A 115,343-nucleotide genomic window follows, 5' to 3' on the forward strand; every position below is an offset into this window, starting at 1 on the left:
ATCGGCGGGGACGACTTCCTGGTGCTCGCCGATCCGGAAGGGCTGGATCCGCTGGCCGTCTCCGTGCTGGACGCGCCCTGGTCCGCGGGCGGGCGAGCCGTCACGTTGTCCCTGGCCACGGTCCTGTGCATGCCGGGCAGCGTCGCGGACCACCGGCAGGCGTCCGCGTGCCTGGCGCCGCTCAAGAAGGCCGCGAAATCGTTGTCCGGGGCGAGTTGGGTGCTGGGCCGCGCGGGTGTGCCCGGACACGAGATCCGCCGCGGGTCGGGGGCCGGGCCCGCTCCGGCGGAGTGCGCGGTGGTGGAGCCGGGGAGGGGCTGAGGGGCACGTCGGCTCCGGTCGCACTTCTCACCGTGCCTCTCAACCGTTGCCGTCGACGACCTTGACGCTCTCTGAGTGCCGGTGAAAACTTCCCGGTGTCAGTCGACATCGCCGTACATTCTCGGCGTATCCAGGCACTGCGCCGCGCGGGCCCCGCCTGAGCCAAGGGCCACTCCCCCACGGGCGATTCGGCTGCTACGGCACGCTCGTCACGGACGCCGGGCGGGGCGCGGGACTCTCCCTGCCTCCGGCTGTTCGCCAAGGGAACCGCACCCTGCACGGAGGCCCGGGGCCGATCGTCCCGGGCCAGCGCCTAGGAGCCGCCATGAGCGACGGAGACATATTCGTTGGCGAAGTCATCGGTACCGCGATCCTGATTCTCTTCGGCGCCGGAGTGGTCGCCGCTGTCGTACTGAACTACTCCAAGGCCAAGGACGCCGGCTGGGTCGTCATCGCCTTCGGCTGGGGCTTCGGTGTGATGGCCGGGGCGTACACCGCCGCACCGCTGTCCGGTGGGCACCTCAATCCCGCCGTGACCCTCGGGATCGCCATCGACACCGGGGACTGGGACAAGGTCCACCTCTATGTCGCCGGGCAGATGGTCGGCGCCTTCCTCGGCGCGATCCTGTGCTGGCTCGTCTATTTCGCGCAGTTCCAGGCCAACGCCGAGGAGGACAAGGCGCAGCCGACGCTCGGGATCTTCTCCACGGCACCCGCGATCCGCAATCCGGTGGCCAACCTCATCACCGAGATCATCGCGACCGTCGGTCTGGTGCTGCCCATCCTGGCGTTCGGCCTGACCAAGGGGCTCGGTGAGTCCGGTACCGCGATTCTGATCGTCTCGTTCCTGGTGGTCGGCATCGGTCTGTCGCTCGGCGGTCCCACCGGGTACGCCATCAACCCGGCCCGTGACCTGGGCCCGCGCATCGTCCACGCGCTGCTCCCGATCCCCAACAAGGGCACCTCGGACTGGGGTTACGCGTGGATTCCGGTAGTGGGTCCGCTCATCGGCGGGGCGCTGTCCGGGGTGATCTTCAACGCAGCGTTCTGAAGGATCCGACGAAGGGGACGTCATGACGGACAAGTTCGTCGCCGCAATCGACCAGGGCACCACCTCGAGCCGCTGCATCATCTTCAACCAGGACGGCGCGATCGTCGCCGTCGACCAGCGTGAGCACCGCCAGATCTTCCCCAAGCCCGGCTGGGTGGAGCACGACGCCACCGAGATCTGGTCCAAGGTGCAGGCCGTGGTCGCCGGCGCGATCGCCAAGGCAGGGCTGCGTGCCGACCAGCTCAGCGCGCTCGGCATCACCAACCAGCGGGAGACCACGGTCCTGTGGGACCGGGCGACGGGCAAGCCCGTGCACAACGCCATCGTCTGGCAGGACACGCGCACCGCCGCCCTGTGCAACCAACTCGGCGGCTCGGACGGGCAGGACCGTTTCCGCGAGCAGACCGGACTGCCGCTGGCCAGCTACTTCTCCGGGCCCAAGGCGGCCTGGCTGCTGGACAACGTGCCGGGCCTGCGCGCACGTGCGGAACACGGCGAGATCGCCTTCGGCACCATCGACTCCTGGCTCATCTGGAACCTCACCGGCGGCACCGACGGAGGGCACCACGTCACCGACGTCACCAACGCCGGACGCACGATGCTGATGAACCTCGAAACCCTTCAGTGGAACCCGTCGATCCTTTCCGCGATGAACGTGCCCGAGGCCGTGCTGCCCGAGATCAAGTCGTCCGCCGAGGTGTACGGAACCGCCGTCGGGCAGCTCTCCGGCGTCCCCGTCGCCTCGGCGCTGGGCGACCAGCAGGCAGCAGTGTTCGGCCAGGCCTGCTACGACGTCGGCACCGCGAAGAACACCTACGGCACCGGCAGCTTCCTGCTGCTCAACACCGGCAACCGGCCGGTGCCGTCGAAGAGCGGGCTGCTGACGACGATGGGCTACAAGATCGGCAGTGAGGCGCCCGTCTACTGCCTGGAGGGGTCCATCGCGATAACGGGCGCACTCGTGCAGTGGTTCCGCGACCAGCTCGGCATCATCCGCACCGCCGACGAGATCGAGCCCCTGGCGGCCAGCGTCGATGACAACGGGGGCGCGTACATCGTCCCCGCGTTCTCCGGCCTGTTCGCGCCGTACTGGCGTTCCGACGCGCGCGGAGTCGTCACCGGGCTCACCCGGTACGTCACGAAGGCACACCTCGCGCGTGCGGTGCTGGAGGCGACGAGCTGGCAGACGCGGGAGGTCGTGGACGCCATGTTCCAGGACTCAGGGGTGCACATCACGACCCTGAAGGTGGACGGCGGCATGACCAAGAACAACCTGCTGATGCAGCACCAGGCGGATGTCCTGGGGGTGCCCGTGATCCGGCCCAAGGTCTCCGAGACGACCTGCCTGGGCGCCGCGTACGCGGCCGGGCTGGCCACCGGGGTGTGGAACGACCTCGACGAGCTCAAGGCGCACTGGCAGCGGGACGTCGAGTGGACGCCGGCGATGGAGGCGTCGGTGCGGGACCGCGAGTACCACAACTGGCGCAAGGCCGTGGAGAAGAGCTTCGGCTGGCTGGAGGACGGCGAGAGCTAGGCACGCGCGCGTGCCTCAACGAACTGCGGCCCGTACCCCGGTCGGTGGGGGTGCGGGCCGCGCGCGCGTCAGGTGGTGACCGTCTGGCGGCGCTCCGCCGCGTACGCCATGGCGTGCTGGACCACGCCGATGAGAACCTCCTTGACGGACTCCCGGTCGCGGGCGTCGCACAACACCAGGGGTACGTGGTCGTCGAGGTCGAGTGCCTGGCGTACGTCGTCCTCCGGGTAACGGGCGGCTCCCTCGAAGCAGTTGACGCCGACGACGAAGGGTATGGAGCGCCGCTCGAAGTAGTCGACGGCGGCGAAGGAGTCCTCCAGGCGCCGGGTGTCGGCCAGGACGACCGCGCCGAGCGAGCCCTCGGAGAGCTCGTCCCACATGAACCAGAACCGCTCCTGACCGGGCGTGCCGAAGAGATACAGCACCAGGTCCTCGCGCAAGGTGATGCGCCCGAAGTCCATCGCGACGGTCGTGGTGTGCTTGCCCTCCACGCCGCTCGTGTCGTCGACCGGGCGTCCGGCCTCCGTGAGCAGTTCCTCGGTGCGCAGTGGCCTGATCTCACTGACCGCACCGACGAGGGTGGTCTTGCCCACGCCGAAGCCGCCGGCCACCAGGATCTTGAGCGTGACGGGCTCGACCGGGGGCTTGCCGCGCTCAGAACGCCCGAAGATCATCGATCTCTTCTCCTGCTTGATGGGGGTCGGGGGACGGCGGTCCGTAGCCTCCGCCGCCTGGGGTTTCGACGACGAGTACGTCGCCCGGGACGACGTCCGTCGCATCGCTTGCGCCCAGTGCGCTGACCGTACCGTCCGCGCGCTCGACTCGGTTGGCGCCCAGCGCGCCCGGTTCGCCGCCGGCCATGCCGTACGGCGGGACCCTGCGGTGCTGGGAGAGCGTGGAGACGGTCATCGGCTCGTGGAACCGGATGCGGCGCACCGCTCCGTCGCCGCCGTGCCAGCGTCCGGCGCCTCCGCTGTCACGCCGGACGGCGAACTCCTCGAGCTGGACGGGCAGTCGCCACTCCAGGACTTCCGGGTCGGTGAGTCGCGAGTTGGTCATGTGGGTCTGCACGACGGTCGCCCCGGGGAAGCCGTCGCCCGCACCGGATCCGGAGGCGACGGTCTCGTAGTACTGGTGCCGCTCGTTGCCGAAGGTGACGTTGTTCATGGTGCCGGAGCCCTCTGCCTGGACGCCGAGTGCGGCATAGAGCGCGCCGGTGATCGCCTGCGAGGTCTCCACGTTGCCGGCGACCACGGCGGCCGGCGGCTCGGGGGCGAGCATCGAGGCGGACGGCACCACGATGTCGAGGGGGCGCAGACAGCCGTCGTTGAGGGGGATGTCGTCGGCGACCAGAGTACGGAAGACGTACAGGACAGCCGCGTTGACGACCGCGAAGGGTGCGTTGAAGTTGGAGTCCAGCTGGGGGGAGGTTCCGGTGAAGTCGACGGTCGCGGACCGGTTTGTACGGTCGACGCGCACGCTGACCCTGATGACGGCCCCCGAGTCGGTCTCGTAGGCGTACTCGCCGTCGTCCAGCGCGTCGATGACCCGTCGTACGGCCTCCTCCGCGTTGTCCTGGACGTGCTTCATGTACGCCTGGACGACATCGAGGCCGAAGTTCTCGATCATGCGGGCGACTTCGTCGACGCCCTTCTGGTTGGCGGCGATCTGGGCGCGCAGGTCGGCGAGGTTGGTCTTCGGGTTCCGGGAGGGATAGGGCGCCTCGGTGAGGAGGCGGAGGGTCTCCGCCTCGCGGAAGCGGCCCCTCTCGGCGAGCAGCCAGTTGTCGAAGAGGATCCCTTCCTCTTCGATGGTGCGGCTGTTGGCGGGCATGGAGCCGGGCGCGATGCCGCCGATCTCGGCATGGTGGCCGCGGGAGGCGACGTAGAAGAGGATCCGGTTGCTCTCCGTGTCCGCGGTGTCCTCGGTGTCCTCGGTGTCGAAGACCGGGGTGATCACGGTGACGTCGGGGAGGTGGGTGCCGCCGTGGTAAGGGTCGTTGACGGCGTAGGTGTCGCCGGGGCGCATCCCGGAGCCGCGCCGCTGGATGACCTCCTTGACACTGGTGCCCATCGAGCCCAGGTGGACGGGGATGTGGGGGGCGTTGGCCACCAGGTTTCCGTCCGGGTCGAAGAGAGCGCAGGAGAAGTCCAGGCGCTCCTTGATGTTGACGGACTGGGCGGTGGACTCCAGCCGGGCGCCCATCTGTTCGGCGATCGACATGAAGAGGTTGTTGAAGACCTCGAGCAGAACGGGATCAGCTTCTGTGCCGAGACCGGAACTCTGCGTAATCACCGCGCGTTCCATGACCAGATGCCCGTCGTCGGTCGTCGCGGCCCGCCAGCCGTCGTCCACGACGGTCGTCGCACTGGCCTCGGTGATGATCGCGGGGCCGGTGACGGTTTCGCCGGGGGACAGGTTCTCGCGGCGGTGGAGGGGTACGTCGCGCCAGGCGCCGCCCGTGTGGAGGCGAACGGTGTCCGGCGCGGCGGAGCGGCCGTCAGGGGCGGCTGCGATCGGGGCGAGAGCGGAGAGATCGGGGGGTTCGGTGATGCCGGTGGCTTCTACGGAGAGGGCTTCGACGACGACCGGGCGGTCGAGCGTGAAGGAGTACGTGGCGCGATGACGTTCTTCGAAGGCGTGCTGCATCGTGTCGGGCTCGGTGAGCTCGACGGTGAGGGTGGTGTCGGTGCCGTCGTAGCGGAGCTGGGCGCGGCGGGTGATCCGGATGCGGTCCTCGGGGATGTCCTCGGCGAGGAGTTCGGCGCGGGCGGCGCCCTCCAGGTCGTCGGCGGTCTTGAGGACGGCGGGCATGGAGGCGGGCTCCAGGGATGCCTCGACGGACTGTTCGCGCATGGCGGTGGTGTCGGCGAGGCCGATGCCGAGCGCGGAGAGCACGCCCGCCATGGGCGGCACGAGGACGGTGCGGATGCCGAGCGAGTCGGCGACCATGCACGCGTGCTGGCCTCCCGCACCACCGAAAGTGGTGAGGGCGTAGCGGGTGACGTCGTGGCCCTTCTGGACGGAGATCCGCTTGACCGCGTTGGCGATGTTGGCGACGGCGATCTGCAGGTAACCCTCGGCGACCTGCTCCGGTGTGCGGTCGTCGCCGGTCTGCTCCCGGATCTCCCGGGCGAGGGCGGCGAACCGGTCGCGGACGAGCGCGTCGTCAAGGGGCTGGTCGCCGACGGGGCCGAACACCTTGGGGAAATGGGCGGGTTGGATGCGGCCGAGCATGACGTTGGCGTCGGTGACGGCAAGCGGACCGCCACCCCGGTAGCAGGCAGGCCCCGGGTCCGCTCCCGCCGAGTCCGGCCCTACGCGGTAGCGGGAGCCGTCGAAGTGAAGGACCGAGCCGCCGCCGGCCGCGACGGTGTGGATGTCCAGCATGGGAGCGCGCAGCCGGACTCCCGCGATCTGCGTGGTGAAGACGCGTTCGTACTCGCCCGCGAAGTGCGAGACGTCCGTGGAGGTGCCGCCCATGTCGAAGCCGATGACCCGGTCGAAGCCGGCCAGTTGCGACATGCGGGCCATGCCGACGATGCCGCCGGCGGGCCCGGACAGGATGGCGTCCTTGCCGCGGAACTGACCGGCTTCCGCGAGCCCGCCGTTGGACTGCATGAACATCAGCCGCACGCCTTCGAGTTCGTCGGCGACATGCTGGACGTAGCGGCGCAGCACGGGCGACAGGTAGGCGTCGACGACGGCGGTGTCGCCGCGCGGGACGAGCTTCATCAGCGGGCTGACCTCGCTGGACAGCGAGATCTGCGAGAAGCCGATACGGGCGGCCAATTCGCCGACGGCTTGTTCGTGGGCGGGGTGGAGGTGGCTGTGCATGCAGACCACGGCCATGGCCCGGATCCCGTCGTCGTACGCCTCCTGGAGGAGCCCGGCGAGGGCGTCCAGGTCGGGAGCGCGCAGGACGGTGCCGTCGGCGGCGATGCGCTCGTCGACCTCGATGACCCGCTCATAGAGCAGCTCGGGGAGTTCGATGCGGCGGGCGAAGATGCGGGGGCGGTTCTGGTAGGCGATGCGCAGGGCGTCGCGGAAGCCACGGGTGATGACCAGGAGCGTGCGCTCGCCCTTGCGTTCCAGGAGGGCGTTGGTGGCCACGGTCGTCCCCATCCGGACGGCCTCGACGGGGGCATGGGAGCCGTCCAGCAGTTCGCGTACGCCGGCGACTGCCGCGTCGGCATAGCGCGCGGGGTTGTCGGACAGGAGCTTATGGGTGAGGAGCCGGCCGTCGGGGCGTCGCGCGACGATATCCGTGAAGGTGCCGCCTCGGTCGACCCAGAACTGCCAGCCCGTCGTCACGTCCGTCTCCCCGATCGCGCTGCTCGGAACCCTATCGGCAGCTCGGTTGCGGACGAGTTGCCGAGGGTCGTCGACGATCGGTCAGATCATATCGGGAGGGCTGCGCCGGTGCCCTGTCCACACCGGGCGGCGCCTCTCGGTGAGGGCCCGCGGTCGTGCCCTTGCCTCCGGGTGAGTTCGAGGGCCTGCCGCCGAGTGCGAGTCGTTGAGGGCGGCGGTGATCAATGTTCGCATCATGTGACGGGCGCACGGATAGTGCGAAGATGGATAGCAGCAGTCACGTAGGTCAAGGGGCCGATCCCGCGAGCCGTCATCTCAAGCGTGAGCTGACGGCGAAGCTCGACGCGGCCACGCCGCCCGGCGTCGTCGTCGCCTCCTCGACCTCCGGCTACCCGATGACGGACATGCAGACCGGGGCCGTCACACCCGGCCGACTGGTGGTGGGGCATCCGTTCAATCCGCCGTATCTGATACCGCTCGTCGAGGTCGTGGGCGGCGAAGGCACACACGCCGAAGCGGTCCGATGGGCCGCGCGCTTCTACGAGGTGGCGGGCAAATCCGTCATCACCATGGACCGCGAGATCCCCGGCTTCATCGCCAACCGCCTCCAGGAGGCGCTGTGGCGCGAGGCCCTGCACATGGTGGCCAACAGTGAGGCGACGGTGCGCGAGATAGACCTGTCGATCACCGAGGGGCCGGGCCTGCGCTGGGCGGTGATGGGCCCGATGCTCACCTTCGCGCTCGCGGGCAGCGAGGGCGGAATGGGCCATATGCTCGACCACTTCGGGCCGTCCCTGAAGTCCCCGTGGACCCGTCTGGAGGCACCCGAGCTGGACACGGCCCTCTACGACGCGGTGGTGGCCGGCTGCGACGATGCCGCAGACGGTCGTACGATCGCCGATCTCGTCGCCGAACGCGACCCGGGCGTCATCGACGTCCTGCGCGCCACCGGCCGTCTGCCCGGGACCGGTGCCGAGTGAGCCTGCCGCTTTTTCAGGAGACCGTGCGCCCCGAGTGGATCGACTACAACGGGCACATGAGCGAGGCGTACTACGTCCTCGTCTTCGGCTTCGCCACGGACGCGTTGATGGAGCATACGGGGCTGGACGCCGCGTACCGCGAGCGCACCGGCTGCTCGCTCTACACGGCCGAGTCACACGTCCGCTACCTGCGGGAGGTACCGGAGGGTGCCCAGCTCGGCGTACGCACGCGCGTGCTGGGAGCGGCCGGGAAGAAGGCACGGTTCACGCATGAGATGTACGTCGTCGAGGAACCGCGAGCGGAGCCCGACCCGGTCGCCACGATCGAGCTGCTGATGCTGCACGTCGATCAGGGGGCGGGTCGCGCCGTACCGTTCCCGGCCGAGGTCCGCGAGCGCCTCGCGGCGCTCGCGGAGGAGCCGCCCGGATGGGCGGGCCGGTCGATCGGACCGGTGGTCACAGAGCCCGGAGCCCGTTGATCACATCACGCAGGATGCTCTCGTCCGGCAGCTCCGCGGGCGGAACCGGGCGGTTGACGTGGACGAGTTCCTCGTCGACGAGGTCGCCGACAAGGACGCGTACGACGCCGATGGGCAGGTCGAGTTCGGAGGCGAGCTCGGCGACCGACTGCGGCGCGTCCCGGCACAGGCCGACGATGTCCACGTGCTCCGGGGACAGCGTCTGGTTTTCGGCTTCCGAGTCGTCCGCGTGGGGTTCCGTGACGACCACCGCGATCAGGTCCAGGCGGTGCTGGCCCGCATGGCTGGTGCGGCCGCGCGTCATGGCGTACGGACGGACCACCGGTCCGGCCTCGTCGTCGAACCAGTGGCTTCTTCCCTGACCGTCTCCGCTCATGTCATCCCACTACCCGCCCGCAGGCAGATCGGTGCGCGGAGCGGCCCCCAGATGTACGCCGACCCGCTTCACGAGGAGCGTCATCTCGTAGGCGACCTGGCCGACGTCGGAGTCGGCGTCCGCGAGGACGGCGAGGCAGCTGCCGTCGCCGGCGGCCGTCACGAACAGGAAGGCCTCGTCCAGCTCGACGACCGTCTGCCGGACGCTGCCCGCCTCGAAGTGCCGGCCCACGCCCTTGGCGAGGCTGTGGAAGCCGGAGGCGACGGCGGCCAGATGCTCGCTGTCCTCCCGGGTCAGGTCCTTCGATGCCCCCGTCGCAAGCCCGTCGCCGGAGAGCACGACGGCCTTGCGGATGCTCGCGACGCGGTCGACCAGGTCGTCCAGGAGCCAGTTCAGCTCGCCTGTCCTGCCCGTGTCGCCGTGGTCGGTCGCCTTCGGTGCGGTCATCGACCGTCCCCCTTAGTCGTTCGTTGTGGTGCTGTGCCGCTGGGGCCATTGTCGCCCGCGGCGTTCTCTTGACGGCCACGCTGCCAGCCGCGCTGGAGCGAGGCCATACGGCTGCGTACCTCGTCGGCGTCCCGTTCGGCGGGCTCCGTCCGCTGCTCGGTGCGCTGCTCCTGAGCCTGCTTGAGCTGCGGGGCCAGGTTGGCCTGGCGGACGCGGCGGGGCAGGGGCGCCGTGCCCGAGCCCGTGGTCGGTGCCGCGTGTCCGTCCTGACCGGGCTCGTGTCCGACCCTCGGCCCGGCTTCCGGTCTGCGCTCGTGTCTGGTCTCCGGGCCGGTTTCCAGCCGGCCCTCGTGCCGGGTCTCCGGGCCGGTTTGGGGGTCGGTTTGGGGGCCGGTTTCCTGTCGGGTCTCGTGCCTGGCCTCCTGTGCCGCCGACGCGATGGCGGCGCGCCGCGTGCGCTTCGGGAGGGCAGGAGCCGTGTCCGCGGAGTCACCGTTCTCGCGCCGGGGCCGCTGCTCGGTGACCGGACGTCCGTGCGAGCTGACGAGCTTCGGGGCGCCGCGGCGGGGCAGCGGGACCGGGGCACCCGGACGGTCGTCCGTGCCGGGGTCGGCCGGATGGTGCTGTTCGTCGGGGACACCCCCCGGTGCGGGGCCGCGGGGCCGGAAGAGTCCACCGCGTTCGCTGTCCTCGTCGCCGAGGCCGCCCGGGAAGTCGTTCAGGGCGTCCAGGTCGACGGGGGCCTCCAGTTCGACCGGCCCGTCCAGGAGGGCGGACGGCAGACCGGGGAGTTGCACGGGCACCTGGGAGAGCGCGGAGCGGCGGCTCTCCTCCAACTCGGCCTCCTTGGAGGGGCGGTCCCGGTCGAGGCGGAAGCCGATGCCGTTGGTGTCCGGGACGTCGTCCGTCAGCAGCGCGTCCGGGATGAAGACGACCGCGGTGGTGCCGCCGTACGGGGAGGGCTGGAGGGAGACGCGTACGTTCTGCCGCTGAGCGAGCCGGCTGACCACGAACAGGCCGAGCCGGTCGGTGTCGGACAGCTCGAACTCGGGTGTCTCGGCGAGCCGGAGGTTGGCGTCCAGGAGCGCGTCGGCGGCCATGCCGAGGCCGCGGTCGTGGATCTCGAGGGTGAAGCCGTTGGCGACGCGTTCGCCGAGGACCTGGACGGCCGTGTGCGGCGGGGAGAACACCGTGGCGTTCTCCAGGAGTTCGGCGACGAGATGGGTGAGGTCCGCGACGGCGGGGCCGGTGACGGCGACCCGGGGCAGCCGGCGGACCTCGATGCGCTCGTAGTCCTCCACCTCGGCGACGGCTGCGCGTACGACGTCCATGAGCTGGACGGGCTTGCGCCACTGCCGGGAGGGGGCGGCGCCGGAGAGGATCACCAGGCCCTCGGCGTGCCTGCGCATGCGGGTGGTGAGGTGGTCGAGCCGGAAGAGGTCGGCGAGTTCCTCGGTGTCCTCGGTCCGGCGCTCCATGGTGTCGAGCAGGGTGAGCTGCTTGTGCAGCAGGACCTGACTGCGCCGGGCGAGGTTCACGAAGACCTCGGAGACCCCGGCGCGCAGTTCGGCCTGCTTGACTGCGGCCTCGACGGCGGCGCGCTGCAGGGTGTTGAGGGCCTGGCCGACCTCGCCGATCTCGTTCTTGTCGTACTCCAGGCGCGGCACCTCGGTCTCCACGTCGACCTGTTCACCGGCGGAGAGGCGGCGCATCACGCTGGGCAGCCGGACGCCGGACGCCTCGTGCGCCTCCAGGCGCAGTTGCCGCAGGTCACGGATGAGGGCGCGGCCGATGCGCACGGACAGGAAGAGCGAGAACAGCAGTGCGATCAGGCCGAGGACGCCGGCGATGGCGGCCTGGGCGATGACGCCCATCGCGACCGGGCGCACCCGGTCCTGATAGCGGTCGTTCGCCTGGTCGTTGAGTGTGGCGAGTTCGTCGAGCACGTCACCGGCGGCGGTGTCCCAGTTCTGCGCGGTGACGTCGCTGGGCGTGCCGGTGCCGGAGGAGGAGCCGGCGGACTCCTCGGCCACGCGCAGCGGGGCGCTGGCGGCGTTCTTCCAGAAGCGCTCGTAGCGGTCGCGTTCCGAGGAGGGCAGCAGCGGCAGGTTGACGTCGTACATCAGCGTGCGCTGGGCCACGAGGTCGGAGATGTCACGGGCCTCGCCGCGGGTGATCCTGCCGACGATCAGCGCGGAGCCGAGGAGGGCGTCCTCGCGGGAGAGCAGTTCGCGGGCCCGGGCGAGGTTGACCAGGGCGCGGTACTGCTTGTCCAGGTCGGTGTCGTCCACGACGTGGAGATTGGTGAGCAGCACGTAGCAGGGGTCGACGAGCCGGTTGTAGAGGTCGAGGGCCTGGGCCCGGTTGACGGTGCCCTCCTCGACGCTGCGGCGCAGGGACCCGATGCCGTCGAGGGCGTCCAGGAGGGCGGTCAGCCGCTCGCCCGTGCCCCGCCCCAGCGCGTCGCGTACGTCGGCGTCCTGGGCGTTCCTGCGGATCTTGGTGACGGCCTCGTCGGTGGCGGTCCGGCTGCGGCGCAGCGCGGCGAGCCCGTCGGAGGCGCGCGGGTCGGCGAGATAGACGAGGGTCTGGCGGCGCTCCTGCTGGAGCACCCGGACGGTGTCCTCGGCCGGGTAACCGATGTTCTCGACGACCTCCGACACGTTGAACAGCTGGCCCGCCTCACGTCCCGTGAGTACCGTGGCGAAGCCCCAGATCGCCGTCAGGGACACCAGCGGCACGAGAAGCAGCGCCACGATCTTCCGGCGGATCGACTTCCCGCGAAAGCGCATGGCCTCCCCCAGCTCGACCCCCACCGGGCGGGGGTACACATGTACGTCAACAAACGGCGCGAGCCTACTACTGACGCATAGGTAACTCGAAGACCCGTCCGGAAGCCGAACGTCCGCAACGGTGGCGGGTCGTGGGGAGTTGTCCGGTCATTGCGGGAGATTGCCGCCCCCGATCCAGTGGTCACCGCGGTGAACAATCCGGCCGTTTCCGGGGTCGGTTGGCCGGAATTTTACGGTCGTTGGGAATCTTCGGGGCGTGCCGTTCGTCCTTCTATCGGGAATTGGGGGCGGAATCGGCCACAGGAGCCGCATCCCGCACCTGGGCGGCGTAAAACAGCGCATGCCGGGCAGCCACTGGGGAGTCGTGTCTTCGGACACGGGCGAGCGGTCCTGCCGGCGGTGGGGAGTGACACGGTGATGGGCACGGCTGAGCGGCGCGAGGCGCCCGGTGACGGTGTGGCGGCGCAGGCGACGGCAGAGCGGATCCCTCAGGCACGGGATCGCGACATTCCGGCAACCGACAGGGAGACGACGGACGAGCGGAAGGCCCAGCCGTACTACCGACCGTTGTGGGTGGAGGAGCCCGCGCAGCGGCGTCGGCTGCCGGATCCGGTGCGTACGGCGGCGGTGCGCGCGGTGCTCGTCATCGCCGTGACACTGATCCAGGCGATGGTGGCCTTCCTGTGCACCCTGGCCGGCTCGTGGCTGGCGTTCCCCATGGTCCTCAGCAGCGTGGCGAGCACGGTGGTCGCCACCTGGGCCGCCCTGGACGTGTGGGTGACCCGCCAGGTGTGGAACCAGCGCGACGGCGTCGTGTCGGCCCCGAGCAGCACGGCGCGGGCTCTGCGGCGCGAGCGGCGCAGGGCCCGGCGTCAGGAGCGGACCACCGAGCGCGCCCAGGAGCGGATACGGAACCGGGGCGGCACGGGTCAGCTGTCCCACCCGTGAGCCTGCGCGGGCGGCGCCCGGTGACGGTTCAGAGGGGGGCGGGCTGCGGTCGGGTCTCCCCGCGTACGAGTTCCCGGCGCGCCCGCATGAAGTGGCGTGGCCGGTCCACGGAGAGCACCGCGGCCGAACGGCCGTCCCGCTCGTACAGCGCCAGGAAGCCGCCCTCGGCCGGTGCGCCGTCGGCCAGTTCGTGGGTCCTTCAGCAGCTGGGAGGCGGCCATGCCGGATCCGTTCATCGACGGCGAGTGGCGGAGTGCGGTCGGCGAGCGCACGCGCGAGATCCGCTGTCCGGCGGACGGCTCGCTGGTGGGGGTGGTGGACGAGGCCGGTGGCAAGGACACCGTCGAGGCGGTCGCCGCCGCACGCCGCGCCTTCGACGAGGGACCCTGGCCGCACACCGCCCCCGACCAGCGCGGTGACCTGCTGCTGCGCGTCGTCGACCTGCTGCTGCGGGACAAGGACGCGCTTGCCCGCGCCGAGTCGCTGGACACCGGTTCTCGCTTGGCCGCCAGGGGCTCCTGGTCAACATCCTAGCCGCGCCGTGGGGCGCGGGCATGACAATCAACCTGATCCGGCCGCTGGCCTCCGTCTACAACGCCACCGCCCCGTGCTCGCCGAACACCGGCTGGACTCCGAACCGGCGACCGGGCCCCTCGCCGCCCCGGCGGCCGACTGAGATTCCGCACCAAGGATGTCTCCGTGACAAGGAGGTCAACCCCCATGAGCATCGATGAGTTCGACTCGTCGTGGTCGGCGGCGGCACCGCAGGCAACGTGGTGGCGGCCCGGCTGTCGGAGAACCCGTCCGTCACCGTGTGCGTCCTGGAGGCGGGGCCCAACGACGTCGGCGACGACGACGTCCTGAAGCCGGAACGCTCGATGGGTCTGCTGGAGTCCGGCTACGACGGGGACTACCCCGTCGAACCCCAGACCAGCGGCAACAGCTTCATGCACCACGCCAGAGCGAAGGTGCTCGGCGGCTGCTCCTCGCACAACTCCTGTATCGCCTTCTGAGCCCCGGCCGAGGACCTCGACGACTGGGCCGCCGCAGGCTGTACGGGCTGGAGCGCCGCCGACCTCTTCCCGCCAGTGAAGAGTGAAGGCCCATGCGGCACGGCGCTGTTGGAGGCATGTGCGCAGGCAGGCAACATCCGTCAGTCGTCGTCGGTCGCCTGCCTCCACCCGGTCCTCGGCAAACGGTCGAACCTGGAGGTACGGACGGGGGTGCGGGCCAAGACACTGGTGCTGGAGGGCCAGCGTTGCGTCGGCGCCGAGTACCTCGACCCGGACCTGATCCACACCTACGACACCGAACCGGGCCTGGACCGGCCGGACCTGATGTTCCACTACGGCTCCGTCCCCTTCGACCTTCTGCCTCACCCCGAACGTGACCCGCGCGAAGTCACGGGGCACGGTGCGGCTGCGGACCCGTGACTACCGGGACAAGCCGAAGGCCGATCCGCGGTACTTCACCCATGAGCACGGTGTCCGAGTGATGACGTACGGGCTGCGCCCGGCCCGGACGTCCGGACGGATGACGAGTTGCTGGGCTACATCCACAAGACCCACAACACCGTCCACCACCCGTCCTGCAGGGTGAAGATGGGCGCTGACAACGACCCCTCAGCTCCGCTCGACGCACGGCTGCGGGTCAAGGGGATGGAGGGGCTGCAGTGCGCGGCCTTGTCGAGGGAGGACTCTCGTCAGGTCTGAGACACAGGTCTCTTGAACATCCTGGTTGCAGTGATCTCACTGTGCACCGACTCACCTTCCCCGGCCGGGTTCTGCTGAGGCAGTCCCGGCCGGAGGTGTTCCTCCACGCTGATGTACTTCAGCCCGGCCCGCAGATCCGCGTCGTTGCGCAGTCGGATGACCAGCGGGAACTCCGCCAGCGCGGTCGTGTCGAACAGTCCCGTCGTGTACAGGAGTTGGACACCGAGCGCATCCGACACGGCCCGCTGAAGCTCCAGCAGATACGTCGCGTTGGCGCGCCCGATCGGGTTGTCGAGGAACAGCGTGCCCGCGTGCCGGTGCTTGTCGCGCCCCCGGTCGTTGCTTCTGAGCGCGGCCATCGTGCAGTACAAGGCGATGGCCGCCGTGAGCAGCTGACCACCCGAGAACACATCGCCCATCTGCCCCACCGGCACCCGCTCCGCACGAAGCACCGCGTCCGGCTTGAGGATCTCGACGGCCACCCCCTTCGGCTGCAGCGCCGCCGCAACTCCCCGCAGCAGCAAGGACATCCCGTCCCGCCGGAGATCGGAGTTCTTCTTCACCGCGGCCCGCGTCGCCTCGTCGATGACCTCGCCGAGCCGCTCGGTGAGCGTGGCCTGGTCGGGCTCCTCGAAGCGGATGCGCAGGAACTCCTGCCCGGACCACTCCCCGAGCCCCTCGGGCAACCGGGACAGCCGCTGGGCGGACCGCAGAGTCGCCAGCGCCGACTCGACGAGCCCGCGGAGCCGGTCCACGATCGAGTCCCGGTTCCGCTCCAGCTGCGCCAGCTCATCGGTGAGCACCCGCAGTCGGGGCGCGAACGCGTCCGCCCACTTCTGCGCGTGCTCGGGCAGAGCGGCGGCGGGCAGTTCCCGGATCTGCTGCCGCGCAGGCGTCCGTACCTGCTCGTACCGCGTGGAGTTGGCATGCCGTACGAGCACATCGCTCGCCTCTCGTACGGCGGACTCGGCAGCGGACAGGTCGGCGGCGCAGCCCCGCAGGGAGCGCCGTGCCTCGGCGCCGGACTGCCGTGCCTCGTCCAGGCTGCCGGGATACGGCTCCGGCTCCTCCTGTTCCTCGTCCGAGGTGTGCTCGCGCAGCAGGTCACGCAGCATGGCGGCGATCTCGTCGAAGCCGCCGGCCGCGTCCTCGGCGGCCCGGTGGGCGTCGAGGAGTTCGGCGTGCGCCTCCCGCGCCTGGCTCAACGCCTCGGTGCGGGAAGCGAGTTCGGCCGTAGCGGTCCGCAGCAGCGCCTGCGCGTGCTCGGCGTCGCGGGGCACCAGCTCCTCGGGCAGCTCGGTGTGCGCCTCACCGTCCTCGGGCGCATGCCGCTCGGCCTCGCCGCGCAGCCGCCCGAGTTGTTCGCTCGCGCTGGACATCCGGGTCTCCAGGAGCTGCACCAGCTCCTCGGCCCGGGCGGCGGCGGCCTGCCGGGAGGGCCCGTCGGACCCGTCCGGGGACTGAAGCAGCTGCTCCGCGCGCGTGCGCACCTTGTTGCTGAGCCGGTCGAGTTCGGCCCGCGCCGCACTCTCGTCGCTCTCCGCGCGGGCCTGCTCGGCCCGCAGATCGGCGTCGACCCCGACCTTCTCGTACAGGTGCGATGCGGCGCGATAGGCCTCGCGGAGGGCGGGAAGGGACGACGTGGGAGCACCCGTGTCGCTTTCCGGTACGTCATCGGGGGCACCCGCGATCTCGGCGCGCTCGGCGCGCAGCGCACGCGCGGTGCGGCGGGCGTCGTCGGCGGCTCGCTGCGCGGCACGCCGGTCCTCGTCGGCGGCACGGGCGCGCTCCAGACAGGCCTGAGCGCGGGCCTCCGACTCGGTTGCCTCGTCGGCGAGTTCGCGCAGTTTCACCTGCCAGCCGGACCGTTCGCGCAGCCGGAAGGCGAGCCCGGCGAGGGCGTCGGCGGAGCGGCGGGCGCGCTGGGCGGCCTCCTGCCGTTCGTCCCGTACCTGGGTGGCCTCGGCGGCGGCTTCGTCGGCCTCCGCCCGGACGGTGCGTGCCTCGGCCAGCTCGGCCTCGGCCTCCTCGGCGAACGCGCGCGTCTCCCGGGCCGCCTCCGCCAGCTCGACCAGCTGCCCGGCCGGGCAGCCGGTACGCCAGGACGCCAGGCGCGCGGCCAGTTCCCGGTCGTTGCCGAGCCGTGCCGCGAGCGTCCGGATCTCCTCGTCCCGCTCGGTCGCCCGCGCCCGCAGCGCCTGCCGTTCCTCGTCGGCGGCCTGCTCGTCGTGCATGGCGGGGTTCGGCGGTACGAGGAAGACGTCGCCGCTGCTCGCGTCGGGTGCCGGAGTCGGGGCGAGCAGGGCGGCGGCCGTACCGACCGCGACGGCGGACCGCGGCAGCAGCGCCGCCTCGCTCAGCGCCTCGCGGGCACGCGCGTGCGTGGCGGGGTCGGTGATGATCACGCCGTCGACCAGCTCCGGCCGGGCGGCCAACACGCGCGCGTGATCGGCGGGGTCCACGGCCTGCGCGAGATACCGCCATCCGGGCAGCGCCGGGATACCGTGCTCGCCGAGGAATTCCACGGTGGCCAGCACGTCGGGCCCTGGCGGCAGCAGCCCTCCGTCACCGAGCGCCCCCAGGATCCGGGCGTCGTCGGCGGCAGCGGTCCGCAGCTCGAACAGCTGGCGCTCGGCGGAGGAGACGGCGGCGTCGAGGAGCTGGCGGAGGTCGTCGGCGCAGCGGTCGAGCTCCTCGGGGGTGAGGAGGCCTTGGGTGAGGGGGCGCGGGGTCGTCAGGCCGACACGGGAGCGCGGGCCGGCATCATCGCCGTTCGCAGGCCTCGTGTCTCCGGCGGACGGGCCACCTCCGGCTTCGGCGGACGGGTCGCTTCCGGTGCGCGTATCCCCGCCGACGTCCCCTCCGGCACCACGAGCCCGGCCAAACGCACCACTTGCGGCCGAGGAATCCCGGCCGGCACCTGCCTCGGCACCCTCGCCCCCACCGGACGCGCCGCTCCCGGCCCGCGCGGACACGCCCGGTCCAGCCGCGTCGGAGCGCTCACGTCCAGCGCCATCCGCCCCCGTCCGAGGCCCCGGCACCGTACCCCCCGCCCCGGCGGCAGCGGTCAGGCTCAGCAGCTCCGCCAGCCGCTCCTCCGCCGCGAGACCCTCGGCAAGGCGGCGTTCCGCCTCGTACGACCGTTCCGCAGCCGTTGCCGCGTCCGCCGCGCGGGCCGCCGTGAGTTCCGCGCGAGACTCGGCCGAAGCCGCTTCCCGGGCGTGCTCGGTGGCCCGGTGGGATGCCTCGCGCGCGGTGTCCCAGGCGGCGACCGCCGTCTTCTCGGCGTCGCTGGCGGCGAGCGCGGCCCGCGCGGGATCGGCGTCGGGCGCGCTGTCGTCGAGCCAGCCCGCCCGCACCGCCTCCGCGGTCTCCTGCTCGACCTCGGACAGCCGCTGTCGCAGATGCCCCGCCTCGCTGCGGGCGCGCTGGGCCTCCGTGGCGGCGGAGGTGGAGTCCCGGTAAGCGGACTCGCTGACCTCCTGGAGCGCCGCGGACCGCTCCTCCCCTTCGTTGGCCAGGGCTTCGGCGCTGTCCGCGGCCGCGTGCAGGGCCCGTACGAGATCGACGGCGGCCTTGGCGCGCGCGGCGAGCGCCGGGGCCGCGTCACGCTCGGCCTCCTGGATGGCGGCGGCCACCCGGGCGACCCGGTCGGCGGCGGCGCGGTGCCGCAGCACCGCCTCGGCGGCCTGCCAGGCGGAATGGAGAGTCCGCGCGTCGGCAAGCTCCCGCTTCTGTGCGGCCGCCGACTTCTCGGCGCCGGCAAGCGCCAATGAGGCGTGCCGGTAGGCGAGTTCGGCGGCGATCAGCGCGCTGCGCTCCCGCGCGCCCTCGGCGTGCGTGACGGCGTGCGCGGCGCCTGTGACCCGCTGGGCGAGGTCGGCGGCGCGCACCCGCTCCTGCGCACCACGCGCGGACAGCCGCCGGGCCAGCGTCCGGGTCCGTCGCTCGGCACCCGCATGGATGTCACGCGCGCGTGCCCTCGCCTCGGCGGCCTCGACGATCCGCCCCAGCAGGTCGACCGACCCGGCGGTGAAGTCCCGTTCGGCGATCAGCTCAGCGCGCCGCCCCAGCTTGTTGCCGAAGCCGCCGACCAGGTCGGCGAGACCGTCGGTGTCCCGCGTATCGGTCACCGCCCGCAGCAGGAGATCGGTGAAGTCGGAGTCCTTCTTGACCGCGAAGAGACCGGCCGCCTCGCCCTCGTCGGCGTTCATCTCCCGCTGGTAGCGGAAGAGTTCGGGGTCGAGGCCGAGGTCGCCGAGGTGCTCGATCCACCGGTCGTGGATCTCCTCCCAGTGCACCTCCAGATGCGGATACGCCTTCCCGGCCTCGGTGAGGGCGTCCCTGAAGCCCTTCATGGTGCGCCGCCGCCCCTGCGCACCGGACGCGCCCTCGACGGACGGCCGTACGGCGGTGGACTCGGCGACCGGCAGATTGTCCAGGCTCAGCCCGGGCCCCGGCCGGAACGAGTACCAGGCCTCGGCGAACTTCCGCGGATCGTTCGAGACCTGCCGCCCGCGCCACTCGCTCACCTTGCCGACGACGACGCACTCGCCCGTCAGCACGTGCTGCCACTCCAGCGCCACATGCCCGCAGTCGTCGGCGAGCAGGAACTTGCGCAGCACACCGGAGCTGGCGCCGCCCAGCGTGTTCCGGTGACCCGGCAGCATCACCGAGAAGATCAGCTTGAGCAGGACGGACTTGCCGCCGCCGTTCTCCAGGAAGAGCACACCGGCCGGCGCGGGCCGGCGCGGCGGGCCGACGGGCTCCTCCTCGAAGAACTCCGCCTGTGTGGGCGCGGGGTCGGGCACGGGCTCGCCGACTCCCCGCAGGTCAAGCACGGTGTCGGCGTAGCGCGCACCGGCCGGACCGATGGAGTAGAGGCGGACCCGGGACAGCTCGTACATGGCGGACTCTCGTAGTCGTGAAGGCAGTCGATGCGGTCAGGAGTGGAACGGCAGCCCGGCGTCGGCCACCAGCTCCAGGTCGTCGGACTCCTCGGCGGGCAGCAGCGTCGCCGTCCCGTCGGTGACCGGCACGACGCCCAGTTCCAGCAGCTCGGCCATGGCAGCGCTGCCCGCCATGTCACGCACCTGGAGCTGATATCGGGCCGTCGTCCGATACGTCCCGCCGTTGTCGTCGCCCGTGCGCTGCAGAAACCCGGAGTCGGTCAGGAAGGCGACGGCCTTGCCGATGATGCCGGTCGTCGAACCGGCCAGTCTCCGCGCGTCCTTGGTGGCACCGGTCGCACTCCGTCTCACCCAGATCCGCCAGGCGGCCTCCAGCCCGGGCGCGTCCGTGGCCGGATCGGTGTTCTCCCCCCGCACCTCGGCCCGCTCCTCCAGCCGCCGACAGGCCTGCCGCACAAAGGCATCGACCCCGTTGACCGTGATCCGCCCGATGTACCCGTCATCAGCAAGATCCTCGGGCCGGGGGAACGCCATGGCGGCAACGGCAAGATGAGCGAGCCCATGCAGGAACCGGTCCCCGGAGTCGGCGGACGTCCGGCGGGCGTAATCACCCATGCGCACGGCGAACACCGAGTCCTCGGCAGCGGTCACCGCCATCCCTGCGCGCGGGGACACCTCCAGCACGACCAGCCCCAGCCCGGTGGCGACGGCATCGGCGAGCCGGGCAAAGGGCGGGTCCTCCCGGTAGCGCCGCAGCAGTTCGGCGTACTCCTGATCCCGCGCAGGCTGCAGTTTCGGCTGCAACCCAAAGGCAACGAGCCGAGCAGCATCGGCGGCATCGGCAGGCGTGATGGCAGGATGCGCCGCCACGACGGGAACCTCCGCCTCACTCCAGTCGACGTGCTCGGTCACGACTGCAACTCCTTGGTCTTCTTAACGGGGCTGATGACAAGCGCCCCGAAAGGGGCGCGGGGAACTGCGCGACCAGCCACAGCGGACCCGCAGCCGTCCACCGGCAGAGACCTCACGCAGCCTCACTCCGATCCGCCGCCATCCCCACCGCATCCAACAAAGCCGTCCCGACAATCAAATCCGCCCCACCGAACTCCGGATCATCAAGCTCAGCCCCGTCATCCACGGCGAACAGCAACTTCTCCTCCCCCTGCCGATACGCCGTACCAACAGGCGGACTGGCCGCATGAACAGCCAACAGGGCCACCAGATAAGGCAACGCAGGATCCAGCCGACGCGCGTCGACAAGCAGCCCCGACAACCGCCGAGGCGCATCCGCAGGCAGATCAAGCAGCTCCATGGCGGCAGCCAGTTGCTCCTCACTGAACCGACTGTCATCCGGCGTGGCAATGAGATCCGGCTCAGGCATCTCCGCACCGAGATGCTCCCGCTCCACCGGCGGAGTCAGCAGTATGTCCACAAGGTCCCCCACCCGAACGGAAACCGGAGTACGCAACCCCGTCCCGCGAGCGAAGAACGCATCCGTGACCCGAACCGCCCGCTCCAGCTCCAACGGCAGCACCGGCGCGACAAGATGCCCGTACAGATCGATCCCCGACGACGCCATCGGCGTGGCGAACGCCTGCCGGTCCTGCTCCGCCCGGAACAGCGGCCCGGCCTCCAGCAGTCGCGACTGCAACTGCGTATGCCGTCGAATGCAGTCCTTCACGATGTCGACCAGCTCGGCCGCACGCCGCTTTTGTTCGGGGTCCTCGGACTCGTCCCGCGCCTTGCGGATGTTCGTGAGGATCGCGTTCTCGTGCCGATAGCGGTCGGCGACATGCTCAAGGGCCTCGGCGATCATGTCGGGTACGGCGCTGAGCCAGTCGACGGCCCGCACATTGCGCCGGGTGGCATCCAGCGCCCGCCGCAGCGTCTCGGAGTACTGCACGGTCCGATACCGGGCCTGCTCGGCGGCGAGCTGCGCATCCGCGAGCCGCCCTCGGCTGATCAGCACCTCGAGCTTGACCTCGGCGGCGATCTGGGCGCTGGTGACGTCGGTGTCGAGGGCGCCCACCAGCACATTGACGGCTTCGTCCGTCGTACGGAGATAGACGCTGCCGCCGGGCCCCGGCACCTCCTCGATCAGCTTGAAGTCGTAGTCCCGCCGGACATACGTACCGTCCGGCGCGAAGGTCCCGTAAACTGCGCGAAAGCCGCGATCGACGCTGCCGACGTTGATCAGGTTCTCCAGCACCCACCGGGCCACCCGCTCATGCTCGACGACGGGCCGCTGCGGGGCCTGCGCGGCGATACGCGGGATGAGCCGGGCGACGATCTGGTCGTGGTCGGCGCCGGTGTCGAAGTCCATGTTCAGCGTGACGAGGTCGATGGCTGAGAGGGCGACCTCGGCCATGCCGTACACCGAGTACTCGCCCGCGAGGTTGGCCTTGCGGGCGTCCAGGTCGTGCAGCGGCGCGGTGCAGGCGAGCGCGCGCAGCCGCCGCGCCAGTCCCTCGTCGGCGGCCGGGCCCAGAGCTGGGCGCGGCCCCGCGGTGAACTGGGGCGGAACACGGTCCGTCGATGCAGGCGAAGTCACGGTGCACAGACTAAGTCCTCGGTCTGACAACGCCCCAAACGACTCAGATGCGCCCCGGCGTCACGGTTGTCACACCCCCAGGACCTGCTAGCCGTCCTCGCCCACCCGCCGCCGATACACCTCGACCACCCGCTCCAGCGAGTCGTCGAGATAGACCGCGAGCAGCTTCTCGGCCTCGACCGGCTCGCCTGCCTGCAGCGCCTGGAGGATCTGCACATTGCGCGCCAGGTACGGCTCGTGCAGCCGCCTCGGGTCGTCCACGACATGGAACGCCAGCCGCAGCTCGGCGAAGACGCTCCGCATCAGCTCGTCGGTGCGCTCGCTGCCGGCGAGCGAGACCAGCTCCCGGTGGAAGTGGATGTTGGCCGTACCCAGCCCTTTCCAGTCACCTTCGCGCACCGCCCGCTGCCCCTCGGCGACGGCCTCCGCGAGCCCGTCCAGCGCGTACGGCGGTTCGCCGAGCCCTCGGACGACGGCGCACTCGACCAGGCCGCGGGTGCGGTAGATGTCCTCGACGTCCTCGACGGTCAGCACCCGGACGAAGACGCCCCGGTTCAGCTCGTGGACGAGCAGCCGTTCATGGGTGAGCAGCCGGAACGCCTCACGCAGCGTGTTGCGGGAGACGCCGAGCGCGCCGCCGATGCTGTCTTCCGACAGCCGCGTCCCGGGCGGGAAATAGCCCTCGGCGATCCGGCTCCTGAGGATGTCCGAGACCCGTTCGGCGGTGCTGGTGCGCCCGAGGAGGGCGCGGTCGTCGGCCAGTCCCGACAGTTGCTCTGCCATGCCCGGAATTCAACCGCAGACACAAGAACGAAACAACATGGGTATTGAGGGATCGTTGAACGATCCTCTACGTTGCTACGAACGGCGCCGCCGTCCCGCTCACGACGGCGCCGACGGCTTCCGCACGGCCCGGCTCGGTCCTCACGCACCCTCCGTCCTCCCTCTGCGAGGTGCCCATGAGCACGACCCCTCCACCGCAGGCCCTGACCAGCGACGCACACCCGGCCACAGATGAACGCACCGCCGACGACGGCGCGTTGGGCTGGCTGCGCGCCCTGGGTCCGCGCGGCCGCCGCGCCTTCGCCGGCGCGTTCGGCGGCTATGCCCTCGACTCCTACGACTACTTCACGCTGCCGCTGAGCATGGTCGCGCTGGCCGCGTACTTCGGCCTGAACAGCGGCCAGACCGGCCTGTTCACCACCGTGACGCTGCTGGCGTCCGGTATCGGCGGCGCCCTCGCGGGGGTGATGGCCGACCGGTTCGGCCGGGTCAGGGCGCTGATGATCACGGTGATCACCTACGCGGTCTTCACCGTCGCCTGCGGTTTCGCCCCCAACTTCGAGTCCCTGCTGGTCTTCCGCGCCCTCCAGGGCCTCGGCTTCGGCGGCGAGTGGGCGGTCGGCGCGATCCTGGTCGCCGAGTACGCGAGCGCCAAGCACCGGGGCCGCACGCTCGGCGCGATCCAGAGCTCCTGGGCGGTCGGCTGGGCGCTGGCCGCGATCATGTACACGCTGGTGTTCTCGGTCCTGGACGACGATCTGGCCTGGCGCGTGATGTTCTGGACCGGAGCGCTGCCCGCGCTGCTCGTCGTCTGGATGAGGCGCCGGGTGCAGGACGCTCCCGAGGCGATAGCGGTACGCCGGAAGAGCGCGGGCAAGGGTTCCTTCAAGGCGATCTTCAAACCCGGTCTGCTGCGCACCACGATCTTCGCGATGCTGCTGTCCACCGGGGTCCAGGGCGGCTACTACACGCTGGCCACCTGGGTGCCGACGTACCTGAAGACCGATCGCGGCCTGTCGGTCGTCAACACCGGCGGCTATCTGACGTTCCTGATCTCCGGCGCCTTCCTCGGCTATCTGACCGGCGGTTACCTCACCGACCGGCTCGGCCGCCGGCGCAACATCTGGCTCTTCGCGCTGCTGTCCGCGGTCTGCATCGTGGCGTACGGGAACATCCCGAGCGGCGCCAACACCCTGCTCCTGGTGCTCGGTTTCCCGCTCGGGTTCTGTATGTCGGCGATCTTCAGCGGCTTCGGTTCCTTCCTGAGCGAGCTGTACCCGACCGCGGTGCGCGGCGCGGGACAGGGCTTCACCTACAACGCCGGTCGCGCCGTGGGCGCCGTCTTCCCCACGACCGTCGGCTTCCTGGCCGACAGCTGGGGTGTGGGCGGAGCGCTGGTCTTCGGGGCGATCGGCTACGGGGTGGCCGCGCTGGCGCTGCTCGGGCTGCCGGAGACGCGCGGGAAGGAGCTGGAGTGAACCGCACGGAAGACCGCCCCTTGGCCCTCGTCGACGGGCACGCGCACGCGTGGAGCCCGAACAACGCCCGCACCCGTTTCCGCGCGGGTCTGACAGGTCCCACCGCCGGGGTCGCCGCAGGCCACACGCAGGCCAATCTGATCGCGGTGCCCGCGGACTGGGCGTACGACCTGGTGGTGTTCTGCCAGCGCAATCCCAAGCCGTGTCCGGTGCTCGACATCACGGATGCCGGTTCCTTCACGACGGTCCTCGCGGACGGCGCCGACCTGCGCACCGATCTGCCGCGCTACCGGGTGTGGGAGAACGGCGAGTTGGTGGACGAGCCGACGGATGTGCGCGGGCACTGGCGAGACGATCTGGTGTCGGTCCTGATCGGGTGCAGCTTCACCTTCGAGTGGGCGCTGGCCGAGGCGGGGGTCCCGATCCGCCACCTCGAACAGGGCCGCAACGTCCCGATGTACATGACCGGCCGTCAGTGCCGTCCGGCGGGGCGGCTGCACGGCCCGCTGGTGGTGTCCATGCGCCCGGTGCCACCGGAACACCTGGCGGCGGCGATCCGGGAGAGCAGTCTGCTCCCTGCGGTGCACGGCAGCCCCGTGCACTGCGGCGATCCGTCGGGTCTCGGCATCGACGACCTCGGCCGTCCCGACTTCGGCGATCCGGTGGACATCGCCCCGGACGACATCCCGGTGTTCTGGGCCTGCGGAGTGACTCCGCAGGCCGCGGTGATGGCGTCGCGACCGCCGTTCGCCATCACCCACGCACCGGGGCAGATGTTCCTCACCGACGCCCGCGACGAGCAGTTCCGCGTGGCGTGAGCAGTGGCGAGAGCAGTGGCAAGAGCAGTGGCCTGAGCACTGGCATGAACAGCGGCATGAACACCAGAGGGGACCGATGACCGCGATCGATCTGAACGCCGACCTCGGCGAGGGCTTCGGCCGTTGGCGGCTCACCGACGACGAGCAGTTGCTGTCCGTCGTCACCAGCGCCAACGTGGCCTGCGGCTTCCACGCCGGGGACGCGGTCACCATGCGGCGCGTGTGCGAGCTGGCGGCCGAGCGCGGGGTACGGATCGGGGCACAGGTCGCCTACCGGGATCTGGCGGGGTTCGGGCGGCGCGCGATGGACGTGCCGCCCGCCGAGCTGGCGGCCGAAGTGGCGTACCAGATCGGCGCCCTGGAGGTGTTCGCGCGCGCGGCGGGCACGCGTGTGTCGTACGTCAAGCCACACGGCGCGCTCTACAACCGCGTCGTCCACGACGCGGAGCAGGCCGGCGCGGTCGTCGACGGCGTGGTCCTCGCGGACGCCTCGCTGCCCGTGCTCGGGCTGCCGGGCTCCCGGCTGCTGGAGCTTGCCGGTAAGGCCGGACTCCCGGCGGTCACAGAGGCGTTCGCGGACCGCGCGTACACCGAGAAGGGCACGCTCGTCCCGCGCGGGCAGGACGGCGCCGTGGTCACCGACCCGGACACCGTCGTGGAACGCTCGGTGGGGCTGGCCCGCTTCGGCGTCGTCACGTCCCACTCCGGGGCGCGGATCGAAGTACGGGCCCAGTCCTTGTGCCTGCACGGCGACACCCCCGGCGCGGTGGAGCTGACCCGCCGGGTCCGGGAGAGACTCCAGGAGTCGGGTGTCCGGGTGGAGGCCTTCGTATGAGGGTGCTGCCTGTCGGTGACGGCGCCCTGCTCGTCGAGGTCGCTTCCGGGGACGAGGCACAGGCCCTGCACGCGGAGCTGCTGCGGCGCCGCGCGGAGGGCTCTCTCTCCGTGGGCGAGATCGTCCCCGCGGCCCGTACGGTCCTCCTCGACGGCCTCGCCGACCCGACCCGGCTGGCCGCCGAGCTGACCGCCACCGAAGTGCCGCCCGCTCCCCCACGCGCGCGTGACGTGATCGAGCTCCCGGTGCGCTACGACGGTCCGGACCTGGCCGACGTGGCGGCGCACTGGGGTGTGCCCGAGCGGGAGGTGGCCCGTATCCACGCGGAGACCGAATTCCGCGTCGCCTTCTGCGGTTTCGCGCCCGGCTTCGGCTACCTGTCCGGTCTGCCGGAGCGCTACGACGTCCCACGCCGGGCCACGCCACGCACTGCCGTCCCGGCCGGTGCGGTGGGACTCGCGGGCCCCTACACCGGCGTCTACCCGCGCTCGTCGCCCGGTGGCTGGCAGCTGATCGGCACGACGGACGCCGTGCTGTGGGACCACGCGCGCGTGCCGGCCGCGCTGCTGTCACCGGGCACGCCCGTCCGTTTCGTGCCGGTGGGGCACTCATGACGGACCGTGCGCTCGTCGTCGTACGGTCCGGTGCCCTGACCACCGTCCAGGACCGCGGGCGTCCCGGGCACGCCCACCTCGGCGTGCCCCGCTCCGGCGCCCTGGACGGGCCCGCGGCGGCCCTCGTCAACCGCCTCGTCGGCAATCCCCCCGAGGCCGCCGTCCTGGAAACCACGCTCAACGGCTGCGCCGTACGGCCTCGTTCGACGGTCACCGCGGCGGTCGGGGGCGCTCCCTGCCCCGTCAGGGTGGACGGCCGCCCGGTCGCCTGGGGCACACCGGTACGCATTCCGGCAGGGTCGGTGCTGGACATCGGCTCCGCCGTTTCCGGCGTACGCAGCTACCTCGCCGTCGCCGGCGGAATCGCCGTCGACCCCGTGCTCGGCAGCCGCTCCACCGACCTGCTCTCCGGCCTCGGCCCACCACCACTCACGGACGGCACGGTGCTGCCCCTGGGACAGCCCCTCACGCCCCACGCGCGCGTGGACGCGGCCCCGCACCCGGCTCCCCCTGCCGAACTGATCCTGCACGTCACCCTCGGCCCACGCGACGACTGGTTCACCCAGGACGCGATCCGCGCCTTCACCGCACGGCCGTACCGCGTGTCCGCCTCCAGCAACCGCATCGGCCTACGCACCGAAGGCCCCGCCCTGGAGCGAGCCCTCCCCGGCGAACTCCCCAGCGAGGGGATGGTGCTGGGCGCGGTCCAAGTACCCCCAGACGGCCGCCCAGTGATCTTCCTGGCCGACCACCCGACCACCGGGGGCTACCCAGTGATAGCGGTAGTCCGCACCCCCGACCTCCCACCCGCCGCCCAGGCAGCCCCCGGAACTCCGGTCCGCTTCGTACCCGTACGCCGCCAATGACCCCTGCGTGTCACCGTCGGGGCCTTACAAACGCCGGCTGCGAATCGCGCCCCATTAGGGGCGCGGGGAACTGCGCGACCAGCCACAACGAACCCGCAGCTCCGAACGGCGCCCACCCGCCCCGGCTACGCCGCATCAGGCTCCGGCCGCTGCTCCAGCTCCATCGACAGCGCCGCCAACGCAGCGGACACCGCGTGCGCCGCCCGCAGATCGAGCTTCGCACTCGTCCCGCGCGCACGGTGCCGCATCTCGTCGGCGGCCAGCGTCAACAGGTTGGGCAACAGATCGGTGCACCGCCGGATCACCCAAGCCGTGCCCGCCGTGGCCAGCCACAGCAGGCTCGCCGACTTGGTCGGCGGTGCGAACTCCGGCACGGGCGAGGGCGCGAACCCCTTCGCGACACCCCTCTCGGCCAGCAGCCCGTGGAACCGCAGCGCCAGTTCCCGGTGCCCCCGCTCGCTGGGGTGCAGCCGGTCCGCGCTCCAGATCGCGCGGTCCTGGGCCCACTCCTCCTCGGCGGCGTGCAGATGCACCGCCCCGTAGCGCTCGGACAGCGCGTGGACCACCGTGTTGACCGCGCGCTGCCTCCGAGCCAGCGGGCGGGCCAGTGATCCCGGCAGCCTCAGCATCGAACCGGGGTCGGGCAGACAGGCGGTGAGGACGATCGTGCCCTGGGCGGCGAAGGCCGCGTACACCTTGTCGAGCCGTTCGGCCACGGCGTGGATGTCGAAGGTGTAGCGCAGCGTGTCGTTGACGCCGATGACGACGGACGCCACGTCGGGCCGCAGGTCCAGCGCGGCGGGCAGCTGACGTTCCAGCACATCACGCGTCTGCGCCCCGCTCACGGCGAGGTTGGTGAACTGCGCGGGCTCCACACTGAGCCCGTCGGCGAGCAGCGCGGCCCAGCCGCGCCAGACCTTCCCGACGGGATCGCCCACCCCTTCGGTGAGCGAATCCCCGAGGGAGACGAAACGCAGCGGTCTCATTTCACACGCTCCGGCACGACCCGGTGCACCTGTCCTGTCACCACCGCGTCGTGCGCGGCGAGGAACGATTCGACCGCCGCGCCCCATCCGAAACACTCGGCACGCGCGCGTGCGGCCTCCCGGCGGTCCGCCTCGGACCGCTCGAGCAGCATGTCCACGGCGTCCGCGAAGGCCGCTCCGCGGTCCGCGGCGGTGGCCCCGGCGGAGCCGATCACCTCCGGCAGCGCCGACGAGGCGCTCGCCACCACGGGAGTGCCGCAGGCCATCGCCTCCAGCGCGGCGAGTCCGAACGTCTCGGCGGGCCCGGGCGCCAGGCACACATCGGCGGACGCCTGGAGCGCACCCAGCGCGCCCTTGTCGTTGAGGTGTCCCAGGAAAGTGACCGGAAGCGAACGCTCCCGCGCCCGCTGCTCGAGACGCTCCCGCAAGGGACCGTCCCCGGCCACCACCAGCCGCACCCGGCGCCCGCGCCGGACCAGTTCGTCGACGGCGTCGATCGCGGTGCTGGGCCGCTTCTCCACCGACAGCCGGGAGCACATCACCAGCAGAATCTCGTCCACGCGCGCGTACTCCTCGCGCAGACCCGCATCCCGCAGTGCGGGGTGCCGTTCCATCACATCGACGCCCAGCGGGGCCCGTACGACATTGCGTGCCCCGATCCGCACGAACTCGCGCTCGGCGAACTCGGTGGTGCACACGACCCGCGAGTAGGTGTGCGCCGTACGGACGTTGAGGGCGTCGGCGGTCCGCCGGGACAGGTTCTCCGACAGGCCCCAGGTGCGCAGCACGCCGTCTGCGGTCTCGTGGGAGACCATCACGGCGGGGACCCGGGCGCGACGCGCCCACTTGCCGGTCCAGCGCAGGGTCGTACGGTCGGAGACCTCCAGGCGGTCGGGGCCCAGCTCCTCCAGGAGCTTGGCCACGCGCCGCTTGTCGATGAGCACGCGGTAGCCGCCGGTGCCGGGCAGCAGCGGCCCGGGCAGGGTGATCACCCGGCCCTGCTCGGTCTCCCGGTCGGAGTACCGCTCACCCGGCACGATCAGCACCGGCTCGTGCCCGGCCGCCTTGAACCCCTTGCCGAGCTCGCGCAGGGCCGTGCGCAGACCGCCTGAGGCGGGCGCGACGAAGTTCGCCAGCCGGACGATGCGCAGGGACTCGTTCACGCCGCCACCACCGTCTTGTTCCGTGTCTTCAGCACCTGGGCATAGTGCCCGATGAGCTGGTCTCCGACAGCCGCCCAGGTGCGGCCCTCGACCATGTCGCGTGCGGCGGTGCCGTACGCGGTGCGCAGCGCGGGGTCGGCGGCCAGCGTCTGCACCGCGTCCCGTACGGCGGTCGCGTCCCGCGGCGGCACCAGCAGCCCGGTGCGCTCGTGGGCGACCAGGTCCAGCGGACCGCCCGCGGCGGGCGCGATGACGGGCACACCGCTCGCCATGGCCTCCTGGACGGTCTGACAGAACGTCTCAAAGGGGCCGGTGTGTGCGAACACGTCGAAGGAGGCGAAGATCCGGGCCAGGTCGTCGCCGGTGCGGCGGCCGAGGAAGACCGCGCCCGGCAGGGCCTCGGCCAGGTTCGGCTGGCTGGGTCCGTCGCCCACGATCACGACGCGGACGCCGGGCAGCTTGCAGGCACCGGCGAGCAGCTCGATGCGCTTCTCGGGGGCGAGCCGCCCGACGTAGCCGACGATCACCTCGCCGTTCGGTGCGAGTTCCCGGCGCAGCGCCTCGTCCCGGAGGTCGGGGCGGAAGCGGACGGTGTCCACGCCGCGGGGCCACAGCTTCACCCGGGGCACGCTGTGCGCCTCCAGGTCGCGCAGGGACACGCTGGACGGCGCGAGGGTGAGGTCGGCGGCGGAGTGGACGGAGCGGATACGACGCCAGGCCGCGGCCTCGCCGGCGCCGACGTAGGTGCGGGCGTAGCCGGCCAGGTCGGTCTGGTAGATGGCCACGGCGGGGATGCCGAGCCGGGCGGCGGCGGCCATGCCGCGAACGCCGAGGATGAAGGGGCTGGCCAGGTGGACGATGTCCGCGCGGTGCTCGATGAGCGCGGCGGCGAGGCGTCGGCTGGGGAGAGCGACGCGCACCTGGGGGTAGCCGGGGAGCGGTAGGGAGGGGACGTGGACAACGGGGCACGGCGCGAGGCCGGCCGCCTTGTTCCCGGGAGCGGGAGCGGGAGCGACGACGAGAGGAGCGTGACCGCGATCGACGAGGTGTCGGGCGGTCTGGAGCGCGCAGTGGGCCACGCCGTTCACGTCGGGGGGAAAGGATTCGGTCACGATGACGACACGCATACGGGTGTTGTCGCCGTGCTGGACGTGGCCGCGTCAACGTGGATCTTTCCCAGCGGCGAACGACTCGTGAGCGTTCCGCTGTCCACCCAAGCAGGCCGGATCCCGTCCATACGACCCTGACCCGCGAGTCATCTCGTGTTCACACAGCGGGCGCGTCGGGGCCGATCCGGCTGCGCACGGCTGTCTGGACCTCGGCCTCCTCGGCCGGGTCCGCGGCGAGCCTGCGCAGTTGCTCCACGACCCGGGCATCGCCGGTCTCGGCGTGCCGGGCGGCGATCTCGCGGGTGGCTTCCTCGCAGTCCCAGAGGCATTCGACGGCGAACCCGGCAGGGAAGGAGGGATCAGTGGCGGCGAGGGCCCAGGCGGCCCGGCCGCGTAGATGGGATGACGCCGTCTCACGGTAGATATGCCGCAATACGGGCGCGGCACTGGCGATTTCAAGCCGCCCGGCGCCGTCCACCAGAGTCCACAGAGTCGGTGCGTCGGGCCCTTCGCCCCGTACGGCCTCCCGCAGCGCCCCCAGAACCAGGTCGCGGTCCCCGGCGCCGCCACGACAGGCGAGCACCCGTCCGGCGGCGGCACCCAGGACGTCGGGCCGCCGGGCCCAGCCTCGGGCCCGGTCGACGGCGGCAATACTGCGCATACGTTCGAACGTGCCGACGGCGGCCTCCACGACGGCCGTCGAGCCCGTGGCCACGGCGCCCTCGATCAGGTCGAGGGCATCCGGATCGTTGCTGTCGGCGAGATAGCGCAGCGCGGTGCAGCGGGCGCCCTCGGTGCCGTCCTTGGCGGCGGCGACGATGTCCGGCCGATCCTCGGGGCCGGCCACGGCGGTGAGACAGCGGGCGGCCGGAACATGGAGCGCCACTCCGCGTTCCACGCCCTGCTGGGCCCACTCGAAGACGGCCTGCACGCTCCACCCGGGACGCGGACCGGTCGGGCTCATCTGACGCTGCCAGCGGTCGAAACAGCCGGCTTCCTGGGCGGCGCGCACGCGCGTGGCGATGGATTCGCGCGGATCCTCGGCCCACAGGCGCCATGGCCGTGGCTCGAAGGCGTCACGCACGGTGGCGGCCAGCTCGGCCTCGCCCTCGGCATCGGCCGGGAAGCGCGCCAGGACGGGGGCCGCGAGGGCACGCAGTCCGGCGTCGTCGTCCCGCAGGGCGAGCTCGTCCAGCGCCCAGGCCCAGTTGGAGCCCGCGGCGGCATACCTGCGCAGCAGTTCCAGGGCGTCCCGCCTGCCGTACGAGGCGAGGTGGCCAAGGACAGCCAGGGTGAGCCCGGTGCGTGACTCCTCGGTGTCGAGCGCGTCCTCGACGTCGAAGAGGTGGGCCTCGATCTCGTCCAGTTCGCCGTTCAGGTCGAGGTAGAGACGGGCGTAGTACAGCGAGCGGTTCTCCACCTGCCAGTCGTGGCGTGGGTCGTGCAGCACGCAGTGGTTCAGCGCCGCGAGCGCTTCGGCGCGCGGGGCGGTGAGCGCGTGCAGTGTGCCGTCGCCGCGGCCCCTCTGGAGCAGGCCGAGCAGCGTACCGCTGGGCGCTATGACCGGATCGAACATGGGAAACAGCCTCACATCAAGCGTCGACGCAACCGGGATCTTGCTCTACCTGGCCGCGTGACAACACGTCGGGGCGCCCGCCGTTTCCTGCTTGCTGTAAGCCATCTTCCTCTGCCTCTCGTTGGTGGCCCGTGCGGACCGCTCACGGCCCGCGCGGTGCGGCAACATCTGCCCAGCCATCGCGTCCGTGAATCACGACGTCATGATGACTCGGCAGTTCTGCCTGCCGCGACCGAAATTTCGGGCGGCCCCGTACCGCCTCCCCCGTTGTTCGCTTCCTGCCTGCTTCGGATTTCTGTTTTGCCTGGTCAGGGCGGTCGGATCAGTGTGCGCCGAACAACTCCAGCAGTTCGGCCTTGCCGAACATCCGGGCCGTGTCGATGGCCGACGGAGTACCCGCGGCCGGGTCGGCGCCACCCTCCAGGAGGGCTCGGATCACTTCTTCCTCGCCCTTGAAGACAGCCCCGGCGAGGGGCGTCTGCCCCCGGTCGTTGATCCGGTCGGCCTCGGCACCCCGGGCCAGCAGCGCCCGTACCGCGTCCGCGTGCCCGTGATAGGCGGCGAGCATCACCAGGGAGTCGCCGCGGTCGTTGGTGAGGTTGGCCGGTACACCCGCGTCGACGTAGGCCACGAGCGCCTCGGTCCGCCCCTGCCGGGCAAGATCGAAGATCTTGGTCGCCAGCTCCACGACCTCGGGGTCGGGGGCTTCAGTCATCGGCCGGACCGCCTCTCACTAGTACGGGTGAATCGCCAGCGTACTGGCTTCCCGGGCACATGACCGGGTGCGCGCGGGGCAATGATCATCGCAGGACCGCACTGCGCGAACCGACCTGCCCGAACCGCCGATGAACACTACGCCGGGTGGGGGAAATCTGCCGAATTTCACCCAGTTGCACCTTTAATAGTATGGATACATCCTGTGAGCCTGGAAGTACTCATGGTGACTGTCCCCGCGAACCAGGAGAACTCACATGATCCTGTCCATCTCAGGCGTGGTCCTGCTCGGCATCATCGTCTTCCTCTTCTTCAAGAAGGACGGACTCAAGGCCTCCCACGCCCTGGTGGCCGCACTCTTCGGCTTCTACCTGGCGAGTACGGCCATCGCCCCGAGCATCAAGGCCGGCGGCGAGAGCCTGGCGAGCCTCCTCGGCGGAATCAAGTTCTGACGCCGCCCTCCCGCCCGTACGCACGCATCTTCAGGAGACCGCAGTGGCCCGCCGCCCCCTCCCCCGCATTCTGAGCAACGGCAGCGCACAGCTCGCCCGGAGCCGGGAGCTGGCCCGGACGGCGGCCGACAGCGCCACCGATGTCCTCCACCCGCTGATCACGATCACCCGCGGTCTGCGCCGGCTGGCAGCGGCCGGACGGCGCAAGTGGGCCGACACCGCCAAGGACCGGCGCGGACCGCTGCTGTTCCTGGTGGCCTCGGTGATCCTGGTCGTGGCGCTCCTTCCGTACGGCCCACTGCTGGCCGTCATCACCGTGATGGCGGCGGCGGCCTGGCAGGGCCGGGACCGCACCGGGCCGGCCCCGGACGGCCCCGACGAGTCGCAGGCCAAACGCCTCCAGGCGCTGTACGAGGCCCTGGTCCCGTACTTCTCGACCGTCGAGGACCCCGCGCCTCTTTACGCGCACGGCGGCGCGTGGGAGAAGGCCTTTCCGACCTACGGCTTCGACGACACCGGCCGCGTCACGCACCTGGTGATCCGCTACCCGGCGTACTTCACGGACGGCGAGGCCGAGGCCCGGGCCCGTATCGAGTATCTGATCACCGCCAAGTCCGGCCGCGGCCGCGAGTACCACTTCACCTGGGACGAGGAGGGCAACCTGCTCACCGTCACGGTCCTCGCCCCGCTTCCGACCGACATCGCCGCCCAGCGTTTCGTCACGTCCCCCGGCGAGACGGTCCTCGGCTTCACCGACCCCATCCAGGTCCAGCGCACGCTCCCCCTCACCTTCGGTGAGGAACAGCGCGATGTCCCACCGGTCGTCTGGCGCACCGGCGTCCGCTCGACCGAGCCGCACCTGCTGGCCATGGGGCAGCCGGGCAGCGGCACCTCGACCCTGCTGCGCTCCATCGCCCTCCAAGCCCTCCAGTACGGCGACGTACTGATCGTCGAGGGCGGCGGCACCGGCGAGTACGCCTGCCTCACGGGCCGGGACGGTGTGCTGGCCGTGGAGTGCGCCTTGGCCGGGGCTCTGGCCAGCCTGGAGTGGGCCTCCGCCGAGACGGAGCGCCGCCTGATCGCGGTCAATCGCGCGCGCCAGGCGGGCCATCCGCCACCGGACGACACCAAACGCCCCCTGTGGATCCTCCTGGACCGCCCGAGCGCCTTCACCCACGTCGCCGCCGCGGACGGCCGCAAGGACCCGCAGTCCCTGCTCCAGGTCCCGCTCCGCCACGGTCGCGCGGCGAACGTCACCGTGGTCGTGGCCGACCAGTTCGACAGCCTGGACACCTTGAGCGATCCGGTACAGCAGCACACCCGCGCGCGGGTCGTCCTGGGCCCGGCCACGGCCGACCAACTGAAGACGGTCCTCGGCACACCCCCGCACACCACCCCCGTCACCCACGTCCCGCCCGGCCGCGGCTACGCCCGCCTCGGCACAGGCCAAGTCCACCGCCTCCAGGTCCCCGCCACCCCCGACCCCTACGACGACACCGCGACAGAGGCCCACCGCCAGGCGGTCCTGGCCCTCCTCCCCCCGAAAACAACACCGGCAGACGCGGAACCGGAACAGCTGACGGAAGAGCCGGAAGAGTCGGAACCGAAGCAGCTCACCGAAAAGGCAGCCGCAGTGGAACCCGCGTAGCCGGGACGTCGAGCTGCCAAGCCGCGCCCCGCAAGCGCCGGACTGCGCGACCCACCCCACGGCGCCCACCCCCACGCACAGTCACGCCACAAACGTACGAGGCGTCTCAGTCCCCCCGGCTCCCCCAGCCCCACCGCTCTCCACCAACCGAGCCGCAGCAGCCAGCCGCGCCGCGGCCTCCTCCGCCACCGCGCCCCCCACAGTGAACGGCAACCGCACATACCCCTCGAAGGCCCCGTCCACCCCGAAGCGAGGCCCGGACGGCACCCGTACCCCCACCCGCTCCCCCGCCTCCGCAAGCCGCGACCCGGACAGCCCCCCGGTCCGCACCCACAGCGTCAGCCCACCTCGCGGCACCTCGAACTCCCACTCCGGCAGCCGCCCCCGCACCGCAGCCACCAGCGCCTCCCGGTTGTCCCGCGCCTGACCCCGCCGCACCTCCACCGCCTTCTCCCAACCCCCGGTGCTGAACAGCCAGTTCACGGCCAACTGCTCCAGGACAGGCGTCCCCAGATCCGCATACGCACGCGCGGCGACCAGGCTGCGGATCACATCGGGAGCCGCCCGCACCCACCCGATCCGCATCCCGGCCCAGAAGGCCTTGCTCGCGGACCCCACGGTGACGACGGTCGACCCGGCGGGGTCGAAGGCACACACGAGCCGCGGCATCTCGACCTCGTCGTCCAGCCACAGCTCGCTCATCGTCTCGTCGGCGATCAGCACGGTCCCCGCCGACCGCGCCGCATCGACCAACTGCCGCCGCTGGTTCTCATCCGCCAGCGCACCGGTCGGATTGTGGAAGTCGGCGACGACATACGCGATCCGCGGCGCCGCCTCCCGCAGCACCTGCCGCCACCGGTCCATGTCCCACCCGGCAAGCCCCTCGGCCATGGCGACGGGCACGAGCCGAGCACCCGCCTCCCGCATCAGCTGCAGGATGTTGGCGTACGAAGGCGACTCCACCGCGATCCGCTCGCCCCGCCCGCCGAAAAGGTGGCAGATGGCGTCGATGGCACCCATCGCACCCGTCGTCACCATGATCTGCTCGGGCATGGTCGGAATCCCACGCGAGGTGTACCGCTCGGCGATCATCGCGCGCAGCGCCGGCAGCCCCGCCGGATAGTCGCCATGCGTGTGCGCGTACGGCGGCAACTCCTCCAGCGCCCCCTGCACCGCCCGCGTCAGCCACGGCTCGGGCGCGGGCAGCGCCGCACAGCCGAGGTCGATCATCGAGCCGAGCGCCTCGGGCGGCAGGGGCTCCAGACCGCGCGCAGGCAGCGGATTGCCGGCCGGTACGGCGGTCCAACTGCCCGCTCCACGCCGGGACTCCAGGAATCCCTCGGCACGCAGCGCCTCGTAGGCCGCGGCGACGGTCGTACGACTGACGGAGAGGGAGAGGGCCAGCTCGCGTTCGGCGGGCAGTCGCGCGGCCACCGGGACGCGGCCTTCGAGCACGAGCAGCCGGATGCCGTCGGCGAGCGCGCGGTAGGCGGGCGGACGGCGCGTGCCCGGGCCCGCCGGGCGGTCCTGCTGGGAGCCGAGCAGCCGGGCGAGCTGAGCCGCCCCCACCGCCGATGTCCACTGCGCCATGGAAATCAGTCCACCTTCCCCGAATTGGCCATGGATCATGTTTCTCCTCAAGCCACAGGGTGTCATGCACCAGGCCACAACCACCACCAGGGGGGAACGTCTTGTCCGCGAAGGGCCAATTGACGCGCCGACTGATCCAGCTGTACGCCGGTCTCGCGCTCTACGGAGCGAGTTCGGCCCTCCTCGTGGAGGCGGGCCTGGGGCTTGAGCCGTGGAACGTGCTGCACCAGGGCCTGGCCGAGCTGACGGGCCTGACGATCGGCGTGGTGTCGATCGTGGTCGGCGCGGCTGTCCTGCTCCTGTGGATCCCGCTGCGCCAGCGTCCCGGGCTCGGCACCGTCTCCAACGTCTTCGTCGTCGGCATCGCCATGGACGGCACCCTCGCCCTGCTGCCCGCCGCCCATTCCCTGGCCGTACGCATCCCTCTCCTGCTCGCCGGAATCCTGCTCAACGGCGTGGCCACCGGCCTCTACATCGCCGCGCGCTTCGGTCCGGGCCCCCGGGACGGGCTGATGACCGGGCTGCATCAGCGCACCGGCCGCTCGATCCGGCTGATGCGGACGACCGTCGAGGTGGCGGTGGTCGTGACGGGCTTCGCCCTCGGCGGCACGATCGGCGTCGGCACCCTCCTGTACGCGGTCTCGATCGGCCCGCTGGCCCAGCTCTTCCTGCGCGTGTTCGCCGTCCCGTCGGCACCGGGCCGCAGCACCGTCGTTGCCGAAGGGCAACCCCATGGGGCGATACTTCGTCCGTGAGCACGCGGATACGCCACCCCTATCTCGACCACCCCGGCCCGATCGCCTTCGCCCACCGCGGCGGCGACGCGGACGGCCTGGAGAACACCGCGCTGCAGTTCCGGCGCGCGGTGGAGATGGGCTACCGGTACCTCGAGACCGACGTCCACGCCACGTCGGACGGAAAGCTCGTCGCCTTCCACGACGCGACCCTGGACCGGGTGACCGACGGGGCGGGCCGGATCGCCGACCTGCCGTGGAAGGACGTGGCGCACGCGCGCGTGGCGGGCAAGGAGCCGGTGCCCCTCTTCGAGGACCTGCTCGAGGAGTTCCCCGACGTCCGCTGGAACGTCGACATGAAGGCCGAGCCCGCCCTCCACCCGCTCCTCGAGCTGATCGAGCGCACGAACACCTGGGACCGGATCTGCGTCGGCTCCTTCTCCGAGGCGCGCGTGGTGCGTGCCCAGCGGCTGGCCGGGCCGCGCCTGGCGACGTCGTACGGCACCCGCGGCGTCCTGAACCTGCGGCTGCGCTCCTGGGGCGTCCCGGCGGCGCTGCGCCGCTCGGCGGTCGCCGCGCAGGTGCCCGAGGCCCAGTCCGGCATCCAGGTGGTGGACCACCGCTTCATCCGCACCGCCCACGCGCGCGGGCTGCAGGTGCATGTGTGGACGATCAACGAGGCCGATGACATGCACCGGCTCCTCGACCTGGGAGTCGATGGCATCATGACCGATCACATCGACACATTGCGCAAGGTCATGGAGGACCGGGGCCTCTGGATGTGAGCCCCGGCAGGCGCTGGCCTTCTCGGGGAAGCGAGGGCACGGGTGGGCACCGGCACCGTGCGGACGGAAGCGGCCGACGAGGCCACGGGGCGGCGGCTTGAGCAGCGCGGCTGGTATTTCTACGACTGGGCGTGCTCCGTCTATTCGACGAGCGTGCTCACCGTGTTCCTGGGCCCCTATCTGACCTCGGTCGCGAAAGAGGCCGCGGACGGGGACGGATTCGTGCATCCCCTGGGGATCCCGGTCCGCGCGGGGTCCTTCTTCGCGTACTCGGTGTCCCTGTCGGTGATCGCGGCCGTGCTGGTGATGCCCCTGGTGGGCGCCGCCGCCGACCGCACCGGCCGCAAGAAGCCGCTCCTCGCGGCCGCCGCCTATGTGGGGGCCACGGCGACGACGGCGATGTTCTTCCTCGACGGGGACCGCTATCTGCTCGGCGGCATCCTGCTGATCGTCGCCAACGCCGCCCAGTCCGTGGCGATGATGCTCTACAACTCCTACCTGCCGCAGATCGCCCCGCCCGAGGAACGCGACGCGGTCTCCTCCCGGGGCTGGGCGTTCGGTTATGCGGCGGGCGCGCTGGTCCTCGTACTGAATCTGGTGCTCTATCTCGCCCACGACACCTTCGGTGTCTCGGAGGGCACCGCCGTCCGCATCTGTCTCGCCTCGGCCGGCCTGTGGTGGGGCGCCTTCACCCTCATCCCGCTACGACGGCTGCGCGACCGCCGATCCACGGCGAAGGATGCGACCGCCCCCGGATTCCGGCAGTTGGCGGCCACCGTCCGCGACATGCGCCGCCATCCGCTGACGCTGGCGTTCCTGCTGGCCTATCTCGTCTACAACGACGGCATCCAGACGGTGATCTCCCAGGCCTCCGTGTACGGCTCCGAGGAGCTGGGGCTCGGGCAGTCGACGCTGATCGGGGCGGTGCTCATGGTCCAGGTGCTGGCGGTCGTGGGCGCCCTCGCGCTGGGGCGGCTGGCCCGGGCGTACGGCGCCAAGCGCACGATCCTCGGCTCACTGATCGCCTGGACGGTGACACTGGGCGCGGGCTACTTCCTGCCGGCGGGCGCTCCGGTCTGGTTCTTCGTGCTCGCCGCCGGGATCGGGCTCGTCCTCGGCGGCAGCCAGGCACTGTCCCGCTCCCTGTTCTCGCATCTGGTCCCGCCCGGAAAAGAGGCCGAGTACTTCTCGGCGTACGAACTCAGCGACCGGGGCATGAGCTGGCTGGGCCCTCTTCTGTTCGGTCTCACCTACCAGCTGACCGGAAGTTATCGGGACGCGATCATCTCTCTAGTGGCCTTCTTCATCCTGGGGTTTGCCCTGCTCGCACGGGTTCCGGTGCGGCGGGCGATCGCCGACGCGGGCAACCCCGTTCCGGACAGGATTTAGCACTCAAGGCGAAAGGGCGGTAGTGTACGCGTTTGGCCTGCCAGGCGTACCGTTACTGCGCGTCAAAGATGCCGAAACGCTGGGTGACATCTGCTAGCAGATGTGACAAACCGGGCGCTGGTGGGTACAACAAGGGGCGGCTACGACGGCGACGCATGACCCGGAACGGGACACGGAACGGGAATCTTTACCGCCGACCGGACGTTGACCGGATGACGACGACAGCGACACCTGTCCTGTGGGCGACAAGCCCGGGAGGCACGATTCATGAGTGAGCGAGCTCTTCGCGGCACGCGCCTCGTGGTGACCAGCTACGAGACGGACCGCGGCATCGACCTGGCCCCGCGCCAGGCCGTGGAGTACGCATGCGAGAAGGGGCACCGGTTCGAGATGCCCTTCTCGGTCGAGGCGGAGATCCCGCCGGAGTGGGAGTGCAAGGTCTGCGGGGCCCAGGCACTCCTCGTTGACGGCGACGGCCCTGAGGAAAAGAAGGCCAAGCCCGCGCGTACACATTGGGACATGCTGATGGAGCGGCGCACCCGCGAGGAACTCGAAGAGGTCCTCGCGGAGCGTCTGGCAGTTCTGCGGTCCGGTGCGATGAACATCGCGGTACATCCGCGCGACAGCCGCAAGTCCGCGTGATTTCTGCGGGGCTTGGGCAGTAAGCAACGCACGCACACAACCGCGGGCGCCGTACGTGAGGTTGACGTACGGCGCCCGCGGTTTTGGTGTGCCCGGGCGGGCCTCAGCCCGTGAGCGGCGGGCGCGGACCCTGCGGGGCGTCCCCCGGCTCGTCCCGGATGACCTCACCCTGCACGACCTTGCCGTCGGGGCGGTGCATGCGCACCTGTTGAAAGGCATCGCCCAGGGTGCCGGAGCCGGCCTCGCGCAGGGTGCGCTCGAAGGTGCGCTGCGCATACCGGCCGATGGCCTTCTGGGCCGGCGGGACCAGCAGGAGCAGGCCCACCGCGTCCGAGACCAGGCCGGGGATCATCAGCAGCAGACCGCCGAGCATCATCAGCCCGTTGCCCTCGCTGTTGCCCGACGGGGCCGGGGGCGTCGTCGCGCCGCTCTGCTGCTGTTGCAGCGTCTCGGTGAGGTTCCGGAAGGCACGGCGGCCGGCCCGCTTGATGACCACCGCGCCGAGCACGAACCCGGCGAGCAGCAGCAGGAACACCGTGAACCCGCTGGAGGCGCCCGCGACCACGGTCAGCAGCCAGATCTCCAGCACCAGCCAGGCGGCGATGGACAGCGGCAGGAAGGTGCGCAGCCGGGAGCGCCGGGGCCGTGCGGGGTGGGTGGGAATCGGAGCGCCAGTCGTCATGCGTCCAGTGTGCCTGGGTCCGGCTCAGTACGGGATAAGAGGCAGATCAATGGTGCCTGTGAGGCCGTAGGGCTACGACTGTGACGGCTTGCCCCGGCCGAAGGCCTTGCCGACCCGCTCCCCCACGCCCCATGTGGTGACCCGCCACAGCGCCTCCACGAGGATGTCCCGGCTCATCTTGGAGTCGCCGTACTCGCGCTCCACGAAGGTGATGGGGACCTCGACGACGTGGTACCCGGCCTTGATCGCGCGGCGGGCCAGGTCGACCTGGAAGCAGTAACCCTGGGAGGCGACCTCGTCGAGGCCGAGGCCCTCCAGGGTCTCGCGGCGGAAGGCGCGGTAGCCGCCGGTGACGTCACGGATGGGGACGTCGAGCAGCACGCGCGAGTAGAGGCTGCCGCCGCGGGAGATGAACTCACGGGACTTGGGCCAGTTCACCACCCGGCCGCCGGGCACCCAGCGGGAGCCGAGCACCAGATCGGCTCCCTTGAGCGCGGTGAGCAGCCGGGGCAGTTCCTCGGGCTGGTGGGAGCCGTCGGCGTCCATCTCGATCAGTACGCCGAAGCCGTGCTCCATGCCCCAGCGGAACCCCGCGAGGTAGGCGGCGCCGAGGCCTTCCTTGCCCTGGCGGTGCAGGACATGGACCTGGTCGTCCTCGACGGCCAGCTCATCGGCGAACTTGCCCGTGCCGTCGGGGCTGTTGTCGTCGGCGACGAGCACGTGAGCCTTGGGGACGGCCTTGCGCACCCTCCCGACGATCGCCTTGATGTTCTCCGCCTCGTTGTAGGTCGGGATGATCACCAAGGCCGTGCCGAGCGGCCCGAACTGCCTCCCCTGGCTCTGTGCCGCGAGGGTCCCGTCGCCGTCGTTCACTACTGCCCCTTCGTGTCCGTGCGCAGGTGTCCACCATAGTGGGCGCTGCCTGCGGGGACGCGTCAGAAGGGTCGTACACCAGTGTCGATTCGGCAAGAGCCGGGTAAGTGTCCCCTTTTCGACGTCTGTGATCCACGACGTCCGTGGGTCTGCGGATGGGGGCCCGGCGCCCTTCGGGCCGACCTGGGACCCGCTGGCTGCGGGTCGACCGAAAGGCCGTTGTCTACTGAGCACCCGGGCCCCACCCGGGTCACACCTCCCCGACCGGCCGGAACGTTCCCTCGTCGCGGCGCGGGCGCTGGGCCTGGCTCCCAGTGGCGGTGCCCCGGTGCGGCGACACCGTCCCTGACCCAGCGGCGTGGCGACGACTGCACGGAAGTTCTCCGGTCGGGCGTCCGGTGGTGGACTGGGCCGAACCTACCGGCCCCCCGCCATCGGCTGTCAACAGCCGCTTGACCTGCGGATATCTACTCAAAGCCCTGGTCAGTGCGGAGGATACGCAGGTCGAGCGACAGTGCGCCGGACGCCGATCTTGTGCACGCCACCCCGTGACGTCACTCGCCCGGCCGTACGAACACGGTCCGTCCGCCCACCACGGTCCGCAGGCACACGGGGAGGTCTGCGCCCGGGCTCAGGTCGGGCAGACCCGGGGTGCCGGAGCGGGGGTCGGTCGACCAGCGTGCGACCCGGTCGTCAGGGGCCTGCACGACCAGCGCGTCGGCGCGCCACACGGCGTAGTCCGCGGGTGCGCCCGGCACCAGCACCCCCGCGTCGTCCCGTCCGACGGCCCGCCAGCCACCCCGCGTGTGGGCCGTGAACGCGGCGCGCACGGAGACCCGGTGCGCGGGCGTCCGGTGAAAGGCGGCGGCCCGGACGGTGCCCCAGGGGTCGAGGGGCGTGACCGGGCTGTCGGAGCCGAAGGCGAGCGGGACGCCGGCGCGCAGCAGGGCCGCGAAGGGGTTCAGCAGGCGGGCCCGCCGTACGCCGAGACGCTGGGCGTACATGCCGTCCTCGCCGCCCCACAGCGCGTCGAAGGCGGGCTGCACGGAGGCGGTCAGACCGAGCTCGGCGAAGGCGGCGACGGTGTCCGGGGTGAGCATCTCGGCGTGCTCGACGCGATGCCGGGCGGCGCGGACGCGGGCGAGACCGACCTTCTCGGCGGCGGCGCGCACGCCGTCCACCACGGCCGTCACGGCGGCGTCCCCGATCGCGTGGAAGCCCGCCTGGAGGCCCGCCTCGGTACAGGCGGCGACATGGGCGGCGACGTCGGCGGTGTCCAGGTAGGAAACGCCGGTGTGGTCGGCGTCGGCGTACGGCTCGTGCAGACAGGCGGTGTGCGAGCCGAGGGAGCCGTCGACGAACAGGTCGCCGGCCGCGCCGATGGCGCCCAGCTCGCGTGCCTTCTCGACATCCAGCTCCGCCCAGTAGCCCACCACCCGCGGGCCCGGCCCCTCGGCCGCGAGCCGCAGCAGGTCCGTGAAGTCGTCCTCCGAGGAGATGTCGGGGCCGGCGCACTCGTGGACCGAGCCGATGCCGACGGAGACGGCGTGGGCGAGGGCGGCGCGCTGGGCCCCGGTGCGCTGTGCGGGCGTCACGGCTGCGAACGCGGCGGCGCGTACGGCGTGATGGGCGTCGCGGGTGAGCGGTTCGTCGGCCCGCGTGATCCCGCCGGGGACCAGATCGAGCAGGGCCGTCGTGACGACCGCCGAGTGGACGTCGATACGGGACAGGTACAGGGGGCGGCCGCCCGTCGCCTCGTCGAGTTCCGCGCGGGTCGGCGGGCGGCCTCCCGGCCAGCGGGCGGCATCCCAGCCATGACCGAGGAGGACCCGGTCGTCCGGGCGGGCGGCGGCGAAGTCCCGTACGGCGGCGAGGGCCGCTTCGAGGGAGGGAGCGGTGGACAGGTCCAGGCCGGTGAGGGCGAGACCGGTGGACGTGGTGTGGACGTGGGCGTCGGTGAACGCGGGGGTGACGAGCGCGCCGTCCAGGTCGACGACCTCGTCCACACCCTCGGCGAAGGCGTCGGCAGCACCCTCGGAGCCCACCCAGGCGACCTGTCCGCGCTCGACGACCATCGCGGTCGCGAACGGATCGGCGGGGCTGTGGACCTCCCCGCGACGGAGGAGGACGGTGCGGGGGGAGGCAGCGGCGCGTTCACTCATGAGGGACAGTTTCGCGCCTCACGCGCGGCGGCCTGTCAGCAGGGCGCTCAGATCCTTGGCGGCCGTGCCTCGTACGGCGTCGACAGCACGACCGTCGTCCGCGTCGAGACACCGGCCAATGACCTCAGCCGGGCCAGCAGCTCCTCCAGCTCGTGCGGGGTGGACACCCGGACCTTGAGGATGTAGTTCTCGTCGCCCGCGACGCTGTGGCAGGCCTCGATCTCGGGCACGCCGGCCAGTCGCTCGGCGATGTCGTCGGGGGCGCTGGGGTCGAACGGCTTGACCGAGATGAAGGCGGTCATGGGCAGCCCGACCGCCTCGGGGTCGACGACCGCGGCGTACCCGCGGATGACGCCGCGCTGTTCCAGCCGGCGCACGCGCTGGTGCACGGCCGACGTGGACAGGCCCGTGGCCTTGCCCAGGTCGGTGTAACTCATCCGCCCGTCCTTGACGAGCAGCTGCACGATCTGTCGGTCCAGCTCCTCCATGACGCAAGAACCTACAGTGCCGTTGATCTCCTCGGATACCTGAGCACTCCAGGTCATACCCGGTTCGTGATGTGGCCGAGAGCAGCCTGTGAGCGGACTGAGGAACAAGCGTGCCACCCCGGGCACCTGCGGATGGCATGTGACGAACGCCACAGGCCCGCCGGATTCTCCGTGATGTTCCCGTGATTAACGCCGAGACCGGGCGGGAAGTGCTTGCTGTGGTCGAGGCCGCAGTGCCGTCACGGCCCAGCCCGAGGGGGAGAATCCCATGCAGAGTGTTAAGCGCCCTGGTCGTACCACGCCCAAGCGGCAGCAGCCCGTCGTCGAGCCCCAGCCGGAGGGCGTCGAACCCGACGCCGCCGAGGCTCTCGAAGCGGAGGAGCTCGACGCGTACGACACCTTCGAGATGTACCGGGTGATCTGCCCGGACTGCGCACAGCCCATCGCCCTGCTGGCGGACGAGGAGATCCTGCCGGAGCACGCGCTGTGCGTGTCGCCGTGGAACCCGTTCGGGCTCACGGTCTGCGCCGGCACCGGCCGTCGCGCGTCCGAGGCCCGTCCCGCGGACGAGTCGGTCGAGCCCCAGGAGCAGGACACCGCCCTGCTGCTGACGCTTCCGCAGGGGCTTGACTGGCGCAAGCAGCCCTTCTCGCACGTCGGCGGACCGGGTTCGCGCCCCATGCGGGTCCCCGTGATGCGGCGTCACGCCGCCTGAGCCGGCTCGCTCAATCCCAGTAGCTGCCCTGCACCATGGCTCGCGGACTGCCGTGGTGCAGGATCAGTGTGTCCGGGTCCGCCGGCAGGTCAACTTCGCCGAAGTGGACCTGGCGGTAGGCGATGCGCAGCATGACGATGGCGTGCCGCAGTGCGGCGTACAGCATGTAGAAGTCCATGTCGCGCGGGGTGTGGCCGGTGAGGCGCGCGTAGCGCTCCTCGACCCGGTCGAAGCGGTGCAGGTACACAGTCCAGCCGAGGTCGACCTTGCGCGGGGCCAGGGCCGCCATCTCCCAGTCGAGGACGGCGGCGGGTTCGAAGCCGTCGTACACGACGTTTCCGATGCGTGCGTCGCCCCGGTTGAGCACCGGCGTGCCCGTTTCGCGCGGCCAGAGTTCCTCAAGCCGCTCGAAGGCGTTCTCGATGAGGGGTGAGCGGGCGAGTCCGTCGACGACCCAGGCGTAGTAGGCGCGTTGAGCCGTGACGTGGCGGCGCAGGGCGTCGCCGTCACCCGGCAGGGCGAGGAACTCGGCCTCACGCGGCGGGACTTGGTCGTGCAGCCGGGCCAACAGCCCGATGGTCGCCGCCTCCAGATGCGCACGCTCCGCGTCGCTCGCCGCGTGCAGCCAGTTTCCCTCGTACGTGTAAGGCATGACGTGCGGCGGCACCCGCCCCTGCAGGCGCTCCATGACGAAGAACGGCGCCCCGAGCGGGCCGGGGCCCTCCTCCAGCCACAGCACCCTGGGCACCGGGAGGTCGGTGTACGCCTCCGGGTCCGTCGCGAGCCTCAATGCGCAGGCGTGCAGGGGTGGTTCGGGGTGTTCGAGGTCGAAGAGCAGGGTCTCGCTGGACATGCCGTTCGTGGCGGGCACGGTGACGCGGACGGCTTTGGCGCCGGGCAGCCGGGTGCCGAGCCAGGCGGTGAGACGGCGGGCGACGTCCTCGGGGTCGCGGGTGGTGGTGCGGGGCCGGGGTGCCGTGGGTGCCATGTCACACACCACCTGGGGCGCAACCGACGTGAAGTCCGTGAACCCGCTCGGATCATGCCGTCCGAACGACCCGTGCTCGAAGAGGTCGTACGTGCGGCGGTCGGTCCAGCCGTGGCCGCGCCAGGTGCCGTGCCGCCAGTCGTCGGCGGGTGGGTGGCCGGCGCCGATCGCGAGCGGGGAGGAGGTCAGGATCTCCACGTCCAACTCCGTCGGCTTGCGTATGTCGCCGAGCTGGATGCCGAGCACCCAGGCCAGGCGGGTGGCACGCAGCGGGTCGGCGCCGGTGAGCGAGCGGTGGCCGTCGGCGTCCTCCTGGGTGATGACCATCAGGAAGCGATCCTCGAAACGGACCGCGGATCCAGCCGTCGCAGTGGCCGGCCTGGACGAAGCGCCTGCCCTCCAGGGTGAGCCGGGCGCCGCGCCGCTGGAGGTGGTGCGGCTCCCACAGGGCGGGGAAGTCGGCCGACCAGTTGATCTCGTACGACAGCCCGTCCGCATCGCCCGGATCGGCCGCGCAGCTCAACACGAAGTCCTGCAGCGGCCGTTCGACGAGAATGCGCACGGCCCGACCGCGAGCCGCATCCGGTCCTCCCCCCGGGCGTCCGACGCCCGTACCGCATGCAGCGTGTCCCCCACCCGCAGGGTCGCGTACGCGTCGACGACCCCCACGTTCGGATACACCCCGAGCCCGAGAATCAGCAGCGCCCGTCCCTCGTGGTCGACGACGTGGAAGATGCAGCGGTCGTAGGCGTTCCGGTCGCCGGTCGCCACGTGCTTCATGGACAGGGGGACCTGGTGCACCGGGTACTCGTCGAGCGGTACAGGACGATCGTCGGCCATGGCATACCTCCCTGGAGGCAGCGCGATTGACGGTACGTCAGGTAATCGGAGGAAACCATATACGGAGCAATACGTCCGCGAACTCACAGACGATTTCGCAGCTCGGTGACCTGCCGATCGGCCCGTGCGTTGGCCAGGTATGACCCCCACCTATCCGGCGACGGGACGAGCCCGCCGGGTGTTCGTTCCGGCGCCCGCAAAATCGGTTCCGCCGGCGCCGCCACAGCCCCAGGATCCCCCCATCTACCGCGATCTCATGCGCAAGTGGGCCGACCGCGGGCGCACCCTGCCGGGACGCCACGACCCGGAGTGGATCCGGCTCGCGGCGCCGCCGCGCGGACTGAGTCAGGTCAGCGGGTCTCGGGACCCGCGAGATGACGGGCGATGACCATCCGCTGGATCTGGTTGGTGCCCTCGACGATCTGCAGCACCTTGGCCTCGCGCATATAGCGCTCGACCGGGAAGTCGGCCGTGTAGCCGTACCCGCCGAGGACCTGGACGGCGTCCGTGGTGACCTTCATCGCCGTGTCGGTGCAGTGCAGCTTGGCCATGGCGGCCTGCTTGGCGAACGGCCGCCCGGCGTCCCGCAGCCGCGCCGCTGCCAGATACAGCGCTCGGCCCGCCTCGATCTGGGTCGCCATGTCGGCGAGCAGGAAACGCAGCCCCTGGAAGTCGGAGATCGGCCGCCCGAACTGCTGCCGTCCGGTGGCGTACGCCAGCGCCTCGTCGAGCGCCGCCTGGGCCAGGCCGATGGCGCAGGCCGCGATGCCGAGCCGCCCGGAGTCGAGCGCGGCGAGGGCGATCGCGAAGCCCTGCCCCTCGTCGCCGATCCGCCGTTCGTCGGGCACCCGCACCCCGTCGAAGTGGACCTGCGCGGTCGGCGACCCCTTCATGCCCATCTTCTTCTCCGGCGCCGCCGCGCTCAGCCCCTCCGCGTCGGCGGGCACCAGGAACGCGGTGATCCCGCGCGCACCCTCCGCGCCGGTACGGGCCATGACCGTATAGAAGTCGGCGACCCCGCCATGGGTGATCCAGGCCTTCGTGCCGGTGATCATCCAGTCTCCCCCACTCTCGGCTGCGCTCGAGCGGGAGGGGCCCCCGTCGTCCCGCACGGCCTTCGTCCGCAGTGAGGCCGCGTCCGAGCCGGACGACGGCTCGGACAGGCAGTACGCGCCGAGAAGCCCGCCGCCGAGCATGTCGGGCAGGAACTCGACCTGCTGCTGCTTGCTGCCGTAGGTGGCGAGCGCATAGCAGGACAGGGAGTGGACGCTCACCCCGAGGCCGACGGTGAGCCGGGCCGCGGCCAGCTCTTCGAGGACCTGGAGGTAGATCTCGTACGGCTGGTCGCCGCCGCCGTACTCGGAGTCGTACGGCAGGCCGAGGAGGCCGGATTCCGAGAGCAGGGTGAAGATCTCGCGCGGGAAGCGTCCGGCGTCTTCCTCCTCGGCCGCCTTCGGGGCGATCTCGCGCTGAGCGATGTCACGAACGAGGGCGAGCAGATCCCGTGCCTCGTCCGTGGGCAGTTGTCTGTCCACCGGCTGCGGGGTGCGGTCGGTCATGGCGACGCTCTCCTCCCTGACGGGCACTGACGGGCGCGCCTGGTGGGTGGGGCGGCTCCGACGGTCTGTCTCGATGCGGGCCGGTGCTCGGGTCCTCCCGGGTTGCGGAAGGTTCTGACCAGCGGCTCTGCGCTGTGAGTATGCCCGATCGAAGGCTCTCCGTCACCAGTTAACGACCGCTTACTCCAGGGATATTCCAGGCGCCGAAAATTGGTCCGAACCATTGACCTGCTGGTCTAGTCCTCCTACCGTTGGCGCGCATCATCGCTTGAACGCGTTCATGCCAATCGACCCGCACTCCCTCTCCCCCACGAGGAGACACCCGATGCACCGTCCCCACCGTCCCCGCGCCCGGTTCCGGGCACTGATGTCCGCCGTCTGCTGCGCCGTCCTCGGCGCCGGACTCCTCGCCGGCGCGAGCACCGCCACCGCCGAACCCACCCAGAAGGCAGCCGCCGGGTCCAAAGTGATCGGCTACTTCACGGAGTGGGGCACCTACGACCGCAAGTACTACGTCAAGAACATCGAGACCTCCGGCTCGGCGGCCAGGCTCACCCACATCAACTACGCCTTCGGCAATGTCACCGGCGGCAAGTGCGCGGCGGGCGACAACTACGCGGCCACCGAACGGACCTACACCGCCGCCGAGTCGGTGGACGGCGTCGCCGACACCTGGGACCAGCCGCTGCGCGGCACCTTCAACCAGCTGCGCGAGCTGAAGAAGAAGCACCCGGGCCTCAAGGTCCTCTGGTCCTTCGGCGGTTGGACCTGGTCGGCCGGTTTCGGCGAGGCGGCCAAGAACCCGGCCGCGTTCGCCCAGTCCTGCTACGACCTGGTCGAGAACTCCAAGTGGGCTGATGTCTTCGACGGCATCGACATCGACTGGGAGTACCCGAACGCCTGCGGCGCCACCTGCGACACCAGCGGCCGGGCGGCCTTCAAGAACCTCATGCAGGCACTGCGGGCCAAGTTCGGCGCAGGCAACCTGGTCACCGCGGCGATCACCGCCGACGCGACCGCGGGCGGCAAGATCGACGCGGCGGACTACGCGGGCGCGGCCCAGTACATCGACTGGTACAACCCGATGACCTACGACTTCTTCGGCGCCTGGGACGCGGCCGGCCCGACCGCACCGCACTCCCCGCTGACCTCGTACACCGGCATCCCGAAGGCGAACTTCCACTCCTCGGCGACCATCGCGAAGCTCAAGGGCCTCGGCATCCCGGCCTCCAAACTGCTGCTCGGCATCGGCTTCTACGGCCGCGGCTGGACCGGAGCCACCCAGTCGACACCCGGCGGCACCGCGACCGGTCCGGCCGACGGCACCTGGGAGGACGGCATCGAGGACTACAAGGTCCTCAAGACCAAGTGCCCGGCGACCGGCACCGTGGGCGGCACCGCGTACGCCAAGTGCGGGACCGACTGGTGGAGTTACGACACCCCCGCGACCATCGCGACCAAGATGACGTACAAGAACCAGCAGGGCCTGGGCGGCACGTTCTTCTGGGAGCTGAGCGGCGACACGAACGGCGGCGAGCTGATCAAGGCGATCAAGTAGCCCCATTCCACGGGGCTTGGGGCGGAGGACCACGAGACCTCCGCCCCTTGGGCTGTTCAGGTGTCCCGGCGGGCGGGCTGGGGAGCGGGGTAGGACGGGTCCAGTTCTTCGATGGCGCGCATCGCGCCGCCCAGCGACTTCACCAGCAGTTCGCACATGACGTCGCGGGAGAGTTCGGGGCGGTCGATCCAGTCCAGGGCGGCACCTTCGACACTGCACACCCAGGCGAGCAGGCCCATGCGGGCCAGCGGGGCGATGTCGCCGCTGCCGTACGCACCCTCGGCGATGGTCGCGACGATCGCCTCGCGCACCCCGTCCCGGATGGCGTGCACCTCGGCATCGAATCCGACGCCACCGCTGACGATGGTGCGGTAGGCGGCCTGGTTGTGCTCGGCGTAGCGCAGATAGCTGTCGATCGTGCGGTGGACGCGGTCCACCGGCGGCAGTTCGAGACCGCTCGCGGCGTAAGTGACCAGGTCGGCGACGGAGTCCTTGATGATCGCCAGGTAGTAGCCGCGCTTGGACTGGAAGTAGTAGTAGATCAGCCCCTTGGCCACCTGCGCCTGCCGGGCGATGTCGTCCATCGAGAGCGCGTCGTAGGACGTGTCGGCGAACAACTTCCGCCCGATGGCGATGAGTTCGGCGCGACGCGCCAGCGAGCGCTCGGTGCCGCGCACCCGGGGGTGTTCGGCGTCGCGCTGGTGGCTGATATTCAATTTCGACCCTGGTCTTCAACGGGCTGCGGGACATCCGCAGTATGTCAGGTCGAACAGGGGATCAGGTCACAGCAGTCCGAGTTGGGCCACGAGCATCGCGACCACCACGACGAGGGTCCAGCCCATGACGTGCTCGAAGATCTCCGGGCCGTCGTCCTTGGGGCCGCCCGTCCGGGCGCGGGCGCGGGAGGCGGTGGCTGCGTTCGCGGTCATGATGTCCACCTTGCCAGCATCAGGGGCTTTTGCGGCCGAGACGTTGCTCACAGCCCGGCGGACGCGTCAGCGCACGCCCACGGCCTCCAGCGCCAGGCGCTGCTGAGCGGTCGGCTGCGCCGGGAAGTACAGATAGCAGACGCCGCCCGTGCCGGAGACGACGTCGCCCGCGGCGTCGTACCGCTTGGTGCGGAGCCAGATGTTCTCCCACTCCCGGCGCCGGTAGACGCGTCGCACCGCCTCGTTGCTCGGTGAGGCCGGGTCGCCCGCGATCACATCGCCGTCCTCCGTGAACCCGATGACCGTCATCAGATGGCCGGCGGTCCCGTATCCCGCCCCCGTCAGCTCGCTCGCCAGGAAGGACTGGGACGTCATGGCCGGAATGCCGGCCGCGATCAGCGTCTCCAGGTCGGTGAGCGAACCGAGCCGGGTGACCACGCCCTGGAGCCCCTTGAAGGTGGCGGCGTAGGCGGCGTTGAACGGCCAGTTGCCACAGCCCGCGTACTGGTGGTCGTAGGTGAACCGGGCCGCGTGGCACACCTGCGGATCGGCGTACGACGGGTCGACCCAGGCCAGCTGCTCGGCCGTGAGACGGCCGCCCCAGTACTCGATGATCATCTGCGAGGAGGCGGGGCTGCACCAGGCCTCGCCACCGTTGTCGTACTCGGGGTACTGGCCCTGGTGGATGTCCTGCGAGTAGCGCGGCACGGCCAGTTCCCGGGCCAGGCCGGGCGTGGAGGCCGGGACGGTGAAGCGGTCGGGGACGTCGGAGCCCATCGCGCCCAGCCGCCACACGGTGGGGGTGCTCTTCGTGCCCGGCTTGCGGTAGAGGGTCAGCCGCAGCCGGTACGACGCCAGCCGCAGCCCCGTCGACGGGTCGTCAATCGCCAAGGTGTCCGTCCAGACGCTGCTCCTGCCGTCGCTCTGGCCGTCGACCGACGTGCGCTTGATGTCCCGGTCACCGGCGGCCCAACGGCCCATCACGTACCAGGGGGTGTTCGTGCCGTCCGGATACGTCCCCCGCAGCTCGACCTGGAGCCAGGTGCCGCCCGGGGTGTGCGCGTTCCACGACGCGATCGCCTCGGCCGAGGGGACGGAGAGCCGGTGGACGGGGGACGTCCAGGTCGCGTACTCCCAGGTGGCCGTCCTGCCGGTGTGCGGGTCGGTGTAGTCGACGGTGCCGGCGGGGGCGTCGAGCACGACGCCGGGGCGGGCGCCGACGACGGCCCGGGTGCCGCGCGCGGTGCCGCCCCGCCAGTCGGCGTACGTGGTCCAGGCGCGGTTGTCGACAAAGCCGGGCAGGGCCTGCGTGGGGTCCTCGGCGTCCGCCAGGGCGGAGGGGGCCGAGCCGCCCGCGACGGCCGCGACGACGGTGGCGGCCAGGACGCTTCTGCGGGACGGCTGTTCGGCTCTGCTCATGGGCGGCAATCCCCCAGGTGTCCGAGTCGGGGCAGGTCCGGTGCACGGTGGTGCGCCCACTATGGACGGAGGCGATGTGCTCGGGCCAGCACATCCACTGATGCCACACCCACCAATATTGGTGTTGACCACTGTCACGACCTGCGGCGCAGCCCCGCGCCTAGAATGAATCCACCCCCTGTCCGCACCCCCGGGAATCACGATTCACGACCTCGCCCTCAGGCTCCGCCGCCTCCCCCCGTCCTGCGGCCCGGTCCGTCTGATCGGGATCGACGGACACGCCGGCTCCGGAAAGTCCACGTTCGCCGGGCAGCTGGCCGACGCGCTGGGCGGCGCTCCCGTGCTCCGTCTCGACGACATCGCGAGCCACGACGAACTGTTCGACTGGACGGACCGGCTGCTGGCCCAGGTGATCAAGCCGCTCTCGCAGGGCAGGACCGCGCGCTATGCCCCGTACGACTGGCGCGACCGCCGTTTCGGACCGGACCGCTCCCTGCCGCCCGCACCCGTGGTCCTCGTCGAGGGCGTCGGCGCCGGACGTCGGGCACTGCGCCCGCACCTGGCCCATCTGCTGTGGATGGAGTTGCCGCACGAGGAGGCCTGGACGCGGGGGCGGAACCGGGACGGGGAGGAGCAGCGGGAGTTCTGGGCCGGGTGGGTCGAGGCGGAGCGGCGGCATTTCGCCGATGACCCTTCGCGCCCCTTCGCCGACCTCCTGGTACGACAGTGCGAAAAGGGATACAAGGTGTCTCCGGGGCCCGTTGGAATGGCTGGTCCGGACCGGGAAATCACACACGGTGACGGGCCATCGGCAATGTGCTGAACTTGTGAAGACCCGTGCGTTCGAACTTCGCGGAGTCCCCCAACTCGGCTTGACCCGGGGGCCGTACAGGTCTTACGTTCTCAATGTGCGGCCATTTGAGAGCCGCCGACAGACGCGAAGCCCCCGGTTGTTCCCCCGTGATCGGGGGCTTCGTTCTGTCCTCTTCACCTATTTCGGGCGCTGCCCGGCATGATTCGCTCACCCTCGGTCACCGAGCCGAGTGCGCCCCATCTGCTCCCACCTCGTCAAACGGCCCGTGCGGCACCCTGGGGCGGGCGACACCTGCGCAGGTACGATGCCCTCGTTGCGACCTTCGGACGGCTGCTCTGCGCACCGTTGCAACTCCGGTCCGCGGTAGGGCGGTTCGACCAAGGCTGCCGACGGGCACCGGGCCCGGCGGCGAACCGAACGGGGGCACGGTTTGTGGGGGGACGTGATGGACTTCGGCACGCAGGGCCCCGAGGCCCCGGCCGACCTGGCCTGGCTGCGAGGCGTCGATGCCTACACGATGGGCGCTTATCCGCAGGCGGAGGAGGAGTTCCGGGCCGCGGTGCGGATGGACCCCGGGATGGCCGACGGCTGGCTCGGACTGCATGCGCTGCGCGTGGACACGACGACCGCGCTGCTCAGGATGTTCCGGCACCGGGACCGCTTCGGCGAACAGCGCGCCCGGCACCGCCGCACCCTCAACTCCTGGTACTGGCTGGGCTGGTGGGTGCAGCCCGTGCTGGAGAGCCCACGCGATCTGCTGCTCGCGCACGCCTCCCACTGGCTGGACGGCCGCCACGTCCCTGAACTCGACCGGGCCCTCGCGGGCCTGCCGCCGGTGGACACCGACCATCAGGTCCGCTTTCTGCACGCCTGCCGTGCCTATCTGGTCAAGGACTGGGAACAGCTCGTCCGGCACACCGACCCGTTGATCGACGACCAGATGCTCGGCATCGAGGCGGGTCTGTTCGGCGGTATGGCCCGGGTCCGGCTCGAGATGTACGGCCAGGCCGAACCCCTTCTCTCGGCGGCCCTGATGCGCTGCCGCAGCGAGCAGCCCCAGCGCAAGGAGCTGCGCTACTGGCTGGCCCGGGCGCATGAGGGGACGGGCCGGTCGGCTGCCGCCCTCCCGCTCTACCGGGCGGTGCACCGCGTCGACCCCGCCTTCATGGACACCTCGGCCCGGCTCGCCGCGATCGCCGAGGGCGACGGATACGACGACGCCACCGACCTCGCGGCGATCACGCTGTCCGGTGGCCAGGACGTCGCCGACGGGCCGGACGCCCTCGACCCGCTCTTCGGTACGGAGGGCCGGGAACTCAAGCTGTCCGGGCCCGACCTGCCGCCGACCGGCCCGCTGCCGTCGGTGATCGATCCGGCGGTACGGGAGAAGTCGATCGTCCCGACGCCGCCCCTGCCGGCCGGTCCGACCGACCCCGCATTACTCGAGGAGGCGCTCGCGGAGCTCGAGCGCATGGTGGGTCTGGAGCCGGTGAAACGCCAAGTCAAGGCGTTGTCCGCGCAGTTGAACATGGCCCGGCTGCGGGCCGGTCAGGGACTGCCGGTCCAGCCGCCCAAGCGGCACTTCGTGTTCTCCGGACCGTCGGGCACGGGGAAGACGACGGTGGCGCGGATCCTGGGGCGGGTCTTCTACGCCCTCGGCCTGCTCGGCGGCGACCACCTGGTGGAAGCCCAGCGCGCCGATCTGGTCGGCGAGTACCTCGGCCAGACAGCCGTGAAGGCCAACGAGCTCATCGACTCCGCGATCGGCGGCGTCCTCTTCGTCGACGAGGCCTACTCGCTCTCCAACTCCGGGTACGGCAAGGGGGACGCGTACGGCGACGAGGCGCTGCAGGTGCTGCTGAAGCGGGCCGAGGACAACCGCGACCACCTCGTGGTGATCCTGGCCGGCTACCCCGAGGGCATGGACCGTCTCCTCGCCGCCAACCCCGGCCTGTCCTCCCGCTTCACCACCCGCGTCGACTTCCCCTCCTACCGCCCCCTCGAACTCACCTCCATCGGCGAAGTGCTGGCCGTGGAGAACGGGGACGTCTGGGACGAGGAGGCGCTGGACGAGCTGCGGTCCATCGCCGGGCATGTCGTCGACCAAGGGTGGATCGACGAGCTGGGGAACGGGCGGTTCCTGCGGACGCTGTACGAGAAGAGCTGTGCGTACCGGGATCTGCGGTTGTCGGCCTATCCGGGGACGCTGACTCGGGACGACTTGTCGACGTTGCGGTTGCCGGACCTCATGCAGGCGTATGGGGAGGTGCTGTCGGGGAGGGGGCCGCAGGATCCGTCGGCGATGTAACGCGCTGAGCCTGCGGGCATGCGTGCCTCCCCCAGTGCCTTGAGGGCCTGGGGGGACCCCCAGGGCGGCACGGGTGGGCGCAGGCGGCACCCTGCAAGCGCGGGCGAGCGAAACCCGCCCGCGCAAGCGAACGGCGCCCCTCAGCTCGCCAGCACCTCCTCCGGCGCCCCCGACCGCGGCTCGGACACCTTCGGCACAGCGGTCACCGCGCGATGCGCAGGATCCCGCACCTCGCCCACCAGCAGCTCCAGTACGTCCTCCAGCGCCACAAGCCCCAGCACCTTCCCGGCCCCGTCGGCCACCTGCGCAAGGTGCGTCGCGGCACGCCGCATCACGGTGAGCGCATCATCCAGCGGCAGTTCCGACCGCAGAGTCGTCATCGGCCGCCAGATCCGCTGCGGCACCGCCCGCTCGGACTCCTCCAGGTCGAGTACGTCCTTGACGTGCAGGTACCCCATGAAGGCCCCGTTGCCGGCGACGACCGGGAAGCGTGAGTACCCGGTGCGGGCGGTGAGCGCGATGATCTGGCCCGGGGTGACCGAGGGACTGACCGTCACCAGTGACTCGCGGCCGAGGAGGACATCGGTGACCTGGCGGGAGCCCAGTTCCAGCGCGTCCTCCAGCCGCTCCTGCTCCTCGGGGCCGAGCAGACCCGCCTGGCCGGAGTCCTCCACCAGCCGGTTGAGCTGCTCGCTGGTGAAGACCGCCTCGACCTCGTCCTTCGGCTCGACACGGAAGAGCCGCAGGATGCCCTGGGCGCAGGCGCCGAGGGCGACGGTGATCGGCTTGCAGAGGCGGGCGAAGGCGACCAGGCCGGGGCTGAGCCACAGCGCGGCCTTCTCCGGGGCGGCCATCGCGAGGTTCTTCGGGACCATCTCGCCGATGACGAGGTGGAAGAAGACGACGGTGGCCAGGGCGATGACGTAGCCCAGCGGGTGGATCATCGCGTGCGGGAGATGGATCCACTCGAAGAACGGTTCCAGGATGTGCGCGACCGTCGGCTCGGCCACCGCGCCCAGCGTCAGGGAGCAGACGGTGATGCCGAACTGAGCGGCGGCCATCATCTGCGGCAGCCGCTCCAGGCCGTACAGCACCTGCCGGGCCCGCGTCGTTCCGAGCGGTTCGATCTGGCTGCGGCGTACGGAGACGAGGGCGAACTCGGCGCCGACGAAGAAACCGTTGGTGAGCACGAGCAGTCCGGCGAACAGAAGTTGGAGCACGCTCATCGGACGGCCTCCGCGGCGACGAGGGCCGTCCTGACCAGCCGTACCCGCTCGGCGCGGTAGTGGCCGACCTGGCGCACCGCCAGCCGCCAGCCGGGCAGCTCGGCCTTGTCGCCGACGGCCGGGATCCGGCCGAGCAGGTCGGCGACCATGCCCGCGACCGTCTCGTACGGTCCTTCGGGTACGTCGAGGCCTATGCGCTGGAGGATGTCGACACGGCAGCTGCCGTCGACATCCCAGGCGGGCCTGCCGTCCTCCGGCGGGGCGGGGGCGAGTTCGGGCACGTCCTGACCGTCGTGCTCGTCACGGACCTCGCCGACGATCTCCTCGACGATGTCCTCCAGGGTGACGACGCCGGCCGTACCGCCGTACTCGTCGACGACGACGGCGATGGGCTGCTCGCTGCGCAGCCGGGCCAGCAGGGGCTGCACCGGCAGGGTCTCGGGTACCAGCAGGGGCGTCTGGGCGATCCGGGTGACGGGGGTGCGCAGCCGTTCGCGCGAGGGGACCGCCAGGGCGTCCTTGAGGTGGACCATGCCGACGATCTCGTCGATCCGCTCCCGGTAGACCGGGAAGCGGGACAGACCGGTGGCGCGGGTGAGATTGACGACGTCCTCGGCGGTCGCCGACGACTGCAGCGCGCTGACCTTCACGCGCGGGGTCATGACGTGCTGTGCGGTCAGCTCGGCGAGCGACAGGGTCCGTACGAACAGGTCCGCGGTGTCCTGTTCCAGGGCGCCGGCGCGTGCGGAGTGCCGGGCCAGGGAGACGAGTTCGCCGGGGGTGCGGGCGGAGGCAAGCTCCTCGGCGGGCTCGATGCCCAGGGTGCGGACGAGCCGGTTGGCGACCGCGTTCAACCCGGCGATCACCGGGCGGAACAGCCGCGCGAAGGCGTGCTGCGGGCCGGCGACAAAGCGCGCGACCTGCATCGGGCGGGAGACCGCCCAGTTCTTGGGCACGAGTTCGCCGATCACCATCTGCACGGCCGATGCCAGCAGCATGCCGACGACCACGGCGACGCCGGGCACGGCGCCCTCGGGGATGCCGATCGCCGTGAACGGGCCGTCCAGCAACTGGGCGAGCGCCGGTTCGGCGAGCATGCCGACGACGAGGGAGGTGATGGTGATGCCGAGCTGGGTGCCGGAGAGCTGGAAGGACAGCTCCTTCAGCGACTCGACCACCGTACGGGCGCGTTTGTCGCCCTCGGCGGCGGCCTTCTCGGCGTCCGGGCGCTCGACCGTCACCAGGCCGAACTCGGCCGCCACGAAGAAGCCGTTGGCGAGGATCAGCAGGAATGCGGCTGCGAGGAGCAGCAAGGGGGTGGTCATGATGCCGCCGCCTCCGAGTGAGCGCGGACCAGGTCCGCGCTATGTCGGGAGGGGGCGGCGCAGGTACTACAGGACGATCCGTCCATCGCCGGAGGGGGTCACTCCTCGGGTAGCAGGAACCCCTGGGCACCGGGCGGCGCGCAGGGGCGGAGGCGCAGCGAAAAACGCCTCCGCCAACAGATTAATCAAGACAGGGGCATGTGCGGCAGAGTGGACGCCGCCGAGTCAGCCGTGATGTCCCCCGGGACGGGCAGTGGAGCGCGCTTCGGCGAGCGCCCGCAGGGTCCTGGCGTCGGCGATGGCGCGCTGCTTGGCGATGCCCGGCTGGATGCCGAGCGCGGGCAGGCTGGTGCCGTCGCTGAGGTCGAGGAACACCCAGGGGTCGCCCGGACGCAGGTTCACCTGAAGGATTTCGGCCCATTCCAGATGCCGTCGGCCGGCGATGTTCACGACGGTCACCCCGGACTCGTCGGCGACCACTTTCGGCCGGGCGAGCATCAGGAGGACGCCGCACAGCAGGGCCGCCGTGAAGACGAAGCTGAGGCGTTCGGCCGGGCTGAGCTGCTCCAGCAGCAGCGCGACGGTCGTGATGACGACGAAGATCGCGGCTGCGGCGGTGAGCAGGACGGCCCGGGTGCGAGCCGGCCGGAAGGTGACGGGGAGGGCGGGCAGGTCGGACATGTTCTCCACTGCCTCTCAGAGGCGGCAGGCGTGGATGGCCGTGGTCAGGATGGCCCGGGCACCGATGTCGTACAGGTCGTCCATGATGCGCTGGGCTTCCTTGGCGGGGACCATCGCGCGGACGGCGACCCAGCCTTCGTTGTGCAGCGGGGAGACGGTCGGCGACTCCAGGCCGGGCGTGAGCGCGACGGCCTTCTCCAGCTGCTCGACGCGGCAGTCGTAGTCCATCATCACGTACGTCCGGGCGACCAGGACGCCCTGGAGGCGGCGCAGGAACTGCTGCACCTTGGGCTCCTCGCCGTTCTCGCCGGTGCGGCGGATCACGACGGCCTCGGACTTCATGATGGGCTCGCCGATGACCTCGAGGCCCGCGTTGCGCAGGGAGGTGCCGGTCTCGACGACGTCCGCGATGACCTCGGCGACACCGAGTTCGATGGCGGTCTCGACGGCGCCGTCGAGGTGGACGACGGAGGCGTCGATGCCGTGGTCGGTGAGGTGCTTGGCGACGATGCCCTCGTACGAGGTGGCGACCGTCATGCCGTCCAGGTCCTCGACGCCCTTGGCCCTGCCCGGCTTGGTGGCGTAGCGGAACGTGGAGCGGGCGAAGCCGAGCGGGAGGATCTCCTCGGCGTTGGCGCCGGAGTCGATGAGCAGGTCGCGTCCGGTGATGCCGATGTCGAGGCGGCCGGAGGAGACGTAGATCGCGATGTCGCGGGGGCGGAGGTAGAAGAACTCGACCTCGTTGTGCGGGTCGACGATCCGCAGTTCCTTGGACTCGCGGCGCTGCTGGTAGCCGGCCTCATGCAGCATCTCCGCCGCAGGGCCGGACAGTGAACCCTTGTTGGGGACGGCGATGCGCAGCATGAGGTCGGCTTCCTTTGCTTGAAGGGTGGTGCGGGGGACGGGGATTCACAGGTGGGCGTAGACGTCGTCCAGGGAGATGCCGCGGGCGACCATCATCACCTGAACGTGGTAGAGCAGCTGCGAGATCTCCTCGGCGGCCGCCTCCTTGCCCTCGTACTCGGCGGCCATCCAGACCTCGGCGGCCTCTTCGACGACCTTCTTGCCGATGGCATGGACGCCCTTCTCGACCAGTTCTGCGGTGCGGGAAGTGGCGGGGTCGCCGGTGGCGGCCTTCTGCTGGAGCTCGGCGAAGAGCTCCTCGAACGTCTTCTTGGACATGGTGGCGCCCACTTTACGCGTTTGGTCGACCGACCTAACGCCACGGCTCGGATACTGAGCGGAGGGTCGCCGCCGTCGCCACCGCTGCTGTCACCGCCTCGTGTCCCTTGTCCTCGTTGGAGCCGGGCAGCCCGGCCCGGTCGAGGGCCTGTTCGTCGGTGTCGCAGGTCAGCACTCCGAAGCCGATGGGGACGCCGGTGTCGACGGAGACCTGGGTGAGGCCCTGGGTGACGCCCTGGCAGACGTACTCGAAGTGAGGGGTGCCGCCGCGGATGACGACACCGAGGGCGACGATCGCGTCGTAGCCGCGGCCCGCGAGGACCTTGGCGACGACCGGGAGTTCCCAGCTGCCGGGGACCCTGAGGAGGGTCGGCTCGTCGATGCCGAGGTCGTGCAGGGCGCGCAGGGCGCCGTCCACCAGGCCGTCCATCACCTTCTCGTGCCACTGCGCCGCGATGACGGCGACCCGCAGGTCCCCGACGCCTCGTACGGACAGTTCCGGTGCACCCTTGCCGCTCACGTCTCTCCTCGGTTCTGTTCTTACTGGTTGCCGCAGGCGGACACGGTGGTCGTGTCCAGCCAGGGCAGGTCGTGCCCCATCCGGTCCCGCTTGGTGCGCAGGTAGCGGAGGTTGTGCTCGCCCGCCTGTACGGGCATCGGCTCGCGGCCGTTGACCTTGAGGCCGTGCCGGATAAGCGCGTCGGTCTTGTCGGGGTTGTTGGTCATCAGGCGCACGCTGCGGACGCCGAGGTCCTCGAGGATCTGGGCGCCGGCGCCGTAGTCCCGGGCGTCGGCGGGCAGGCCGAGTTCCAGGTTGGCGTCGAGGGTGTCGCGGCCGCGCTCCTGAAGCTCGTACGCCCGCAGTTTGGACAGCAGCCCGATGCCGCGGCCCTCATGGCCGCGCAGATAGACCACCACTCCCCTGCCCTCGGCCTGGATGCGCTCCAGGGAAGCGCTCAGTTGAGGGCCGCAGTCGCAGCGCAGGGAGTGGAAGATGTCGCCGGTGAGGCATTCGGAGTGGACGCGGACGAGGACGTCCTCGCCGTCGCCGATCTCGCCGTGGACGAGGGCGACGTGCTCGACGCCGTCGACGGTGGAGCGGTAGCCGTACGCCGTGAAGTTGCCGAAGGCGGTGGGGAGTTGGGTCTCGGCCTCGCGGCGGACGGTGGGCTCGGAGGTGCGGCGGTAGGCGATCAGGTCCTCGATGGAGATGATCGTCAGGCCGTGCTTGCGGGCGAACGGGATCAGTTCGGGGAGGCGGAGCATACGGCCGTCCTCTCCCGCGATCTCGACGATCGCGCCGGCCGGGCGCAGGCCCGCGAGGCGGGCGAGGTCGACGGCGGCCTCGGTGTGGCCGTTGCGCACCAGCACGCCGCCGGGCCGGGCGCGCAGCGGGAAGATGTGGCCGGGGCGGACGAGGTCGTCGGCCTGGGCTTCGCCGCTCGCGAGGAGTTGCAGGGTGGTGGCGCGGTCGGCGGCGGAGATGCCGGTGGTCACGCCGTGCGCGGCGGAGGCGTCCACGGAGATGGTGAACGCGGTCTTCATGGACTCGGTGTTGTCGTCGACCATTTGCGGCAGCCGCAGCCGGTCCAGCTCACCGCCCTCCATGGGGGCGCAGATCAGACCACGGCACTCGCTCATCATGAAGGCGACGATCTCGGGGGTCGCCATCTCGGCGGCGATGACGAGGTCGCCCTCGTTCTCCCGGTCCTCGTCGTCGACGACCACGACCGGGCGGCCGGCGGCGATGTCGGCGATGGCCTGCTCGATCGGGTCGAGCGACCAGTCCTCGATGTTGTCGGTGCTGTACAGGACGGGTACCGCGCTCATGCCGGCGCTCCTTCCAGAACGGGCCGCGCGTCCTCGCGGGAGCGCAGCCACCAGTCGCGCATGCCCCACAGGACGAGTGCGCCGTAGATGACGTAGACGAAGCCGGAGAAGGCGTAGCCGTTGGCGAAGTTGAGCGGCACGCCGACCAGGTCGACGAGCAGCCAGGCGAACCAGAACTCGACCATGCCGCGGGCCTGGGCGTACATCGCGACGATGGTGCCGACGAAGATGTAGGCGTCCGGCCAAGGGTCCCAGGACAGGGTCGGGTACGCCTTGAAGAGCAGGGCCACCGCGACCGTGCCCGCCGCGGCGGCGGCGATCATCGCCGCGCGCTCGGGCCAGGTGGCGAACCGGACGGAGATGTGGCCGTCGGCCGCGCGGTCCTTGCCGCGCTGCCACTGCCACCAGCCGTACAGTGCGACGGCCATGACGACCGCCTGCTTGCCGGCGCTGCCCGTCAGATGGCCGAAGAAGGCGCCGAAGAGGATGAGGCCGGCGGCGAACTGCACCGGCCAGGTCCACAGGGAGCGCCGCCAGCCCAGGGCGAGGGCGACCAGGCCGAAGATGTTGCCGACCATGTCCGACCAGATGATGTGCTGGCCGAAGACGACGAACGCCTCGGAGTTCAGCCAGTTCACCGGTTCGCCCCTTGGCCCGCCGCGAGCAGCCGCTCGACGTACTTGGCGATGACGTCGACCTCGAGGTTGACCGGGTCGCCGGGCTGCTTGAGGCCGAGCGTGGTCAGGTCGAGGGTGGTGGGGATCAGGCTGACGGAGAAGTGGTCGGGGCCCGCGTCGACGACGGTGAGGCTGATGCCGTCGACGGTGATGGAGCCCTTCTCGACGACATAGCGCGTGAGGTCCGCGGGGAGGGAGATCTTCACGATCTCCCAGTTGTCGGACGGCTTGCGCTCCAGGATCTCGCCGGTGCCGTCGACATGGCCCTGCACGATGTGGCCGCCGAGGCGTGCGCCGACCGCGGTGGGGCGTTCGAGGTTGACGCGGGAGCCTACGGCGAGGATGCCCAGGCTGGAGCGGTTCAGCGTCTCGGCCATGACGTCGGCGGTGAACTCGTCGCCCTCGTGGTCGACGACGGTGAGACAGACACCGTTCACGGCGATGGAGTCGCCGTGCTTCGCGCCCTCGGTGACGACGGGGCCGCGCAGCCGGAAGCGGGAGGCGTCGCCGAGGTTCTCGACGGCGGTGATCTCGCCCAGCTCTTCGACGATTCCGGTGAACACTTCCCGGGTCCTCCTGCCTCTTCGGGCACGGACTCCGGGGCTGTCGATGACGACAGAATGTACGGACTGCGGCACTGGGGCGACGCCGGACGGACCCGTCCCCGAGGGAACGAGCAAGATCGGCGGCGCGCACGAATGCCCGCCCGCCGCGCACTGCCTCCCATCCGGACTTTAACCGTCGGTCCAGGAGTTTCACCTGGTCAACCGATCGCTGGAGGCGATCGGGTCGCGGACTGTAACCGCCGGTTCGGACTTTCACCGACCCCGGAGTGCGCTGCTTCTGGTACAGAGCCAGTGTGCCACGCCTGATCGAGGTCCATACGGGTGAAGGGTGTGGAGTGGCTCACAGGCGGGGTGTCTGGACTTCCCGGGCGGGTCGTGACTGGCCCAACTCCTGCCCCGGACGGCGAGCTTGAGATTGGTCCATACCTATTGACGTTGTGGTCTAGTCCTTTCTAAGATCCTTTGACAAGGTCTCGTCCCGAGCAGACCGGCCCGGCGGCGGTGACGACGGCCCTTGCCCGCCGTCGGGCCCTCCCATCCCCCGCCCGTGTGCCCTCTGCCAGGGTGAAGTCATGACCATCGCGTCCGCCGACGAATTCGAGGCGCATCGCCGACGACTGTTCGGGCCGGCTATCGCATGCTGGGCTCCGCCGAGGAGGCCGAGGACACGGTCCAGGATGCGTATCTGCGGTTCGGCGCGGCGGACCGCGAAGGCGATTTGACCGGCCTGCGGACTGGCGGCTCCCTGGGATGGGCCGTGGTGAACCCCGAGAAGCTGGAGTTCGTACGACGTCAGCTCGGCGCCGCCCAGGACTGTCACGTTTCCGATGGGCTACTCGGTCCTGGCTGACGAGGGGCGCTCCAGCCGAGAGCGCCCGGCGCGGAAGGGACTGAAGCAGCATGGCCACGATCCTTGTGACCGGCGGTACCGGAACGCTCGGCCGGCACGTCACCGAGCGGCTGCGCGGGGACGGGCACGAGGTGCGGGTGCTCAGCAGGCAAAGCCGGCCGTACGCCGTGGATCTGCGCGAGGGCGGCAGCGCACTGGACGATGCCGTCGCCGGTGTGGACACGATCGTGCACTGCGCCTCCAGTCCGCGCGGCGGAGACGAGCAGGCTGCGGAGCGTCTCATCACGGCCGCGCGCCGGGCGGGTGTGGGCCATCTGGTCTACATCTCGATCGTCGGCGTGGACCGGGTGCCGTTCGGCTACTACAAGTCCAAGCTCGCCGTGGAGAGGCGCGTCGGGGACTCGGGGCTGGGCTGGACGGTGCTGCGTACGACCCAGTTCCACGATCTGCTGGTGCAGGTGTTCGGGGCGCTGGCCAAGCCGCCCGTGATGCTGCTGCCGGCCGGTGTCTGCGACCAGCCGATCGAGGTCGCCGAGGTCGCGAACCGGCTCGCCGGGCTGGCCGCGGGGGCTCCCGCCGGGCGCGTCGAGGACATGGGAGGACCGGAGGCGCGGTCCTTGGAATCGCTGGCCCGCGCGTATCTGGCGGCGACCGGGCGCAAGCGGCGGATCCTGAACGTACCGCTGGCGGGCAAGGCGTACCGGGCGTTCCGTGCGGGCGGGCATCTCACGCCGGAACTGGCCGTGGGGAAGGGGCCGTTCGAGGAGTACCTCGCGGCTCGGTTCGGGGCGGGGCGACGGCCGTGAGCGGCATGTCCATCCACCGCTCTCCCGTGAGCACCGGTTACTACTCCCCCGGCGCGAACAACTCCTCCTGAGCCCGGTCGCGAGCGGTCAGCAGTGCCCCGCGCAGCACCGCGCCGCCGCCCAGGCTGCCGGCGCGCACCTCCGTGGGCAGCGGCGACATCCGGGCGAGCCGCCGCTGCACCCGAGCCGCCAGCTCATCCCCACCCGCCCGGCCGACCTCGCCCGCCAGCACCACACAACCGGGGTCCAGTACGGAGACGACGGCGGCGACGCCGAGGACCACGCGGTCGGCGAGGGCGTCGAGGAAGCGGTGGGCTGCCTCGACGTCGGCGGTCGCGTGGTCGGCACCTCCAGTGCGGTCAGCACCCCCGTCGAGAACACCCCCGCTCGCGCCCGACAAGCCATCCCCAGCCGCCGCCCCCGTCACCTGCCCCACCGCCGCCCGGACCAGCCGCACCGCATGCGGCTCGTCGGCCGGGTCGGATGCCATGACCCCGTGCTCCGCCGCCAGCGTCGCGATCGCCGTCGCGCCGGCCAGGGAGTGGAAGCCGCCCTCGCAGTCGGTCGCCGATGGCAGGCCGGTGGTGCCCGGTACCGGCAGGAAGCCGAGTTCGCCGGTGCCGCCGGAGGCACCGCGGCGGAGGCGGCCGTCGAGGACGACGGCGGCGCCGATGCCCATGCCGAGCCAGAGCAGGACGAAGGTGTCGCGGTCCCGGGCGGCGCCGTCGCGCATCTCGGCCAGGGCGGCGAGGTTGGTCTCGTTCTCGACGTTGACGCGGGCGTCCGGGAAGCGTTCCTGAAGGGCGGCCACCAGTCGGCGATGCCACTCCGGCAGGCCCGAGGATTCCCGGAGTTCACCGTCGGCCGGGTCGATCAGGCCGGGCGCGCCGATCCCCACGGTGTGCAGCCGCCCCCACTCCTGGGCGGGCGCGCGCGGAGGAGCCGCCAGCGTCCCGGCCTCCTTCACCACGCGTTCGACCAGCGTCACCGCCTGCTCCACCGCCGGCCCCGTGCCGGTGTCGTCGCCGATCGGCACGGACGCCTCGGCGAGCACATGGCCGAGCAGGTCGGAGACGACGACGGAGACGCCCTCGGTGCGGACGTCGAGCGCGGCCAGATGGGCCCGGTCGGCGACGATCCCGTACACCTTCGCGTTCGGCCCGCGGCGCTGCTCGCCCGACTCCCCCACCACCTCGATCAGTCCGGCGGCGGCGAGGCGTTCGACGAGGTCGGCGACGGTCGGCCGGGACAGGCCGGTCAGCTGCTTCAACTGCCCCGCCGTCAAGGGGCCCTCCTGCTGGAGCAGACGCAGGGCGAGCCGGTCGTTGATGGCTCGGGCGGTACTCGGGGATGCGGGCATGCCGGGATCCTTCCAGATCGGGCGACCGGTAATCCGCTATCTATCAGGCAGGGTGCCTGATAGTTTACGCGGCGCGAGCGGGACCATGAGCCAGGGAGGGGCCGGAGAATGAGTGCAGTGGTGTACGACCTTCGTGAGGTGAGGCGGGCCCGGTATGCCGTGGCCGCCGTCTTCGCCGTGCACGGTGCCGTCACCGGCTCCTTCGCGACCCGGGTGCCCTGGATCCAGGACCATGCCGGGGTGAGCGCGGGCCAGTTGGGGCTCGCCCTCGCCTTCCCGGCGCTCGGCGCCTCCGTCGCGATGCCGCTCGCGGGCCGGATCAGCCACCGCTTCGGCGCCCGGAACGCCCTGCGCGGCCTGATCGCGCTGTGGACGCTCTCGCTGGTCCTGCCCGCCCTCGCCCCGAACCTGCTGACGCTCTGCCTTGCCCTGTTCACGTACGGCGCCACGGCGGGCATGTCGGACGTGGCGATGAACGCGCTCGGCGTCGAGGTGGAGAACCGCCTGGGCCGCTCGATCATGTCCGGCCTGCACGGCATGTGGAGCGCGGGCGCCCTGATCGGCTCGGTGGGCGGCACGCTCGCCGCGCACCTCGGCGCGGACGCCCGGCTGCACCACGCACTGGCGGCGGCCGTGCTGACCGTACTCGGCGTGGCCTCCTGCGCCTGGGTGCTCGACCTCCAGCCCGCCGAGGACGAGGAACCACCGCCCCGCTTCGCGCTGCCGCCCAGGTCGGCGCTGCTGATCGGCGCGGTCGGGTTCTGCGCGGTGTTCGCGGAGGGCGCGAGCCTGGACTGGTCGGCGGTCTATCTGCGTGACCAGCTGGAGACCTCGGCCGGTCTGGCGGCGGCCTGTACGACGGGCTTCACGCTCACCATGGCGATCGCCCGGATCGCCGGGGACAAGGTGGTGGACCGGTACGGCTCCGTGCGCACGGTGCGCACGAGCGGCGTCCTCGCCGTCCTCGGCGGGCTGTTGATCGTCGTCTCGGATCATCCGGCGGTGGCGATGAGCGGCTTCGCGCTGATGGGCCTGGGCATCGCCGTGGTCGTCCCGCTGTGCTTCGCCGCGGCGGGCCGCAGCGGGTCCAACCCCAGCCTGGCCATAGCGGGCGTCGCGACGATCACGTACACCTCGGGCCTGATCGCGCCCAGCGCGATCGGCACGCTGGCCCAGGCGACCAGCCTGGTGGTGTCGTTCGGGCTGGTGACCGTGTTGTCCGGCGGGCTCGTCGCCTTCGCCGGCGTGCTGCGCGCGGGCGACCGCGACCGGCCGAAGGTCGGCGCGCCGGACACGGCGGTTCCCGACCCTCGGCCCTGAAGCGGCCCGTTCCACGGGGTCAGCCGACCGTACGAGCCGGTCAGCCCGCGATCGAGTCCAGTTGCTCGGCCGCCGGGCGCAGCGCCCACAGGTCGCCGCCGGGCCGCGCCTCCAGCAGCGGCACGGCCTGCTGCGCACGGGCATCGCCCGCGTCCGCCGCCGCGTGCACGACGTCGGTCGCCGCATACCGGTGGAACTCCATCTCCGGATGCCGCCACACCTCGGCGCCGGTCGCGGCGGGCGGCAGATACCGCACCGCCTTGAACAGGCTCTGCCCGTCCGGACCTTGATGGGCCAACAGGTTCACGCCGAGGTTCCGGCCGATGGCCGCGATCTGCGGATCGATACGCCGGGAGCCCGCCTCGCGGACCGTCTTGCGGGCCAGTTCCCTGTCGCCGGTCGCGTGCGCGAGGGCGGCGAGCTGCATGTCGTAGAACGTGCCGTGGTTGTTGGTCGCGGCGGCATCCTGCTTGCCGAAGTCGCTGTTCTTCAGCCAGTCGAGGAAGTCGGCGTTCCAGCGGTCCATTCTCGTGCGGTCTGCCTTCGTCCAGCCGAGGGCGCCCGTGCGGAGGATCGCCAGCGCGTCGACGACGGCGGTGTAGGACTGCGAGAAGTCGATGATGCCGATCGCCCGGCCGTCGTACTTGCAGGGGATGAACTGCGCGTGGTTCAGGTTCGGGTTCATCCGCGTGGCCGGGTCGAGGAACCAGGTGCGCAGAATGCGTCCGGCCTTCTCGGCGTACCGCTGCCGGCCCGTGTAGTACCAGGCGAGGGCGAGGTCGTACGTCGAGTCGAAGACCTTCTCGACGTCCTGGCGGTCGGTGCCGCTGTCCACCTCGGCTTGGGCTTGTCGACGACCGTCCAGGGGCCCTTGTCCAGCCAACGGTCGGCGCGGGCGGTCAAGTGCAGGAGAACGCGGCGGAGTTGGGGGTAGGACTGCCAGGTGGACGTGACAATGGCTCGGACAGTCTTCATGTACGGAGTCAAGACGCAGCAACCGCCGTCGGCCGAGGGGACCTCCTCCTACGACGAGGCCAGGTCATAGGCGTACGACGGACTGAACGTGCCCGGCGTGCCCTTGCAGCCGTCCGACTCCCCCGGCAGCTTGACCCACAGGTAGCCGTCGACGCGTGCCTCGCCGGTGTTCAGGGTGGGTGTCCGGCCGATCTTCCGGCCGGCCGGGTCGCACCACCGGCCGTCGGCCGGGGCGCCGTTGCCGTTGCGGCTGGTGTCGATGACGGCGCCGAGGGAGGCGGGGCCGTCGAGGGCGTCGAGGACCTGTCGGTCGTAGGCGATTTCGTCGGCCGTCCGGTGAAAGTTGGAGACGTTGCTGAAGATGCCGTCGGAGGAGGCGGCCGAGCCTGCGCCCGCCTGCTTCAGCAGTGCCGCCTGCTTGGCCGCCGGGTTCCAGCCGGAGTGGCCGGCGTCGAAGTAGACCCGTGCCTTGGGGTTCGCGGCCTTGAGGACGCGGCCGGCGCGGGCCAGCGAGGCGAAGCGGTCGGCGCGGGCACCGGCGGAGAGACAGTCGGACTGGGCGATCGAGTCGGGCTCCAGGATCACGATGACGTCACCCGAGCCCAGCCCCGCCGCGAAGGCGTCGATCCACGCGTCGTACGCCCCGAGGCCGGGTGCACCGCCGTTCGAGTACCCGCCGCAGTCGCGGTCCGGGATGGCGTACGGCACGATCACCGGCGCCCGGCCCTGTGCCGCGCCGCCGGAGGTGACCGCGCGGACCCGGGCGGTGATGGTGGCCGGCGTGTAGTCGGCGAACCACACGGCCGCCGGATGATCGGCGATACGGGACTCGATGACCGCGTGGCGCGGGTCGCCGGGGTTGGCGCGGACCCAGTCGAGCACCTGGGACTCGGGGTGGCGGTAGAGCCGTGTGGACGCGGCGGCGGTCTGCCGCTTCGGCTCCGTCTTCGTGGGCGAGGGGGTCGCGCTCTCTTCCTCCCTCTTCTTCGAGGGAGAGGGCGAAGGGGTCGGGGTGGCGGACGCCTTCGTCGACGGGGACGCCGACGGGACCGCGGGCAGCGGTTCCAGGCGTGGTGAGCTGGTCACCTCGGGCCTGGCCGCGTCGGAGCCGCGTCCGTCGTCGAGCGCGGACATCATGCCGGTCACCGTGCCGACGGCGACCACGACGGAGACCGCCGCGACCATGGCGCCGCGCCGGGCGGCGCTTCTGCGCTCGGCCCTGCGTGCGGCCAGGCGGCGGGCACGTGAGCCTGACACAGTCCAGCTCCCCCCTTGCTCTCCCCTACGCGACGTTCTCCCCCTGCCCGACGGGCGCGTTACCCCATTCCGGGGAAGCGTCGGGCCCGCCGGTACCCCGGCCAGCCTAGGACTGGGACCCTGCGTGCATGGCGCAATTGGAACAGATCACCACACCCGTCGACACGGTCGTCTCCCGCATGCGCGCCCTCGACGCGGCCCTGCCCGAGCGGGACGGGCTCGCCGTGTTCAACCGCGTCTACCTCACCGTCACGGAGGCCGTCGACCGGCGTATCGACGCGGGCCGGTTCACCGACGCACGGGCCGCGATCACGCTGGATGTGCGGTTCGCGGAGCGGTACTTGGCGGCCGTGGACGCGGTCGCGGGCGAGCGGCGCCCGCCTGCCTGCTGGCGGCCCCTGTTCCAGTACCGCCGCCATCCCGGGGTACGTCCGCTGCAGTTCGCGCTGGCGGGCATCAATGCGCACATCGGTCACGATCTGGCGCTCGCGGTCGTGGACGCCTGTCGTACGCTCGGCTGCGAACCCGCCGAGCTGGAGGACGAGTTCGACCGCGTGGGTGATCTCCTCGTCTCGCTGGAGGAGCGCATCCGCGAAGATCTGATGCCGGGCCCCGATCTCCTCCAGATCGCCGACCCGCTCACCCATCTGCTCGGCTCGTGGAGCCTGGAGCGGGCCCGGGACGCCACCTGGTCGACGGCCCGGGCACTGTGGGCGCTGCGTGAACTCCCCGATGTCGCCGAGGAGTTCACCGAGCGGCTGGACGCGGTGGTGGGGTTCGCGGGGCGGATGCTGCTCACCCCGCTCCCCGACTGACCCGGGTCAGTCCTCCGGAAGCTCCACCGGCGCGATCTCGTCGTACACGTCGCCCGGGCCGGGGTTGGTCGCGTCGGTCGCCCCGCCGAAATGGTGCATGACTCCCCACACCGCGTTCAGCGTGGTCTGGATCGCGCCCTCGGCCCAGCCCGCCGTCCAGGAAATGTCGTCGCCGGCCAGGAAGATGCCCCGCTTGTCCTCGGGCAGCCGGTCCTGCATGAAGTGCGTGAACAGGCGCCGCTGGTAGCGGTAGTGACCGGGCAGGTTGGCCTTGAACGCGCCCATGAAGTAGGGCTCGTTCTCCCAGGACACCGTCACCGGGTTGCCGATGATGTGCTTCCTGATGTCGACCTTCGGATAGATCTCGCCCAGCGACTTCAGCATGACCTCCATCCGCTCGTTCGCGGACAGCGGCAGCCACTTCAGGCTGTCGTCGCACCAGGTGTACGACAGGCAGATCACCGCGGGCCTGTCGGGGCCGTCGTCGAGGAGGTAAGTCCCGCGCGTCATACGGTCGGTGAGGGTCATCGACATGACGTCCCGGCCAGTCTCCTCGTCCTTTTCGAGCCAGAAGGGCCGGTCGACGGGGACGAATAGCTTGGAGCTCTCCATGTAGTGGGTGCGCTCGATGGCGGTCCAGTGGTCGATCGGGAAGAGCGAGTCGTCGCAGGCGATCTTGGAGAGCAGCATCCAGGACTGGGCGGTGAATACGGCCGCCTTGAACGTGCGGATGTCGCCGTTCGCGTCGGTGACGGTGATGTGGTTGCCGGCGGTGCGGTGCAGACGGGTCACGGCCGGGCGCGGTTCGCCGTTGTCGTGCAGGGACTTCAGCGAAGTCCCGTACGCCCAGTGCACGATCTTCTCCGGCTCGCGCTCCCAGAGCCTGAGCGGCAGCTGCTGGGAGCCGCCGACGATGCCGCGGTGGTGGTCGTCGGCCTCGGTGTAGACGACGCGGAGGATCTCCAGGATCGAGTTGGGGAAGTCGGTGTCCCAGCCGCCGGTGCCGAAGCCGACCTGGCCGAAGATCTCGCGGTGCCGGAAGGACCTGAAGGCCTCGGAGTCGCAGAGGAAGCCGTAGAAGGTCTGGTTGTCGAGCTTCTCGACGAGCTTCGCCCAGATCTCCCGGATGCGCGGTACGTCGCGCTCGCGCAGGGCCCCGTTCATGTCGGAGAAGTCGGCGCCCTCCTCCAGGCACCTGTTCCAGGCGTCGGCGACGTCCCGGTAGACCTGCGGCAGGTCGTCGACCGTCTCGGCGTAGTGCGACTCGCCCTTGAGGTCGACGACCGTCGAAGGGGTCGCCTCCGCAAGGGGGTTGGGGAAGGGCCGGGTCTCCAGACCCACGAGGTCGATGTAGTGCTGGAGCGCCGTGGAGGACGGCGGGAAGCGCATGGCGCCCATCTCGGCGGTGAGGGAAGGGTCGCAGCCGTCGAAACCGACGGTCCGCAGCCGGCCGCCGATCTGGTCGGCCTCGTAGACCACGGGCTTGAGGCCCATCTTCATCAGCTCGTAGGCGGCCACGATGCCGGACAGCCCGCCGCCGACGACCGCGACCTCGGTGCCGTGCTCGGTCGCGGGTATCTGGCCGAGGCCCGCCGGGTGGGCGAGGAAGTCGTCGTACGCGTACGGGAAGTCCGGACCGAACATGGTGATCGGCGGCTGCTGCGCGTCGGCGTGCTGGACGGCGTTGGGCACCGTGGACGTCATGGGGTACGGACTCCTTGCGCGAAAAGAACTGGGGGGAAGATCAGGGGATTTCAGACCAGGGACCCGTAGAGGTCGGGGCGGCGGTCCTTCATATAGGGGTTGGCCTCGCGGGAGGCGGCGAGGAAGGCCGGGTCGACGTCGGCGAGGAGCAGTTCCTCGCCGCGGCCTGCGCGGGTGCGGGCGATCCCGTCGGGTCCGGCCAGCGTGGAGAGCCCGACGAACTCGAACTCGCCCTCCTGGCCGACCCGGTTGACGTACGCGACGTACATCTGGTTCTCGAAGGCCCGCACCGGGACGACGGACTCGGCAACGAACTGGAACGGGTGCATCTGCGCGGTCGGCACCAGGAGGAGGTCGGTGCTGGCGAGGGCGTGGGCGCGGACGTTCTCCGGGAACTCGACGTCGTAGCAGATCATGAGGCCGACGCGGAGGCCGTTCAGCTCGGCCTGGACGACCGGCTGTTCACCCGGGGTGAAGTGGTCGCGCTCGAAGCAGCCGAAGAGGTGTGTCTTGCGGTAGTTCGCGAGACGGGTGCCGTCGGCGGAGATCAGCTGGGCGGAGTTGAAGACGGTCTCGCCGGAGCGCTCGGGGTAGCCGTAGGCGATCGCGAGGCCGTGCCGTGTGGCGGTCTCGGCGACGGCGTCGGCCCAGTCGCCGTCCGCGGGTTCGGCGAGGCGGGCGATGTCGTCGCCGATGGCATACCCGGTCAGGAACATCTCCGGCGCGACCAGCAGCCCGGCACCGGCGTCCGCCGCCCTGCCCGCGGCCTCGTCGAGGACCTTGAGGTTCTCGACGACGGAGCCGGGGCGGCCGGAGCTCTGGAGCAGGGCGGTACGCATGCGTGATCCTCACCGGGGCGGAGGGTGGTTGTGGGGGCCACCTAGACGGTACGGGCGGCCGGCTCGGGCGGACAAGGAGGAGCCGTTGCGCGTCAGTGAGCGGATTGTTGCGTCCGTTCCGGCTCCGGCGTCGATTCGTTGCGCGACCTCGGGTGGAGGTCCGGTACTCCCTCAGGCGCAGATCACCGCGGTGTCCCCGCCGGACGGCGGAGGCGGGGTGCCGCCCCTGGCGCGATGTGGCGCGGGCGCCCTCCGGCGAGAGTGGTGAGCGTCCGGTTGACCTGCGGAAAGGACCGCCATGAACCGCCGTACGAAGACCGCCGTGCTCGGCGCCGCGCTGCTGCTCACCGCCGGGGCGGCAGGATCGGCCACTGCCGGTGACGAGGGACGAGGCGCCACTGATGGGAACCAGCGACAAGGGGCCACTGCTGGGAACCAGCGGCAAGAGGCCACCGCTGGTGACGAGCGGCGCGAGGCCGCCGCGCTCACCGGCACCGCGAAGCTCTACCGTGTCGCCGGGGACGACATCACCTTCACCTTCGACGCGCACCTGGCGGCGAAGGACACCGACGACCCGATGAAGGCGACCGGCACCTTCGAGTGGAGCCACTACATCGACGGGAACGGTGCCTGGGCGACGGCGAAGGTCGACTGCCTGGTCACCGGCGGCAAGGTGGCCGTCGTGTCCGGAGTCGTCACGGACACCGACCTCGACGGCGCGAAGGGCACCCGGGTGGGCATCACCGTCCACGACACCGGCGGCACCGACCGGCTCGGCTACAGCTGGGCGACGACCGAGGACCTGGGCCCGAAGAACCTGCCCAAGTGCGTGAGTTCGGCGCCGTTCGAGCGGGTGAAGAAGGGCACGGGCGACTTCAGGGTCGTGCCCTGGCAGCCGCGTTTCTAGATCTCGCAGCCGCGCAACGATCACCCGCAGCAGCTCGGGGTCGGCGGCGGGACCGTCCGGCCCCGTCCGCGGCGAGCTCGACGACCGGGCGGGGGCCACGGTGCGCCAGGGCGAGCAGGCAGGCTCGCGCGTGGTCGACGCCCGACGGCCCGCCGTCCGGCCGCAAAGCCGTGACCTGCGACAACATGTCGATGTGGGCTGCGGGCCGGGTACGGCCGTGCGTGACCGTGCAGGGGCGCACCATCGCCCCGGTCTCGTCCTCGTACGCGCCGTGGCCAGATGCCGGCCGACACGACGGACGAGCAGGGCCATCTCATGGGCTAGATGTCCGACGTCGGTCTGTGTCCCGCTCAGCACGGCGAGCCGTCGTTCGATCTGGATCTGCCCGATCGCCGTGTCGACGGGAGTGCCGAAGTCGTCGTACACCCCCTCGACCCGGGCGAGAGCGACCACCGGGGCGAGTGCGAGCGCGCAACGGTTGCCGCGGGTAACACGAACCCCACCGTACGGTCGCCCGGAGTGACCGTCGTCTTCACCGCGTCGCCGCTCTGCCGGCCGCCAGCAGGGCCGCTGTCACCAGGTACGGCACCGCGAACACGGCGAAGGCGGTGCTGTGCGCGGCCGTCGCGCCGATCGTCGCGTACGCGCCGTACGTGGCGACCGTGGCCAGCTCGGTGCCGAGACCGGCGAGCGAGGTCAGGGTGGCCCGGCGGCTGTCGTCGATGCGGTCCTGGAGGCGGGCGTCGACGAGCACGGTCGCCAGCTGGAAGCCGCCGAAGGCCAGGGCCACGAGGCCGATCCCGGCGACGGACGACGCCATGGCACCGACGGCGAGGGCGAGCGCGGCACCCGCGAGGAGTCCCGCGAACCCGGCCGTGCCGAGGCGTTCGGCGGGACCGGCCAGCAGGCTCCCGGCCGTGGCACCCGCCCAGATCAGCAGAAGCAGATACGGAACCCGCTCGTCCGGCACACCGAAGTCCCGCACCAGGAGCGCCGCGTACTCGTCGAGCGCACTCCACACCGCGGTGACGGCCGGTACGAGCAGCAGCGCCCCGACCACCGACCGGTCGGCGCGGGCTTCGGCGAGCCCTGCCCGCACAGTCGCGGCCCAGTTGTCGTCGTCCTCCGCGGGCGTCCGGTGCTCCGGGAACCGGCTCGCGGTCGCCGCGGCGAGCAGACAGGCCAGGACGCTCGCCGTCCCCACGGCCGGGTAACCACCCCACGCGAACACCGGCCCGGCGAGCCCCATCGCCGCCATGACGGCGATCAGCCCCGCCGCCCGCGCCCGGCCCATCACACGGGCGTACCGGTCGGCCGCGCCTAGCCGGTCCAGCTCGTCGTAGACCAGGGCCTCCAGCGCACCGGAGCCGAGCGCTCCGCCGGCGCCCCACAGGACGAAGCCGGCCGCGAAGGCCCAGTACGACGGAACGATCACCCACAGCGCGAAGCCGGCAGCGGTCAGCAGTGGGCCGAGCCACAGCAGCAGTCGGCGGGAGACGGCGTCGGCCCAGGCACCGGAGGGGACCTCCAGCAGCATGCCGGTGATCGACCACAGGGCGAAGAGGGAGGAGATCTGCCAGACCGACAACCCGGTGTCGCTGAACAGCAGCGCGTACACCGGGTACAGCAGGACGAACTCGTCCAGGAACGAGTAGCCGTACAGCGTCGCGGTCAGCCGTCGGACGCCAGGCTCTGGTGAGGATCAATGTCGCCAGGTCATGACACCGATGTTAGACCGGCCGAGCACATCCGTCCCCGGAATTACGTGGGCGATCCCGACGAGAAGCGGCGCAGCAGCGGCGACAGCACCAGCACCGACTTCGTCCGCTCCACGAACGGCTCGCCCGCGATCCGCTCCAGCACCCGCTCGAAGTGGCGCATGTCGGAGGCGAAGACCTGGACGACCGCGTCCGCGTCACCCGTGACGGTGGACGCGGCCACGACCTCCTGATAGCGCTCCAGGCCCCGCCGGATGGTCTCCGGCGAGGTGTTGTGCCGGCAGTAGATCTCGACGAACCCCTCGGTCTCCCAGCCGAGCGCCGACGGGTCCACCCGTACGGTGAAGCCGGTGATGGCGCCGGTGGCGCGCAGCCGGTCCACGCGCCGTTTCACGGCGGGCGCGGACAGGCCGACCAGTTGCCCGATGTCCGCGTAGGAGCGGCGGGCGTCCTCGGCGAGGGCGTGCACGATGCGTTCGTCGAGATCGTTCAGCACTGCGGGTGGTTCACTTCACTTCTGATACGGCTGCTACAGCGAGGCGGGAACGGCGATAGCCGTAACTGAAGTAGAACACGAGACCCGCGGCCATCCAGCAGCCGAAGACGACCCAGGTCACGGAGTCCAGGCTGAACATGTTGTACGCGCAGAAGCCGAAGCCGAGGACCGGCAGGACCGGCCCGAAGGGAACCTTGAACGTCCGCTCCAGCTCGGGTCGCTTGTAACGCAGCACGATCACCGCGATGTTGACCAGCGCGAAGGCGAACAGCGTGCCGATGCTGGTGGCGTCGACGAGCTTGCCCAGCGGGATCAGGGCGGCGAGCGCACCGCAGAACAGGGACACGATCACCGTGTTGAGGCGGGGTGCGCCGGTCTTGGCGTGGACCTTGCCGAGCGCCTTGGGCACCAGGCCGTCGCGGGACATCGCGAAGAGGATGCGGGTCTGGCCGTAGAGGACGGTGAGGACCACGCTCGCGATGGAGATGACGGCGCCGAGCGCGAGCAGGGTGCCCCAGAAGGTCTGGCCGCTGACGTCGTTCATGATCGCGGCGAGGGAGGCCTCGGAGCCCTCGAACTTGGTCCAGTTCCAGGCGCCGACGGCGACGGCCGCGACAAGCACGTACAGCGCGGTGACGATGATCAGCGAGAGCATGATCGCCCGCGGCAGGTCCTTCTTGGGGTTCTTCGCCTCCTCACCGGCGGTGGAGGCGGCATCGAAGCCGATGTAGGAGAAGAAGAGCGTGGCGCCGGCCGCACTCACGCCCGCCATGCCGAGCGGCATGAAGTCCTCGTAGTTGCCGGACTTGAAGCCCATGAAGCCGACCGCGCAGAACAGCACCAGCGCGGCGATCTTCACCGCGACCATGATCGTGTTGGCGCGGGCGGACTCCCGGACGCCACCGAGCAGGAACACCATCGCCAGCAGGACGACGATCAGCGCGGGCAGGTTGATGATCCCGCCCTCGCCGGGCGCGGAGGACAGCGTCGCCGGGATGGTGACCCCTATCGTCCCGTCGAGCAGTTCGTTCAGGTACTCGCCCCAGCCGACCGCGACGGCGGCCACGGACACGCCGTACTCCAGCACCAGGCACCAGCCGCAGACCCAGGCCACGAGTTCGCCCATCGTTGCGTACGCATACGAGTACGAGGAGCCCGCGACCGGGATGCTGCCCGCGAGTTCCGCGTACGACAGCGCCGAGAACAAGGCCGTGAGACCGGCGATGACGAAGGCGAGGGTGACCGCGGGGCCCGCCTCGGGGACGGCGTCGCCGAGCACGACGAAGATGCCGGTGCCGAGCGTGGCACCGATGCTGATCATGGTCAGCTGCCACAGCCCGAGGGAGCGGCGCAGCGCCCCTCCCTCACCCTGGCCGCCCTCCGCGACCAGGTGTTCCACGGGCTTGCGACGCAACAGGCGCGCGCCGAAGCCCGGCGAGGCAGGGACGGTCTGACTGCGGTCGTGCGGGGGTGCGCCTTGGTCGAGCACGCGCTGGCTCCTTCATCGCTGCCGGTCAGGGGCGACAGGGACCGGCGGCACCCCTTCGGGCAGGGACCCACCGAGCGGGGTCCCTGCCACGCCACGTACGAGGCGACAGCCTACGAGGACGGCGTTGCCGTTGTAATGCAGCAACCTTGCGTGTGCCCGCAAGATCATTGCGTCGATCATGGATGGGTGAGCGTTCGTTGCACGGCGGCTTTCGAGCGTTGCGCAGGCTGGTCAGAACAGGTCCTTGACGAGGAAGGTGCATGCATCGACCCAGTCGTGGAACCTGCCGTCGGTGCCCTCGTACGACCAGCGGTCGTAGTAGTCGATCAAGGGCTGATAGCCGAGCCGTGTGTACAGGGCGGCCGCACGTGGGTTGTCCTTCGCGACACCGATGCCGACGACCGTGATCCCGCGTTCCCGTACCCGCTCCTCGGCGGCGTGGATGAGTGCCGTGCCGATGCCTTGTGAGCGGAGTTCCTCCGAGACGCCCAGAGCGCCGATCTCCGGACAACCGGGCCGGGCGGCTCGCACGTCGGCGGCGTCACAACCGATCCAGCGCAGCTCGCCATGCCCGACGGGCCGCCCGTCCAGCCAGGCGACGAGATACGTGCTCTCGCCCCGCTCCTGACGCGCGAACCTGCGGGCGTGGAACGACATGGCGCCGGACGAGCCGAAGCGCTGATCGAGCAGCGCCACGTCGGCGGGCCCGCAGACGGTGATCTCCATGCCTCCGACGGTAGGCGCCCGGCATGCGCTCGGCCCCCGATTTTCCCGCCGACGCGGGACAACGGGGGCCGAGCGAAAGGGACTTGGCTCAGCTCCAGCTGGCGTGCAGCGGCTTGCCCTCCGCGTAGCCCGCCGCGCTCTGGATGCCGACGACGGCCTTCTCGGCGAACTCCTCCAGGGAGCCGGCGCCCGCGTAGGTGCAGGACGACCGCACACCCGCGATGATCGAGTCGATCAGGTCCTCGACGCCCGGGCGGGCCGGGTCGAGGAACATGCGGGAGGTGGAGATGCCCTCCTCGAACAGCGCCTTGCGAGCCCGGTCGTAGGCCGATTCGTCGGACGTGCGGTTGGCCACGGCCCGCGCGGACGCCATGCCGAACGACTCCTTGTAGAGACGGCCGTCGGCGTCCTGCTGAAGGTCGCCCGGCGACTCGTACGTGCCCGCGAACCAGGACCCGACCATCACGTTGGACGCACCGGCGGCCAGCGCCATGGCGACGTCGCGAGGGTGCCGGACACCGCCGTCGGCCCAGACGTGCTTGCCGTACTTCTTCGCTTCGGCGGCGCACTCCAGGACCGCGGAGAACTGCGGCCGGCCGACCCCGGTCATCATGCGGGTGGTGCACATCGCACCCGGTCCGACACCGACCTTGATGATGTCGGCGCCGGCCTCGACGAGATCCTTCACACCGTCCGCGGACACGATGTTGCCCGCGACGATCGGGACCTGCGGGTCGAGGGCGCGGACCAGCCTGAGCGCGCTGACCATCGACTCCTGGTGGCCGTGCGCCGTGTCGATGACGAGCGTGTCGACGCCCGCGTCGAGCAGCTGCTTGGCCTTGCCCGCGAAATCACCGTTGATCCCGACGGCGGCGGCTATCCGCAGCCTGCCCTGCGCGTCGACGGCCGGCGTGTAGAGCGTGGCGCGCAGGGCGCCCTTGCGGGTGAGGATGCCGGCGAGCCGGCCGTCGCCGTCGACCGCGGGGGCGTACCGCCGGTTGTGGTGGTCGAGGGTGTTGAAGGCCTCGCGCGGGTCCATGTCGGCGTCGAGCAGCAGCAGGTCCCGGGACATGACGATCTCGAGCTGCGTGAAGCGGTCCACGCCGGACAGGTCCGCGTCGGTGACCACACCGATCGGCCGCTGCTCCTCGTCCACGACGACACCGGCGTTGTGCGCCCGCTTCGGCAGCAGGGACAGCGCGTCGGCGACGGTCTGGTGCGGGGCGAGCACGATCGGGGTGTCGAGGACGAGATGGCGGCTCTTCACCCAGGAGACGACCTCGGTGACCACGTCGATCGGGATGTCCTGCGGGATGACCACCAGGCCGCCGCGCCGGGCCATCGTCTCGGCCATCCGGCGACCCGCGATCGCGGTCATGTTGGCGACGACCAGCGGGATCGTGGTGCCGGTGCCGTCCGGGGAGCTGAGGTCGACATCCTGCCGCGAACCGACCGCGCTGCGGCTCGGCACCATGAACACGTCGTCGTACGTCAGGTCGTAGGGAACCGGAGATGCTTCTACGTGGCGACCGGTGCTGGCCTCAAGGAAACGCATAGACCCACAATTTCACGTGAAATTACGCAGGTCACTCCCACGAAGGCACAGCGGAACAGCCCCACGCTCATGTGATCCTCCAGGGAGGTACGGGTACGGGGACTCCTGTGCCGGGCAGGAACCTGCCTTGCAACAAAACGTTACCCGAGTGCTTGTATGACCGGCGAGCGCGATCATCCTGGCGCCTCCGAGACCGTCAGGGAACCGCGGGCACCAGGCTCCTCGGGTAGCGACCGTCGGCGAAGTGCGGGCCGGCACAGATGGCCGCGCGGTCACCGGGGTGGCGGCAGCCACTCCGGCCGGCAACTCCACGGGAGCCATCGCCCCGGTCCTGACGTGTGCGGCCGGCGCGACGGTATCGGCCGGAGCTCGGCGCCGAAGCCGGTCACTCGGTCGGCCATCGTTGCCTCGCCCACGACTTCCCGCCCCCATGGATATCGATCACATGTACGGAAATGATCCACCCAGGGAATCGGTACTTACATGCCGCTGGGGGCCATGAGTGCGGAGTCACGAGTTCGGGTCGAGCAACGAGTTGAGCGGTACCGTGCACGGCGCGACCGTCCAGGCGGGTGCGGTCTACGGCGGTATCCGCATCGACTCCCATGTGCAGTCCGTCGGACAGACGCCCTGGCAGTTTCCGCCCTCTGTCCGTATGGTCGACCGATCGCGAGAGCTGGCGGCACTGGAGCAGCACCGCTCCCGTGCCACCCGGGAGGAGCGGCCCACGCTGGCCGCGGTGAGCGGTCTTGGCGGGGTCGGGAAGACCACCCTCGCACTCAGCTGGCTGCACACATTGCGCCCCGACTTTCCGGGCGGCCAGTTGTACGCGGACCTCGGCGCCCAGTCCCCCGACGGCCCGGCGCTCCCGGGCGAGGTGCTCGGGCGCTTCCTGCGGGCTCTGGGGGTCTCCGTACAGGAGGTTCCCACATCGCTCGCCGAACGGACGGCGCTGTACCGATCCGTGACCGCCGACCGGCGTGTGGTGGTGCTGCTCGACGATGCCGCGACCGCAGCCCAGGTACGGCCGTTGCTGCCCGCGGGCGGAACTGTCACGGCAGTGACCAGCCGCAGCCGGCTGCCGGGGCTGACCGTCGACGGTTGCTTCCCCGTCCATGTGGAGCCGCTCGCCCCCGAAGCGGCGGTGGAACTGCTCGCGGACACCCTGTCCGACGGCCGGGTGGCCGCGCAGCCCGATGCCGCACGCACGCTGGTCGAGCTGTGCGCCGGACTGCCGCTGGCCGTGCGGGTCGCCGGTGCCCGGCTCGCGGCGCGACCGGCACGCCGTATCACCACGATGGTGCGCGCCCTCGCCGAGGAGCGCGACCGGCTGGAGGCGCTGGCCATAGACGGCGACCACGATGTGCGGGCCGCCCTGGACCTGTCGTACCGGGCGCTCCCGCCTGCGGCTGCCCGGCTCTACCGGCTGTTGGGGCTGCACCCCGGCCCGGAGTTCGGCAGCGCGGTGGCGACCGCGCTCTGCACCGACGGGACCGAAGGGAACGCGGTGGAGTTACTGGAAATGCTGCATGACGCGAGTCTGCTCCTGGATGCCGGAGACGAACGCCACCGCTTTCACGATCTCGTGCGCCTGCACGCCACCACGAAAGCACTGGAGGACGAACCACCGCAGGAGCGCGGGATGGTCCTGCGCCGCATCGCCGACCACTACCTTGCGAGCGCCACGCGGGCCGAGGAGATCATCGACCCTCAGCACCGCACCATGACCAGGGACTACGGCGCCGGTCCGGTGGTCTCGGCGAATGTCGGCCGCGATCCCCAGGCCGCCCTGGACTGGCTCGAACGGGAACTGGGCAATGTGATGGCCGTGGTCCGCCAGGCTCGCGCCGCGGGCTTCCCGACCGTCGCCTGGCAGCTGGCCGACGCGCTGTGGCCCCTCTTCCTGCGGCGCAAGTTTTACGACGACTGGCGTACCGCGCACGAGGAAGGGCTCGCGGCAGCGCGGGAACTGGGCGACACGGCAGCCGAATGCCGGATGCTCACCTCCGGTGGCCTGGGGCAGCTCGGCTCCAGGAACCACGACCGCGCCCTGGAGATGTTCGAACGCGCGGCGCGGCTCTTCCTGGATGCCGGCGACCGGCTCGGACATGCCCGCACGCTCAACTACCGAGGGCTCGCCCTGCAGCGGCTCGGACATCTGGAGGAGGCCACCGACCAGTTCCGACGCGCCGCCGAGGAGCTGCCGCAGCACGGCGATCGACGGGCCGGGGCACTGGCCCGGCTGAACCTCGCCGATACCGCTCTGGCCATGGGGCGCGCCGAATCGGCGCTGCACCACGCCGGCGCCGCGCACACCACGCTTCACCAGGAAGGCGACGCTTACAACGCCGCACGCGCGACCCTGCTCCTGGGCCGCGCGTCTCTCGCTCTGGACCGGCTCGATCAGGCAGGCGAACAGCTGTCGTCCGCCCTGGCGACCCTGCGCGAGATGGCGGCGCGCTACGAGATGGCCCGCGCCGTCGGCGGTTTGGCCGAGGTCGCCGAGCGGCGCGGCGACGCAGACACCGCCCGCGACCACTACCGAGAGGCGCTGGAGCTCTACGCCTGCGTCGACCGGTCCCGATCGGAGGAGGCGGAATCCGCGCGCCGCCGCCTCCGATGGTTGGAGGGCGGCGGATCCGAGGTCTGAGTCTGCGGGACATACGGCGATGCCAAGCTGAACTCCGCCGTGGGCAGGCCCGCCACCAGCCAGGAATGGGCGAGCGAGGCAAGGGCCGCCCACAGTTCCTCGGGCCGTTCCGGGCCTGAGGCGCTGTGGGCTTCGAGTTCGAGCAGGACCCCGTCCGGACAGAACCGGAGCCAGCAGCGGGAGCCGTGATGGACAGCCACCACCAGGGCCCCCGGATGGGCAGCCGCTGTCTCGGCGGCCCTCTGCGCTCCCCTGCCGTGCTCGATCAGCACATCGGCGAGCAGAGCCAGGCGCCCCCGCGATGGAAGCCTGACCCGGACATGCTCGTCCACGGTCACCGTCAGGGAGGCCGGGTCCACCAGTACGGAACAGACTCGGCACGCCGGGCCACCTGACTCCGTGCCGCGGAAGGAGGACATCACGGCTACGAGCGCCGTCACGGCGCGCCCACGCTGCCGGGTTCGTCGTAACGCACCGTGATCGGGAGACGTGCCGGTTCCGTCGTCGCGCGGATGGCGGGGGCCCGCAGGCGGAGCTTGCGGTAGAGCAGTGCGCGCATCTTGCGGGAAAACCGGCCTGGTTCCGAGGAGATGCGGGACGCCACCCGCTCGTGTCGATGTGTACGGCACGTCGCCAAGCTCCGCCTGAGCTGCGGGCGCAGCGGACGGTCTCCGCGTAGGCGCGGTGCGAAGGACATGAGTTCGGCGAGCGGAGAACCCGGATCCACATCGGCATCGGGCCGACCCGCCATCAGGACGGGCACGCCGGTCATCGCGCCGTAGAGGGTGACCGAACCATGGTCGCCCACGATGTAGTCGGCGGCGACGACCGCTCCGGTCCAGTCTCCGTACGGACTGACCAGGCTCAGGCCCGAGCGCCCCAGCCCGGCGAGCCAGGCCCGGACCTGCCAGGCTCCGTGCGCGTTCCAGACATGGGGATGCAGGAGCGCGGCGATGCGGAACTCGTCCCGCGGCAGTTCGCCGACCAGTCGCTCCAGGACCTCCCAGCCCTGCCCCAGAAGCGAGTCGGGTCCCCAGGTGGAACAGACGAGGATCAGCCGTTGTCCGGCCCTGGCACCGAGGGCGTCCCGGTAGAGCGCCCGAAAGGGAAGGCCGGCGGCGATGCGGTCGAAGCACGGGTCGCCGACCACCTCGGCCACCGGCAGTGCCTCAGGGCATTCACGGCCGAGCCTGGTCAGCTCCTCATGATGGGCCAGCGCGATGACCTCGGGCACCACCGCACCGTCTCGCACCAGCCGCTGCCTGCTGAGGCCGTACACACCGCGCTGCGCCGCCGGCCGGTCGGGCCGCCCGGCCGGCGTGAGTTTGTTGTGGCCGGCTCCGTGCGGGAGCACGATCACAGGGGTGTGCAGTTCGTGGAGGCTGCCGTGGCTCGCGGCCAGAGCGAGGTCGAAGTGTGTCTGCACCGCCTGGCTCCACGGCATGACCAGACCTCCCATCTGGTCCAGGAACTCGGCCACCCCGTTGCCGAACACATCGGGTGCCTGGGTGAAGAAGGTCTGCACCCTGATGTCGCCTTCCAGCAGACGTATCGTGTCGAGCAGCCGCTGCCCGGCGATCACGGTGTGCACCACGACCAGGACTCGCCGGCGAGTCCTGCGGGTGGCCCAGCGCTCGACGTCCGGCCGTACCGGCACATGTCGCCAGTGCGGCTCGGTCACTGTCACGCTCATCGTCGTTGTCCCCCGGTTCTTCTTCGATGCCTTCTCGGCCGCGGTCCTGCGCGGCCGTTGACGATGGCGTGCCCCGTGGGCTGGATGGCCGGCTTGCAGGAATCCTGCACTCCTGCGAAACCACCGCCCTGTGCGCCCCTCGCGCTCCGATGCGCCTCTGTCTCCACCCCGGGATCCCACTGAACAGTGGAATGAGTTCCGCACACATGTACGGCAGTGCCGAAAGTGGCAGGAACCAGACACACCCATCGGGGGCGACGGTGGAACTTCTCGCTCTGGGCCCGCTCGAGCTGTGGCACGGCGGGCAGCAGCACGAACTCGGGTCCCTGCAAGAGCGGCGAGTACTGACGCTGCTGATTCACGCTCGCGGTGAGCCGATTTCCGTGGACACGCTGACGGACCGGCTATGGAACGGGGAGCCGCCACCAACTGCTTTGGGCACACTGCACAGCTACCTCTCCCGGCTGCGGGGGCGATTACGGCGGGCGGTGGGCGACGAGTTGGCCTGGGTGGATCGGCCCTCGCTACGGCTGTATCAGCTGCGAGCCGATCCGGAGGACATCGATCTGCTGCGTTGCCGGCGACTGCGGACCGATGCGGCGGCCGCGACGGCACAAGGAGAATACGAGCTCGCCATCGGGCTGTTGCGCACCGCCGAATCGCTGTGGCGCGGCGAGCCGCTCAGTGAGTTCGCCGACAACGACTGGGCGTTGTCGGCGCGTGCCCGGCTGGTCGAGGAGCACCGCCGGGTCCGCGAGGAACGCATCGGCCTGGAAATGGAGTTGGGACGACATGCCGACCTCGTCGGCGAACTCCAGGAGTTCGCGTCGCAGAACCCCTTTGCCCAGAGGGTGATCGGCGCGCTGATGCTGGCCCTGTATCGCTCCGGACGCCATGACGAAGCCCTCGCTGTCTACCGGGACACGCACGCAAGACTGCACGAGAGCCAGGGCATCGAGCCCGGAGCGGAACTCCAGGAACTCCATCTTCGTATGCTCGAACAGGACCGCACCCTCATGCGCTCGGAGACCACCGCCGCCGTCACTGCGGCGCCCGCCTCCGAGCCCCGCAACTGCCTGCCCCGGGACACCCCCGACTTCACCGGACGCGTCGGCGAACTGCGCATCCTGCTGGCCGCTCCGTCCACCGCGGACGGCACGGCCAGCGCCCTGCCCGTCACCGTGGTCCACGGCATGCCCGGGATCGGCAAGACGGCACTGGCTGTGCACGCCGCACACCGGCTGTGCGCCACCTACCCGGACGGCCAGTTCTACGTCGATCTGCGCGGGTACAGCAGTGAGCAACCGCTCGACCCGGGCGAAGCCCTGGCCTTACTGCTGCACTCGGCCGGGTGGACCGGTGAACTGCCGCCCACGGCGGACGAGAGGGCCGCACGGTGGCGGGAGTGGACCGCACGGCATCACGCGCTCGTGGTGCTCGACAACGCCAGGAACGCCACACAGGTCACGCCCCTGCTGCCGGGGACACCGACCTGCCGGGCCATCGTGACCACCCGGAGTCGACTGGCCGGGCTCGACGGCGCCACGTCCCTGCGCGTGGACGCCCTGTCCAGGGCAGAGGCAGCCGCTCTCTTCACCCGGATCGTCGGTGCCTCGAGGACATCGGCCGAGCCCGAAGCCCTGGAGCGGGTGGCAGACGCGTGCGGGTGCCACCCACTGGCCCTGCAGCTCCTGGCGAGCCGTTTCCGCCACCGAGAGTCATGGACCCTTCAGGATCTCCTCGACCGGCTGGTGCACGCGGCCGATCCCCTCAAGGAACTGGACGGCCAGATCGCCGCGGTCTTTCAGTTCTCGTACGCCGAACTCGACGGCCCCGCGCGGCAACTGCTGCGCCGTCTCGCGCTGCACCCCGGACCGGACATCACCCTCCGAGCGACAGCCGCACTCGCCGGCCCCGACTTCGCGGATGAGCCGGGACTGATGCAGAGATGCATCGAGGACCTGCTGGACTCCAGCCTCCTCGAAGAGCCGGTACGCGGACGATACCGACTGCACGACCTGACCCGAGCCTTCGGCCTGCGGGCCGGCGCTGTCACGGACCAGGAAGCGGCCTCACGCGCAGCGGTCGGCCGTCTCCTCGCCCATCACCTCACCACCGCCCACCGCGCCGACCGTATGACCCATCCGCACCGTCGGGCGATCCCGCTGCGCCCTGAGAAGCGGTGTGACCACGCACCCGAGTTCTCCGACGCGGACGAGGCCTCGGTGTGGCTCACCGTGGAGCGCGCCAACCTCCTGGCGGTCGCGCGTACGGCGGCAGCCCGCTGGCCCGAGTATGCCGCGTTGTTCCCGGCTGTCCTGGCGAGAACCCTCAAGTTGTGGGGAACGTGGGACATCGCGGCCGAACTCTTCGACGCCGCGCTCCCCGCCCTTCGCGCCTCGAGCGACCGGTCCACGCTCGCCCGTACCCTGACGGCCCGCGCGGACCTGGTGGCACAGCGCAACCACGCGGAGGCCCTGCGGTGCGCGACCGAGGCCCTGTCGATCTGTCAGGACCTGCGCGATGCGGGCGGCCACGCCGACGCCCTCCTGCAGTCGGGCCGCGCCCATCTCGCGGCCGGGCACGGCGGCGCGGCGATGCATGCTCTGGAACAGTCACTGGCGCTGTACCGCGAGGTCGGCGACCGATCCGGAGAAGCCGACTGCCTGAACGTGCAGGGAGTGGTGCTGTACTACGCGGGGCAGTACGACGCGGCCCTGAACAGGGTCCAGCTCATGCAGGACATCTACGCAGCACTGCCCGACCCGTACGGGCTGGCCCAGGCCCTGAACAACCGTGGCGAGCTGGCATGTCTCCAGGGACGCTACGACGACGCCCGCGACTGTTACGAACGCTCCCTGGCCCTGATGCGGAAGCACGGCGGCCCCCAGGACCTCGCCATCCTGGCCACGAACCTGGGCGCGGTGCACCAGGCGACAGGCCGCACGGACCAGGCGCTGGCCTGCTACCGAAGAGCCCTGGCCGCCCACCGGAGCAGTGGCGACGTCCTGGGTGAGGCCGACGCCCTGATCAGGCTGGGCATGGCCCACGCCCAGTCCGGACGCAGGGGCGAGGCGCTGCTGCACCTCACCATGGCGGAACAGGTCGCCACCAGCATCGACAATCCGTACGAGCGACTGCGTGCGCTGATCGGCGCGGCAGACGTCCAACGCGAGGCGGGGCGGCTCGACATCGCGTTCAAGGGCTACGAGGAAGCGCTCGAGGTGGCACAGGGCATCGAGTTCCCCCTGGGCTCAGCTCAGGCACTCGCCGGTCTCGCACGCGCGGCTTTCCTGCTCCCCCGCGGTGCTCGACAGGCCCACCGGTACAGCGAGCAGGCGGTCGCCCTGTACAGAAGTCTCGGCGCCGACACGGAGGCGGAGCAACTGCTCCAGTTGCTGGCGGAACATGAGTCGACCGGCTCCTGAGCCCTTGCCAGGAGCCGACGACGAAACCGTGGCGGGGTCACCACATCCAGCGGAAGATCCTCAAGGTGCTCCTTATTGCTCGTGCGGAAACATGTCCGGCGCGGATGATCACGTCGGCGCGCTGACAGTACCGAACGAGCGACGAGCCTTGGGGAAATTTGCGAAACACGAACACGCGTGGTAAACGCGAGGTCTGGCGAACCAACCCACCCACGCCTCCCGTGACTTGAAGCGCGCGTCCTGGTCAGAGGTCGGCTCGAACCTGGGCGAGTTCCAAAAGCAAAGGTCGAGGCTCGGCGCATGGTCAACCCCACTCATCCCGCGGTGCGGTGGCAGGGTCGGGGCTTTCCCGCTTACGCTGGGCGGTCGGAACACCGGTGTCGGCGGAGGTCCGAAGGAGCGCTGTGGACGCGGAATTGGCGACGCTCGCGGGAACCGGAGCGACGACGGTGGTCGGTCTCATGGTCACCGAGACGTGGGAGCAGGCGAAGCAGCGTGTGGTACGGCTCTTCGCTCACGGTGGTGAAGCGGCCACCGTGGACGAGGACTTGGACGAGTCCCGCGACGCGCTGGCAGCAGCGACCGGAACACCCGACGAGGAGGACCTGACCTCCGACGTCACGGCGATGGTACGGCTGCGGCTGCGCCGTCTCCTGGAGCAGGATCCCGACGCAGCCGACGAACTCCGTGTCCTCGTCGAGGAATTCGCCCCGGCGGCGGGCAGCGATGAGACGGGTGCGGTACACAACAGCATCAGCGGGGGCGCGCAGCACGGTCCCGTATTCCAGGGGCAGTCATTCTCGAATCTGACCATCCACAGCTCCGGGGCCACAGCTCCGGATCAGTGAGGCACGGCGGTGAGCACACCCGGGCTGCGCCCTGTCAGTGACGGCCGGGGACGAGCGCAGGCTCAGGCGAGGGTGGGACGTCGGCGGCACCCTCCGTGCTGGTGCGGGGCAGCAGCCGGTCGAGGGGACGGGGCAGCCACCAGGCGGCGCGTCCCAGCAACGCCATCGACGCGGGGACGAGCACCATCCGGACGATTGTGGCATCGAGCACGACGGCCGTCGCCAGCCCCAGGCCCATCATCTTGACGAGCGGTGAGGGATTGACGACGAAGCTGAGGAACACCACAGTCATGATCAACGCGGCGGACGTGATGACGCGGCCCGTGACCGCCATGCCGCGAGCCACCGACTCCTTGGTGTCGCCCGTGGCGTCGTACTCCTCGCGGACTCGCGACAGCAGGAACACCTCGTAGTCCATGGACAGGCCGAACAGGACCGCGAAGAAGATCGTCGGCATGGGTGAGGCGATCGGCAGGGTCTCCTCGAGGTTGAACAGTCCCCCCAGCCAGCCCCACTGGAAGACGGCCACCACGACGCCGTACGCGCCGCCGATGGACAGCAGGTTCATCACGGCCGCCTTCAGCGGTACCGCGATGGAGCGGAACACCAGCATCAGCAGCAGGAACGACACCACGATGATCGCGGCGATGAAGACGGGGAGTGTGTCGGCCAGTTGCCGGGTGAGGTCGTCGGTCATGGCCGTCAGGCCCGACACGGCGACGTTGTCGGGGACGACGTCGCGGATGCGTTCGAGGGTGTGGGAGGTCGCGGCGTCCGCGGGGGCGGTGGTGGGGAGCGCGGGCAGTACGACGGTGTCACCCGCCGCGGAGATCTGGGGCTCGCCGACCGACGCGATGCCGGGGTCCTCGGCGAGACGGCGGGACAACTCGGGTATGCCCTCGGCGTCCACGCCGGGGCTGCGCAGGTCGGCAACGATCAACAGCGGGGCGTTGAAGCCGGGGCCGAAGCCCTCCGCCATCAAGTCGTAGGCACGGCGGTGGGTGGTGCTGGTCGCGTCGTTGCCCGCGTCGGGAAAGCCCGTCTCCATGCGAACCGCCGGGGCGGCCAGCGCCAGCAACGCCGCGGACGCGACCAGCAGATACGGCCACGGCCGACCGGAGACGCGGTGGGCGAAGCGCCACCACACGGTCTCCTCGGGCTTGTTCACCCGGCGCGTGCGGAGGCCCCGGCGCCGCCGCTTGTGGATGCGGTCGCCCAGCAGGGACAGCAGTGCGGGCAGCAGCGTCAGGGCGGTCGCCACGGCGAACAGCACGACCAGCGAGGTGCTCAGACCGATCGAGGTCAGAAAGCCAAGGCCGGTCACTGCGAGCGCGGTCATCGCCACGACGACGGTGCCCCCGGCGAACAGGACGGCCGCGCCCGACGATGCCATGGCGTTCGACAGCGCGCTGGAGTTGTCCTGGCCGGCGGCGTGGTTCTCGCGGTAGCGGGCCACGACGAACAGGGCGTAGTCGATACCGACGCCCAGGCCGACCATCGCGCCGATGGTGGGGGCGGCAGTGGAGACGTCCGTCGCGTGGGCGAGCAGCGTGATGCCGCCCAGTCCGGCGGCGACGGCGACGAGGGCGAGCGCGATCGGGACCAGCGCGGCCACGATCGTGCCGAAGACGACCACCAGGATGACCAGGGCGGCCAGCAGGCCCGCCGCCTCCGCGCCCGAGGTCGGCGTCTCGGCGTTGATGAAGACGGTGTCGCCGCCGAGTTCGGCGACGACACCGTCGCCGCGTACGGGTTCGATCGCGCTGTTCAGGGCATCGATCTGCTCGGGATGCACGTCCATCGTCGGTATGTCGAAAGTGACATGGGCCAAGCCGATCCGCCCGTCGGGCGAGACCGTGCCGGCGGTGAAGGGATCGGTGACCCTGGCGACGTGCTCCACATCGGCGATCCGGGCGACCGCCGCCTCGATGGCAGGCCGGTGGCGGTCGATCCGCTCCCCTTCCGGCGCGGCGAACACCGTCGTGGCGCTGCCGCCGGATGCTTCGGGGAAGCGTTCTTCGAGGAGTTCCATCGCCTCCTCGCTCTGGCTGCCGGGAGCGACGAGGTCGTCGACGAACGAGCCGCCCGCAAGGCCGGCCAGGGGCAGCACGAGTGCCAGGGCAGCCAGCCAGGCGGCGATGGTCAGCCACGGTCGGCGGGCGCTCGCGTCGCCGATGCGGCGCGTGAGTCGGTTCATGGTGGTGGGCTCCTGTGAGACGGGTGCCGACCGGCGGCACGTGTCGGCCGGGCTCCTGTTGTCTGCTGCCGAGCGACGTCAACTGTCGGCCTGGGTCGCGTGGTTGGCCGTCGGCCGGCTGCACCGGACCGGCGTTCGGCAGCAGTGGGAGCGAGCAGTCCCATCGTGGGCGTCGGCACCGGTACCGTCTCCCGCCCCGCGGCGGGTTCGGCCCTCCCGCGCGCGACGGGGAGAACAGGGCGGTTGCCTCCTGCCGGCGGCGGAGGACCGGATCCGCCCACAGGCGGGTGACGGTGCCTGCGAGCCGGACTTACGATGACCTGCCCGGTGCGTCCCGATGACCTGCGCCTGGGCCCGGACGCCTCTTGATGGAGCGACGATGAATCGCAGGGCGCCGCATCCCGAGACGCCGGGCCGCAGCGTGACGGGCAGGTTCCGCGGTCCGTTCACGCGCTGGCCGCGCAGCGCGGACGCCGTCCTCGCGGTGGCGATGTTCCTGCCGACGATGCTCCTTGAGGAAGGTCCGGGGGACACGATGGTCGTCCGCCCGGTCTCGGACATCCTCCATCCCGCCCTCCTGCTCTTCCTGGTGGCCGGCGCGGCGCTCTACCGGCGTCGGAGCAGGCCGGTCGCGGTGCTGTGGGTGGCGCTCGCCACGTGGGCCGGGACACTGGGAAGCAGCCACTCCACCCTGGGCGGGATGGTGATCGTCGCGCTGTACAGCGTCGGGCGGCACTCCGCCGACAACCGGTGGGGCCCTCTCGGCATCGTCGCCGCCATCGCCGGGCTCACGATCGACGGCCTCCTGCTCTCCGTCCCCTGGTCGGACATCGTCTTCGGCACCCTCGTCATGTCCGGGGCCTGGTACCTCGGCCGACGCCTACGGCTTCGCGCCGGGCGTGCCGCCCGGCGCCTGAGGGAACAGGCCGCCGAGGCACGGCGGATCGTGACCGAGGAGCGCACCCACATCGCGCGTGAACTGCACGACGTGGTCGCCCATCGGGTGAGCATGATGACGGTGCAGGCCGGCGCGGCCCGGATGGTGGCCGCCGAGGATCCGCAGGGCGCCCTGGAGGCGATGGCGGCGGTGGAGGATGCGGGACGTCAGGCGCTGGACGAACTGCGGCACCTGCTGGGAGTGTTGCGGCCGGACGCCGAGCGCGACGGTCTGGGGCCCCAGCCGGGTCTGGCCGATCTGCCCAGGCTCGTGGCCGAGGTACGCGAAGCCGGTCTTGACGTCTCGGTCACCAACGGCATCCGGGACCCTCTCCCGGCTCGCGTCGATCTCTCGGCGTACCGCATCGTCCAGGAGGCCCTGACCAACGTGCTCAAGCACAGCGGACCGCGCACCCACGCCCACGTGCACCTGCGCGATGAACGCGACGGCCTCACCATCGAGGTGCTCGACGACGGCCGCGGCGCCGCCGTCCAGTCCGCGCCGGTCGCGCACCAGGGCCCGCCCGGCCACGGCATCGTCGGCATGCGGGAAAGAGCCCATCTCCTCGGCGGAAGCCTCGACGCCCGGCCACGTCCCGGCGGCGGATTCCGGCTCGCCGCCCATCTGCCCGTCAAAGGGGAGACCACGTGAGCATCCGCGTCGTCGTGGCCGACGACCAGGCGCTGGTACGGCGAGGCTTCGCCATGATTCTCCGGGTCCACCACGACATCGAGGTCGTGGCCGAGGCGGGCAACGGCCTCGAGGTGATCGAGGCGACACGCCTGCACCGTCCGGACGTGATCCTCATGGACATCCGCATGCCCGAGATGGACGGCCTCGAAGCGACCTCCCGGATCCTTCAGGAGGCCGACTGGGGTCCCAAGGTGCTGATCCTGACGACGTTCGACCCGGACGAGTACGTCTACAAGGCGCTGCGCTCCGGCGCCAGTGCCTTCGTACTCAAGGACATTCCCCCCGAGCAACTGGCCACCGCCGTACGCACCGTGGCGGAGGGCGGAACGCTGCTGGCCCCCTCGATCACCCGGCGCTTCATCGACAGGTTCGCGCAGCACCGTACCGTCAACGCCGCCGTCGCGGCCCGCCTGGAACGGCTCACCAGCCGCGAACGCGAGATCATGACCGCAGTCGCCCGCGGCGCGAGCAACGCCGAAATCGCCGAGCAACTCGTCATCGGTGCCGCCACCGTCAAATCACATGTGTCGAGCATCCTCACCAAACTCGGGCTGCGCGACCGCATCCAGATCGTGATCTTCGCCTACGAAAGCGGCCTCATCGAAGCGGGCGATCACGATGTCGGCCACTAGCGCAGGGCCGAGTTCAAACCCAGGGGTGCCTTAGGAGGTTCCTCCAAGAGCCAGCGCCACGGTCAGCGCCGACGCCGTGTCGGCCGCCTGCCCGAACACTTCCCGCGCGGTCTCCCACTCACCCGGGCGCGCGGCGGCGTACGGCTGCCAGTTCCGTACGACGACCAGCAGCCCCTGTTCCACGGCGCCCTCGGGCCAGACGGTGTGGTCGGAGAGCGAGTCGGCCAGCGCGTCCCAGTTGCGGCCGAACCAGTCGGGCAACGACAGGGCACGGGCGCAGCGGTCCATCAGGCCGCCTTTGTCCGTGACCCCGTCGAGGTCCAGCGTGACCACGACTTCCGTCATCTCAGTACCGTCCTGAACGATTCGTAGTGATCACCGGTCTGGTGGTCATTCTGCCGCAGGTCCGGCAGCGCGTCGCCACCGCCCGACCCCGGCCTGTACGCTGCCGAGCGCCATCGCGTGAAGGGGAGCCCATGGACGTCGGCGCTGTGCAGTCCCAGCGGCAGTTCCACATCCACCAGCGGGTGACCATGATGGTCAACCGCTACGAGATCTTCGCCGACGACGGTTCCGGCGGGCCCGGTGCGAAGGTCGCCTTCGTCGAGCAGAAGCGCATGAAGTTCAAGGAAGAGGTCACCCTCTACACCGACGAGTCGAAGCAGTCCGTCTTCGCCGGCTTCAAGGCCCGCAAGGTCGTCGACCTCGCCGGCGCCTACGACGTCACCGGCGGCGGGCAGCCGATAGGCGTGTTCGGCAAGAAGTTCGGGAAGTCGCTGCTGCGCTCGACATGGACGCTCGACCAGCCGGGCCTGCCTGCCCTGACCGTTCAGGAGCGCAACGCCGCCCTGGCCGTCTTCCGGCGTGTGTGGGGACTGCTGCCGTTCATCGGCGACCTGCCCTTCATCTGGAAGTACCACTTCGACTTCGTCGACACGGACGGCCGGAACGTGGGCTTCTTCGAGAAGAAGACCCGCTTCCGTGACCACTACGTGCTCCGGATCGAGGACGACCGGTTCGACCGGCGCCTGATGCTCGCGCAGGCGGTGGCCCTGGACGCGCTGCAGTCGCGCTGACGCCGGTCGGCGCCTCAGCGCACCGCCTTCCGCACGAGTGCGGCAATCGTCTTCTCGTGGGCGGCGGTCAGTTCCGTCACGGCGAAGGCGGTCGGCCACATCGTGCCGTCGTCGAGCGTGGCCGAGTCGTCGAAGCCGAGCGTCAGATAGCGGGACTTGAACTTGGCCGCGGCCTGCACGAAGCAGACCACCTTGCCGTTGTTGGCGTAGGCGGGCATCCCGTACCAGAGCTTCGGCGTCAGCTCGGGCGCGTTCTCCTTGATGAGAGCGTGCAGCCGCTCGGCGATCACGCGGTCCGCTTCCGGCATCTCGGCGATCTTCTCGAGCACGGCGGCTTCCGCGTCGGCCTTGGTCCTGCGCTTCCCACCGCGCACGGCCTTGAGCTCCTGAGCGTGCTCCTTCATCGCGGCCCGCTCTTCGTCCGTGAAGCCGTCGTTCGCCGTGGCGGTCGTGCTCTTGGCGGACTTCTCTGCGTTCGGCATGACAGGCATCCTTCTGCGCGATCGGCTGGGAACACCCTCGATGCTAGGAAGCCGCGGCGGCATCGGCTTCTTGAAAACTGACCGATGCTGCCACGGCTCTCCCGTCACGCCCTGCCGTGAAGGACCGTCAGGGCCCGTCCGGGTCGGCCCGGTTGAGCGCGGGCCGCGGCGTCGACCCCGTCGTCATCAGGTAGTCGGCCGCGGACGTGTCCGTCACCAGGCTGGTCACGAGCCCCGACCGCAGCACCGCGTCGATCGCGGCCGCCTTCCGCGCTCCGCCCGCGATCGCGACGACCTCGGGGATACGGCGGAGCTGGTCGGCCTTGACCGTGATGCACCGCTCGCCCAGGTCCCGTCCGACCCGGCGGCCCTCGGCGTCGAAGAGGTGCGCGGACGTCTCGGCGGCGACACCGAGGGACGAGTAGTGCGCCCGCTCCTCGTCGCTGAGCATGTCGTACACCGTCGAGATGCCCGGCTCCCAGGAGCCGATGGAGACACAGGCGACCGTGACCTTGTCGAAGTACTCGAAGGCCCGCGCGATCCCGGTCTGGTTGCGCAGCGCCGCCGCGGTGGCCACGTCCGGCAGCAGCATCGGCGCGTAGATGGGGTGGGCGTCGCCGCCGGACACCTGGGCGGCCCGCCGCACGGCCTCCACCGAACCACGCTCGGCGGTCCCGGCGTCGTACACGCCCGTCAGCTGCACCACCGTGCACGGCGGCAGCCGGTCGAGGGCCGCGGCCATGTTGATGGTGGAGCGGCCCCAGGCCAGACCGAGCACATCGCCCTCGTTGACGAGTTCGCCGAGCAGGTCGGCGGCCACTTCGCCGAGGTTCTCGGGGTCGGGCGAGTCCTCGGCCTCGGCCGGGGACTCGACCACGACGGCATGCCTGAGGCCGTAGCGGGCGCGCAGCGCGTCGGAGCGCTCGGCGTCCAGTTCGGCCGGGACGCGGATCTCGATCCGTACGAGATCCCGTTCGAGAGCGGTCTCCAGGACCCGGGCCACCTTGAAGCGGCTGACGCCGAACTCCTCGGCGATCTGGATCTTGGACTTGCCCTCGAGGTAGAAGCGGCGGGCCATGGCCGCCGCCTGCACCAGCTCAGCGGGTCCCATCCGCATGGCTGACCGGCCCGCCGACATTGCCGACACAGCGCTCTCCTCACTACTGTTCACACTCTGGATTCGCTGTTCATCCTTGCAGATCCGGCCCGCTCGATCCGCCCTGAAGGGCGCCGTTCACGTTCCCTTGGCTCAGTGGTCGCATGCCCAGGAAGCGACGGCCGTGGCCGCCCCCGCCTGGGTGCGCAATGCACGTACCGCATCTGCTGGATCGGCGGCCCCGTACACCGCCGAACCGGCCACGAAGACATCGGCTCCGGCCTCCGCGCAACGCTCGATCGTGGCCGCCGAGACTCCACCGTCGACCTGGAGCCACAGCTCCAGGCCGTGCTTGCTGATCAACTCGCGGGTGCGGCGAATCTTCGGAAGCATGATGTCGAGGAACGCCTGGCCACCGAAGCCCGGCTCGACCGTCATGATCAGCAGCATGTCGAGCTCGGGGAGCAGATCCTCGTACGGCTCGATGGGCGTCGCCGGCTTGAGCGCCATGGAGGCACGGGCACCCTTGGCCCGGATCTCCCGGGCCAGCCGGACGGGAGCGGAGGCCGCCTCGATATGGAACGTGACGGAACCGGCACCCGCTTCGACGTACTGAGGCGCCCACCGATCAGGGTCCTCGATCATCAGATGGCAGTCCAGCGGGGTGTCCGTCGCACGGGCCAACGACTCTACGACCGGCACGCCGAGCGTGAGGTTCGGGACGAAATGGTTGTCCATGACGTCGACGTGGAGCCAGTCGGCCCCTTCGACCGCCTTCGCCTCCTCGGCGAGCCGGGCGAAGTCGGCGGACAGGATGCTGGGGTTGATCTGCACGGCCATGACCCAAGCCTCCCATGTCCGGGCACGAATGTTCGCCTCGGTCCGTACCCAAGACGTTCATCGGATGTTGTACGAGGGCCCGGCGTGCCACGCTGGGCCGCCCACCGGCTCCACGGGCGGCTGCGGGGGTGGCCATGACGGGGACCAGTTCCGAGACGAAGTCCGAGATCACGACGGGCAACAAGGGCATCGCACACCTGGTGTGCGGACGGCGCGCCAAGTGGGTCGTGCTGGTGCTGTGGCTGGCGGTGCTTTTCCTGACAGCGCCGTTCGCGCAGAAGCTCACCGACGCCCAGGACAACGACGCGGCCTCCTGGCTGCCCGGGTCCGCCGAATCGACCCAAGTCCTGGAGATCTCGGAGGACTTCAGGCCCGAGACGATCCCGGCGATCGTCATCTACGCCCGCGAGAGCGGCCTGACCGCGCAGGACCGGGCGCAGATCACCGAGGATGTGCGGCAGCTCGAGCAGCTCACCGACCACGGCATCCGGGGTGCCGAGACCCGGGGCCCGACCTTCGACCGGGAGACCGACCCGAGGGCCGCCCAGATCTATGTCCCGATCACCATGGACGAGAAGGGCTGGGAGCGCATCGCGCCCGCGGTCGACTCGATCCGGGAGGATGTCGGGGAGGGCGGGGAGGGCGACGACGGGCTCGCGGTGCACATCACCGGCCCGGGCGGCACCTCCGCGGACTTCTCCGAGGCCTTCGAGGGCATCGACTCGACGCTCCTGGTGTCCGCGATGGGCGTCGTCATCATCATGCTGCTGCTGACGTACCGCAGCCCCTCGCTCCTGCTGATCCCGCTGCTCTCCGTGATCGCCGCCCTGTTCACCGCACAGGCTCTGATCTACTTCCTCGCCGAGAACGCGGGCCTGACGGTGAACGGCCAGAGCGCCGGCATCCTCACCGTGCTCGTCTTCGGCGCGGGGACGGACTATGCCCTGTTGCTGGTCGCCCGCTACCGGGAGGAGTTGTGCCGCCACGAGGACCGGCACGAGGCGATGGCGCTGGCGCTGCACCGCGCGGGTCCGGCGGTGCTCGCCTCCGGCGCGACGGTCGTGCTGAGCATGCTGGTGCTGCTGGCGGCCGAGATGAACTCCACCAGCGGGCTCGGCCCGGTCGCCGCGATCGGCGTCGCGGTCGCCCTGCTGGCGATGATGACGCTGTTCCCGGCCCTGCTGGTGATCTTCGACCGGTGGATCTTCTGGCCGGTGATCCCGCGCTTCGGCGCGGGGGACCCGACCGAGCGGGGCGTCTGGGCGCGCACGGGCCGCCGTATCGCCCGTCGCCCGCGGATGGTGTGGGTCGTGACGACGATGGTGCTGGCGGTGTGCTCGCTCGGCCTGATCCAGTTGCGCGCCGAGGGCATCAGCAACGCGGACGCGTTCACCGGGAAACCGGACTCGATCGTCGGACAGGAGGTTTCCGCACGCTACTTCCCGGCCGGGAGCGGCAATCCGCTCGTCATCGTCAGCAACCAGGCGCAGGCCCAGCAGGTGGGCCGCGCGGTCGCCGCCACGCCGGGCGTGGTCCCCGAGTCGCTGGGCCTGCCGCCCGGCACGAAACCGTCCTTCGAGGGCAGGGTCCTCTTCGAGGCCACGATGACCGCCCCCGCCGACAGCGACGCGGCGGAACAGACCGTGGAACGGGTACGGGACGCCGTCCACGCGGTACCGGAGGCCGATGCCAAGGTGGGTGGCGGCACGGCGGGCCTCCTGGACATGGACGAGGCGATCACCCACGACAACGTGCTGATCATCCCGCTGGTGCTGGTGGTCGTCCTGCTGATCCTGTGCGCCCTGCTACGGGCCCTGATCGCCCCGCTGCTGCTGATCGGAACGGTGATCCTCTCCTTCGCGGCGGCACTGGGCATCAGCGCCCTGACCTTCCGCCACGTCTTCGACTACGCGGGCGAGTCGACGGATTTCCCGCTGTTCGTCTTCGTCTTCCTGGTCGCCCTCGGCATCGACTACAACATCTTCCTGACCACCCGCATCCGCGAGGAGGCGGCCCGCCAGGGCACGCGGCCGGGCGTGGTCACCGGGCTCGCCGCCACGGGCGCGGTGATCACCTCCGCAGGCCTGGTGCTGGCCGGTACCTTCGCCGCCCTCGGCACACTCCCGATGGTTGCCTTCGCAGAGATCGGCTTCGCGGTGGCGCTCGGCGTGCTGCTGGACACGTTCATCGTGCGGTCGGTGCTGGTCACGGCCCTGTTCCTGGACATCGGCCCGAAGGTGTGGTGGCCGCACCGGCTGGCCCGCGAGGACGGCGGGGCACCGGCGATCGCCGAGCCGGAGAAGGTCAGCCGGTCCTCCGAATGACCGCCAGATACATGGCGTCGGTGCCGTGCAGATGCGGCCACAGCTGTACGTCGGGGCCGTCACCGAGGTCCGGCATGCCCGGCAACAGAGGCCGCGCGTCGAGGAGTTCGGCCTCGGGGCGCTGCTTGAGCACGTCGTCCACGACGGCCCGGGTCTCGGCGAGGTGCGGCGAGCAGGTGGCGTAGCCGACGACGCCGCCCACCCGTACGGCGTTCAGCGCGGTGTGCAGCAGGGCACGCTGCAGCGGCGCGAACCCGTCCAGGTCCTCGGGACGCCGGCGCCACCGGGCCTCGGGCCGCCGCCGCAGGGCGCCCAGCCCTGTGCACGGCACGTCCATCAGCACCCGGTCGAAGGAGCCGGCCCGCCACGGCGGCCGGGTCCCGTCGGCGGTGATGACCTGATAGGGACCGCGGTTCCCCTCGAGCGCCTTCGCCACGAGCCCGGCCCGGTGCGGCTGCTTCTCCGCGGCGAGCAGCACGGCCCCGCGCTCGGCGGCGAGGGCGGCGAGCAGGGCGGCCTTGCCGCCGGGCCCGGCACACCCGTCGAGCCACCTCTCGTCCCGGCCTTCGAGGGGCGCGTCGGCCAGCGCCAGCGCGACGAGCTGACTGCCCTCGTCCTGCACGCCCGCCCGGCCCTCCTTGACGGCCTCCACGGCACCGGGCTCGCCGCCCTCGGTCAGCCGTACGGCGTACGGCGACCAGCGCCCCGGCAGCGCGGCGTCCTCCCGGAGCAGTTCGTCGGTGGTGGCCCGTCCCGGCCGGGCGACCAGGGTCACCTCGGGCCGCTCGTTGTCGGCCTCCAGCAGCTCCTCGATCCCGGCGCGCCCGCCGCCGAGGGAGTCCCACAGCGCGGAGACGACCCAGCGAGGGTGGGAGTGGACGACGGCGAGATGCTCCTCGGGATCGTCGTCATAGGGCGGAGCGACCTTGGCGAGCCACCCGTCGAGATCGTCCTGCGCGACCTTCCTGAGGACGGCGTTGACGAACTTGGCCCGCCCGTCGCCGAGCACGACCCGGGCCAGCTCGACGGAGGCGGACACGGCGGCGTGCGTGGGGATCCGCGTGCCGAGCAGCTGATGCACGCCGAGGCTCAGCACATCGAGCACGGGCGGGTCGACCTCACGCAGGGGCCGGTCCACACAGGCGGCGATGACGGCGTCGTACGTCCCCTGCCGCCGCAGCGTCCCGTACACCAGCTCCGTCGCGAGCGCGGCGTCCCGCCCGTCGAATTTTTCAGGTCCCTCCTTCTCCCGCGCCTTCCTGAGCAGCGGCGGCAGGACGAGGTTGGCGTACGCGTCCCGCTCGTCCACCGCCCTGAGTGCCTCGAAGGCGAGGAAGCGGACGGGGTCCTTCTTGGGCCGACGGTAGGGCTTGCGGGGCCGGCGGGACTGCTCACTCACGTAAAAGGTGCTCCGGATGAAAGGGGGAGATGTGCCCCCATGAAAGGGGTGTCCCCAACAAGTGGGGATGTGCCCAGCGTACGTCGACGCCGGGGACCGCCGCGTTACGCGCCGAGCGTCTCGCCGTCGGCGTCCCGCACGCCACGCGCCCAGTCGGCCGCCCGCATCGGCTTCTTGCCCTGGGCCTGGACCCAGAGCAGCTCGACGGCGTACGAGCCGGTGCCGACGTACACATGGTTCTTGCCGACGGAGAGGACACCCGGGGCGAGATCGTCGCGGTCGGGCACGGTGGCGACCTGGATGAGCTTGAGCCGCTCACCGTGGAAGGTGGTCCATGCGCCGGGCGCGGGCGTGCATCCGCGTACCACGCGGTCGACCCGCAGTGCGGGCGCCGACCAGTCGATGTGGGCGTCCTCGACGGTGATCTTCGGGGCCATGGTGATGCCCTCGGCCGGCTGCGGTACGGCCTTCAGGGTGCCGTCCTCGATGCCGTCCATGGTCGCGGCGAGCAGCCCGGCGCCGGCGAAGGCGAGCCGGGTCAGCAGGTCGCCGCTGGTGTCGGTGGGCCGGATCGTCTCGGTCACGGTGCCGTAGACGGGCCCGGAGTCGAGCCCCTCTTCGATGAGGAAGGTCGAGGCGCCCGTGATCTCGTCGCCGGCCATGATGGAGTGCTGCACGGGTGCCGCTCCCCGCCAGGCGGGCAGCAGGGAGAAGTGCAGGTTGACCCAGCCGTGGGCGGGGATGTCGAGAGCCACGCGGGGCAGCAGGGCGCCGTACGCCACGACCGGACAGCAGTCCGGCGCGATCTCCTTGAGCCGCTCCAGGAATGCGGGGTCCCGCGGCTTGGTGGGCTTCAGCACCTCGATCCCGGCCTCCGCCGCCCGCTCGGCGACCGGACTCGCGACCAGCCTGCGTCCCCGCCCGGCCGGCGCATCGGGCCGCGTGACGACGGCGGCCACCTCGTGCCGCCCGGAGGCGATCAGAGCGTCCAGTGCGGGAACGGCGACCTCGGGGGTGCCGGCGAAGACGAGCTTCATGGGTGGATACGGGCCTCTCGGGCGGGGGTTGGATGCGGGCGACGCACCAGTCTATGGGGGCGGGCTGGGGATGGCCTCCGGACCCGCGGCGGTGTGCTGCTGCCGCCTGTCGGTCCTGCTTCGCTGTCCGACTGGAATCCGGGTAGTGCGCGGGGCGGAGAGCGCTGAGCGGGTCCGGGGGGTCCCCCCGCTCGAGCGAAGTCGAGAGTGAGGGAGAAGCCGAGAGTGGGGGAGCGACCAGCCACGACGGACCCGCGGCCGACGCACCGGACTTCCGGCGGAGCGCTTGGCGCCAGCGCACGCCCGAGTGACAAGGGCGCACGCATATGCCCATACGCCCCCTCTGCGTGACCCGCGGAGCGAATCCGCGTTGGTCAAGAAAGAGTTGACCACAACGGGCCGCACATCGCGCGGCCCGATCCTTTTCAACGCCGGTTCGAGAGGCTTGTTCATGGCCGACCACGCAACCCACGACGCCCAGGCTCGGGCCAGCCTGCACTTGCTGGTGCGGGACATCGAGCGGGTCCGCCGGCAGGTGGACGCACTGCGCACACTCACCGCCCAGTTGGGCAACGTCTACCGCCCGCGCCGCTCCGGCCCGTCCACGGGCTTCGTCGTCTACGGACGCGCCCCCGCCCCGACGGTCCGCCTCGCGCAAGAACTGCGCGACAGTGTCGAGACCCTGGTCACGGCTGCCGTGGACTTCGACCGCTCACTCGGCTTCTCATGGGACGCAGTGGGCTCCGCACTCGGCGTCACCAAACAGGCCGTGCACCGCCGTTACGGATCACGCCGTGCCGCGACGCAGACGGCCACCGAGGCCGAGCACACCACGGAGCCGAAGAGCGCCCGCACGGTCAACGTCAACACCGGCTTCCCCACGATGCCGACGGTCCCCGCGGCCCGCTCCATGCCGACCCAGCCGACGGCAGGCAGCCCGGCCCTCCGCGACGAGGCCAGGCCGACGGCCTTCCCGGGCCCGCGCAACGGCTGAAGCCACCCGCACTGCCCTCCCGGGACGGAACCGGGAGGGCAGAAGCATGCCGCGGCCCGCACGCCGGCGGGAGCGGGAACGACCGCCCCAAGCAGGTCGAGTGAAGTCGGCTGCGGTTCGGCAGCACCCCGAAGGGGCGCGGGGCTGTATCAATGTGCGGCTCCGCCGCGATGGGGGTCCCCCCGCTCATGGGGTCCCCCGCTCGAGCGAAGTCGAGAGTGGGGGAGAATTCGAGAGTGGGGGAGCGACCAGCCCCCACCCGCCCGCAGAATGCACGCCCCCTTTCCGCGGAGCGCAACAGCAGCCGATCACCGCACCACCGCCACCTACCGCCCAACCCCCGCCCAGGTCGCGGATCCCTGCTCCCGCTCTCGCCGGAGTCGCCATCGCCGCCCCTCATCCAATGTCAGGCGGATCAACCCGAACCCGAACCGCCTCTCCGCCCCCCTTGGCCATCCGCGCAGCCTGCGCCGCCTTCAACGCGGCCGCCAGCGCAGCCCCCCGCCCCGGCGGCACCCGGATCAAGGCCCGGTCCCAGTGCTCCCCAGGTGGCGGCGCCCCCACGCGCCGCGGTCCCCCCGCGGCGGTGACGGGCACCGGCACGGGCCCCAACACCTGGGCTTCCCGCGGCAGTTCCACCGCCTCCAGGAACTCCACGACCGCCTCCCCCGGCCCGGTCACGGCAGCCATCCGCGACACCGGTGGAAAACCCAACTCGGCGCGCTCGCCGAGCTCCCGTACCGCATGGCCGACGGGATCCCACCGCACCAGCGCCTGCACGGGCCGCAACGTGGGTTCGGCGACGACCACCACGGTGCCGCCGTCCCCCTGTGGCCGTACGAGCGCGGACGCGGCGATCCACCGCCGCAACGCGTCCTCGCCGGCGCGCAGATCGGGCCGACCGAGCATGGCCCAGCCGTCCAGCAGCAGGGCCGCCGCATATCCGCCCTCGGCAACCGGCTCGGCCCCGGGCGTACTCACGACCAGTGCGGGAGCCCCCGGGACGGTGTCCAGCACATGCTCACGCCCCGACGTCCGCACCGGAACGGCCGGGAAGGCACGCCCCAGTTCCTCGGCGGTCCGCCGCGCCCCGACGACCTGCGCCCGCAGCCGGAACGACCCGCACTCCGGACAGTGCCAGGCACCCTCCTCACGCCCACACCAGCCACACCGCAACGCCCCGGCGTCCTGCGCCTCCATCGGCCCGGCGCAATGCCGGCACCGCGCCGGCGCCCGGCACTGCGCGCAGGCCATCCGCGGCACGTACCCCCTCCGCGGCACCTGCACGAGCACCGGCCCGGTACGCAAGGCGTCCCTGACGACCTGCCAGGCAAGGCTTGGCAGCCGTGCCGCCCGCGCGGCCTCGTCCCGCGCGAGATCCCCGTCCCCCACGGTCCGTACGAGCGGCGCGGCGCCCCGCACCTGCTCGCGCGCCGCCACCAGTGGCCCCGCCCACCCGCTCTCCACGAGCTGCGCGGCCTCCACCGTGCAGCTCCAACTGCCCAGCAGAAAGGCGCACTTGTCCTGGGCGGCCCGGAGCAGCAGCACCTCACGCGCATGCGGCTGCGGCGCATGCAGCTCGCTGTGGCTGTCGTCGCCGTCGTCCCAGATGGCGACGAGCCCGAGATCCTGCACCGGGGCGAACATCGCGGCCCGCGTCCCCACGACGGCTCGCACGGACCCCCGCCGCACCGCCAGCCACTCCTGATACCGCTTCTCGGGCCCGGCATCGGCGGTGAGCACCGCATGCCGCCCCTCCCCCAGCAGCGAGGTCAACGCGGCGTCGACCCGCGCCACGGCCCGCCCGTCCGGCAGCACGACCAGCGCCCCGCGTCCGGAGGCGAGCGTCGCCACAACGGCCCGGGCCAGCTCATCGCTCCACGCATCGGCACCGGGCAGCGCATTCCACACGGCACGCGGCGCACCCCCGGAGGCCAACGCCTCAAGAAACCCGCCCCCTCGCTCGTACCGCGCCCATGACCCCGCATCCGGCACCCCGGGCGCGGACAACGGCTCGGGCGACGGCCGCTGCTCGGCCCGCGCACTGCGCGGCGGCACCGCGAGCTGCAACACATCGGCGAGACTCCCGGCATACCGATCGGCAACAGCGCGAGCCAATCCGAGCAGTTCCTCGCTCAACACGGGCTCGGGCGACACCACCTGGGCCAGCGCGGCCAACGGCCCCGCGTAGTCGGACTCGGCCCGCCGCTCGACGAGGAACCCGTCGATCAGCCCGCCGCCCTCACGCCGCCCGTCGCGCACCCGATGCCGCCCGGCCCCGAACCGCACCCGCACGCGCACCCCCGGCTGCGCCTCGGCATCGAGCTCCTCGGGCACCGCATAGTCAAAGTACCGATCAAGATGCAGCACCCCCTTGTCCACCAGCACCCGCGCAACAGGCAGCTCCTTCGCCAACGCGGCCCCCCGCCACGTCCGCGGCTTGGCCCGCGGCGCCTTCGCCTGACGCACGCTCTCCCGGATGAACGCGAGCTGCTCAGGCGGCGCACCCTCCACGCCACCTTCCCCCTGCCCGTTCTCGCTGCTCACACCTGCATTCTTCCAAACGCCACTGACAGTCCCCTCGGCCGTGGCCGAAAGCGCTTACTCGACACGATTCACCGCGTCGGCTTCCCTCCGGGAGGAGGAAACGGGAAACGCCCGTTTCGCCTTGTTCGGCCCAGCCCACGTGCCCCAGTCTGAAGCGCGGCACTCGCCGGCTGCGGGCCGGGGAGTGACGGAGGTTGAAGTGCTGGAGCAGTCGCACGACTTCGGACGGGAACTGCGCAGGAGGCGCCTGGCCGCCCGGCTCTCCCTGCAACAGCTGGGACAGCGAGTGCACTACAGCAAGAGCCAGCTGAGCAAGGTGGAACGCGGAATCAAGCGTCCGACGTCCGACCTGGCGCGTCTGTGCGACACCGAGCTGAGGCCGGCGGCGAGACGGTTCGAGTTCGTTCCAGCCGGTCACACGTCGAGGGCTGATCGCCGCCGGGGCCGCGTCCGCGCTGACAACGCAAACGGGCGAACCGCCCGTCTCCCCCATTCAAGAGGGGACCGAGACCCTCCTGGATGCTTCACGAACACTGTTCGACCAGTTCCGGCGTCTGGGCCAGGCGTCCGGTCCCGCGAGCGTGCTGCCTCCCCTCATCGCCCAGACCCACAGCCTGGAGCAGCTCGCCCTGCACACCGGCCCCCGTACCCGCCGGGCACTCCTGCTCCTCGCCTCACGCTATGCCGAGTACGCGGGCTGGATGGCGCAGGAGTGCGGTGACGACCCGGCCGCCATGTGGTGGACGGACCGTGCCGTGCAGTTGGCCGCCGCCGGAGCGGACACCGGGCTCGCCGCCTACGCACAGGTCCGGCGCGCTCTGATCAGCCTGTATCGCGGAGACGCACGTGAAGCGGTCCAGCTGGCCGCCCGCGCGCTCGAGAGCGACGTACCCCTGCGCATCCGGGTACCCCCTCCTTGGACTCGCTCCTGGAGTGGTTCGGTTTCTCGGCCGATGATCCGGATCTCAACTTGTTCGGCGAGCGACTCACGAACCTCGCACGCGTGCACGGCAAGACGGACGCAGTCGACGAGCTACGGCGCCGCTTCGCCGGAGGATCTGAAGGAGACCCCGAGGAGGGCCCGGACGACGTCGCTCCCCCTGCGCTGGACGAACCGGCGCTGTGAAAGGACCGAGGCCCGGCTGCCTCGAACGGCAACCGGGCCTCGCGGAAAGCCGTGGGACCTACAGCCCCGCCGCCTGCCGCAGCGCCTCCACGCGGTCCGTGCGCTCCCAGGTGAACTCGGGGAGCTCACGGCCGAAGTGGCCGTATGCGGCGGTCTGGGCGTAGATCGGGCGGAGGAGGTCGAGGTCGCGGATGATGGCGGCCGGGCGGAGGTCGAAGACCTCGTCGATCGCCTTCTCGATCTTCTCGTGGTCGATCTTGGCGGTGCCGAAGGTCTCGACGAAGAGACCGACCGGCTCGGCCTTGCCGATGGCGTAGGCGACCTGGACCTCGCAGCGGGTGGCGAGGCCCGCGGCGACGACGTTCTTGGCGACCCAGCGCATCGCGTACGCCGCCGAACGGTCCACCTTGGACGGGTCCTTGCCGGAGAAGGCGCCGCCGCCGTGGCGGGCCATGCCGCCGTACGTGTCGATGATGATCTTGCGGCCGGTGAGGCCGGCGTCGCCCATCGGGCCGCCGATCTCGAAGCGGCCGGTGGGGTTGACCAGCAGGCGGTAGTTCTCGGTGTCGAGCTTGATGCCCTCGTCGAGGAGCGCCTTCAGCTCCGCCTCCACGACGAACTCGCGGATGTCGGGGGCGAGCAGGGACTCCAGGTCGATGTCGCTCGCGTGCTGCGAGGAGACCACGACCGTGTCGAGGCGGACGGCCTTGTCGCCGTCGTACTCGATGGTGACCTGGGTCTTTCCGTCAGGGCGCAGGTACGGGATGGTGCCGTTCTTGCGGACCTCGGACAAGCGCTTCGACAGACGGTGCGCCAGGAAGATCGGCAGCGGCATCAGCGTCGGCGTCTCGTCCGTCGCGTAGCCGAACATCAGGCCCTGGTCGCCCGCGCCCTGCTTGTCCAGCTCGTCCTCGTCGCCCTCGACGCGGTTCTCGTACGCCGTGTCGACGCCCTGCGCGATGTCCGGGGACTGCGCGCCGATGGACACCGACACACCGCAGGAGGCGCCGTCGAAGCCCTTCTTCGAGGAGTCGTAGCCGATCTCGAGGACCTTGTTGCGGACAAGCGTCGCGATGTCCGCGTACGTCTTGGTGGTGACCTCGCCGGCCACATGCACCAGGCCGGTCGTGATCAGCGTCTCGACGGCGACCCGGGACGTCGGGTCCTCGCGCAGTAGCGCGTCGAGAATGGTGTCGCTGATCTGGTCAGCGATCTTGTCGGGGTGGCCCTCGGTGACGGACTCCGAGGTGAACAGGCGACGGGACACAACGCTCCCTGGGGTTGCAGCGGCTGCTGGCTGATCATGGTCGGACGGGCTCGGGGGCTGCGCCCGGCTCCGTCCGAGAACAGTTTATCGGTCGGCTCGGCCGTCGGTCCTCCTGTCTCGCCACTCGGGAGCACTGTGACCTGCGGCACGGGCATTCTGCCCAATCCACGGTGACCTTGGCCAGGGGTGCCACGCCTCTATGTCCGAGGCGGAGCAGAGCCGTGAAGCGAATGAAACATTCAACGCAGCCGCTGAGCCACCAGGTCCCACACTGTTTCGGCCAGGGCTTCCTTGGGGCCGTGCGGGACGGAAGTCTCGGTGCCGTCGGCGCCCAGCACGACCGCCTCGTTCTCCTCGGCGCCGAACGTCTTGCGCTCCCCCACCTCGTTCACCACCAGCAGATCGCAGCCCTTGCGTGCCAGCTTCTTACGACCGTTGGCCAGGACGTCGTCCGTCTCGGCGGCGAAGCCGACGATCACCTGTCCGGGGCGGGCGCGGTCGGCCGAGATCTCCGCGAGGATGTCCGGATTCCGTACCAGCACGATGGGGTCCGGGTCCTGGCCGTCCCTCTTTTTGATCTTTCCGGCCGCGTAGGTCGCCGGGCGGAAGTCCGCGACCGCGGCGGCCATGACGACGGCGTCGGCGTCCGCGGCCGCCTTCAGCACCGCCTCACGCAGCTGTACGGCCGTCCCGACCGGCACGACATCCACACCCGCCGGGTCGGGCAGGGCCGCGTTCGCGGCGATCAGCGTCACCCGGGCGCCGCGCGCCGCGGCGGTGCGGGCGAGGGCGTAGCCCTGCTTGCCGGAGGAGCGGTTGCCGAGGAAGCGGACCGGGTCGAGGGGCTCGCGGGTGCCCCCCGCGCTGACGACGACGTGCCGGCCGGCCAGGTCGGGTTCCGTCACCCCCCGGGCGAGGACGCGGCGGCAGACCTCGAAGATCTCGGCCGGCTCGGGCAGCCGGCCCTTGCCGGTGTCGACGCCGGTGAGGCGGCCCACGGCCGGTTCGATGACGACCGCACCGCGGCGGCGCAGCGTCGCCACGTTCTCCTGGGTGGCCGGGTGCTCCCACATCTCCGTGTGCATGGCGGGGGCGAAGACGACCGGGCAGCGGGCGGTGAGGAGAGTGTTGGTGAGCAGGTCGTCGGCGAGGCCGTGGGCCGCCTTCGCGAGCATGTCGGCGGTCGCCGGGGCGACGACCACCAGATCGGCGTGCTGGCCGATACGGACGTGCGGGACCTCGTGGACGTCGTCCCAGACCTCCGTCGCGACCGGGTGGCCGGAGAGCGCGGACCAGGTGGCGGCGCCGACGAAGTGCAGGGCGGAGGCGGTCGGCACCACACGGACGTCGTGCCCGGACTCGGTCAGTCTGCGCAGCAGCTCACAGGCCTTGTACGCGGCGATACCTCCGCTGACCCCCAGAACGACCTTGGGCTTGTCCACCGTCTCTCCCCGGACTCGGCAAACGTACGACTCCACTACACACCACAGGCCCGGCAGTCGCACTGCCGGGCCTGTGGAAAAGTCAGCTGCAAGCTGTAAATACTACTGCGCCGGACCCTCAACGGCCTCGGACGTCAGCAGACCCGCGTTGATCTCACGCAGGGCGATCGAGAGCGGCTTCTCGTGGACGTGGGTGTCGACGAGCGGACCGACGTACTCAAGGAGACCCTCGCCGAGCTGCGAGTAGTACGCGTTGATCTGACGGGCACGCTTGGCCGCGTAGATCACCAGGCTGTACTTCGAGTCGGTGGCCTCAAGCAACTCGTCGATCGGCGGGTTGATGATGCCCTCGGGCGCGGTGATGGAAGAGGACACGCTCTACCTTCCGACAGATGGGATGAGATCGAAAACGATCACACAACGTCCACCAAGGCTAGCAGCTCGCGCGCCACGTCCTCGACGGAGGTGTTGACCAAGGTCACATCGAACTCCGGCTCGGCCTCCAGTTCGACCTTCGCGGCGTCCAGACGCCGCTCGATCACCTCGGGCGGCTCGGTGCCACGTCCGGTGAGTCTGCGCACCAGCTCCTCCCAGGAGGGAGGAGCCAGGAACACCAGCTGGGCCTCCGGCATGGACTCGCGGACCTGCCGGGCACCCTGGAGGTCGATCTCCAGAAGGACGGGCTCACCCGCCTCCAGGCGCTCCAGCACGGCCCTACGGGGCGTCCCGTAGCGGTTGCCGGCGAATTCCGCCCACTCCAGCAGCTCGCCATTGGCGATCAGCTTGTCCATCTCCTCGTCGGTGACGAAGAAGTAGTGGACCCCATGCCGCTCGCCGGGGCGGGGCTTACGGGTCGTCGCCGACACCGAGAGCCAGACCTCGGGGTGTTCCTTGCGCATATGGGCGACGACCGTGCTCTTGCCGACCCCGGAGGGGCCGGAGAGCACGGTCAGCCGCGGACGTTCACTCATGCAGCGATTATTCCAGCTATCCCGGCATGCCCGGGACTCCCTGCCCGCATGGCCGGGCTCAGGAGCCGGTGCTGCCGAACTCACGCTCCAGGGAGGCGATCTGGTTCGAGCCGAGACCACGCACACGGCGGCTCTCGGAGATGCCGAGTCGCTCCATGATCTGCTTGGCGCGGACCTTGCCCACGCCCGGCAGGGACTCGAGGAGGGCGGAGACCTTCATCTTGCCGATGACGTCGTTCTCCTGACCCTGCTTGATGACCTCGTGAAGGGAGGCGCCGGAGTGCTTGAGTCGATTCTTGACCTCGGCCCGCTCCCGGCGAGCCGCGGCGGCCTTTTCGAGCGCGGCTGCGCGCTGTTCAGGGGTAAGGGGCGGAAGAGCCACGCCTACGTCACCTCGGATGTTGAACTGTCGGATACGGACCGGTGAGGAACCTAGTCGCCCCACACCTGGGGAGCCACGAGCAACACGCTTGCCCGTTCACTCTGCTCGGAGACTAGCGGCCAAGTCCGCCAGAGTCAGCGAGAACAGCGGAAAAGTCCTGGTCAGCCTCCCTAGAGACGGACATTTACGACATACTGCCCCGGATTTGAGGATGTATTCAGACTCAAGTCGGTTCCGAGCCACTCATCGGAGGACTGGTACGACCCTGTTCGAAACGCCTCAGGCGGTGGCCACGGCCGCCCGGATCTCCTCCGCGAACCGCTCGGCGGCTCCCCGCAGCGCGCCGACGTCGGGCCCGTGCCGCAGCACACCCCGGCTGACGTTCGGAACGACATTGCGCACCGCGGCGCCGAAGACCCCGGGAAGGTCGGCCGGAGTGGCCCCCTGGGCGCCGATCCCGGGTGCGAGGAGCGGACCGTTGATGTCGAGATCGTACGACGACAGATCGCCGAGCGTGGCGCCGACGACCGCCCCGAAGGAGCCCATCGGCTCCTCCCCCGCGTTCTCGGCGGCCAGGTGCGCCAGCATCGTCGCTCCGACGGTCCGCCCGTCGGAGCGGACGGCGTGCTGGACCTCGCGGCCCTCGGGGTTCGAGGTGAGCGCCAGCACGAACAGGCCCGTACCGCTCTCCCGGGCCAGCGCGACGGCCGGGCTGAGCGAGCCGTAGCCCAGATACGGCGAGACCGTCAGCGCGTCCGAGAAGAGCGGCGAGCCCTTGCGGAGGAAGGACTCGGCGTACGCGGCCATGGTCGAGCCGATGTCGCCCCGCTTGGCGTCCATCACGACCAGCGCACCGGCGGCGCGGGCCTGAGCGACCGACTTCTCCAGGACAGCGACACCCCGCGATCCGAATCGCTCGAAGAACGCGCTCTGCGGCTTGAGGACGGCGATCCGGTCGGCCAGCGCCTCGACGACCGTGCGGCTGAACCGCTCCAGGCCCGCGATGTCGTCGTTCAGGTCCCACTCGCTGAGCAGGGAGGCGTGCGGGTCGATGCCGACGCACAGCGGGCCGCGCTCGTCCATGGCGCGGCGCAGGCGTGCACCGAAGGATTCCGGGCTCATGCGGCCTTCCTTACGTCGGCGCCGACCGCGTCGGCGAGGGTGGCGTACGGGCTGGTGCTCAGGCGGGCGGCGAGGCCCTTGTGGACGGCGCGGGCGTAGCAGGGGCCGTCGTAGATGAAGGCGCTGTAGCCCTGGACGAGGGTGGCGCCGGCGAGGATGCGCTGCCAGGCGTCCTCGGCGTCCTCGATGCCGCCGACGCCCACGAGGGTGATCCGGTCGCCCACGCGCGCGTAGAGGCGGCGCAGCACCTCCAGGGAGCGCTCCTTGAGCGGGGCGCCCGAGAGTCCGCCGCTCTCCTGGACCAGCGAGGGTTCGGATGTCAAACCGAGGTCCTCGCGCGCGATGGTGGTGTTCGTGGCGATGATCCCGTCCAGACCGAGCTCGACGGCCAGGTCGGCGACCGCGTCGACGTCCTCGTCGGCGAGGTCCGGCGCGATCTTCACCAGCAGCGGGACGCGGCGGTCGGTGACCGTACGGTCGGCGGCCTCACGGACGGCGCTCAGGAGGGGACGCAAGTGATCCACGGCCTGCAGGTTGCGCAGGCCGGGCGTGTTCGGCGAGGAGACGTTCACGACCAGGTAGTCGGCGTACGGCGCGAGGCGCTCCGTCGACTTCACGTAGTCCCCGGCCGCCTCGGCCTCCGGGACGACCTTGGTCTTGCCGATGTTCACGCCGACGACGGTCTTGAAGACCGGCGTGCGGGAGGCCAGCCGGGCGGCGACGGCCAGTGAGCCCTCGTTGTTGAAGCCCATGCGGTTGATCAGCGCCCGGTCCGGCACCAGCCGGAACAGCCGCTTCTTGGGATTGCCCGGCTGCGCCTCCCCGGTGACCGTGCCGATCTCGACGTGGTCGAAGCCCAGCATCGACATGCCGTCGACGGCGATCGCGTTCTTGTCGAAGCCGGCGGCGAGCCCGAAGGGGCCGTGCATACGCAGCCCGAACGCCTCGGTGCGCAGCGCCTTGTAGCGGGGCGCGAGCATGGCCGCGACGAACGTGCGCAGCACCGGGATGCGAACGGCGAATCGGATCCAGCGGAACGCCAGATGGTGGGCCTGCTCCGGGTCCATCCGCTGGAACACCAGACGGAAGAAAAGCTTGTACATCACTGTGTCCTCATGAAGAGGGGGACACCGTTTCCGATGTCCCCCTCAGGGCTGCTAGTCGCGGGCCGCGGTCATGAACCGCGCATGTTCCTGGAGTGAACGCACGCCCACGTCACCGTGGTTGAGGGCGTCGATGCCCTGGACGGCGGCGGCGAGCGCCTGAACCGTCGTCAGGCACGGCACGGACCGCGCCACGGCCGCCGTACGGATGTCGTAGCCGTCGAGGCGACCGCCGGTGCCGTACGGGGTGTTGACGATGAGGTCGACCTCGCCGTCGTGGATGAGCTGGACGATGGTCCGCTCGCCGTTCGGGCCGGTGCCCTCGGACTGCTTGCGCACGACGGTGGCGTGGATGCCGTTGCGCTTGAGGACCTCGGCCGTGCCGGACGTGGCGAGCAACTCGAAGCCGTGGGCGACGAGTTCACGCGCCGGGAAGATCATCGAGCGCTTGTCGCGGTTGGCGACGGAGATGAAGGCGCGGCCCTTCGTCGGCAGCGGACCGTAGGCGCCCGCCTGCGACTTGGCGTACGCCGTGCCGAAGACGGAGTCGATGCCCATGACCTCGCCGGTGGAGCGCATCTCCGGGCCGAGGACCGTGTCGACGCCCCGTCCGTGGATGTCACGGAAGCGCGACCACGGCATGACCGCCTCCTTGACGGAGATCGGCGCGTCGAGCGGGAGTTCACCGCCGTCGCCGGTCGCCGGAAGCAGTCCCTCCGCGCGTAGTTCGGCGATGGTCGCGCCCAGCGAGATCCGGGCGGCGGCCTTCGCCAGCGGCACCGCGGTCGCCTTCGAGGTGAAGGGGACGGTGCGCGAGGCACGCGGGTTGGCTTCGAGGACGTACAGGATGTCGCCCGCCATCGCGAACTGGATGTTGATCAGGCCGCGGACGCCGACGCCCTTCGCGATGGCCTCCGTCGACGCTCGCAGCCGCTTGATGTCGAAGCCGCCGAGCGTGATCGGGGGCAGCGCGCAGGCCGAGTCGCCGGAGTGGATGCCGGCTTCCTCGATGTGCTCCATCACGCCGCCGAGGTACAGCTCCTGGCCGTCGTACAGCGCGTCGACGTCGATCTCGATGGCGTCGTCGAGGAAGCGGTCGACCAGGACCGGCCGGGTGGGGCTGATCTCGGTCGACTCGGCGATGTAGGCGGACAGCCGGGTCTCGTCGTACACGATCTCCATGCCGCGCCCGCCGAGCACGTACGACGGCCTGACCAGGACCGGGTAGCCGATCTCGTCGGCGATGGCCTTGGCCTCGGCGAAGGTGGTGGCGGTGCCGTGCTTGGGGGCCGGGAGGCCGGCCTCCTTGAGGACGCGGCCGAAGGCGCCGCGGTCCTCGGCCGCGTGGATGGCCTCCGGCGGCGTGCCGACGACCGGTACGCCGTTGTCCTTCAGCGCCTGCGCCAGGCCCAGCGGCGTCTGGCCGCCCAGCTGGACGACGACACCGGCGATCGGCCCCGCGAGGGACTCCGCGTGGACGATCTCCAGCACGTCTTCCAGCGTCAGCGGCTCGAAGTACAGGCGGTCGGAGGTGTCGTAGTCCGTGGAGACGGTCTCGGGGTTGCAGTTGACCATCACGGTCTCGTACCCGGCGTCGCTCAGCGCGAAGGAGGCGTGGACGCAGGAGTAGTCGAACTCGATGCCCTGGCCGATGCGGTTGGGGCCGGAGCCCAGGATGATGACGGCCGGCTTCTCACGCGAAGCGACCTCCGTCTCCTCGTCGTAGGAGGAGTAGAAGTACGGCGTCCTGGCGGCGAACTCGGCGGCGCAGGTGTCGACCGTCTTGTAGACGGGGCGGATGCCGAGGGCGTGCCGGACCTCGCGGACGACGTCCTCGCGCAGGCCGCGGATCTCGCCGATCTGCTGGTCGGAGAAGCCGTGCCGCTTGGCCTCGGCGAGCAGGTCCGGGGTCAGCTCGGGCGCCGCGGCCAGCTCGTCGGCGATCTCCTTGATGAGGAAGAGCTGGTCGACGAACCACGGGTCGATCTTCGTCGCCTCGAAGACCTCCTCGGGTGTGGCGCCCGCGCGGATGGCCTGCATGACGGCGTTGATACGGCCGTCGGTGGGCCGTACGGCCTCCCGCAGCAGCTCCTCCTTGTTGCCGGGCTCGCCGACGAACGTGAACTGGCTGCCCTTCTTCTCCAGCGAACGCAGCGCCTTCTGGAAGGCCTCGGTGAAGTTGCGGCCGATGGCCATGGCCTCGCCGACCGACTTCATGGTGGTGGTCAGCGTGGAGTCGGCCTGCGGGAACTTCTCGAAGGCGAACCGCGGCGCCTTGACCACCACGTAGTCGAGGGTCGGCTCGAAGGAGGCCGGGGTCTCCTGCGTGATGTCGTTCGGGATCTCGTCGAGGGTGTAGCCGACGGCGAGCTTCGCGGCGATCTTGGCGATCGGGAAGCCGGTCGCCTTGGAGGCGAGGGCCGAGGAACGCGACACGCGCGGGTTCATCTCGATGACGATGACGCGGCCGTCTTCGGGGTTCACCGCGAACTGGATGTTGCAGCCGCCGGTGTCGACGCCGACCTCGCGGATGACCGCGATGCCGATGTCGCGCAGGGTCTGGTACTCACGGTCGGTCAGCGTCATCGCGGGCGCGACGGTGATCGAGTCGCCGGTGTGCACACCCATGGGGTCGAAGTTCTCGATGGAGCAGACGACCACGACGTTGTCGTGCTTGTCGCGCATCAGCTCCAGCTCGTACTCCTTCCAGCCCAGGATGGACTCCTCCAGGAGCACCTCGGTGGTCGGCGAGAGTGTGAGGCCCTGGCCGGCGATGCGGCGCAGCTCCTGCTCGTCGTGCGCGAAGCCGGAGCCGGCGCCG

General features: G+C 70.8%; 96 protein-coding genes, 6 pseudogenes and 1 riboswitch (2 of these 103 running past the window's edge). Of the genes and pseudogenes, 39 read left to right on the forward strand and 63 right to left on the reverse strand.

What is annotated here, in order from left to right; all coding sequences use genetic code 11:
• The 3 genes from QQY66_RS07180 to glpK form a co-directional block, all read left to right on the forward strand.
• On the forward strand, nt 1-321 hold the 3' end of the coding sequence (locus QQY66_RS07180) for a GGDEF domain-containing protein (protein WP_301978231.1). It extends 1,332 nt beyond the left edge of the window; 321 of the gene's 1,653 nt are visible here — the last part of the coding sequence; the start codon falls outside the window, past its left edge; it ends in the stop codon at nt 319-321.
• Between the two features lie 325 nt (nt 322-646).
• Nucleotides 647-1,372, forward strand: coding sequence for an MIP/aquaporin family protein (locus tag QQY66_RS07185; RefSeq protein ID WP_301978232.1), 726 nt, complete (start codon nt 647-649; stop codon nt 1,370-1,372).
• Nucleotides 1,373-1,394: 22 nt separating this feature from the next.
• On the forward strand, nt 1,395-2,906 hold the full coding sequence (glpK, locus tag QQY66_RS07190) for a glycerol kinase GlpK (RefSeq protein ID WP_301978233.1): 1,512 nt from the start codon (nt 1,395-1,397) through the stop codon (nt 2,904-2,906).
• A gap of 68 nt (nt 2,907-2,974) precedes the next feature.
• Here the strand turns inward: glpK and QQY66_RS07195 are convergent, their stop codons facing one another.
• Nucleotides 2,975-3,580 carry an ATP/GTP-binding protein gene (locus QQY66_RS07195; RefSeq protein WP_301978234.1) on the reverse strand — a complete coding sequence of 202 codons (606 nt, stop codon included), beginning with the start codon at nt 3,578-3,580 and terminating at the stop codon, nt 2,975-2,977.
• Complete coding sequence (locus QQY66_RS07200; RefSeq protein WP_301978235.1) at nt 3,561-7,220, reverse strand: hydantoinase B/oxoprolinase family protein; 3,660 nt, start codon at nt 7,218-7,220, stop codon at nt 3,561-3,563. The genes QQY66_RS07195 and QQY66_RS07200 overlap by 20 nt, the downstream gene beginning before the upstream one ends.
• Nucleotides 7,221-7,534: 314 nt before the next feature.
• Here QQY66_RS07200 and QQY66_RS07205 point away from each other — a divergent pair.
• Together QQY66_RS07205 and QQY66_RS07210 are read left to right on the forward strand one after the other, a co-directional pair.
• A pseudogene (locus tag QQY66_RS07205) lies at nt 7,535-8,200 on the forward strand (3-hydroxyacyl-CoA dehydrogenase NAD-binding domain-containing protein); the annotation flags it as partial.
• A gap of 23 nt (nt 8,201-8,223) precedes the next feature.
• Entirely contained in the window at nt 8,224-8,679 is a 456-nt protein-coding gene (locus QQY66_RS07210; RefSeq protein WP_301978236.1) for a thioesterase family protein, read from the forward strand.
• Here the strand turns inward: QQY66_RS07210 and QQY66_RS07215 are convergent.
• Genes QQY66_RS07215 through QQY66_RS07225 form a run of 3 tightly spaced genes read right to left on the reverse strand, consistent with a single transcriptional unit; the run spans nt 8,657 to nt 12,294 of the window.
• Entirely contained in the window at nt 8,657-9,055 is a 399-nt protein-coding gene (locus QQY66_RS07215; RefSeq protein WP_301978237.1) for a DUF742 domain-containing protein, read from the reverse strand. The genes QQY66_RS07210 and QQY66_RS07215 overlap by 23 nt on opposite strands.
• Nucleotides 9,056-9,064: 9 nt before the next feature.
• Nucleotides 9,065-9,502, reverse strand: coding sequence for a roadblock/LC7 domain-containing protein (locus QQY66_RS07220; protein WP_301978238.1), 438 nt, complete (start codon nt 9,500-9,502; stop codon nt 9,065-9,067).
• Nucleotides 9,499-12,294: a nitrate- and nitrite sensing domain-containing protein gene (locus QQY66_RS07225; RefSeq protein ID WP_301987212.1), complete on the reverse strand. Its 2,796-nt coding sequence runs from the start codon at nt 12,292-12,294 to the stop codon at nt 9,499-9,501. Before QQY66_RS07225 ends, QQY66_RS07220 begins: the two co-directional genes overlap by 4 nt.
• 417 nt (nt 12,295-12,711) lie before the next feature.
• On the opposite strand from QQY66_RS07225, the gene QQY66_RS07230 reads away from it, so the two are divergent.
• Complete coding sequence (locus QQY66_RS07230) at nt 12,712-13,242, forward strand: hypothetical protein (RefSeq protein WP_301978239.1); 531 nt, start codon at nt 12,712-12,714, stop codon at nt 13,240-13,242.
• A 28-nt stretch (nt 13,243-13,270) separates the two neighbouring features.
• On the opposite strand, the gene QQY66_RS07235 is transcribed toward QQY66_RS07230, so the two are convergent.
• Nucleotides 13,271-13,429: an oxidoreductase C-terminal domain-containing protein gene (locus QQY66_RS07235; protein WP_301987214.1), complete on the reverse strand. Its 159-nt coding sequence runs from the start codon at nt 13,427-13,429 to the stop codon at nt 13,271-13,273.
• Between the two features lie 32 nt (nt 13,430-13,461).
• On the opposite strand from QQY66_RS07235, the pseudogene QQY66_RS07240 reads away from it, so the two are divergent.
• A pseudogene (locus QQY66_RS07240) lies at nt 13,462-13,746 on the forward strand (aldehyde dehydrogenase family protein); the annotation flags it as partial.
• 216 nt (nt 13,747-13,962) lie between these two features.
• Nucleotides 13,963-14,921: pseudogene (locus QQY66_RS07245) on the forward strand (GMC oxidoreductase); the annotation flags it as partial.
• Between the two features lie 23 nt (nt 14,922-14,944).
• On the opposite strand, the gene QQY66_RS07250 reads toward QQY66_RS07245, so the two are convergent.
• From QQY66_RS07250 to QQY66_RS07265, 4 genes are all read right to left on the reverse strand, one after another.
• Nucleotides 14,945-19,861: a hypothetical protein gene (locus QQY66_RS07250; RefSeq protein WP_301978240.1), complete on the reverse strand. Its 4,917-nt coding sequence runs from the start codon at nt 19,859-19,861 to the stop codon at nt 14,945-14,947.
• Between the two features lie 36 nt (nt 19,862-19,897).
• Nucleotides 19,898-20,776, reverse strand: coding sequence for a hypothetical protein (locus QQY66_RS07255; RefSeq protein WP_301978241.1), 879 nt, complete (start codon nt 20,774-20,776; stop codon nt 19,898-19,900).
• A gap of 112 nt (nt 20,777-20,888) precedes the next feature.
• Nucleotides 20,889-22,415 carry a hypothetical protein gene (locus tag QQY66_RS07260; protein ID WP_301978242.1) on the reverse strand — a complete coding sequence of 509 codons (1,527 nt, stop codon included), beginning with the start codon at nt 22,413-22,415 and terminating at the stop codon, nt 20,889-20,891.
• Between the two features lie 87 nt (nt 22,416-22,502).
• Nucleotides 22,503-23,198 (reverse strand): GntR family transcriptional regulator, encoded by a 696-nt coding sequence (locus QQY66_RS07265; protein WP_301978243.1) that lies wholly within the window; start codon nt 23,196-23,198, stop codon nt 22,503-22,505.
• A 176-nt stretch (nt 23,199-23,374) separates the two neighbouring features.
• Here QQY66_RS07265 and QQY66_RS07270 point away from each other — a divergent pair, with 176 nt between their 5' ends.
• The 5 genes from QQY66_RS07270 (at nt 23,375) to QQY66_RS07290 (ending at nt 27,809) form a co-directional block, all read left to right on the forward strand.
• Nucleotides 23,375-24,676, forward strand: coding sequence for an MFS transporter (locus QQY66_RS07270; protein WP_301978244.1), 1,302 nt, complete (start codon nt 23,375-23,377; stop codon nt 24,674-24,676).
• Nucleotides 24,673-25,494 carry a putative hydro-lyase gene (locus tag QQY66_RS07275; protein WP_301978245.1) on the forward strand — a complete coding sequence of 274 codons (822 nt, stop codon included), beginning with the start codon at nt 24,673-24,675 and terminating at the stop codon, nt 25,492-25,494. Before QQY66_RS07270 ends, QQY66_RS07275 begins: the two co-directional genes overlap by 4 nt.
• Nucleotides 25,495-25,570: 76 nt before the next feature.
• The gene (locus QQY66_RS07280; protein WP_301978246.1) at nt 25,571-26,329 is read left to right on the forward strand and encodes a LamB/YcsF family protein; all 759 of its coding nucleotides are present in this window, start codon (nt 25,571-25,573) and stop codon (nt 26,327-26,329) included.
• On the forward strand, nt 26,326-26,943 hold the full coding sequence (gene pxpB / locus QQY66_RS07285) for a 5-oxoprolinase subunit PxpB (protein ID WP_301978247.1): 618 nt from the start codon (nt 26,326-26,328) through the stop codon (nt 26,941-26,943). The genes QQY66_RS07280 and pxpB overlap by 4 nt, the downstream gene beginning before the upstream one ends.
• On the forward strand, nt 26,940-27,809 hold the full coding sequence (locus QQY66_RS07290; RefSeq protein WP_301978248.1) for a biotin-dependent carboxyltransferase family protein: 870 nt from the start codon (nt 26,940-26,942) through the stop codon (nt 27,807-27,809). Before pxpB ends, QQY66_RS07290 begins: the two co-directional genes overlap by 4 nt.
• 125 nt (nt 27,810-27,934) lie before the next feature.
• Here QQY66_RS07290 and QQY66_RS07295 read toward each other — a convergent pair whose 3' ends face one another.
• The 5 genes from QQY66_RS07295 to QQY66_RS07315 all read right to left on the reverse strand — a co-directional run bounded on the left by QQY66_RS07295 (nt 27,935) and on the right by QQY66_RS07315 (nt 33,358).
• The gene (locus QQY66_RS07295; RefSeq protein ID WP_301978249.1) at nt 27,935-28,795 is read right to left on the reverse strand and encodes an SGNH/GDSL hydrolase family protein; all 861 of its coding nucleotides are present in this window, start codon (nt 28,793-28,795) and stop codon (nt 27,935-27,937) included.
• Nucleotides 28,792-29,958, reverse strand: a complete 1,167-nt coding sequence (locus tag QQY66_RS07300; protein WP_301978250.1) for a glycosyltransferase — start codon at nt 29,956-29,958, stop codon at nt 28,792-28,794. Before QQY66_RS07300 ends, QQY66_RS07295 begins: the two co-directional genes overlap by 4 nt.
• Entirely contained in the window at nt 29,955-31,085 is a 1,131-nt protein-coding gene (locus tag QQY66_RS07305) for a glycosyltransferase family 1 protein (protein ID WP_301978251.1), read from the reverse strand. The genes QQY66_RS07300 and QQY66_RS07305 overlap by 4 nt, the downstream gene beginning before the upstream one ends.
• Before the next feature lie 139 nt (nt 31,086-31,224).
• On the reverse strand, nt 31,225-32,643 hold the full coding sequence (locus QQY66_RS07310; protein WP_301978252.1) for a HEAT repeat domain-containing protein: 1,419 nt from the start codon (nt 32,641-32,643) through the stop codon (nt 31,225-31,227).
• Nucleotides 32,644-32,965: 322 nt separating this feature from the next.
• The gene (locus QQY66_RS07315; RefSeq protein WP_301978254.1) at nt 32,966-33,358 is read right to left on the reverse strand and encodes an ankyrin repeat domain-containing protein; all 393 of its coding nucleotides are present in this window, start codon (nt 33,356-33,358) and stop codon (nt 32,966-32,968) included.
• Between the two features lie 256 nt (nt 33,359-33,614).
• Here QQY66_RS07315 and QQY66_RS07320 point away from each other — a divergent pair, with 256 nt between their 5' ends.
• Together QQY66_RS07320 and QQY66_RS07325 are read left to right on the forward strand one after the other, a co-directional pair.
• Complete coding sequence (locus tag QQY66_RS07320; RefSeq protein ID WP_015661880.1) at nt 33,615-33,809, forward strand: hypothetical protein; 195 nt, start codon at nt 33,615-33,617, stop codon at nt 33,807-33,809.
• A 43-nt stretch (nt 33,810-33,852) separates the two neighbouring features.
• A complete protein-coding gene (locus tag QQY66_RS07325) occupies nt 33,853-35,457 on the forward strand; it encodes a hypothetical protein (RefSeq protein ID WP_301978256.1) in 1,605 nt (534 codons plus the stop codon).
• 81 nt (nt 35,458-35,538) lie between these two features.
• Here QQY66_RS07325 and QQY66_RS07330 read toward each other — a convergent pair whose 3' ends face one another.
• Nucleotides 35,539-37,047, reverse strand: a complete 1,509-nt coding sequence (locus QQY66_RS07330; protein WP_301978257.1) for a PLP-dependent aminotransferase family protein — start codon at nt 37,045-37,047, stop codon at nt 35,539-35,541.
• A 101-nt stretch (nt 37,048-37,148) separates the two neighbouring features.
• Between QQY66_RS07330 and QQY66_RS07335 the strand changes: the two genes are divergently transcribed.
• The 4 genes from QQY66_RS07335 (at nt 37,149) to QQY66_RS07350 (ending at nt 40,597) form a co-directional block, all read left to right on the forward strand.
• Nucleotides 37,149-37,802: a YitT family protein gene (locus QQY66_RS07335; RefSeq protein ID WP_301978259.1), complete on the forward strand. Its 654-nt coding sequence runs from the start codon at nt 37,149-37,151 to the stop codon at nt 37,800-37,802.
• A complete protein-coding gene (locus QQY66_RS07340; protein WP_301978261.1) occupies nt 37,799-38,566 on the forward strand; it encodes a glycerophosphodiester phosphodiesterase in 768 nt (255 codons plus the stop codon). Before QQY66_RS07335 ends, QQY66_RS07340 begins: the two co-directional genes overlap by 4 nt.
• Nucleotides 38,567-38,608: 42 nt before the next feature.
• Nucleotides 38,609-39,955 carry an MFS transporter gene (locus QQY66_RS07345; RefSeq protein ID WP_301978263.1) on the forward strand — a complete coding sequence of 449 codons (1,347 nt, stop codon included), beginning with the start codon at nt 38,609-38,611 and terminating at the stop codon, nt 39,953-39,955.
• Nucleotides 39,956-40,222: 267 nt separating this feature from the next.
• Entirely contained in the window at nt 40,223-40,597 is a 375-nt protein-coding gene (locus tag QQY66_RS07350; RefSeq protein WP_030677841.1) for an RNA polymerase-binding protein RbpA, read from the forward strand.
• 103 nt (nt 40,598-40,700) lie between these two features.
• Here QQY66_RS07350 and fxsA read toward each other — a convergent pair whose 3' ends face one another.
• From fxsA to QQY66_RS07370, 4 genes are all read right to left on the reverse strand, one after another.
• The gene (gene fxsA / locus QQY66_RS07355) at nt 40,701-41,279 is read right to left on the reverse strand and encodes an FxsA family membrane protein (protein WP_301978264.1); all 579 of its coding nucleotides are present in this window, start codon (nt 41,277-41,279) and stop codon (nt 40,701-40,703) included.
• Between the two features lie 72 nt (nt 41,280-41,351).
• Nucleotides 41,352-42,152, reverse strand: coding sequence for a polyprenol monophosphomannose synthase (locus QQY66_RS07360; protein ID WP_301978265.1), 801 nt, complete (start codon nt 42,150-42,152; stop codon nt 41,352-41,354).
• Between the two features lie 554 nt (nt 42,153-42,706).
• Entirely contained in the window at nt 42,707-44,314 is a 1,608-nt protein-coding gene (locus tag QQY66_RS07365; protein ID WP_301978266.1) for an amidohydrolase, read from the reverse strand.
• 47 nt (nt 44,315-44,361) lie between these two features.
• Nucleotides 44,362-44,802, reverse strand: a complete 441-nt coding sequence (locus QQY66_RS07370; RefSeq protein ID WP_301978267.1) for an Lrp/AsnC family transcriptional regulator — start codon at nt 44,800-44,802, stop codon at nt 44,362-44,364.
• Between the two features lie 268 nt (nt 44,803-45,070).
• On the opposite strand from QQY66_RS07370, the gene QQY66_RS07375 reads away from it, so the two are divergent.
• Complete coding sequence (locus tag QQY66_RS07375) at nt 45,071-45,517, forward strand: hypothetical protein (protein WP_301978268.1); 447 nt, start codon at nt 45,071-45,073, stop codon at nt 45,515-45,517.
• A 10-nt stretch (nt 45,518-45,527) separates the two neighbouring features.
• On the opposite strand, the gene QQY66_RS07380 is transcribed toward QQY66_RS07375, so the two are convergent.
• Nucleotides 45,528-46,505, reverse strand: coding sequence for a phosphotransferase family protein (locus tag QQY66_RS07380; RefSeq protein ID WP_301987215.1), 978 nt, complete (start codon nt 46,503-46,505; stop codon nt 45,528-45,530).
• Nucleotides 46,506-46,520: 15 nt separating this feature from the next.
• Nucleotides 46,521-47,345, reverse strand: a pseudogene (locus QQY66_RS07385) (hypothetical protein); the annotation flags it as partial.
• A 139-nt stretch (nt 47,346-47,484) separates the two neighbouring features.
• On the opposite strand from QQY66_RS07385, the gene QQY66_RS07390 reads away from it, so the two are divergent.
• On the forward strand, nt 47,485-47,733 hold the full coding sequence (locus tag QQY66_RS07390) for a hypothetical protein (protein WP_301978269.1): 249 nt from the start codon (nt 47,485-47,487) through the stop codon (nt 47,731-47,733).
• Here QQY66_RS07390 and QQY66_RS07395 read toward each other — a convergent pair.
• On the reverse strand, nt 47,696-48,904 hold the full coding sequence (locus tag QQY66_RS07395; protein WP_301978271.1) for an acyl-CoA dehydrogenase family protein: 1,209 nt from the start codon (nt 48,902-48,904) through the stop codon (nt 47,696-47,698). The two genes, QQY66_RS07390 and QQY66_RS07395, sit on opposite strands and share 38 nt — an antisense overlap.
• A gap of 325 nt (nt 48,905-49,229) precedes the next feature.
• Between QQY66_RS07395 and QQY66_RS07400 the strand changes: the two genes are divergently transcribed.
• Nucleotides 49,230-50,462: a glycoside hydrolase family 18 protein gene (locus QQY66_RS07400; RefSeq protein WP_301978272.1), complete on the forward strand. Its 1,233-nt coding sequence runs from the start codon at nt 49,230-49,232 to the stop codon at nt 50,460-50,462.
• A 56-nt stretch (nt 50,463-50,518) separates the two neighbouring features.
• Here QQY66_RS07400 and QQY66_RS07405 read toward each other — a convergent pair whose 3' ends face one another.
• The 3 genes from QQY66_RS07405 to QQY66_RS07415 all read right to left on the reverse strand — a co-directional run bounded on the left by QQY66_RS07405 (nt 50,519) and on the right by QQY66_RS07415 (nt 52,810).
• On the reverse strand, nt 50,519-51,178 hold the full coding sequence (locus QQY66_RS07405; RefSeq protein WP_301978273.1) for a TetR/AcrR family transcriptional regulator: 660 nt from the start codon (nt 51,176-51,178) through the stop codon (nt 50,519-50,521).
• 66 nt (nt 51,179-51,244) lie between these two features.
• Nucleotides 51,245-51,391, reverse strand: coding sequence for an SCO1431 family membrane protein (locus QQY66_RS07410; protein ID WP_301978274.1), 147 nt, complete (start codon nt 51,389-51,391; stop codon nt 51,245-51,247).
• 66 nt (nt 51,392-51,457) lie between these two features.
• Nucleotides 51,458-52,810 (reverse strand): peptidase C39 family protein, encoded by a 1,353-nt coding sequence (locus QQY66_RS07415; protein ID WP_301978275.1) that lies wholly within the window; start codon nt 52,808-52,810, stop codon nt 51,458-51,460.
• A 202-nt stretch (nt 52,811-53,012) separates the two neighbouring features.
• Here QQY66_RS07415 and QQY66_RS07420 point away from each other — a divergent pair, with 202 nt between their 5' ends.
• Complete coding sequence (locus tag QQY66_RS07420) at nt 53,013-53,633, forward strand: uridine kinase (protein WP_301987217.1); 621 nt, start codon at nt 53,013-53,015, stop codon at nt 53,631-53,633.
• A gap of 436 nt (nt 53,634-54,069) precedes the next feature.
• Nucleotides 54,070-55,932, forward strand: coding sequence for an AAA family ATPase (locus QQY66_RS07425; protein ID WP_301978276.1), 1,863 nt, complete (start codon nt 54,070-54,072; stop codon nt 55,930-55,932).
• A gap of 140 nt (nt 55,933-56,072) precedes the next feature.
• On the opposite strand, the gene QQY66_RS07430 is transcribed toward QQY66_RS07425, so the two are convergent.
• The 9 genes from QQY66_RS07430 to QQY66_RS07470 form a co-directional block, all read right to left on the reverse strand.
• Entirely contained in the window at nt 56,073-57,158 is a 1,086-nt protein-coding gene (locus QQY66_RS07430) for a hemolysin family protein (RefSeq protein WP_301978277.1), read from the reverse strand.
• Nucleotides 57,155-58,483, reverse strand: coding sequence for a hemolysin family protein (locus QQY66_RS07435; protein WP_301978278.1), 1,329 nt, complete (start codon nt 58,481-58,483; stop codon nt 57,155-57,157). The genes QQY66_RS07430 and QQY66_RS07435 overlap by 4 nt, the downstream gene beginning before the upstream one ends.
• A gap of 225 nt (nt 58,484-58,708) precedes the next feature.
• Nucleotides 58,709-59,164: a PH domain-containing protein gene (locus tag QQY66_RS07440; protein WP_301978279.1), complete on the reverse strand. Its 456-nt coding sequence runs from the start codon at nt 59,162-59,164 to the stop codon at nt 58,709-58,711.
• 15 nt (nt 59,165-59,179) lie between these two features.
• Nucleotides 59,180-60,028, reverse strand: coding sequence for an ATP phosphoribosyltransferase (hisG, locus tag QQY66_RS07445; RefSeq protein WP_301978280.1), 849 nt, complete (start codon nt 60,026-60,028; stop codon nt 59,180-59,182).
• Between the two features lie 45 nt (nt 60,029-60,073).
• Nucleotides 60,074-60,346 carry a phosphoribosyl-ATP diphosphatase gene (locus tag QQY66_RS07450; RefSeq protein ID WP_301978281.1) on the reverse strand — a complete coding sequence of 91 codons (273 nt, stop codon included), beginning with the start codon at nt 60,344-60,346 and terminating at the stop codon, nt 60,074-60,076.
• Between the two features lie 34 nt (nt 60,347-60,380).
• Complete coding sequence (ribH, locus tag QQY66_RS07455) at nt 60,381-60,866, reverse strand: 6,7-dimethyl-8-ribityllumazine synthase (protein ID WP_301978282.1); 486 nt, start codon at nt 60,864-60,866, stop codon at nt 60,381-60,383.
• Nucleotides 60,867-60,886: 20 nt separating this feature from the next.
• Nucleotides 60,887-62,176, reverse strand: coding sequence for a bifunctional 3,4-dihydroxy-2-butanone-4-phosphate synthase/GTP cyclohydrolase II (locus QQY66_RS07460; protein WP_301978283.1), 1,290 nt, complete (start codon nt 62,174-62,176; stop codon nt 60,887-60,889).
• Nucleotides 62,173-62,814 (reverse strand): nicotinamide mononucleotide transporter family protein, encoded by a 642-nt coding sequence (locus tag QQY66_RS07465; RefSeq protein ID WP_301978284.1) that lies wholly within the window; start codon nt 62,812-62,814, stop codon nt 62,173-62,175. Before QQY66_RS07465 ends, QQY66_RS07460 begins: the two co-directional genes overlap by 4 nt.
• A complete protein-coding gene (locus QQY66_RS07470; RefSeq protein WP_301978285.1) occupies nt 62,811-63,416 on the reverse strand; it encodes a riboflavin synthase in 606 nt (201 codons plus the stop codon). Before QQY66_RS07470 ends, QQY66_RS07465 begins: the two co-directional genes overlap by 4 nt.
• A gap of 146 nt (nt 63,417-63,562) precedes the next feature.
• Nucleotides 63,563-63,693, reverse strand: a riboswitch (FMN riboswitch).
• A gap of 298 nt (nt 63,694-63,991) precedes the next feature.
• On the opposite strand from QQY66_RS07470, the pseudogene QQY66_RS07475 reads away from it, so the two are divergent.
• Both QQY66_RS07475 and QQY66_RS07480 read left to right on the forward strand, forming a co-directional pair.
• A pseudogene (locus QQY66_RS07475) lies at nt 63,992-64,131 on the forward strand (sigma factor); the annotation flags it as partial.
• Nucleotides 64,132-64,319: 188 nt separating this feature from the next.
• Nucleotides 64,320-65,075: an SDR family oxidoreductase gene (locus QQY66_RS07480; RefSeq protein WP_301978286.1), complete on the forward strand. Its 756-nt coding sequence runs from the start codon at nt 64,320-64,322 to the stop codon at nt 65,073-65,075.
• Between the two features lie 40 nt (nt 65,076-65,115).
• On the opposite strand, the gene QQY66_RS07485 is transcribed toward QQY66_RS07480, so the two are convergent.
• Nucleotides 65,116-66,435: an ROK family transcriptional regulator gene (locus tag QQY66_RS07485; RefSeq protein WP_301978287.1), complete on the reverse strand. Its 1,320-nt coding sequence runs from the start codon at nt 66,433-66,435 to the stop codon at nt 65,116-65,118.
• 108 nt (nt 66,436-66,543) lie between these two features.
• Between QQY66_RS07485 and QQY66_RS07490 the strand changes: the two genes are divergently transcribed.
• Nucleotides 66,544-67,755, forward strand: coding sequence for an MFS transporter (locus QQY66_RS07490; protein WP_301978288.1), 1,212 nt, complete (start codon nt 66,544-66,546; stop codon nt 67,753-67,755).
• Between the two features lie 40 nt (nt 67,756-67,795).
• Here QQY66_RS07490 and QQY66_RS07495 read toward each other — a convergent pair.
• Both QQY66_RS07495 and QQY66_RS07500 read right to left on the reverse strand, forming a co-directional pair.
• Nucleotides 67,796-68,685 (reverse strand): annotated as a pseudogene (locus tag QQY66_RS07495) (alginate lyase family protein); the annotation flags it as partial.
• Between the two features lie 93 nt (nt 68,686-68,778).
• Nucleotides 68,779-69,915 carry a glycoside hydrolase family 6 protein gene (locus QQY66_RS07500; RefSeq protein ID WP_301987219.1) on the reverse strand — a complete coding sequence of 379 codons (1,137 nt, stop codon included), beginning with the start codon at nt 69,913-69,915 and terminating at the stop codon, nt 68,779-68,781.
• A gap of 200 nt (nt 69,916-70,115) precedes the next feature.
• Here QQY66_RS07500 and QQY66_RS07505 point away from each other — a divergent pair, with 200 nt between their 5' ends.
• Complete coding sequence (locus QQY66_RS07505; RefSeq protein WP_301978289.1) at nt 70,116-70,802, forward strand: DUF5995 family protein; 687 nt, start codon at nt 70,116-70,118, stop codon at nt 70,800-70,802.
• Between the two features lie 6 nt (nt 70,803-70,808).
• On the opposite strand, the gene QQY66_RS07510 is transcribed toward QQY66_RS07505, so the two are convergent.
• Entirely contained in the window at nt 70,809-72,506 is a 1,698-nt protein-coding gene (locus tag QQY66_RS07510; RefSeq protein WP_301978290.1) for an NAD(P)/FAD-dependent oxidoreductase, read from the reverse strand.
• Nucleotides 72,507-72,556: 50 nt separating this feature from the next.
• The gene (locus QQY66_RS07515) at nt 72,557-73,345 is read right to left on the reverse strand and encodes a carbon-nitrogen hydrolase family protein (protein WP_301978291.1); all 789 of its coding nucleotides are present in this window, start codon (nt 73,343-73,345) and stop codon (nt 72,557-72,559) included.
• A gap of 298 nt (nt 73,346-73,643) precedes the next feature.
• On the opposite strand from QQY66_RS07515, the gene QQY66_RS07520 reads away from it, so the two are divergent.
• Nucleotides 73,644-74,252 carry a Repetin gene (locus tag QQY66_RS07520; RefSeq protein ID WP_301978292.1) on the forward strand — a complete coding sequence of 203 codons (609 nt, stop codon included), beginning with the start codon at nt 73,644-73,646 and terminating at the stop codon, nt 74,250-74,252.
• Here the strand turns inward: QQY66_RS07520 and QQY66_RS07525 are convergent.
• From QQY66_RS07525 to QQY66_RS07550, 6 genes are all read right to left on the reverse strand, one after another.
• Nucleotides 74,221-74,496 (reverse strand): DUF742 domain-containing protein, encoded by a 276-nt coding sequence (locus QQY66_RS07525; protein ID WP_301978293.1) that lies wholly within the window; start codon nt 74,494-74,496, stop codon nt 74,221-74,223. The two genes, QQY66_RS07520 and QQY66_RS07525, sit on opposite strands and share 32 nt — an antisense overlap.
• 288 nt (nt 74,497-74,784) lie before the next feature.
• Nucleotides 74,785-75,927 (reverse strand): MFS transporter, encoded by a 1,143-nt coding sequence (locus tag QQY66_RS07530; protein WP_301987220.1) that lies wholly within the window; start codon nt 75,925-75,927, stop codon nt 74,785-74,787.
• A gap of 86 nt (nt 75,928-76,013) precedes the next feature.
• Nucleotides 76,014-76,466, reverse strand: a complete 453-nt coding sequence (locus tag QQY66_RS07535; RefSeq protein WP_062713983.1) for an Lrp/AsnC family transcriptional regulator — start codon at nt 76,464-76,466, stop codon at nt 76,014-76,016.
• Nucleotides 76,467-76,476: 10 nt separating this feature from the next.
• Nucleotides 76,477-77,955: an amino acid permease gene (locus QQY66_RS07540; protein WP_301978294.1), complete on the reverse strand. Its 1,479-nt coding sequence runs from the start codon at nt 77,953-77,955 to the stop codon at nt 76,477-76,479.
• Between the two features lie 231 nt (nt 77,956-78,186).
• Nucleotides 78,187-78,681 (reverse strand): GNAT family N-acetyltransferase, encoded by a 495-nt coding sequence (locus QQY66_RS07545; RefSeq protein ID WP_301978295.1) that lies wholly within the window; start codon nt 78,679-78,681, stop codon nt 78,187-78,189.
• An 88-nt stretch (nt 78,682-78,769) separates the two neighbouring features.
• Complete coding sequence (locus tag QQY66_RS07550) at nt 78,770-80,236, reverse strand: GuaB1 family IMP dehydrogenase-related protein (RefSeq protein ID WP_301978296.1); 1,467 nt, start codon at nt 80,234-80,236, stop codon at nt 78,770-78,772.
• A gap of 502 nt (nt 80,237-80,738) precedes the next feature.
• Here QQY66_RS07550 and QQY66_RS07555 point away from each other — a divergent pair.
• Nucleotides 80,739-82,886: an NB-ARC domain-containing protein gene (locus tag QQY66_RS07555; protein WP_301978297.1), complete on the forward strand. Its 2,148-nt coding sequence runs from the start codon at nt 80,739-80,741 to the stop codon at nt 82,884-82,886.
• Between the two features lie 436 nt (nt 82,887-83,322).
• On the opposite strand, the gene QQY66_RS07560 is transcribed toward QQY66_RS07555, so the two are convergent.
• Nucleotides 83,323-84,579 carry a hypothetical protein gene (locus QQY66_RS07560; RefSeq protein WP_301978298.1) on the reverse strand — a complete coding sequence of 419 codons (1,257 nt, stop codon included), beginning with the start codon at nt 84,577-84,579 and terminating at the stop codon, nt 83,323-83,325.
• A gap of 260 nt (nt 84,580-84,839) precedes the next feature.
• Between QQY66_RS07560 and QQY66_RS07565 the strand changes: the two genes are divergently transcribed.
• Complete coding sequence (locus tag QQY66_RS07565) at nt 84,840-88,007, forward strand: tetratricopeptide repeat protein (RefSeq protein ID WP_301978299.1); 3,168 nt, start codon at nt 84,840-84,842, stop codon at nt 88,005-88,007.
• Nucleotides 88,008-88,411: 404 nt separating this feature from the next.
• Nucleotides 88,412-88,855 carry a hypothetical protein gene (locus QQY66_RS07570; protein ID WP_301978300.1) on the forward strand — a complete coding sequence of 148 codons (444 nt, stop codon included), beginning with the start codon at nt 88,412-88,414 and terminating at the stop codon, nt 88,853-88,855.
• Nucleotides 88,856-88,889: 34 nt separating this feature from the next.
• Here the strand turns inward: QQY66_RS07570 and QQY66_RS07575 are convergent, their stop codons facing one another.
• Complete coding sequence (locus QQY66_RS07575; RefSeq protein ID WP_301978301.1) at nt 88,890-91,052, reverse strand: MMPL family transporter; 2,163 nt, start codon at nt 91,050-91,052, stop codon at nt 88,890-88,892.
• Between the two features lie 379 nt (nt 91,053-91,431).
• Here QQY66_RS07575 and QQY66_RS07580 point away from each other — a divergent pair, with 379 nt between their 5' ends.
• Both QQY66_RS07580 and QQY66_RS07585 read left to right on the forward strand, forming a co-directional pair.
• Nucleotides 91,432-92,640 (forward strand): sensor histidine kinase, encoded by a 1,209-nt coding sequence (locus tag QQY66_RS07580; RefSeq protein WP_301978302.1) that lies wholly within the window; start codon nt 91,432-91,434, stop codon nt 92,638-92,640.
• A complete protein-coding gene (locus tag QQY66_RS07585) occupies nt 92,637-93,314 on the forward strand; it encodes a response regulator transcription factor (protein ID WP_301978303.1) in 678 nt (225 codons plus the stop codon). The genes QQY66_RS07580 and QQY66_RS07585 overlap by 4 nt, the downstream gene beginning before the upstream one ends.
• 30 nt (nt 93,315-93,344) lie before the next feature.
• Here QQY66_RS07585 and QQY66_RS07590 read toward each other — a convergent pair whose 3' ends face one another.
• Complete coding sequence (locus tag QQY66_RS07590; RefSeq protein WP_301978304.1) at nt 93,345-93,659, reverse strand: barstar family protein; 315 nt, start codon at nt 93,657-93,659, stop codon at nt 93,345-93,347.
• A 131-nt stretch (nt 93,660-93,790) separates the two neighbouring features.
• Here QQY66_RS07590 and QQY66_RS07595 point away from each other — a divergent pair, with 131 nt between their 5' ends.
• On the forward strand, nt 93,791-94,390 hold the full coding sequence (locus QQY66_RS07595) for a hypothetical protein (protein ID WP_301978305.1): 600 nt from the start codon (nt 93,791-93,793) through the stop codon (nt 94,388-94,390).
• Between the two features lie 14 nt (nt 94,391-94,404).
• On the opposite strand, the gene QQY66_RS07600 is transcribed toward QQY66_RS07595, so the two are convergent.
• From QQY66_RS07600 to rpe, 3 genes are all read right to left on the reverse strand, one after another.
• Nucleotides 94,405-94,872, reverse strand: a complete 468-nt coding sequence (locus QQY66_RS07600; protein ID WP_301978306.1) for an iron chaperone — start codon at nt 94,870-94,872, stop codon at nt 94,405-94,407.
• A 127-nt stretch (nt 94,873-94,999) separates the two neighbouring features.
• Nucleotides 95,000-96,043, reverse strand: a complete 1,044-nt coding sequence (locus QQY66_RS07605; RefSeq protein WP_301978307.1) for a sugar-binding transcriptional regulator — start codon at nt 96,041-96,043, stop codon at nt 95,000-95,002.
• Between the two features lie 78 nt (nt 96,044-96,121).
• Nucleotides 96,122-96,808 carry a ribulose-phosphate 3-epimerase gene (gene rpe, locus QQY66_RS07610; RefSeq protein ID WP_301978308.1) on the reverse strand — a complete coding sequence of 229 codons (687 nt, stop codon included), beginning with the start codon at nt 96,806-96,808 and terminating at the stop codon, nt 96,122-96,124.
• Nucleotides 96,809-96,942: 134 nt separating this feature from the next.
• Between rpe and QQY66_RS07615 the strand changes: the two genes are divergently transcribed.
• A complete protein-coding gene (locus QQY66_RS07615) occupies nt 96,943-99,132 on the forward strand; it encodes an MMPL family transporter (protein WP_301978309.1) in 2,190 nt (729 codons plus the stop codon).
• On the opposite strand, the gene QQY66_RS07620 is transcribed toward QQY66_RS07615, so the two are convergent.
• Together QQY66_RS07620 and fmt are read right to left on the reverse strand one after the other, a co-directional pair.
• On the reverse strand, nt 99,113-100,531 hold the full coding sequence (locus QQY66_RS07620; protein WP_301978310.1) for an RsmB/NOP family class I SAM-dependent RNA methyltransferase: 1,419 nt from the start codon (nt 100,529-100,531) through the stop codon (nt 99,113-99,115). The genes QQY66_RS07615 and QQY66_RS07620 overlap by 20 nt on opposite strands.
• Before the next feature lie 104 nt (nt 100,532-100,635).
• Nucleotides 100,636-101,568, reverse strand: a complete 933-nt coding sequence (gene fmt / locus QQY66_RS07625; RefSeq protein WP_301978311.1) for a methionyl-tRNA formyltransferase — start codon at nt 101,566-101,568, stop codon at nt 100,636-100,638.
• Nucleotides 101,569-102,019: 451 nt separating this feature from the next.
• On the opposite strand from fmt, the gene QQY66_RS07630 reads away from it, so the two are divergent.
• Nucleotides 102,020-102,562 (forward strand): hypothetical protein, encoded by a 543-nt coding sequence (locus tag QQY66_RS07630; RefSeq protein ID WP_301978312.1) that lies wholly within the window; start codon nt 102,020-102,022, stop codon nt 102,560-102,562.
• A 396-nt stretch (nt 102,563-102,958) separates the two neighbouring features.
• Here the strand turns inward: QQY66_RS07630 and QQY66_RS07635 are convergent, their stop codons facing one another.
• Nucleotides 102,959-105,109, reverse strand: a complete 2,151-nt coding sequence (locus QQY66_RS07635; RefSeq protein WP_301978313.1) for a primosomal protein N' — start codon at nt 105,107-105,109, stop codon at nt 102,959-102,961.
• On the opposite strand from QQY66_RS07635, the gene QQY66_RS07640 reads away from it, so the two are divergent.
• Both QQY66_RS07640 and QQY66_RS07645 read left to right on the forward strand, forming a co-directional pair.
• Entirely contained in the window at nt 105,042-105,830 is a 789-nt protein-coding gene (locus tag QQY66_RS07640; protein ID WP_301978314.1) for a helix-turn-helix transcriptional regulator, read from the forward strand. The two genes, QQY66_RS07635 and QQY66_RS07640, sit on opposite strands and share 68 nt — an antisense overlap.
• Before the next feature lie 195 nt (nt 105,831-106,025).
• Complete coding sequence (locus QQY66_RS07645) at nt 106,026-106,235, forward strand: hypothetical protein (protein WP_301978315.1); 210 nt, start codon at nt 106,026-106,028, stop codon at nt 106,233-106,235.
• 58 nt (nt 106,236-106,293) lie between these two features.
• Here the strand turns inward: QQY66_RS07645 and metK are convergent, their stop codons facing one another.
• From metK to carB, 8 genes are all read right to left on the reverse strand, one after another.
• Nucleotides 106,294-107,502, reverse strand: coding sequence for a methionine adenosyltransferase (metK, locus tag QQY66_RS07650; protein WP_301978316.1), 1,209 nt, complete (start codon nt 107,500-107,502; stop codon nt 106,294-106,296).
• Between the two features lie 239 nt (nt 107,503-107,741).
• Entirely contained in the window at nt 107,742-108,944 is a 1,203-nt protein-coding gene (coaBC, locus tag QQY66_RS07655; RefSeq protein ID WP_301978317.1) for a bifunctional phosphopantothenoylcysteine decarboxylase/phosphopantothenate--cysteine ligase CoaBC, read from the reverse strand.
• 102 nt (nt 108,945-109,046) lie between these two features.
• Entirely contained in the window at nt 109,047-109,319 is a 273-nt protein-coding gene (rpoZ, locus tag QQY66_RS07660) for a DNA-directed RNA polymerase subunit omega (RefSeq protein ID WP_003982715.1), read from the reverse strand.
• A 38-nt stretch (nt 109,320-109,357) separates the two neighbouring features.
• Entirely contained in the window at nt 109,358-109,915 is a 558-nt protein-coding gene (gene gmk, locus QQY66_RS07665) for a guanylate kinase (RefSeq protein WP_301978320.1), read from the reverse strand.
• 58 nt (nt 109,916-109,973) lie between these two features.
• Entirely contained in the window at nt 109,974-110,297 is a 324-nt protein-coding gene (locus tag QQY66_RS07670; protein ID WP_003977346.1) for an integration host factor, read from the reverse strand.
• Nucleotides 110,298-110,576: 279 nt separating this feature from the next.
• Nucleotides 110,577-111,419 carry an orotidine-5'-phosphate decarboxylase gene (gene pyrF / locus QQY66_RS07675; RefSeq protein ID WP_301978321.1) on the reverse strand — a complete coding sequence of 281 codons (843 nt, stop codon included), beginning with the start codon at nt 111,417-111,419 and terminating at the stop codon, nt 110,577-110,579.
• Entirely contained in the window at nt 111,416-112,522 is a 1,107-nt protein-coding gene (locus tag QQY66_RS07680) for a quinone-dependent dihydroorotate dehydrogenase (protein WP_301978322.1), read from the reverse strand. The genes pyrF and QQY66_RS07680 overlap by 4 nt, the downstream gene beginning before the upstream one ends.
• A 54-nt stretch (nt 112,523-112,576) precedes the next feature.
• Nucleotides 112,577-115,343: the 3' portion of a carbamoyl-phosphate synthase large subunit gene (carB, locus tag QQY66_RS07685; protein ID WP_301978323.1), read on the reverse strand. Its footprint extends 542 nt past the window's final position; only the last 2,767 of its 3,309 coding nucleotides appear in the window; its start codon lies off the right edge, out of view; it ends in the stop codon at nt 112,577-112,579.

The sequence above is a fragment of the Streptomyces sp. DG2A-72 genome, assembly GCF_030499575.1.
In the GTDB taxonomy this organism is placed as follows: Bacteria; Actinomycetota; Actinomycetes; order Streptomycetales; family Streptomycetaceae; genus Streptomyces.

Coding starts and splice junctions, on each gene's coding strand:
- QQY66_RS07575 (WP_301978301.1), bottom strand. CDS start 91,052: ATGAACCGACTCACGCGCCGCATCGGCGACGCGAGCGCCCGCCGACCG.
- QQY66_RS07270 (WP_301978244.1), top strand. CDS start 23,375: ATGAGCACGACCCCTCCACCGCAGGCCCTGACCAGCGACGCACACCCG.
- QQY66_RS07230 (WP_301978239.1), top strand. CDS start 12,712: ATGGGCACGGCTGAGCGGCGCGAGGCGCCCGGTGACGGTGTGGCGGCG.
- QQY66_RS07430 (WP_301978277.1), bottom strand. CDS start 57,158: ATGAGCGTGCTCCAACTTCTGTTCGCCGGACTGCTCGTGCTCACCAAC.
- QQY66_RS07370 (WP_301978267.1), bottom strand. CDS start 44,802: ATGGAGGAGCTGGACCGACAGATCGTGCAGCTGCTCGTCAAGGACGGG.
- QQY66_RS07395 (WP_301978271.1), bottom strand. CDS start 48,904: ATGACCGACCGCACCCCGCAGCCGGTGGACAGACAACTGCCCACGGAC.
- QQY66_RS07220 (WP_301978238.1), bottom strand. CDS start 9,502: ATGACCGCACCGAAGGCGACCGACCACGGCGACACGGGCAGGACAGGC.
- pyrF (WP_301978321.1), bottom strand. CDS start 111,419: ATGAGCCCGGAATCCTTCGGTGCACGCCTGCGCCGCGCCATGGACGAG.
- QQY66_RS07485 (WP_301978287.1), bottom strand. CDS start 66,435: ATGCCCGCATCCCCGAGTACCGCCCGAGCCATCAACGACCGGCTCGCC.
- QQY66_RS07380 (WP_301987215.1), bottom strand. CDS start 46,505: ATGGCACCCACGGCACCCCGGCCCCGCACCACCACCCGCGACCCCGAG.
- QQY66_RS07415 (WP_301978275.1), bottom strand. CDS start 52,810: ATGAGCAGAGCCGAACAGCCGTCCCGCAGAAGCGTCCTGGCCGCCACC.
- QQY66_RS07580 (WP_301978302.1), top strand. CDS start 91,432: ATGAATCGCAGGGCGCCGCATCCCGAGACGCCGGGCCGCAGCGTGACG.
- QQY66_RS07410 (WP_301978274.1), bottom strand. CDS start 51,391: ATGACCGCGAACGCAGCCACCGCCTCCCGCGCCCGCGCCCGGACGGGC.
- glpK (WP_301978233.1), top strand. CDS start 1,395: ATGACGGACAAGTTCGTCGCCGCAATCGACCAGGGCACCACCTCGAGC.
- QQY66_RS07185 (WP_301978232.1), top strand. CDS start 647: ATGAGCGACGGAGACATATTCGTTGGCGAAGTCATCGGTACCGCGATC.
- QQY66_RS07440 (WP_301978279.1), bottom strand. CDS start 59,164: ATGTCCGACCTGCCCGCCCTCCCCGTCACCTTCCGGCCGGCTCGCACC.
- QQY66_RS07225 (WP_301987212.1), bottom strand. CDS start 12,294: ATGCGCTTTCGCGGGAAGTCGATCCGCCGGAAGATCGTGGCGCTGCTT.
- rpe (WP_301978308.1), bottom strand. CDS start 96,808: ATGGCCGTGCAGATCAACCCCAGCATCCTGTCCGCCGACTTCGCCCGG.
- QQY66_RS07480 (WP_301978286.1), top strand. CDS start 64,320: ATGGCCACGATCCTTGTGACCGGCGGTACCGGAACGCTCGGCCGGCAC.
- QQY66_RS07305 (WP_301978251.1), bottom strand. CDS start 31,085: ATGCGTGTCGTCATCGTGACCGAATCCTTTCCCCCCGACGTGAACGGC.
- fxsA (WP_301978264.1), bottom strand. CDS start 41,279: ATGACGACTGGCGCTCCGATTCCCACCCACCCCGCACGGCCCCGGCGC.
- QQY66_RS07505 (WP_301978289.1), top strand. CDS start 70,116: ATGGCGCAATTGGAACAGATCACCACACCCGTCGACACGGTCGTCTCC.
- QQY66_RS07595 (WP_301978305.1), top strand. CDS start 93,791: ATGGACGTCGGCGCTGTGCAGTCCCAGCGGCAGTTCCACATCCACCAG.
- QQY66_RS07525 (WP_301978293.1), bottom strand. CDS start 74,496: ATGGTGCGCCCCTGCACGGTCACGCACGGCCGTACCCGGCCCGCAGCC.
- QQY66_RS07350 (WP_030677841.1), top strand. CDS start 40,223: ATGAGTGAGCGAGCTCTTCGCGGCACGCGCCTCGTGGTGACCAGCTAC.
- QQY66_RS07515 (WP_301978291.1), bottom strand. CDS start 73,345: ATGCGTACCGCCCTGCTCCAGAGCTCCGGCCGCCCCGGCTCCGTCGTC.
- QQY66_RS07250 (WP_301978240.1), bottom strand. CDS start 19,861: ATGTACGAGCTGTCCCGGGTCCGCCTCTACTCCATCGGTCCGGCCGGT.
- QQY66_RS07520 (WP_301978292.1), top strand. CDS start 73,644: ATGAACCGCCGTACGAAGACCGCCGTGCTCGGCGCCGCGCTGCTGCTC.
- QQY66_RS07280 (WP_301978246.1), top strand. CDS start 25,571: ATGACCGCGATCGATCTGAACGCCGACCTCGGCGAGGGCTTCGGCCGT.
- QQY66_RS07365 (WP_301978266.1), bottom strand. CDS start 44,314: ATGAGTGAACGCGCCGCTGCCTCCCCCCGCACCGTCCTCCTCCGTCGC.
- QQY66_RS07195 (WP_301978234.1), bottom strand. CDS start 3,580: ATGATCTTCGGGCGTTCTGAGCGCGGCAAGCCCCCGGTCGAGCCCGTC.
- QQY66_RS07400 (WP_301978272.1), top strand. CDS start 49,230: ATGCACCGTCCCCACCGTCCCCGCGCCCGGTTCCGGGCACTGATGTCC.
- QQY66_RS07390 (WP_301978269.1), top strand. CDS start 47,485: ATGACCCCCACCTATCCGGCGACGGGACGAGCCCGCCGGGTGTTCGTT.
- QQY66_RS07315 (WP_301978254.1), bottom strand. CDS start 33,358: ATGACTGAAGCCCCCGACCCCGAGGTCGTGGAGCTGGCGACCAAGATC.
- QQY66_RS07490 (WP_301978288.1), top strand. CDS start 66,544: ATGAGTGCAGTGGTGTACGACCTTCGTGAGGTGAGGCGGGCCCGGTAT.
- QQY66_RS07375 (WP_301978268.1), top strand. CDS start 45,071: ATGCAGAGTGTTAAGCGCCCTGGTCGTACCACGCCCAAGCGGCAGCAG.
- QQY66_RS07680 (WP_301978322.1), bottom strand. CDS start 112,522: ATGTACAAGCTTTTCTTCCGTCTGGTGTTCCAGCGGATGGACCCGGAG.
- gmk (WP_301978320.1), bottom strand. CDS start 109,915: ATGAGTGAACGTCCGCGGCTGACCGTGCTCTCCGGCCCCTCCGGGGTC.
- hisG (WP_301978280.1), bottom strand. CDS start 60,028: ATGCTGCGCATCGCCGTCCCCAACAAGGGTTCACTGTCCGGCCCTGCG.
- QQY66_RS07545 (WP_301978295.1), bottom strand. CDS start 78,681: ATGGAGATCACCGTCTGCGGGCCCGCCGACGTGGCGCTGCTCGATCAG.
- QQY66_RS07215 (WP_301978237.1), bottom strand. CDS start 9,055: ATGAGCGGAGACGGTCAGGGAAGAAGCCACTGGTTCGACGACGAGGCC.
- QQY66_RS07450 (WP_301978281.1), bottom strand. CDS start 60,346: ATGTCCAAGAAGACGTTCGAGGAGCTCTTCGCCGAGCTCCAGCAGAAG.
- QQY66_RS07590 (WP_301978304.1), bottom strand. CDS start 93,659: ATGACGGAAGTCGTGGTCACGCTGGACCTCGACGGGGTCACGGACAAA.
- QQY66_RS07560 (WP_301978298.1), bottom strand. CDS start 84,579: ATGAGCGTGACAGTGACCGAGCCGCACTGGCGACATGTGCCGGTACGG.
- QQY66_RS07265 (WP_301978243.1), bottom strand. CDS start 23,198: ATGGCAGAGCAACTGTCGGGACTGGCCGACGACCGCGCCCTCCTCGGG.
- QQY66_RS07510 (WP_301978290.1), bottom strand. CDS start 72,506: ATGACGTCCACGGTGCCCAACGCCGTCCAGCACGCCGACGCGCAGCAG.
- QQY66_RS07290 (WP_301978248.1), top strand. CDS start 26,940: ATGACGGACCGTGCGCTCGTCGTCGTACGGTCCGGTGCCCTGACCACC.
- QQY66_RS07435 (WP_301978278.1), bottom strand. CDS start 58,483: ATGACCACCCCCTTGCTGCTCCTCGCAGCCGCATTCCTGCTGATCCTC.
- QQY66_RS07460 (WP_301978283.1), bottom strand. CDS start 62,176: ATGAGCGCGGTACCCGTCCTGTACAGCACCGACAACATCGAGGACTGG.
- fmt (WP_301978311.1), bottom strand. CDS start 101,568: ATGAAGCTCGTCTTCGCCGGCACCCCCGAGGTCGCCGTTCCCGCACTG.
- QQY66_RS07630 (WP_301978312.1), top strand. CDS start 102,020: ATGGCCGACCACGCAACCCACGACGCCCAGGCTCGGGCCAGCCTGCAC.
- QQY66_RS07550 (WP_301978296.1), bottom strand. CDS start 80,236: ATGCGTTTCCTTGAGGCCAGCACCGGTCGCCACGTAGAAGCATCTCCG.
- pxpB (WP_301978247.1), top strand. CDS start 26,326: ATGAGGGTGCTGCCTGTCGGTGACGGCGCCCTGCTCGTCGAGGTCGCT.
- QQY66_RS07295 (WP_301978249.1), bottom strand. CDS start 28,795: ATGAGACCGCTGCGTTTCGTCTCCCTCGGGGATTCGCTCACCGAAGGG.
- QQY66_RS07615 (WP_301978309.1), top strand. CDS start 96,943: ATGACGGGGACCAGTTCCGAGACGAAGTCCGAGATCACGACGGGCAAC.
- QQY66_RS07500 (WP_301987219.1), bottom strand. CDS start 69,915: ATGGTCGCGGCGGTCTCCGTCGTGGTCGCCGTCGGCACGGTGACCGGC.
- QQY66_RS07425 (WP_301978276.1), top strand. CDS start 54,070: ATGGACTTCGGCACGCAGGGCCCCGAGGCCCCGGCCGACCTGGCCTGG.
- QQY66_RS07310 (WP_301978252.1), bottom strand. CDS start 32,643: ATGTTCGATCCGGTCATAGCGCCCAGCGGTACGCTGCTCGGCCTGCTC.
- QQY66_RS07640 (WP_301978314.1), top strand. CDS start 105,042: ATGAACGCGAGCTGCTCAGGCGGCGCACCCTCCACGCCACCTTCCCCC.
- QQY66_RS07320 (WP_015661880.1), top strand. CDS start 33,615: ATGATCCTGTCCATCTCAGGCGTGGTCCTGCTCGGCATCATCGTCTTC.
- QQY66_RS07600 (WP_301978306.1), bottom strand. CDS start 94,872: ATGCCGAACGCAGAGAAGTCCGCCAAGAGCACGACCGCCACGGCGAAC.
- QQY66_RS07330 (WP_301978257.1), bottom strand. CDS start 37,047: ATGGCGCAGTGGACATCGGCGGTGGGGGCGGCTCAGCTCGCCCGGCTG.